At 71.2% G+C, this 115,343-nt stretch carries 96 protein-coding genes (1 of these 96 running past the window's edge); 43 read left to right on the forward strand and 53 right to left on the reverse strand.

Annotation, left to right across the window (positions count from 1 at the left end):
- A partial coding sequence (locus Pme01_RS17790) for a glutamine amidotransferase (protein ID WP_203935714.1) occupies positions 1-715 on the reverse strand: 715 nt, incomplete at its 3' end.
- A gap of 206 nt (positions 716-921) precedes the next feature.
- Here Pme01_RS17790 and Pme01_RS17795 point away from each other — a divergent pair.
- The gene (locus Pme01_RS17795; protein ID WP_168116937.1) at positions 922-1,845 is read left to right on the forward strand and encodes an NADP-dependent oxidoreductase; all 924 of its coding nucleotides are present in this window, start codon (positions 922-924) and stop codon (positions 1,843-1,845) included.
- A 13-nt stretch (positions 1,846-1,858) separates the two neighbouring features.
- Positions 1,859-2,620 carry a class I SAM-dependent methyltransferase gene (locus Pme01_RS17800; RefSeq protein WP_168116936.1) on the forward strand — a complete coding sequence of 254 codons (762 nt, stop codon included), beginning with the start codon at positions 1,859-1,861 and terminating at the stop codon, positions 2,618-2,620.
- Here Pme01_RS17800 and Pme01_RS17805 read toward each other — a convergent pair whose 3' ends face one another.
- From Pme01_RS17805 to Pme01_RS17825, 5 genes are read right to left on the reverse strand one after another with little or no spacing between them, the layout of a single operon-like run.
- Entirely contained in the window at positions 2,621-3,583 is a 963-nt protein-coding gene (locus Pme01_RS17805; protein ID WP_168116935.1) for a quinone oxidoreductase family protein, read from the reverse strand.
- The gene (locus Pme01_RS17810; protein WP_168116934.1) at positions 3,583-3,945 is read right to left on the reverse strand and encodes a hypothetical protein; all 363 of its coding nucleotides are present in this window, start codon (positions 3,943-3,945) and stop codon (positions 3,583-3,585) included. Before Pme01_RS17810 ends, Pme01_RS17805 begins: the two co-directional genes overlap by 1 nt.
- The gene (locus Pme01_RS17815; RefSeq protein ID WP_168116933.1) at positions 3,942-4,859 is read right to left on the reverse strand and encodes a DODA-type extradiol aromatic ring-opening family dioxygenase; all 918 of its coding nucleotides are present in this window, start codon (positions 4,857-4,859) and stop codon (positions 3,942-3,944) included. The genes Pme01_RS17810 and Pme01_RS17815 overlap by 4 nt, the downstream gene beginning before the upstream one ends.
- A gap of 12 nt (positions 4,860-4,871) precedes the next feature.
- The gene (locus Pme01_RS17820) at positions 4,872-5,660 is read right to left on the reverse strand and encodes a citryl-CoA lyase (RefSeq protein WP_239088300.1); all 789 of its coding nucleotides are present in this window, start codon (positions 5,658-5,660) and stop codon (positions 4,872-4,874) included.
- Complete coding sequence (locus tag Pme01_RS17825; protein WP_168116931.1) at positions 5,657-6,844, reverse strand: CaiB/BaiF CoA transferase family protein; 1,188 nt, start codon at positions 6,842-6,844, stop codon at positions 5,657-5,659. Before Pme01_RS17825 ends, Pme01_RS17820 begins: the two co-directional genes overlap by 4 nt.
- 246 nt (positions 6,845-7,090) lie before the next feature.
- Between Pme01_RS17825 and Pme01_RS17830 the strand changes: the two genes are divergently transcribed.
- Positions 7,091-8,563, forward strand: a complete 1,473-nt coding sequence (locus Pme01_RS17830) for an amidohydrolase family protein (protein WP_168116930.1) — start codon at positions 7,091-7,093, stop codon at positions 8,561-8,563.
- A 37-nt stretch (positions 8,564-8,600) separates the two neighbouring features.
- On the forward strand, positions 8,601-9,422 hold the full coding sequence (locus Pme01_RS17835) for an IclR family transcriptional regulator domain-containing protein (RefSeq protein ID WP_168116929.1): 822 nt from the start codon (positions 8,601-8,603) through the stop codon (positions 9,420-9,422).
- A gap of 1 nt (position 9,423) precedes the next feature.
- Here Pme01_RS17835 and Pme01_RS17840 read toward each other — a convergent pair whose 3' ends face one another.
- Positions 9,424-10,773 (reverse strand): SGNH/GDSL hydrolase family protein, encoded by a 1,350-nt coding sequence (locus tag Pme01_RS17840; RefSeq protein WP_168116928.1) that lies wholly within the window; start codon positions 10,771-10,773, stop codon positions 9,424-9,426.
- Positions 10,774-10,915: 142 nt separating this feature from the next.
- On the opposite strand from Pme01_RS17840, the gene Pme01_RS17845 reads away from it, so the two are divergent.
- The 3 genes from Pme01_RS17845 (at position 10,916) to Pme01_RS17855 (ending at position 12,286) form a co-directional block, all read left to right on the forward strand.
- On the forward strand, positions 10,916-11,359 hold the full coding sequence (locus Pme01_RS17845; protein WP_168116927.1) for a pyridoxamine 5'-phosphate oxidase family protein: 444 nt from the start codon (positions 10,916-10,918) through the stop codon (positions 11,357-11,359).
- 124 nt (positions 11,360-11,483) lie between these two features.
- On the forward strand, positions 11,484-11,933 hold the full coding sequence (locus Pme01_RS17850) for a hypothetical protein (protein ID WP_168116926.1): 450 nt from the start codon (positions 11,484-11,486) through the stop codon (positions 11,931-11,933).
- Positions 11,930-12,286: a DUF5615 family PIN-like protein gene (locus Pme01_RS17855; RefSeq protein ID WP_168116925.1), complete on the forward strand. Its 357-nt coding sequence runs from the start codon at positions 11,930-11,932 to the stop codon at positions 12,284-12,286. Before Pme01_RS17850 ends, Pme01_RS17855 begins: the two co-directional genes overlap by 4 nt.
- Before the next feature lie 69 nt (positions 12,287-12,355).
- Here the strand turns inward: Pme01_RS17855 and Pme01_RS17860 are convergent, their stop codons facing one another.
- On the reverse strand, positions 12,356-13,648 hold the full coding sequence (locus Pme01_RS17860) for an MFS transporter (protein ID WP_168116924.1): 1,293 nt from the start codon (positions 13,646-13,648) through the stop codon (positions 12,356-12,358).
- 346 nt (positions 13,649-13,994) lie between these two features.
- On the opposite strand from Pme01_RS17860, the gene Pme01_RS17865 reads away from it, so the two are divergent.
- Both Pme01_RS17865 and Pme01_RS17870 read left to right on the forward strand, forming a co-directional pair.
- Positions 13,995-16,433 carry a beta-glucosidase family protein gene (locus Pme01_RS17865; RefSeq protein WP_203935715.1) on the forward strand — a complete coding sequence of 813 codons (2,439 nt, stop codon included), beginning with the start codon at positions 13,995-13,997 and terminating at the stop codon, positions 16,431-16,433.
- A 15-nt stretch (positions 16,434-16,448) separates the two neighbouring features.
- The gene (locus Pme01_RS17870) at positions 16,449-18,011 is read left to right on the forward strand and encodes a carboxylesterase/lipase family protein (RefSeq protein WP_168116922.1); all 1,563 of its coding nucleotides are present in this window, start codon (positions 16,449-16,451) and stop codon (positions 18,009-18,011) included.
- 63 nt (positions 18,012-18,074) lie between these two features.
- Here the strand turns inward: Pme01_RS17870 and Pme01_RS17875 are convergent, their stop codons facing one another.
- Together Pme01_RS17875 and Pme01_RS17880 are read right to left on the reverse strand one after the other, a co-directional pair.
- On the reverse strand, positions 18,075-18,857 hold the full coding sequence (locus tag Pme01_RS17875; protein ID WP_168116921.1) for an alpha/beta fold hydrolase: 783 nt from the start codon (positions 18,855-18,857) through the stop codon (positions 18,075-18,077).
- 9 nt (positions 18,858-18,866) lie between these two features.
- Positions 18,867-20,045 (reverse strand): 4-hydroxybenzoate 3-monooxygenase, encoded by a 1,179-nt coding sequence (locus Pme01_RS17880; RefSeq protein ID WP_168116920.1) that lies wholly within the window; start codon positions 20,043-20,045, stop codon positions 18,867-18,869.
- Positions 20,046-20,189: 144 nt separating this feature from the next.
- Between Pme01_RS17880 and Pme01_RS17885 the strand changes: the two genes are divergently transcribed.
- Positions 20,190-21,869, forward strand: a complete 1,680-nt coding sequence (locus tag Pme01_RS17885) for an IclR family transcriptional regulator domain-containing protein (RefSeq protein WP_203935716.1) — start codon at positions 20,190-20,192, stop codon at positions 21,867-21,869.
- Between the two features lie 348 nt (positions 21,870-22,217).
- Entirely contained in the window at positions 22,218-22,952 is a 735-nt protein-coding gene (locus Pme01_RS17890; protein WP_203935726.1) for an enoyl-CoA hydratase/isomerase family protein, read from the forward strand.
- 1 nt (position 22,953) lies between these two features.
- On the opposite strand, the gene Pme01_RS17895 is transcribed toward Pme01_RS17890, so the two are convergent.
- From Pme01_RS17895 to boxC, 6 genes are read right to left on the reverse strand one after another with little or no spacing between them, the layout of a single operon-like run.
- The gene (locus Pme01_RS17895; protein WP_168116918.1) at positions 22,954-23,481 is read right to left on the reverse strand and encodes a gamma carbonic anhydrase family protein; all 528 of its coding nucleotides are present in this window, start codon (positions 23,479-23,481) and stop codon (positions 22,954-22,956) included.
- Positions 23,482-23,484: 3 nt separating this feature from the next.
- Complete coding sequence (locus tag Pme01_RS17900; protein ID WP_168116917.1) at positions 23,485-24,345, reverse strand: amidohydrolase family protein; 861 nt, start codon at positions 24,343-24,345, stop codon at positions 23,485-23,487.
- A gap of 9 nt (positions 24,346-24,354) precedes the next feature.
- A complete protein-coding gene (gene fdxA, locus Pme01_RS17905; protein WP_168116916.1) occupies positions 24,355-24,684 on the reverse strand; it encodes a ferredoxin in 330 nt (109 codons plus the stop codon).
- Between the two features lie 24 nt (positions 24,685-24,708).
- Complete coding sequence (locus tag Pme01_RS17910) at positions 24,709-25,713, reverse strand: NAD(P)/FAD-dependent oxidoreductase (RefSeq protein WP_168116915.1); 1,005 nt, start codon at positions 25,711-25,713, stop codon at positions 24,709-24,711.
- Positions 25,710-27,293 carry a benzoate-CoA ligase family protein gene (locus Pme01_RS17915; RefSeq protein ID WP_168116914.1) on the reverse strand — a complete coding sequence of 528 codons (1,584 nt, stop codon included), beginning with the start codon at positions 27,291-27,293 and terminating at the stop codon, positions 25,710-25,712. Before Pme01_RS17915 ends, Pme01_RS17910 begins: the two co-directional genes overlap by 4 nt.
- A gap of 1 nt (position 27,294) precedes the next feature.
- On the reverse strand, positions 27,295-28,962 hold the full coding sequence (gene boxC / locus Pme01_RS17920; RefSeq protein WP_203935717.1) for a 2,3-epoxybenzoyl-CoA dihydrolase: 1,668 nt from the start codon (positions 28,960-28,962) through the stop codon (positions 27,295-27,297).
- A gap of 254 nt (positions 28,963-29,216) precedes the next feature.
- On the opposite strand from boxC, the gene Pme01_RS17925 reads away from it, so the two are divergent.
- Complete coding sequence (locus tag Pme01_RS17925) at positions 29,217-30,113, forward strand: PaaX family transcriptional regulator (protein WP_239088301.1); 897 nt, start codon at positions 29,217-29,219, stop codon at positions 30,111-30,113.
- 79 nt (positions 30,114-30,192) lie between these two features.
- On the opposite strand, the gene boxB is transcribed toward Pme01_RS17925, so the two are convergent.
- The 8 genes from boxB to Pme01_RS17965 form a co-directional block, all read right to left on the reverse strand.
- A complete protein-coding gene (gene boxB, locus Pme01_RS17930; RefSeq protein WP_168116913.1) occupies positions 30,193-31,671 on the reverse strand; it encodes a benzoyl-CoA 2,3-epoxidase subunit BoxB in 1,479 nt (492 codons plus the stop codon).
- Positions 31,668-33,257 (reverse strand): phenylacetic acid degradation bifunctional protein PaaZ, encoded by a 1,590-nt coding sequence (paaZ, locus tag Pme01_RS17935; protein WP_203935718.1) that lies wholly within the window; start codon positions 33,255-33,257, stop codon positions 31,668-31,670. Before paaZ ends, boxB begins: the two co-directional genes overlap by 4 nt.
- Positions 33,258-33,373: 116 nt before the next feature.
- The gene (locus Pme01_RS17940; RefSeq protein ID WP_168116912.1) at positions 33,374-35,206 is read right to left on the reverse strand and encodes an IucA/IucC family protein; all 1,833 of its coding nucleotides are present in this window, start codon (positions 35,204-35,206) and stop codon (positions 33,374-33,376) included.
- Positions 35,203-35,763 carry a GNAT family N-acetyltransferase gene (locus Pme01_RS17945; protein ID WP_168116911.1) on the reverse strand — a complete coding sequence of 187 codons (561 nt, stop codon included), beginning with the start codon at positions 35,761-35,763 and terminating at the stop codon, positions 35,203-35,205. Before Pme01_RS17945 ends, Pme01_RS17940 begins: the two co-directional genes overlap by 4 nt.
- Positions 35,760-37,031, reverse strand: a complete 1,272-nt coding sequence (locus Pme01_RS17950; protein ID WP_168116910.1) for a lysine N(6)-hydroxylase/L-ornithine N(5)-oxygenase family protein — start codon at positions 37,029-37,031, stop codon at positions 35,760-35,762. The genes Pme01_RS17945 and Pme01_RS17950 overlap by 4 nt, the downstream gene beginning before the upstream one ends.
- Positions 37,015-38,493, reverse strand: a complete 1,479-nt coding sequence (locus Pme01_RS17955; protein ID WP_168116909.1) for a pyridoxal phosphate-dependent decarboxylase family protein — start codon at positions 38,491-38,493, stop codon at positions 37,015-37,017. Before Pme01_RS17955 ends, Pme01_RS17950 begins: the two co-directional genes overlap by 17 nt.
- Positions 38,483-39,331, reverse strand: coding sequence for a siderophore-interacting protein (locus tag Pme01_RS17960; protein ID WP_168116908.1), 849 nt, complete (start codon positions 39,329-39,331; stop codon positions 38,483-38,485). The genes Pme01_RS17955 and Pme01_RS17960 overlap by 11 nt, the downstream gene beginning before the upstream one ends.
- Before the next feature lies 1 nt (position 39,332).
- Positions 39,333-40,334: an ABC transporter substrate-binding protein gene (locus Pme01_RS17965; protein ID WP_168116907.1), complete on the reverse strand. Its 1,002-nt coding sequence runs from the start codon at positions 40,332-40,334 to the stop codon at positions 39,333-39,335.
- Positions 40,335-40,465: 131 nt separating this feature from the next.
- Here Pme01_RS17965 and Pme01_RS17970 point away from each other — a divergent pair, with 131 nt between their 5' ends.
- From Pme01_RS17970 to Pme01_RS17990, 5 genes are all read left to right on the forward strand, one after another.
- Positions 40,466-41,461, forward strand: coding sequence for a FecCD family ABC transporter permease (locus Pme01_RS17970; RefSeq protein WP_239088302.1), 996 nt, complete (start codon positions 40,466-40,468; stop codon positions 41,459-41,461).
- Complete coding sequence (locus Pme01_RS17975) at positions 41,458-42,489, forward strand: FecCD family ABC transporter permease (RefSeq protein WP_168116906.1); 1,032 nt, start codon at positions 41,458-41,460, stop codon at positions 42,487-42,489. Before Pme01_RS17970 ends, Pme01_RS17975 begins: the two co-directional genes overlap by 4 nt.
- The gene (locus Pme01_RS17980; RefSeq protein WP_168116905.1) at positions 42,486-43,295 is read left to right on the forward strand and encodes an ABC transporter ATP-binding protein; all 810 of its coding nucleotides are present in this window, start codon (positions 42,486-42,488) and stop codon (positions 43,293-43,295) included. The genes Pme01_RS17975 and Pme01_RS17980 overlap by 4 nt, the downstream gene beginning before the upstream one ends.
- A gap of 22 nt (positions 43,296-43,317) precedes the next feature.
- On the forward strand, positions 43,318-43,614 hold the full coding sequence (locus Pme01_RS17985; RefSeq protein WP_168116904.1) for a DUF2218 domain-containing protein: 297 nt from the start codon (positions 43,318-43,320) through the stop codon (positions 43,612-43,614).
- A gap of 154 nt (positions 43,615-43,768) precedes the next feature.
- Positions 43,769-47,599 carry a SpoIIE family protein phosphatase gene (locus Pme01_RS17990; protein ID WP_168116903.1) on the forward strand — a complete coding sequence of 1,277 codons (3,831 nt, stop codon included), beginning with the start codon at positions 43,769-43,771 and terminating at the stop codon, positions 47,597-47,599.
- On the opposite strand, the gene Pme01_RS17995 is transcribed toward Pme01_RS17990, so the two are convergent.
- Positions 47,596-49,152: an MDR family MFS transporter gene (locus tag Pme01_RS17995; RefSeq protein ID WP_168116902.1), complete on the reverse strand. Its 1,557-nt coding sequence runs from the start codon at positions 49,150-49,152 to the stop codon at positions 47,596-47,598. The two genes, Pme01_RS17990 and Pme01_RS17995, sit on opposite strands and share 4 nt — an antisense overlap.
- Positions 49,153-49,327: 175 nt before the next feature.
- Positions 49,328-50,791, reverse strand: coding sequence for an SLC13 family permease (locus Pme01_RS18000; protein ID WP_168116901.1), 1,464 nt, complete (start codon positions 50,789-50,791; stop codon positions 49,328-49,330).
- Positions 50,792-51,043: 252 nt separating this feature from the next.
- Here Pme01_RS18000 and Pme01_RS18005 point away from each other — a divergent pair, with 252 nt between their 5' ends.
- From Pme01_RS18005 to Pme01_RS18015, 3 genes are all read left to right on the forward strand, one after another.
- Positions 51,044-52,219 (forward strand): pyridoxal-phosphate-dependent aminotransferase family protein, encoded by a 1,176-nt coding sequence (locus tag Pme01_RS18005; protein WP_168116900.1) that lies wholly within the window; start codon positions 51,044-51,046, stop codon positions 52,217-52,219.
- Between the two features lie 65 nt (positions 52,220-52,284).
- Positions 52,285-55,173 carry an FAD-binding and (Fe-S)-binding domain-containing protein gene (locus Pme01_RS18010; RefSeq protein WP_203935719.1) on the forward strand — a complete coding sequence of 963 codons (2,889 nt, stop codon included), beginning with the start codon at positions 52,285-52,287 and terminating at the stop codon, positions 55,171-55,173.
- Positions 55,174-55,273: 100 nt separating this feature from the next.
- Positions 55,274-56,101, forward strand: coding sequence for an IclR family transcriptional regulator (locus Pme01_RS18015; RefSeq protein ID WP_275408541.1), 828 nt, complete (start codon positions 55,274-55,276; stop codon positions 56,099-56,101).
- Here the strand turns inward: Pme01_RS18015 and Pme01_RS18020 are convergent.
- Complete coding sequence (locus tag Pme01_RS18020) at positions 56,072-56,626, reverse strand: gamma carbonic anhydrase family protein (protein WP_168116899.1); 555 nt, start codon at positions 56,624-56,626, stop codon at positions 56,072-56,074. The genes Pme01_RS18015 and Pme01_RS18020 overlap by 30 nt on opposite strands.
- A gap of 30 nt (positions 56,627-56,656) precedes the next feature.
- On the opposite strand from Pme01_RS18020, the gene Pme01_RS18025 reads away from it, so the two are divergent.
- The 11 genes from Pme01_RS18025 to Pme01_RS18075 all read left to right on the forward strand — a co-directional run bounded on the left by Pme01_RS18025 (position 56,657) and on the right by Pme01_RS18075 (position 69,714).
- Positions 56,657-57,865: a CaiB/BaiF CoA transferase family protein gene (locus Pme01_RS18025; RefSeq protein ID WP_168116898.1), complete on the forward strand. Its 1,209-nt coding sequence runs from the start codon at positions 56,657-56,659 to the stop codon at positions 57,863-57,865.
- Positions 57,862-58,638, forward strand: coding sequence for an enoyl-CoA hydratase/isomerase family protein (locus Pme01_RS18030; RefSeq protein ID WP_168116897.1), 777 nt, complete (start codon positions 57,862-57,864; stop codon positions 58,636-58,638). The genes Pme01_RS18025 and Pme01_RS18030 overlap by 4 nt, the downstream gene beginning before the upstream one ends.
- Before the next feature lie 4 nt (positions 58,639-58,642).
- A complete protein-coding gene (locus tag Pme01_RS18035) occupies positions 58,643-59,419 on the forward strand; it encodes a class I SAM-dependent methyltransferase (RefSeq protein WP_168116896.1) in 777 nt (258 codons plus the stop codon).
- A 1,023-nt stretch (positions 59,420-60,442) separates the two neighbouring features.
- Positions 60,443-62,665, forward strand: a complete 2,223-nt coding sequence (locus Pme01_RS18040) for a hypothetical protein (protein ID WP_168116895.1) — start codon at positions 60,443-60,445, stop codon at positions 62,663-62,665.
- Between the two features lie 6 nt (positions 62,666-62,671).
- Positions 62,672-64,165, forward strand: coding sequence for a GT4 family glycosyltransferase PelF (gene pelF / locus Pme01_RS18045; RefSeq protein WP_168116894.1), 1,494 nt, complete (start codon positions 62,672-62,674; stop codon positions 64,163-64,165).
- Entirely contained in the window at positions 64,162-65,607 is a 1,446-nt protein-coding gene (locus tag Pme01_RS18050; protein WP_168116893.1) for a hypothetical protein, read from the forward strand. Before pelF ends, Pme01_RS18050 begins: the two co-directional genes overlap by 4 nt.
- An 8-nt stretch (positions 65,608-65,615) precedes the next feature.
- Positions 65,616-66,611, forward strand: a complete 996-nt coding sequence (locus Pme01_RS18055; protein ID WP_168116892.1) for a GDP-mannose 4,6-dehydratase — start codon at positions 65,616-65,618, stop codon at positions 66,609-66,611.
- 14 nt (positions 66,612-66,625) lie between these two features.
- The gene (locus tag Pme01_RS18060) at positions 66,626-67,339 is read left to right on the forward strand and encodes a nucleotidyltransferase family protein (RefSeq protein ID WP_168116891.1); all 714 of its coding nucleotides are present in this window, start codon (positions 66,626-66,628) and stop codon (positions 67,337-67,339) included.
- Between the two features lie 13 nt (positions 67,340-67,352).
- Complete coding sequence (locus Pme01_RS18065; RefSeq protein WP_168116890.1) at positions 67,353-68,246, forward strand: NAD-dependent epimerase/dehydratase family protein; 894 nt, start codon at positions 67,353-67,355, stop codon at positions 68,244-68,246.
- Complete coding sequence (locus tag Pme01_RS18070; protein WP_168116889.1) at positions 68,243-68,917, forward strand: spherulation-specific family 4 protein; 675 nt, start codon at positions 68,243-68,245, stop codon at positions 68,915-68,917. Before Pme01_RS18065 ends, Pme01_RS18070 begins: the two co-directional genes overlap by 4 nt.
- On the forward strand, positions 68,914-69,714 hold the full coding sequence (locus tag Pme01_RS18075) for an endo alpha-1,4 polygalactosaminidase (protein ID WP_168116888.1): 801 nt from the start codon (positions 68,914-68,916) through the stop codon (positions 69,712-69,714). Before Pme01_RS18070 ends, Pme01_RS18075 begins: the two co-directional genes overlap by 4 nt.
- Positions 69,715-69,761: 47 nt before the next feature.
- Here the strand turns inward: Pme01_RS18075 and Pme01_RS18080 are convergent, their stop codons facing one another.
- The 11 genes from Pme01_RS18080 to Pme01_RS18130 form a co-directional block, all read right to left on the reverse strand.
- On the reverse strand, positions 69,762-70,292 hold the full coding sequence (locus tag Pme01_RS18080; protein ID WP_168116887.1) for a YbhB/YbcL family Raf kinase inhibitor-like protein: 531 nt from the start codon (positions 70,290-70,292) through the stop codon (positions 69,762-69,764).
- A gap of 77 nt (positions 70,293-70,369) precedes the next feature.
- Positions 70,370-72,010 carry a glycoside hydrolase family 13 protein gene (locus tag Pme01_RS18085; protein WP_168116886.1) on the reverse strand — a complete coding sequence of 547 codons (1,641 nt, stop codon included), beginning with the start codon at positions 72,008-72,010 and terminating at the stop codon, positions 70,370-70,372.
- A gap of 13 nt (positions 72,011-72,023) precedes the next feature.
- A complete protein-coding gene (locus Pme01_RS18090; protein ID WP_168116885.1) occupies positions 72,024-72,914 on the reverse strand; it encodes a carbohydrate ABC transporter permease in 891 nt (296 codons plus the stop codon).
- Between the two features lie 10 nt (positions 72,915-72,924).
- A complete protein-coding gene (locus Pme01_RS18095; protein ID WP_168116884.1) occupies positions 72,925-73,866 on the reverse strand; it encodes a carbohydrate ABC transporter permease in 942 nt (313 codons plus the stop codon).
- Positions 73,867-73,924: 58 nt separating this feature from the next.
- On the reverse strand, positions 73,925-75,268 hold the full coding sequence (locus tag Pme01_RS18100) for an ABC transporter substrate-binding protein (protein WP_239088304.1): 1,344 nt from the start codon (positions 75,266-75,268) through the stop codon (positions 73,925-73,927).
- Positions 75,269-75,597: 329 nt separating this feature from the next.
- The gene (locus Pme01_RS18105; RefSeq protein ID WP_168116882.1) at positions 75,598-76,590 is read right to left on the reverse strand and encodes a LacI family DNA-binding transcriptional regulator; all 993 of its coding nucleotides are present in this window, start codon (positions 76,588-76,590) and stop codon (positions 75,598-75,600) included.
- Positions 76,591-76,681: 91 nt separating this feature from the next.
- Complete coding sequence (locus Pme01_RS18110; protein ID WP_168116881.1) at positions 76,682-79,942, reverse strand: discoidin domain-containing protein; 3,261 nt, start codon at positions 79,940-79,942, stop codon at positions 76,682-76,684.
- Between the two features lie 255 nt (positions 79,943-80,197).
- Entirely contained in the window at positions 80,198-82,261 is a 2,064-nt protein-coding gene (locus tag Pme01_RS18115; protein WP_168116880.1) for a glycosyl hydrolase family 28-related protein, read from the reverse strand.
- Between the two features lie 189 nt (positions 82,262-82,450).
- On the reverse strand, positions 82,451-83,098 hold the full coding sequence (locus Pme01_RS18120; protein ID WP_168116879.1) for a TetR/AcrR family transcriptional regulator: 648 nt from the start codon (positions 83,096-83,098) through the stop codon (positions 82,451-82,453).
- Positions 83,095-85,260 carry a 3-hydroxyacyl-CoA dehydrogenase NAD-binding domain-containing protein gene (locus Pme01_RS18125; RefSeq protein WP_168116878.1) on the reverse strand — a complete coding sequence of 722 codons (2,166 nt, stop codon included), beginning with the start codon at positions 85,258-85,260 and terminating at the stop codon, positions 83,095-83,097. The genes Pme01_RS18120 and Pme01_RS18125 overlap by 4 nt, the downstream gene beginning before the upstream one ends.
- Positions 85,261-85,273: 13 nt before the next feature.
- The gene (locus tag Pme01_RS18130) at positions 85,274-86,488 is read right to left on the reverse strand and encodes an acetyl-CoA C-acetyltransferase (RefSeq protein ID WP_168116877.1); all 1,215 of its coding nucleotides are present in this window, start codon (positions 86,486-86,488) and stop codon (positions 85,274-85,276) included.
- 329 nt (positions 86,489-86,817) lie between these two features.
- Here Pme01_RS18130 and Pme01_RS18135 point away from each other — a divergent pair, with 329 nt between their 5' ends.
- From Pme01_RS18135 to Pme01_RS18145, 3 genes are all read left to right on the forward strand, one after another.
- Complete coding sequence (locus Pme01_RS18135; protein WP_168116876.1) at positions 86,818-87,750, forward strand: aldo/keto reductase; 933 nt, start codon at positions 86,818-86,820, stop codon at positions 87,748-87,750.
- On the forward strand, positions 87,747-88,424 hold the full coding sequence (locus tag Pme01_RS18140; protein ID WP_168116875.1) for a GntR family transcriptional regulator: 678 nt from the start codon (positions 87,747-87,749) through the stop codon (positions 88,422-88,424). Before Pme01_RS18135 ends, Pme01_RS18140 begins: the two co-directional genes overlap by 4 nt.
- 363 nt (positions 88,425-88,787) lie before the next feature.
- Entirely contained in the window at positions 88,788-90,488 is a 1,701-nt protein-coding gene (locus Pme01_RS18145) for an amidohydrolase (protein WP_168116874.1), read from the forward strand.
- 43 nt (positions 90,489-90,531) lie between these two features.
- On the opposite strand, the gene Pme01_RS18150 is transcribed toward Pme01_RS18145, so the two are convergent.
- Positions 90,532-91,944, reverse strand: a complete 1,413-nt coding sequence (locus tag Pme01_RS18150) for an amidase (RefSeq protein WP_203935721.1) — start codon at positions 91,942-91,944, stop codon at positions 90,532-90,534.
- 69 nt (positions 91,945-92,013) lie between these two features.
- Between Pme01_RS18150 and Pme01_RS18155 the strand changes: the two genes are divergently transcribed.
- The 4 genes from Pme01_RS18155 (at position 92,014) to Pme01_RS18170 (ending at position 96,766) form a co-directional block, all read left to right on the forward strand.
- Complete coding sequence (locus Pme01_RS18155; protein ID WP_168116873.1) at positions 92,014-92,976, forward strand: AraC family transcriptional regulator; 963 nt, start codon at positions 92,014-92,016, stop codon at positions 92,974-92,976.
- Between the two features lie 84 nt (positions 92,977-93,060).
- A complete protein-coding gene (locus tag Pme01_RS18160; RefSeq protein ID WP_168116872.1) occupies positions 93,061-94,818 on the forward strand; it encodes an FAD-dependent oxidoreductase in 1,758 nt (585 codons plus the stop codon).
- Positions 94,815-95,879: a maleylacetate reductase gene (locus tag Pme01_RS18165; RefSeq protein ID WP_239088305.1), complete on the forward strand. Its 1,065-nt coding sequence runs from the start codon at positions 94,815-94,817 to the stop codon at positions 95,877-95,879. Before Pme01_RS18160 ends, Pme01_RS18165 begins: the two co-directional genes overlap by 4 nt.
- The gene (locus Pme01_RS18170) at positions 95,876-96,766 is read left to right on the forward strand and encodes a hydroxyquinol 1,2-dioxygenase (RefSeq protein WP_168116871.1); all 891 of its coding nucleotides are present in this window, start codon (positions 95,876-95,878) and stop codon (positions 96,764-96,766) included. The genes Pme01_RS18165 and Pme01_RS18170 overlap by 4 nt, the downstream gene beginning before the upstream one ends.
- Before the next feature lie 41 nt (positions 96,767-96,807).
- Here Pme01_RS18170 and Pme01_RS18175 read toward each other — a convergent pair whose 3' ends face one another.
- Positions 96,808-97,956, reverse strand: coding sequence for a M20 family metallopeptidase (locus Pme01_RS18175; protein ID WP_168116870.1), 1,149 nt, complete (start codon positions 97,954-97,956; stop codon positions 96,808-96,810).
- Positions 97,953-98,858, reverse strand: coding sequence for a polysaccharide deacetylase family protein (locus Pme01_RS18180; protein ID WP_168116869.1), 906 nt, complete (start codon positions 98,856-98,858; stop codon positions 97,953-97,955). The genes Pme01_RS18175 and Pme01_RS18180 overlap by 4 nt, the downstream gene beginning before the upstream one ends.
- 98 nt (positions 98,859-98,956) lie before the next feature.
- On the opposite strand from Pme01_RS18180, the gene Pme01_RS18185 reads away from it, so the two are divergent.
- Positions 98,957-100,063, forward strand: a complete 1,107-nt coding sequence (locus Pme01_RS18185; RefSeq protein WP_168116868.1) for an RNA-guided endonuclease InsQ/TnpB family protein — start codon at positions 98,957-98,959, stop codon at positions 100,061-100,063.
- A 119-nt stretch (positions 100,064-100,182) separates the two neighbouring features.
- Here Pme01_RS18185 and menC read toward each other — a convergent pair whose 3' ends face one another.
- Both menC and Pme01_RS18195 read right to left on the reverse strand, forming a co-directional pair.
- Positions 100,183-101,289: an o-succinylbenzoate synthase gene (gene menC, locus Pme01_RS18190; protein WP_168116867.1), complete on the reverse strand. Its 1,107-nt coding sequence runs from the start codon at positions 101,287-101,289 to the stop codon at positions 100,183-100,185.
- Positions 101,290-101,294: 5 nt separating this feature from the next.
- On the reverse strand, positions 101,295-102,062 hold the full coding sequence (locus tag Pme01_RS18195; protein ID WP_168116866.1) for a GNAT family N-acetyltransferase: 768 nt from the start codon (positions 102,060-102,062) through the stop codon (positions 101,295-101,297).
- A gap of 106 nt (positions 102,063-102,168) precedes the next feature.
- Here Pme01_RS18195 and Pme01_RS18200 point away from each other — a divergent pair, with 106 nt between their 5' ends.
- The 3 genes from Pme01_RS18200 (at position 102,169) to Pme01_RS18210 (ending at position 105,453) form a co-directional block, all read left to right on the forward strand.
- Entirely contained in the window at positions 102,169-103,800 is a 1,632-nt protein-coding gene (locus Pme01_RS18200; RefSeq protein ID WP_203935722.1) for an N-acyl-D-amino-acid deacylase family protein, read from the forward strand.
- Positions 103,801-104,182: 382 nt separating this feature from the next.
- Complete coding sequence (locus Pme01_RS18205) at positions 104,183-104,767, forward strand: TetR/AcrR family transcriptional regulator (protein WP_168116865.1); 585 nt, start codon at positions 104,183-104,185, stop codon at positions 104,765-104,767.
- A gap of 26 nt (positions 104,768-104,793) precedes the next feature.
- Positions 104,794-105,453 carry a lysophospholipid acyltransferase family protein gene (locus tag Pme01_RS18210; protein ID WP_168116864.1) on the forward strand — a complete coding sequence of 220 codons (660 nt, stop codon included), beginning with the start codon at positions 104,794-104,796 and terminating at the stop codon, positions 105,451-105,453.
- A gap of 46 nt (positions 105,454-105,499) precedes the next feature.
- Here the strand turns inward: Pme01_RS18210 and Pme01_RS18215 are convergent, their stop codons facing one another.
- The 6 genes from Pme01_RS18215 to Pme01_RS18240 all read right to left on the reverse strand — a co-directional run bounded on the left by Pme01_RS18215 (position 105,500) and on the right by Pme01_RS18240 (position 111,062).
- Positions 105,500-106,129, reverse strand: coding sequence for a PH domain-containing protein (locus Pme01_RS18215; RefSeq protein ID WP_168116863.1), 630 nt, complete (start codon positions 106,127-106,129; stop codon positions 105,500-105,502).
- 119 nt (positions 106,130-106,248) lie between these two features.
- Positions 106,249-107,268 carry an amidohydrolase family protein gene (locus tag Pme01_RS18220; RefSeq protein WP_168116862.1) on the reverse strand — a complete coding sequence of 340 codons (1,020 nt, stop codon included), beginning with the start codon at positions 107,266-107,268 and terminating at the stop codon, positions 106,249-106,251.
- 259 nt (positions 107,269-107,527) lie between these two features.
- Positions 107,528-108,493 carry an ABC transporter substrate-binding protein gene (locus Pme01_RS18225; protein ID WP_168116861.1) on the reverse strand — a complete coding sequence of 322 codons (966 nt, stop codon included), beginning with the start codon at positions 108,491-108,493 and terminating at the stop codon, positions 107,528-107,530.
- 72 nt (positions 108,494-108,565) lie between these two features.
- Entirely contained in the window at positions 108,566-109,441 is an 876-nt protein-coding gene (locus Pme01_RS18230) for an ABC transporter ATP-binding protein (protein ID WP_168116860.1), read from the reverse strand.
- Between the two features lie 2 nt (positions 109,442-109,443).
- Positions 109,444-110,229: an ABC transporter permease gene (locus tag Pme01_RS18235; RefSeq protein ID WP_168116859.1), complete on the reverse strand. Its 786-nt coding sequence runs from the start codon at positions 110,227-110,229 to the stop codon at positions 109,444-109,446.
- 2 nt (positions 110,230-110,231) lie between these two features.
- A complete protein-coding gene (locus Pme01_RS18240; protein WP_239088306.1) occupies positions 110,232-111,062 on the reverse strand; it encodes an ABC transporter permease in 831 nt (276 codons plus the stop codon).
- 207 nt (positions 111,063-111,269) lie between these two features.
- Here Pme01_RS18240 and Pme01_RS18245 point away from each other — a divergent pair, with 207 nt between their 5' ends.
- Positions 111,270-111,926 (forward strand): GntR family transcriptional regulator, encoded by a 657-nt coding sequence (locus Pme01_RS18245; RefSeq protein ID WP_168116858.1) that lies wholly within the window; start codon positions 111,270-111,272, stop codon positions 111,924-111,926.
- 52 nt (positions 111,927-111,978) lie between these two features.
- Here Pme01_RS18245 and Pme01_RS18250 read toward each other — a convergent pair whose 3' ends face one another.
- The 4 genes in view from Pme01_RS18250 to Pme01_RS18265 are tightly spaced (at most 35 nt apart) and all read right to left on the reverse strand, a layout consistent with a single transcriptional unit that may run on beyond the window.
- The gene (locus tag Pme01_RS18250) at positions 111,979-112,761 is read right to left on the reverse strand and encodes a DUF1932 domain-containing protein (RefSeq protein ID WP_168116857.1); all 783 of its coding nucleotides are present in this window, start codon (positions 112,759-112,761) and stop codon (positions 111,979-111,981) included.
- Positions 112,758-113,714 (reverse strand): VOC family protein, encoded by a 957-nt coding sequence (locus Pme01_RS18255; RefSeq protein ID WP_168116856.1) that lies wholly within the window; start codon positions 113,712-113,714, stop codon positions 112,758-112,760. Before Pme01_RS18255 ends, Pme01_RS18250 begins: the two co-directional genes overlap by 4 nt.
- 35 nt (positions 113,715-113,749) lie before the next feature.
- Positions 113,750-114,841 carry a 4-oxalomesaconate tautomerase gene (locus Pme01_RS18260; RefSeq protein ID WP_168116855.1) on the reverse strand — a complete coding sequence of 364 codons (1,092 nt, stop codon included), beginning with the start codon at positions 114,839-114,841 and terminating at the stop codon, positions 113,750-113,752.
- A gap of 22 nt (positions 114,842-114,863) precedes the next feature.
- On the reverse strand, positions 114,864-115,343 hold the 3' portion of the coding sequence (locus Pme01_RS18265; protein WP_239088307.1) for a GntR family transcriptional regulator. 195 nt of this gene lie beyond the right edge of the window; the window shows 480 of its 675 coding nt (coding positions 196-675); its start codon lies off the right edge, out of view; its stop codon occupies positions 114,864-114,866.

Here is a 115,343-nt window from a genome sequence, read left to right on the forward strand (position 1 = left end):
CGACGAAGTTCGCGAGCATCCTCGCCGGCTCGGTCACCACCGCCACGCTCACCCGGCCGATGAGCTCCTCGATCTCCGCCGGCGGGAAGTAGCCGGCGTGCTGGTACACCTGGATCCGCGTGACGATGCCGGACACGTCCAGCTCGGGGTGGAACTGCGTCGCGTACAGGTTCTGCTTGACCCGGAACATCTGTACCGGGCACCGGGGCGAGCTGGCCAGCAGCACGGCACCCGGCGGAAGCAACCGACACGCCTCCTTGTGTCCGACGAACGCGTCGAACTCCTCGGGCATGCCGGCCAGGACCGGGTCGACCAGCCCGGCGGCGGTGAGCGTGACGCGTACCGAGGAGACCGGCTCCGCGTAGGTCCGGTCGATGATCCCGCCCTGGTGTACGCCGAGCGTTCCGACGCCGTAGCAGGCGCCGAAGAAGGGGAAGTCGCGGGCGACGATCTCGTCCAGGAGCGAGCCCAGCTCGCACTCGACCCGGCGCTGGACCGCCGACTTGGCCGCCTCCGGGTCGCTGGAGTTGAACGGCCCTCCCCCGACGAGGACGCCCGAGTAGTCGTCGAGGTTCAGCCTCGGCAGCGGCGCGGCCTCCATCCGGATCCGGCGGAGCTGCTCGGCGGATAGGCCTGTCACCCTCAGGAACGCGGCGTACTCGTCGTCCGCCGCCGCGTCCTCGGCGCGCGAGGACAGCAGCAGGAAGGGTCTCACCGGGAGATCGTAAGCCGACGCGGGGAGTTGCCACCGACCGGGCCGACCTGCGACTTTGCCCGTGGTCTCGCTGGCGGTCATCGCCTCCTGCGCTGCTCGTACCGGCCGGTTGAACCCCCGACGACGACGACCGGCGGCCGATGCTGGTGCTTGCTCACGGAGATCGATCCCTCCACTATGGGTCGCAGTCATCGAGGGGAGCACTGATGCGCGCGATCCAGGCGAAGTCCTACGGCGGCCCGGAGGTGCTGGAGCTGGTCGACCTTCCGGTGCCGGTACCCGGTCCCGACGAGGTGTTGGTACGGGTGGTGGCGGCCGGTACCAACCCGGTCGACTGGAAGGCCCGCGCCGGGTACGTGAGCGACTGGTTCGGCGGTGGCCCCTACATCTGGGGCTGGGACGTCTCCGGCGTGGTCGAGTCCGTGGGCGCGGGAGTCACCGGATTCCAGCCCGGTGACGCGGTCTTCGGCATGCCCCGCTTCCCCGCCCTGGCCGGTGGCTACGCCGAGTACGTGGCGGCGCCGGCCGCGCATCTGATCCAGAAGCCAGACCACCTCGACCACGTACGGGCGGCCGCGCTGCCGCTGGCCGGCCTGACCGCGCTTCAGATCCTCGATCTGGCCGGCGTTCGCGCCGGGCAGCGGGTGCTGGTCACCGCGGCCGCGGGCGGCGTGGGCCACCTCGCGGTGCAGCTCGCCAAGGAGCGCGGCGCCCACGTACTGGGTACCGCCCGGGCGGCGAACCACGACTTCCTGCGCGGCCTCGGCGTGGACGAGCCGATCGACTACACCGCGGTGGACGTGGCCGGCGCCGTACCCGACGTCGACGTGGTCCTCGACTCGGTCGGCGCCCACGATCTACTGAGGACGGTCCGGCCGGGTGGGACGATGGTCACGTTCTCGAGCGGGTTGCCGGACACGCTCAAGACCGCCGCCGACGCGGCCGGGGTACAGGCGTTGGGCCACCTGGTACGGCCGGACGCCGCGGGGCTGGCCCGGCTGCTCGATCTGTACGAGGCCGGGCGGCTGCGGGTTGAGATCGCCCGGGTGCTGCCGCTGGCGGAGGTGGCCACGGCGCACGAACTGCTGGCCACCACCCGGACGCGCGGAAAGATCGTCCTGTCGCTGTGACCGAAAGGCGCTCATGACCAGGCAACCCCCACCGTCCGCTGAGGACTTCGACCAGTGGTACGCGAACATGATCGAATCGCCGGCCAAGGACCAGATCGTGCAGCGCCACCTCGGCCTGCCGGTCCATCTCCTGTCCACGGGCCTGCTGGGCCGGGACGGGATCGCAGAGGTCACCGCGGCCCTTCGGCTGTCGCCGGGGCAGGTGCTGCTGGACCTCGCCTGCGGGCGCGGCGGTTACGGCCTGGAGGTGGCCCGGCGTACCGGGGCGCGGCTGGTGGGGATCGACTTCTCGGGTGAGGCGATCCGGCAGGCGAGGCAGCACGCACAACGGATGGGCCATACGGCCCGCTTCGAGGTCGGGGAGCTGACAGCCACCGGGCTGGACGCCGCCTCGATCGACGCCGTCATGTGCGTCGACGCCGTCCAGTTCACCGACGACCCGGGGGCCGTCTATCGCGAGCTGCGCCGGATCGTGGTACCGGGCGGGCGCGCCGTGGTGACCTGTTGGGAGCCGGTCGACCCGGGCAACCGCCGGTTGCCGGAGCGGTTGCGGGCGGTGGACCTGCGTGCGGGGTTGGCCGCGGCCGGCTTCGTCGAGATCACGGTCGACGAGCGCCCGGACTGGCAGGCGATGGAGCACGCCCTGTGGAAGGAGGCCGCCGCGCTCGACCCGGGTACGGACCCGGTGCTGGCCGCCCTCCACGAGGAGGGCGTACGGGCGCTGGAGTTCGACCACCTGCTCCGGCGGGTCATGGCGTCGGCGACGGCCGGGTAGCTAATCCAGGTTCAGGACGAGCCGGCTCGTGGCGCGCCCCTGGGCCTGCCGCGACCAGGCCGTATCGGCCTCGGCCAGCGGCACGGTCTCGTACTCGACGACCAGCCGCCCGGCGGCGGCGTGGTCGGCGACGACCCGCAGGGCGTGTTCCCGCTGCTCGCTGCTCAGCTCGTTGTTGGTGTAGCCGAGTATGCGAAGCGACCGGCTGCGCAGCGTCGCCGAGTCGAAAGGCGAGTGCTCGCCGGCCGAGCTGCCGAGGTTGACCAGTCGCCCGTGCGGGCCGAGGGTACGCAGCGCCGCGGCGGCCGGTACGCCGAACAGCGGGTCGAGGACGACGTCCACCGGCCCGTCGCAGGCGTCGAGGAGCCGTCCTGCGAGGGAGTCCACGTCGTCGGCGTCGGTCAGGGCGACCACCGCGTCGGCACCCAGCCGGCGGGCGCGCTCCTGCCCGGCGGTCGACCGGCAGGCTGCGACGACGCGCCGGGCGCCGTGCAGCCGGGCCGCCTGGAGCGCGACCTGACCGACGACGCCGCCGGCGCCGAGGACCAGGACCTGCTCTCCGGAGCGCAGTTCGCCGCGCCAGGTCAGGGCCTGCCAGGCCGCGACCGCCGACAGCCCGAGGGCGGCGACCAGGGTGTGGTCCACGTCGGCGGGCAGCGCGACGACGTCGGGAGCCGGGACGACGCAGTACTCGGCCATGCTGCCGTCGCCGGGGCGCATCCCGGCGGCGGTGGAGAACCAGACCGGGGTGCCGTCGTCGAGGCGGCCGACGCCCTGCACGCCGGGGACGTAGGGCACGGCGGGGGCGCCGAAGTACGAGCTACCGGTCCAGCACAGCACGTCGAGCGGCGTGATGGGCGCGGCGGCGACGGCCACCCGTACCTGCCCGTCGCCGGGGCGGGGCGACTCGCGGTCCCCGACGACGGGCGGCTGTCCACAGTGGTGGATGACGGCGGCGCGCATCAGGTGGCGATGTCCGGGTACGGCAGCGAGAAGTGCTGCAGCCGCAGCGCGTACTCCTTCTGGAAGCCCAGCGGCTCGGCGTGGTCGCGCTCGAACGCGGCGATGAACAGGGTCAGCGTGAGGAACGGGTGCGCGCCGAGTTCGAACAGCTTCACGTAGTCGTGCGCGACGAGCGCCTCCCGCTCGGGGTCGTCGAACGCCAACCAGGTACTGGCCTCGCCGGTGTGGCAGTTGAGGAGCTGGTTGGCCCGCTCCGCCTCCCACCACGCCACCGTGCCGCGCGGGTCCTCGCGGTAGCGCTCCACCAGTTCGGGGTCACGGTCGACGGTGTACAGGAACTTGTTCAGCAGGTACTTGCTCATGCCGATTCTCCCTTGCCTTCGCTGCGGGGCTCGCAAGCTCGCTCCTCGCTCAGGCCCGGCCCTCCGCTCGGGTACCAGGTGAAGTACGCCTCCATCGTGTGGAACAGGTCGAGCGTGTCGACGTAGTCGGCCTTCGCGCCTTCGCCGGCGACACCCATCATCAGCATGAAGTCCATGAAGCCGTGGGTGGCATTGCCCGGCGCGTGCAGGCTGTCGAGGGTGACCTCGGACAGACAGCCCTCCAGGTCGCCGTTCGCGATCCACTCCACGGCCCGCTGGTCGAACTCGGGGTCGGGGCCGTGCGGACCGAACTGGCGCGGCCCGCCCAGTTCCAGCGACAGGTGCCCGGTACCGATGACCGCCACCCGCTGGTCGCTGGGCCAGGACTCGATCAGCTCACGGATGGTCCTGCCGAGCTGCACGAAGCGCTTCGGCTGCGGCAGCGGCGGGGCGAAGATGTTGGTGTACACCGGCACGATCGGCAGGTCGGCCTCCGGCCGCAGCGTGATGATCGGGCAGGTGATGCTGTGGTCGATCCGCAGCTCGTTGCTGAACGCGAGGTCGAAGCCGGCGTCGAGGCCCTCGCGCAGCAGGTACCCCGACAGGTCCTCCTGACCCTTGAGCACCATCCGGGGCAGCCCGAACTCGCGCTCCTCGTTGTACCAGTTGGCGTCGTAGACGGGGGCCTTGCCGATGAGGAACTGCGGCATGTTGTCCAGCCACAGCTGGTGGAAGTGGTCGGAGCCGACCATGACGAGCACGTCCGGGTTGGCGCGGGTCAGCGTCTCCCGGAACGCGGTGATCTTGCGTACCCACTCGTCGGCGAAGGGCGGCCGGTCCTCGCCCCGGGCGGTGCTGGCCCGGTAGTAGAAGGGGTGGTGGGTCGAGGCGATGACCGCGGCCAGTTCAGCCATGGACGGCTCCTCTCAGGACGGATCGGGGGTGACGTAGGTGGCGTTGCGGTCGACGGTCAGGTAGACGTCCATGCCGATCGGGTTGCGGCGCTCCTCGGCCAGGTGTCCCAGCAGTCCGGCGGCCCGGGCCAGCAGCGCGAAGCCGCGCAGCAGGTCGACCGGCAGCCCCAGGTCGGCGAGCGCGGCGCCGCAGACCCCGGCGCCGTTGAGCGGGAGGGTGCGGCCCAGCACCTGCGGGTGGACCCGGCCGATCGCCTCGAACAGCCGCAGATGCGGCCCCCGCAGCTTCTCCTCCTCGGCGATCCGGATGAGCACCGGGGTGCGCGGATCCTGGACCTTGTGTACCGGGTGGCCGAGGCCCGGTACGAACCGGCGCTCGGCGCGCGCCCGGGTGACGGCGTCGAGCGCGAGGGCGTCGAAGCCCGCGTCGTCGGTCGGCAGCGCTCCGTCCACAGTAGCCAGAGTGTCGGCCAGGAACCGGCCGCAGTCCTCGGTGACGCCCAGGAAGCGGGAGCCGCCGCCGAGTAGGCCGGCGGCGAGCGCGCCCTGCAGCGAGTCGGGGGCGCTGAGGTACGTGAGCCGGGCGGCGATGGCGGTCGGAGTGAAGCCGTGGTCGGCCAGCGCGACCAGGACCGCCTCGAAGACCCGTACCTCGGACGGCGCCGGACGCCGCTGCGTGACCAGCCACAGCGCCAGCTCACCGAAGCCGACCCGGCCCATCAGGTCGGCGGCGAGGTCCTGACCCAGCAGCCGGATGGAGTCCGCGTCGGAGGTGCCGATCGACGTCGGGAAGGTGCTCACTGATTCTCCTGCCCCTCGGACAGCCATCTGCGGATCTCGGCGCCGTGCTCGTCGAGGCCCGGCGGCGGTAGTTGGTAGCGCGGCGGGGTCGCCGAGAAGGTGATCGGGTTGCGCACGCTGGGCACGGCGCTGTCCCCGTCGCCGACCTCGACGACCGGATCGAGGCCCAGCTCCTTGGCGAAGGCAACCCCGTCGTTGATGGTGTTGATCGGGGCGCACGGCACCCCGACGGCGATCAGGGCGCGGAACCACTCGTCCTTGGTCTTCGTCCGCAACCGGTCGACCAGCAACGGCCGGAGCTGGTCGCGGTTGGCGGTACGGTCGGAGTTGTGCGCGAACCGGGCGTCGCCCACCAGCTCGGACACGCCGAGCACGTCGCACAGCTTGGCGAACTGCCCGTCGTTGCCGGCGATGACGATCAGCTCGCCGTCGGCGGTGGGCAGCGGCTCGTACGGGAACAGGCTGGGGTGGGCGTTGCCCATCCGGTACGGCACCACTCCCCCGGCGACGTACGCGCTGCTGTGGTTGACCAGTCCGGACAGCGCCGAGGACAGCAGGTTGACGTCGATGTGCTGACCCTGGCCGGAGGTACCCCGGTGGTGCAGCGCGGAGAGGATCCCGATGGCGGCGTGCATGCCGGTCATCACGTCGAAGACGGCGATGCCGGCACGGTACGGGGAACCGTCCGGGTCGCCGGTCAGGCTCATCAGCCCGGAGATCGCCTGCACCATCAGGTCGTACCCGGGCAGCGCGGCGCCCGCGCCGGTGCCGAAGCCGCTGATCGAGGCGTAGATGACGCCTGGGTTCCCGGCCGCCACGGACTCGTAGTCCAGCTCGAACCGGCTCAAGCCCCCCGGCTTGAAGTTCTCGACGAGCACGTCGGCCCGCGCGGCGAGCTTGCGGGCCACCGCCAGGTCCTCGGGTTCCCGCAGGTCCAGCGCGATGGAGCGCTTGTTGCGGTTGATCCCCAGGTAGTACGTGGAGACTCCGTCGCGCACCGGTGGCATCCAGGTACGGGTGTCGTCGCCGCCCGCGCTCTCCACCTTGATGACCTCGGCGCCCAGGTCGGCGAGCAGCATCGTGGCGTACGGCCCCGCCAGGATCCGCGAGAAGTCGGCGACCAGTAGGCCGGCCAACGGACCCTTCGCCGGTTTTACGCCGTTGCCGTCTGTGTACTCCGGCATTGCCACTCGTTTCCTCCGCCCGTCATGCGGACATCTGTCCGGAGGTTCGAGTATCGAAGTGCGTCACGTCGACTGTCAACGGGTCGATTGCCCTACCAGTCACCCAGAAGGGGACTGAGACCGGTTGTTCGAGACCCTTGACACCCATCCGAATGCGCGCTCAAACTTGCGCCAATCTACGGGTCGTCCGCGATACGGACTGTTGTCCGCAGTGCCGGCCACATTGATGCGTGGGAGTTGATGCAGATGAGCGCGAGCGACGTGGGCTCGACGACCCCGAGCCCGGAGCCCGGCCGTCCCGTCCTGTTCCGCAATGGACTGGTCCTGACCATGGACGACGCCCACCGGGTGCTCCCCGGCACGGACGTCCTCGTGGTGGGCGAGCACATCGCCGAGATCGGCGTCGGGCTGACCGCCCCCGAGGGTGCGCTCGAGATAGACGCGTCCGGTGGCATCCTGATGCCGGGCATGATCGACACGCACCGGCACATGTGGCAGACCGCGATGCGCGGCTACGGCGCCGACTGGACGCTCACCCAGTACTTCGTCTGGTACTACCTGGAGTCCGGGAAGCTCTTCCGCCCCGAGGACGTGTACGCCGGCAACCTGCTCTCCGCGATCGAGGCGATCGACGCCGGGGTGACGACCACTGTGGACTGGTCGCACGGCCTGCGGACCACCCAGCACGCCGACGCCGCCGTGGACGCCCTGCAGGAGGTACCGGGCCGGTTCGTGCTGGCCTACGGCAACATCCAGCAGGGACCGTGGGAGTGGTCGACCAGCCCGGAGTTCCGCGACTTCGTCAACCGCCGGTTCGCCGGACGCGACGACATGCTCGGCTTCCAGATGGCGTTCGACGTCACCGGTGACCCGACCTTCCCCGAGAAGGCGGCGTTCGAGGTCGCCCGGGAACTCGACGTCCCGGTCACCACCCACGCCGGGGTATGGGGCGCCACCAACGACGACGGCATCCGGCTGATGCACGAGAACGGCTTCATGACCCCGCGGACGGTGTACGTGCACGCCGCGAGCCTCACCAACGACTCGTACCACCGCATCGCCGCCACCGGCGGCTCGGTCTCGGTGTCCACCGAGAGCGAGCAGAGCGCCGGCCAGGGCTACCCGCCCACCTGGCAACTGTGCCAGCACGACATCCCGGTGTCGCTGTCGATGGACACCAGCGTCTGGTGGAGCGGCGACCTGTTCTCGGCAATGCGCACCACGCTCGGCGCCGACCGCTCCCGCGAGCACCTCGAGGCGCACGGCCGCCAGGACACGGTCACCCACTGCCGGCTGCGCGCCGAGCAGGTCGTGGAGTGGGCCACCCGGGGCGGCAGCAAGGCCCTCGGCCTCGACGGCGCCGTCGGCAGCCTGGAGAAGGGCAAGAAGGCCGACATCGTACTGATCTCCAACGACCGGTCGCCGGTCATGTTCCCGATCCTCAACCCGTACGGCCACGTCGCGTTCCAGGCCCAGCGCGGCGACGTGCACACCGTCGTGGTCAACGGCCGCGTCGTCAAGCACGACCACCGGCTCGTCGGGGTCGACCTCGCCAAGGCCCGGCGCAGCGTCGAGCAGACCATCGAGTACCTCGTCGGGGAGATGGGGGAAGAGGCCTGGATCAAGGGCATGAACCCGGACATCCCCGAAACCAAGATCCAGGAGAATCCGTACACGTACACCGAGTGGGACGCCGGCTCGGCGCAGTGGAAGCATTGACCCGCCGGTGACGGTCGACGGAAGAAGGCAGGCAGCAATGGCACGCCAAGCGGGACCCGACTTCATCGAGGCCCTGGCCCGCGGCCTCGACGTGCTGCGCTGCTTCCAGCCCGGTCAGCCGGTGATGACGCTCAGCGAGATCGCCGGCGCGACCGGGCTGGCCCGGCCGACCGTCCGTCGGATCCTGCTCACCCTGGACGAGCTCGGCTACGTCCGCTCCGCCGAGCGCGGCTTCGCACTCACCCCACGGGTACTCGAACTGGGCATGACCTACATCAACTCGTTGAGCATGTGGGACATCGCCCGGCCGCACATGCAGCGCCTCGTCACGCAGACCAACGAGTCCACGTCCATGGCCCAGCTCGACGGCAGCGACATCGTCTACGTCACGCGCGTCGCCGTACCGAAGATCATCACGCTCGCGGTGACCATCGGTACCCGCTTCCCGGCGCCGGCCACGTCCATGGGCAAGGTCCTGCTCGCCGCCCTGTCCCCGGTCGAACTCGACGAGGCCCTCGCGCAGCCCGGCCGCTCCGGCGTCACCGCCAAGTGGCAGCCGGACCGCGACGAGCTCGACGCGGCGCTGCGCGAGGTACGGGCCCGTGGCTGGGCGCTCGCCGACGAGGACCTCGCACCGGGCATCCGGTCGGTGGCCACCGGGGTACGCGACGGCCACGGCCGGGTCGTCGCGGCCCTCAACGTCACCGTGCACGCCGCCGAGACCTCGGTACGCCAGCTCACCGAGGAGCACCTCCCCCGCCTGCTGTGCGCCGCCGCCGACATCAGCCGGGACTGGGCACTGCTCGACAGCGTGCCGGCCGCGGTCCACAGCGGGCTCGCTCCCACCGCGACCGGGTGACCTAGTTGAAGCCGAATCCCCACGGCCGGGGCTGCTGCCGGAACAGCCGGTCCGGGACGGCATCGGCCAGCGCCTGGTAGCCCACCGGGTTCAGGTGCAGGTGGTCCCCGTCGTCGTACGACGGCCGCAGCCGCCGCGGGTCGGCCGGGTCGCGCGCCGCGACATCGAAATCGACCACGGCGTCGAACCGCCTACTGTTCCGGATCCACTCGTTGACCGTACGCCGGGCCGCTTCCCGGTACCCCGCCGGATCGTCGTAGCCGGTGTTGCCGCCGAACGGGAGCAGCGTCGCGCCGTACACCCTGATGCCCTGGGCGTGCGCCCGTACGACGATCTGCTCGTAGGCCGCGACCAGATCGGCCGCGACCTGCTTCTGGGCCGCCTCCGTGGCGGCGGCCGTGCCGATGTCGTTGACGCCCTCGAAGACGAACAGCCACTCGACCCCGCTCTGCGCCAGCACGTCGCGGTCCAGCCGCGCCAGGGCGTTGGGGCCCAGCCCGTCGTTCAGTACCCGGTTGCCACCGGCCGCCTGGTTCAGCACGGCGACGCCGGCCGTACCCCGGTGCGCCTGCAACCGTGCGAGCAACCGGTCCGGCCAGCGGTTGTTCAGGTTGGTGGTGGAGCCTCTACCGTCGGTCAGGGAGTCGCCCAGCATGACGACGGCGGAGCTGGTGGACGGTGACCACACCTCGAGGCCGCTGAGGAAGTACCAGTGATTCGTGGTGGTCGCCCCGGGCAGGTCCTCAGCCCCGACGTGGTTGCCGGCCAGCAGGTACGAGGTGGTCCGGGACCCGGGGTGTGAGGTGATGTTGTTGGACGCCTGCCCCTCGGCCAGGTAGGTCGTCACGGTGAGGTTGGACTGGGGCGCCACGTCGACGTTCAGCGGGTCGGAGACCATCTGCGCGCCGACCGGGATGAGCACGGACGACCGGCCGTTGAAGGTGACCGGCCGGGAGGTTCCCGGCTGGATCGCGCCGACGCCGGCCCGCCCACCGACCGGCAGCGCCACCGAGACGGCGGTGATCGGCAACGCCGTGCCGCCGAACGCGTTGGAGAAGCGCAGGCGCAGCTGCCGCCCGCCGACCGACGTGCGGATGGTCTGCCGGAGCGTGGCATCGGCGAGGACCAGGTTGTCCCGCGTGAACGGCGCCGGTGGCATGTTGCCGGGCTCGGTCAGCTGCGGCATCGAGACCCAGGTGTTCACCCAGTGCCCGTTCATCCCCGGTACGACCAGCACGCCGACGGCGCCGGCCTGCGGGCTCACGGCCTGGGCCGAGGAGGCCGTGACGCCGACGGTGGCGATCAGCGCACCCGCGACGGCCACTCCGATGATTGACGACATTCTCCTCATGGCGGTGCTCCCCCCTGAACGGACAGTGAATCCCGCGCCGGCCGATCCAGAAACTTTCGCCGTGCCTTCGAATGTTTCGGCAAAGATACGTTCGTCAATGGACTCGGTCAATGCGCCGGTAGCGGCGACCTATCGTGGAGGCATGACCGATATCGGCGACTTCGCTCGCCTGATCGCCGGTGACCACGGCCTGTGCGTCGTATCGACGCTGCGGCCGGACAACACGATCCACTCGTCGGTGGTGAACGCCGGGGTGGTCGACCACCCGTTGACCGGCCTGCCCGTGGTGGCGTTCGTGGCGATGGGCGGCAGCCGCAAGCTGGCCAACCTGCGGGTCCATCCCCGGGCGACGGTGGTCGCCAGGGTCGGCTGGGACTGGGCGGCCGCCGAGGGCCCGGCCCACCTGGTCGGCCCGGACGACCCGGTCGCCGGGGTCGACACCGAGCGGTTGCCCCTCCTGCTGCGGGAGATCTTCACCGCGGCGGGCGGTACCCACGACGACTGGGCCACTTACGACGCCGTCATGGCGCGCGAGCGCCGAACGGCCGTCCTCATCACACCCGAGCGGGTGTACGCCAACGCGTGAGCCGGCGGCTGCAGCGGGCCGCCCGGCTCGCCCAGGAGTAAGTGACCGGCCTCGACCAATGGGCGGCGCGAGCACCGGAGCTGACACGAGGACGAAGGGCACTACAAGCGACTACGATGTAGTCATGAGTGCGCCTCGTTCCGTCCGTTTCGATGAAGCCGTACTGGCCCGACTCGATCGTTATGTTCGGGAGCATCCCGGCTCGTCGTCATCCTCGGTGGTCAACATGTTCATCGACGAGTCGCTACGCTCCTACGAACACCCGGGCGTCGTTTTCCGGTCCGGGCCGACCGGCCGGCGGGCGACCCTGGCCAGCGGCCCGGATATCTGGGAAATCATCGCGGCCCTGCACGCGGTACGCGCTGAGACGCCCGAACTCGAGGGCGAAGACCTCGCCAACGAGATAGGCGCCGTCACCGGGCTCGGCCGGGATGGGGTTGCCACGGCACTGCGTTACTACGCCGCCTACCCGGATGAGATCGATGAGCGTATCGAGGCCAACCGCGAGGCCGCCGAACGTGAGGAACGGCTGTGGCAGGCCGAGCAGGACCTGTTGCGACGGCGTGGCGCATGACCGGACTGCTGCTCGATGAGATGTACCCGCCAGCCCTTGCGCTCCAGCTGCGCCAGCAAGGTCACGATGCGGTGGCGGCACTGGACATCGAGGTGGGCCTGTCCTCCAGGTCCGACGATGACGTCCTCGCCTGGGCCGCGCGCAACAATCGGTGCGTCGTCACGGAGAACGTGCGCGACTTCGCACGGCTGGCGCCCGTGACGCCCCACGCCGGCATCATCTTCGTCTCGTCACAGCGCTTCCCGCGAACCCGGAACGGCCTGGTCCGATTGGGCGCGGCTCTCGACGCACTGCTCACCGCGAAACGCCTGCCGCCGCCGGACGGCGTCATCTGGCTCAACGTGGCCGAGTAGGAAAACCCGCGGTCCCGGATGCGGTGAAGGGCACCCCCGGGCGGGGGTGCCCTTCACCGATCGTTCCAGCTAGGCGCCGGTCTGGGCAGCCGGCTCCTGGTCCGCGACGACCGCGGACGGGTCGTCGGCGGACGGCGAGGCGGCGACGGACACGGCGATCGCGCCGAGCGCCGCGACCCCGGCGAACACGTAGAAGCCCCACGGGTACGCGATACCCGCGGTGAGCAGCCAGCCACCGACGAGCGGACCGCAGATCGCGCCGATCCGGCCCACCCCGGCGGAACCGCCCAGGGCGGTGGCCCGCCCGGCGGCCGGGTACGCCCGGCTCACGTAGGCGTACACCAGCACCTGGGCGCTGAACACGAAGATCCCGGCGAGCAGCACGCTCACGTACAGGCCGATGGTCGGCAGCTTGATGCTGAGCGCGGCGAGGAACACGGCCGCCGCGGCGAACCAGATGATCGTGGAGCGCCGGATGCCGTTGCGGTCGGCGACCCGGCCGGCCACGAGCAGGCCGATCACGGCGCCGACGTTGAGGACGAGCAGGAGCGTCAGCGCCTTGCCCAGCTCGTACCCGGCCGCCTTCATGATCGTCGGCAGCCAGGTGTTGAGCCCGTAGACGAGCAGCAGGCCCATGAAGGAGGTCACCCAGAACGCCAGGGTGGACCGCAGCATCCCGCCCTGGAACAGGGTCGCCGCGGCGCGCTTGCCGGAGCTCGCCGCCGGCGCGGCGGTACCGTTCGCGACCGCGGCCCGGGCCGCCAGGAACGACTCGGACTCGGGCAGGTAGCGCAGCATCAACGGCACGAGCACGAGCGCCGGCACGGCACCGATCACGAACATCGCCTGCCAGCCGAGCCGGCCGATGACCTCGAGCCCGAGCAGCGCCGTGAGGACGGCACCCACGTGGTACCCGGTCATCAACGTGGTCGTCGCACTCCCGCTGCGTTCCCGCCGGGAGTACTCGGTGACCAGCGCGATCGCGGTGGGCAGGCAGCCGCCCAGGCCGAGACCGGCCAGGAAGCGGAGCAGGCCGAAGACCTCCGGCGACGGGGCGAAGGCGCACAGCAGGGTGAACACCGAGAAGCTGACCACCGCGATCAGCAGGGCCTTACGACGGCCGATCATGTCGGTGATCGCGCCGATCGTGACGGCGCCGATGGTCATGCCGATCAGGCCGACGGTGGCGATGAGCGACGCCGAACCGGGGTTCAGGCCCCACTCCTTGTACTTGAGCAGGAAGGGCATCACGGTACCGAGAACGACGAGATCGAACCCGTCCAGGAGCACGGCGAGCCAGCACAGCGGGAGGACCCACGAAGGGTTGCCCTTCCGAGCCGGCGCGGACAACGCTGCGGTCATGTTTTACCTACTATCCAAGGTCACTTTTTCCAAGGGGGGAGCATGAGTATGCAACACCCCGGAGAGGGCGGTCACAGCTGCCACCTGGTGGGACCCGCTACCACACAGTGGAAGCAAGCGGCGATCCCGGACTGGCGGATCTCCGGCGGGACGCCGCCTACATCGACGTGTAACGATTGAGTTACAGACGCCGCTCGATACCTACCGGGCTCGAGGGCGACGACTTTAGCGTCCAGACACCTGCCACGGTGGTAATCAACCGCCGCGGGCAACGGGAAGGGGCACGGCGATGCCGGGATCTGGTGCTTCCAACGGACGGCGCAGGTTCCGCGCCGGAGCCCTGGCGATGACGCTCGGCGCCGGTCTGGTCGCCGGCGCCCCGGCGACCACCGCCTCATCGGCGGCCTCGGCGCATCCCCCCGGCACGAAGCCGGGCATCTCCGTCGACGCCCTGCTGGCCGCGATGACGCTGGACGAGAAGCTGACCTTCGTCCACGGGGACCGGGACCCGCAGTCGCTGGGCCAGGCGGGATACATCCCGGGCGTGGCCCGGCTGGGGATCCCGCCGCTACGGCTCACGGACGGCCCCGCCGGGGTACGCGTCACGCATCCGAGCACCGCGATGCCGGCGCCGGTCGCGCTCGCGTCCGCCTTCGACGAGACCCTCGCCCGCCGGTACGGCGAGGTGATCGGCCGCGACGGGCGCGCCCTGGGGCAGGACGTCCTGCTCTCACCGATGGTCAACACGATCCGGGTGCCGTACGCCGGCCGCAACTTCGAGACGTTCAGCGAAGATCCGCTGGTCTCGGCCAGGACCGTGGCGCAGGAGGTCAGAGGTATCCAGAGCCAGGGGCTCATCGCGACCGTCAAGCACTACGCGGAGAACAACCAGGAGGCCGACCGCATGGCCGTCGACGTCCGCGTCGACGAGCAGACGATGCGCGAGATCGAACTGGCGGGGTTCGAGGCCGCGGTCAAGGCCGGGGCCGGCGCCGTGATGTGCTCGTACAACAAGGTCAACGGTGATCCGGGGTGCGGCAGCGCTCCCCTCCTCAACGGGGTCCTGAAGGGCGACTGGCGCTTCGGCGGCTGGGTGATGTCGGACTGGGGCGCGACCCACAGCACAGACGCGATCCGCAAGGGCCTCGACCAGGAGATGCCGGGCGGTACCTACCTCGGCCCGGCGCTCAGGGCCGCCATCCTGGCGGGCACCATTCCGCAGTCCGCGCTCGACGCGGCGGTACGCCGCATCCTGGTACAGATGAAGGCGTTCGGCCTGCTCGCCTGCGCCTCCCCCGGCGGCCCGGTGACCGGCTGCCGCCTCGCCCCGCGCCCGTCCTTCGACGGGGCCGCGGACGACCGGGTCGCGCAGGCGGTCGCCGAGGACGGCTCGGTCCTGCTGCGCAACACCGGAAACGCGCTTCCGCTCAGGGGAGCCGCCGCCCGCGACATCGCGCTGATCGGTACGCCGGCGAAGTACCCGGTCATCGGCGGCGGGGGAAGCTCGCAGGTCACGCCGACCCGCGTCACGACCCCCCTCGACGAGATCACGAAGCGGGCCGGGCGGGACGCGACCGTCACGTACACGCCGGGCATCGACACCATCGGCGTGCTCGTCCCCGCGTCCGCGCTGTCGGGCGGCCCGATCGACCTGACCGGTGACGCCGCCCTGCCCAACGGCCAGTCGTTCGTCACCACCCGCACCCTCACCGTCGACACGACCGGCGACTACCTCATCGACCTGCAGGCGGCCCAGGGCATCGCCGCACTGACCGTGGACGGGACCCAGGTCGCGTCGGGGTTCGCGCTCTCCAGCGAACTGACGCACTTCCGGGCGATCGTGCACCTCACCGCCGGTACCCATTCGGTGGGGATCAACGTCACCGGCATCCCGTCCTTCCTCACCGGTCCGCTCCAGGCCCGGCTCACCTGGGTGACCCCGCAGGCCGCGCAGGCGGCGCTGGACGCCGCGGTCGCGGGCGCCCGTACAGCGCGCACGGCCGTGGTCTTCGCGTACGACGAGGGCACCGAGGGTGCCGACCGGACGTCGCTCGCCCTGCCGTACCACCAGGACAGGCTCATCGAGGCGGTCGCCGCGGCCAACCCGAACGTCGTGGTCGTGCTCAACACCGGCTCCGCCGTGACGATGCCGTGGCTGTCGCGGGTCCGCGGCGTCCTGGAGATGTACTACCCGGGGCAGATGGGCGGCCTGGCCACGGCGCGGCTGCTGTTCGGTGACGTCAACCCCGGCGGCAAGCTCACCCAGACCTTCCCCCTCGACGACGCGCACACGATGGTCACCGGCAACCCCGCGCGCTACCCGGGGGTCAACCACGTCGAGCAGTACGACGAGGGCGTCGACGTCGGCTACCGGTGGTACGAGGCGCAGGGCCAGCAGACGCTGTTCGGATTCGGGTACGGCCTGTCGTACACGACCTTCGGCTACAGCAAGCTGCGGGTCGCCCGGGGCCACCACGGGCTGACCGTACGCTTCACGCTGACCAACACCGGCAACCGCGCCGGTGACGAGGTGGCGCAGGTGTACCTGGGCCCCAGCCCGGACGTCCACGGCGCCCAGCAGCCGGTGAAGGCCCTGGCCGGGTACGAGAAGGTCCACCTCGCCCCCGGGGAGTCCCGCACGGTGGAGATCTCCATCGACGAGCGGCAACTGCAGTACTGGGACAGCACGGCGCACCGGTGGGCGCTCGGCACCGGAAGCCGCGCCGTGTGGGTGGGTGCCTCCTCCCGGACGCTCCCGTTGCGCACCAACGTCACGCTCCACTGAACCGGAGGGGAAGTCATGAAGCGGATCGGGTGGGTCGTGGCCGTGGCCGCGTTGGCGCTCCCTCTCCTGTGGACGCCGGACGCCGCGGCGAGCGCGGACCCGTCGGCACGTGTCGACAGTGGACTGCTCCGCGGCACCGGTGACGGTTCGGTGGACAGCTTCCGGGGAGTCCCGTACGCGCAGCCTCCCGTGGGCGCACTGCGCTGGCGGGCACCGCAGCCGGCCCAGCGGTGGCACGGCGTGCGCGACGCGACCGCCTACGGTGGCCGCTGCCCGGTCCTGGCGAGCACGAACGGCCCGCGCTCGGAGACCGAGGACTGCCTGTACCTCAACGTGTGGCGCCCGGCGGGCTCCCGGCCCGGGGCCAGGCTGCCGGTGTACTTCTGGATCCACGGCGGCGGGCTGGTCAACGGAAGCTCCAACCAGCACGACGGCAGCCTCATCGCGCGGACCACCGGCGTCGTCGTGGTGAGCGTCAACTACCGGCTCGGCGTCTTCGGCTTCCTGGCTCATCCCGCGCTGACCGACCAGGCGGGGCAGTCCGGCAACTACGGGTTGATGGACCAGCAGGCGGCGCTGCGCTGGGTGCACGACAACATCGCCGCGTTCGGCGGCGATCCGCACCGGGTGACCATCGGGGGCGAGTCGGCAGGCGGCTGGTCGGTCTGCGCCCACCTGTCCGCGCCGGCCTCCCGCGGCCTGTTCGCCCGCGCCATGATCCAGAGCGGCTCCTGCACCAGCCAGACGCTGGCCGACGCCCAGACCGCGGGCACCGCCTACGCCCGCGTCGTCGGCTGCACCGACGACGCGACCGCCGCCGCCTGCCTGCGCGGCAGGACCACCGCCCAACTGCTGGACACCGCGCCCGCACCGCCCAGCCGCTTCGTGCGCGACGTACCCGTACTGCCGCAGGACCCCGACACGGCGGTGCGTACCGGCGCCTTCGCCCGGGTACCGGTGGTGGTCGGCGCGACCCGCGACGAGGGCCGCACCTTCGCCCAGGGGTTCATCGGCGCCACGCGGGCGCAGTACGAGGCGTGGGTGCAGGGTCAGTTCGGCACCCGGACGCCGGCGGTCCTCGCCCGCTACCCCTGGCCCGCCGACGCCGACCGGTTCACGCCGGCGTACCTGATCGGCGCCATCTTCACCGACTCCGGACTCCTCGCCGGCATCGGCGGCTGCGGCAACCGCTCGCTCACCCGGGCGCTGGCCGCGTCCACCCGTACCTTCTCGTACGAGTTCGCCCACCGCACCGGGCCGGGGCTCAGCCCGCAACCGGCCGGGTACGTGTGGGGCGCCGGCCACGCCGCCGAACTCGCGTACCTGTGGCCCAGCTTCGACAACGGCACGCCCATCGCGCCCACCTTCACCGCCGACGAGAAGCGCCTGGCCCTGGACATGGTGCGGTACTGGGGTTCCTTCGTCCGTACCGGGCAGCCCGCGGCGGCGCACAGCGCCCCGTGGCCGCCGTACAACCACACCGGGCTGACGCTCTCCCTGCGCGCCGGTGGCCGGTCCACGCTCATCTCGGACCGGGAGTACGCCGCCGAACACAACTGCGACCTGTGGACGCCGTAGTCCCCGCCTCGTCCCATGATCCTGAAGGATCTTCCGTGTCGTAGGACGGAGAATCCTCCGGGCTCATGGGTGGGTGCCGGCGATCACCGATGCGAGGAACCGTGGGGCGTCGCGCATGACCAGGTGGCCGCTGCGCGCCAGCAGGTGGCGTCCGCGCGGCACGGACGCCGCGAGGGCCCGGTGCAACGACCGGATCCGGTCGCTCTCGCGCCGCCGCGACCGGCCGGGCGGCAGCCAACCGGGGTACCGGGCGGTGATCACTCGCAGCGGTACGTCGGGCAGGGGGTGCCGCCGCCGCGCCTGGCGTACCTCTTCGGCGGTGGCGGTGAACGCCTCGTCCTCGCGCACCGTTCCGGCCAGGTGCTTGGACCACGACATCAGGTGGGCGACGCGCAGCAGCCGGCTCAGCGAGGCCTCGGCCCAGCGCGTGACCGGTCGGAGCGCCGGGCCCTCGTCCTCGTGCGACGGGTCGACGAGCACGAGGGCCGCGACCTCGTCGGGGTGCGCATGCGCGAACAGCCGCACGACGAACGCGCCCGCGGAGTGGCCGACCAGCACGTACGGCGCGGGCAGGTCCAGTGCGCGCAGCAGTTCCCGCAGTTCGCGCGCCTGCCGGGCACCGGTACGGGGCAGCGCGCCGGGATCGCTGCGGCCCAGTCCGGCCCGGTCGTAGCGCAGCACCGCCCGGTCACCGGGCAGGTGCTCACAGAGCCGCCGCCACGCGGACCCCGGCAGCCCCAGCCCCGCCTCCAGGACGATCACCGGGCCGCGGCCCGGCCGGTACGTGGCGGCGACGGTCGTGTCGCTCAGACGTACCCGCTCCTCGCGCCAGAACGGCCGTGCCACCGGTGCGGCTTACCCGATCGGCAGGCCGGTGTAGTTCTCGGCCAGTTCGGTGGCGGCGGCCCGGGACGAGGCGATGCGGTCCAGCTGGGCGATCTGCAGGCGGGTGTCGAAAGGGGACTGTGCCGGATCGGGGTGCAGGGTGGTGGTCATGAAGTACGAGAAGTGCTCGGCCCGCCAGACCCGGCGTAGGCAGGTGTCGGAGTAGGCGTCGAGCAGCTCGGTGGAGCCGGTGGTGTGCAGGTGCGCGAAGGCCCGGGCGAGGACGACGACGTCGGCGACGGCGAGGTTGAGGCCCTTGGCACCGGTGGGCGGCACGATGTGGGCGGCGTCGCCGGCGAGCAGGACCCGGCCGTACCGCATCGGCTCGGCGACGAAGCTGCGCATGGGCGTCACCGACTTGCTGGTGATCGGGCCGCGCTCCAGCTTCCAGCCGCCGCCCTTGAGGGCGAACCGCGCGTCCAGCTCGTCCCAGATCCGCTCGTCCGACCAGGCGTGCGGGTCGGTGTCGTTTCCGACCTGGAGGTACAGCCGACTGACGGTGGGCGACCGCATGCTGAGCAGGGCGAACCCGCGCTCGGAGTGTGCGTAGATCAGCTCGTCGTTGGACGGCGCCACGTCGGCCAGGATGCCCAGCCAGGAGTACGGGTAGACGCGTTCGAAGGTCCGCCGCACGCCCTCGGGGATCGCGTGCCGGGCCACGCCGTGGAAACCGTCGCAGCCGACGACGTAGTCGCAGTGCAGGGTCTGCTCGCGGCCGGAGTGGGTGAACCGGATGACGGGGCTGTCGGTGTCGGCGCCCTCGACGGCGTCGACCCGGGCCTCGAACAGCAGCGGCGGACCCTCGACCGACTGGAGCGCGATGAGGTCTTTGACCACCTCGGTCTGGGCGTACACCATGACGCTGCGGCCGCCGGTCAGGGCGGGGAAGTCCACGCGGTGGCGCCGGCCGTCGAAGTGGAGCTCGATGCCGTCGTGGACGAGGCCCTCGCGGTCCATGCGTTCGCCTGCCCCGCAGGATCGCAGCACGTCCACGGTGCCCTGCTCGAGGATGCCGGCGCGCTGCCGCTGTTCGACATACGCCCGGTCGCGACTCTCCAGGACCACGCAGTCCACCCCGGCCTGGTGGAGCAGGCGGGCGAGTAGCAGCCCCGCGGGGCCGCCGCCGACGATGCCGACGGTAGTGCGCATCAGTTCCTCCGAGGGGGCTGCCCAACATCACTGTTGTTCGCAGGGTGAACTTTCGTTCATAATATGCGCCATGAGTTTCCGCCCGCTTCCGGGCAGGTGTCAACGGCTGGCGGCCGCGGAATTCCGACGACGGGGAACATGCCGATGATCAGCACCGATCAGGCCCGCGCGCCGGACGAGTCGGTGGTGGGACCGCTCGACCGTGGCCTGGCCGTCCTGCGCGCCATGTCGGGCCCGGGCGACCATCGGCTGCGCCCGAGTGACCTCGTGCACCTGACCGGCCTGGCGCGGGCCACCGTCGACCGGGTCGTCGGCACTCTCGTACACCTGGGCTACCTCCGGGCGGCAGGCCGCGACGTGGAGCTGACCCCCCGGCTGCTGGAGCTGGGCAACGCGTACCTGAGCGGCTGCGGCATCCCCGACGCCCTGGGCCCCCGCACCGAGCGGCTCGCCCGCGAACTCGACGAGTCGGTCTCGATCGCGGTACCCGACGGGGACGGCGCCCGCTTCGTCACGCGGGTCTCCCGGCGGCGGACCATGTCCCTGACCTTCCGCATCGGTGACCTGCTGCCCGCCGAACGGTGCGCACCCGGGACGCTGTTCGCCCGCGAGTGGACCGAGCGGCAGTGGGACGCCTGGCGGCAGCGCCGACGGGCCGACCCCCTCGACGCGGCCTTCCCCGCCGTCCCCTCCCGACCGGCGGGGATCGACCCGCACGACCTGGAGGCGGAGTTCGCCCGGCGCGTCGCGGCAGCGGCCGACTCCGGCTGGGCCGCCGACGACCAGCTCGTCGAGCCCGGCCTGATCGCCGTGTCGGTCCCGGTGACCGACCCGTCGGGGCGCACGGTCTGCGCGGTGAACGTGGTCAGCCACACCAGCCGGCACACCGTGGAGTCGCTCGCCGCGGCCGTCCTGCCGAGGCTCCGCGACGAGGCCGCCGCCATGGCGCGCGCCCTGGCCGAGGCCGTCGGGCGGCGGGGCGATGAAACCGCCCGGGTCCAGCCCCCGGCCGACCCGTCGCTCGCCGCGAAGCAGGAGTTGGGCGCCGGGTTCCTGCAGTCGCTGGCGCGCGGGCTGGCGGTGCTGGCCTCGCTCGGCGCGGCCGTGGGCGGGCTGACCCTGTCCGAGGTCGCGACCGCCACCGGGCTTCCGCGCGCCACCGCGCGGCGGTCGCTGCTCAGCCTGGAGCAGCTCGGCTACGTGGAGACGGACGGGCGGCGGTTCCGGCCGCTGCCCCGGATCCTCGAACTGGGGTACGCCCACCTGTCGGAGCTCGGCTTCACCCAGATCGTCCAGCCGCACCTGGAGCGGCTGGTCGAGCGGGTGCGGGAGTCCGCCTCGGCAACCGTCCTGGACGGGGACGACATTCGGTACGTGGCCCGCGTCCCCACATACCGGATCATGAGCGTCGACATCACCGTCGGCACCCGCTTCCCCGCGTACGCCACGTCCATGGGGCGGGTCCTGCTGACCGGGCTGGACGAAACCGAGCGCCGGGACCGGCTCGGCCGCGCCGACCTGCGGCCGCTGACCCGCCGTACCGTCACCGACGCCGACGCGCTGGCGCGGATCCTGTGTGAGACCGCGACGAACGGGTACGCGCTGGTCGACGAGGAGCTGGACGAGGGGCTGCGCTCGCTCGCGGTACCGGTCCGCGACGTCACCGGCGCCGTGGTGGCCGCGGTGAACCTCTCCACGCACACCGGGCGGGGCAGCGTGGAGCACACCCGCGGCACCCTCCTGCCGGCGCTGCGCCGGGCCGCGGCCGACATCGAAGCCGATCTGCGCGCCGTGTCGGCACGGACGCCGCTGCGGCTACCGTGACGACGACGCCGTCGGTGGGTGCTCATCGTCGCTCCGTTCCGCATCGCCGGGATGAGTGCTGCGCGACGCTTTGCTCTGCTCCCGGATAGGCAGCATCGGTCGCCCTGCTGTCGGTCGCCCCGCTATCGGTCGCCCCGCTACGGGTGTTGCCCGCCCGGGAGCAGAGCAAAGCGCGCGGAAGCACACACCCCTCCCCGATACATCAGTACGCCTCACGTGGTCGAACGGCTCCGCGCAAGCGCGACAGCTCCTCGGCCTCGGGTGACCACTGGCCCCGTAGCGCACATTGCTCTACGCTATTGTGACGTTCCATCGCAATAGCGTAGAGCAATCGGCAGGAGGTCGACCCTGAACGGCACATTGAAGGTCGAGGACGGGCCGGACCGGGTGCTGGTCCGGCTGGACCGCCCGCAGGTACGCAACGCGATCGACGCCGCGATGGTGGCGGACCTGCACGAGGTCTGCGCCGACCTGGAGCGACAGCCCCGGATCCTGGTCATCACCGGAGCCGACGGCATCTTCGCCGGCGGCGCGGACATCCGGGAGCTGCGCGAACGTCGCCGCGAGGACGCGCTGGCGGGCATCAACAGCGGCCTGTTCGACCGGATCGCCAAGCTGCCGATGCCGACGATCGCCGCGGTCGACGGGCCGGCCCTCGGCGGCGGCGCGGAGCTGGCCTACGCCTGCGACTTCCGCATCGCGACGCCACGGGCCCGGTTCGGCAACCCGGAGGCGGGGCTCGGCATCATGGCCGCCGCCGGCGCCTGCTGGCGGCTGCGTGAGCTGGTCGGCGAGCCCCTCGCCAAGGAGATCCTGCTCGCCGGGAGGATGGTGTCCGCCGAGGAGGCGCTGGCCGTCAGGCTGGTGAACGAACTGGTCGCCGAGGACGAACTGCTGGCCGCGGCGGACGGGCTGGTCTCCCGCATCGCCAGGAACGCGCCACTGGCGCTGCGCCTGACCAAGCTCGCCCTGGCCGCACCGCCCGGCGCCCACCCCCGCTTCGACGATGTGGCGCAGGCCGTGCTGTTCGAGACCGAGGACAAGTACGAGCGGATGACCGCGTTCCTGGAACGCCGCCGCTGAGTCACGCGTCGAGTCGGCGCAACTCGTGGCGGTACCGCTTGGCGTTGCGGAGGTACTCGCGTACCCCGTAGTCGATCCACTCGGCCTGTACCGCCGCGTCCATCGGCCGGGGCCGGGCGGGAATGCCGAGCGCCATGTGCCCGGCCGGGACCTCCAGGTCCTCGGGTACCAGCGCCTGGGCGCCGATCACCGAGCCGGCGCGTACCACGGCGCGGTTCAGGACCACGCAGCCCGAGCCGATGAGGCAGCGGTCGAAGATCACGCACCCCTCCAGGTGGGCGTTGTGCCCGACCACGCAGTCGCTGCCGACCACGGTCGGCCACTCCTCGGTGGTGTGCAGGACGGTTCCGTCCTGAATGGAGGTACGCTCACCGATCTCGATGCGCCCGAAGTCGGCCCGCAGCACCGCCGTCGGCCACACCGACGACTCGGCGCCGATGCTGACGTCACCGATGACGACGGCGTCCGGGTGGACGTAGGCGTCCGGGTGGATTCGGGGTACCCGGTCGCCGAGGGCGTAGACGGGCATCGGTCACTCTCCCGTGGGTAGGCCGGCGTACACCTTCATCGCATTCCCGCCGAGGACGGCCGCGGCGGTCTCGTCGGTCAGCAGGCCGGCGACGGCGCGGGCGTTGGCGGCGGTACCGGGCACACCCGGCCAGTCGGTACCGAAGATCCACTTGCGGGCCAGCCGGCCGAGGTCGTACCTGGCGTAGTACTCGGGCAGCCGCTTGGGCGGCAGCCCGGACAGCTCGATCCAGACGGTGTCGTTCGACAGCGCGAGGAAGGCTGCGGCGTCGTACCACCAGCCCCGGCCTCCGTGCGCGAGCACGACGTTCAGCCCGGGGAAGTCCCGTACCACCGGGATGAGGTACTGCGGGTCGGCGTTCTCGTTCGCCGCGCCGGGGAACGAGCTGGTACCGCAGTGCACGACGAGCGGGACACCCCGCTCCTCCAGCACCTGGTACGCCGGGTACAGGGCGGCGTCGTCGCAGCGGAACCCGCCGTGCACCGGGTGCAGCTTCAGCGCGGCGGCCCCGAGGTCGAGCTGCCGGCGCAGCTCGGCCGCGATGGGAAAGTGCAGGTGCGGGTTGACGTTGGCGACCGGGCGGAACCTGGCCGGGTTGTACTCGACGATCGGCAGCAGGTCCTCGAACCGCTGCATGCCGGTCGCCTTGGGGCTGTACTCGCAGAACAGGAGCGCCACGTCGACGCCCTGGGCGGCGAAGAGCTCGTCCAGGCGGGCCGGGCGTGGTCTACCCTCGCCGTCCCAGGCGTCGGAGACGATGCCGGGCACGCCGAAGTCGCGGGCCCACTGCAGCCAGGCCGGCTTCAGCGTGTCCAGCATCGGTACGTGGACGTGCGCGTCGATGAGCGGGATGCCGTCGAGCATGTCGTACCCCTACCGTTCCCCGACCATCGGCGTGTCCACGCCGATGCGTCCCGTCTTGTGCGAGCCGCCGGGCGCACCGATCGGCGCGTCCCGCCCCGGCAGCACCTCGATGAAGAACCGGCGGTTGTCCTCGACGAACTCGACGTGCTCGGGGGCGACCCGCCGGTCCTGGCTGATCGCCTCGACCGGGCAGACGGGCTCGCACGCGCCGCAGTCGATGCACTCCTTGGGGTTGACGTAGAGCTTGCGCTCCCCCTCGTAGATGCAGTCGACCGGGCACTCCTCCACGCACGACTTGTCCATGACGTCGATGCACGGCTCGGCGATGATGTACGGCATTGTGGATCTCCTGATGCGGGTGGCTTAGGCCGGGACCGACGCCGGACTGTCGGTCGAGTGCCCCGGAAACAGCTGGGCCTGCGGGTCGAGGTGCACCGCGGCGTTGTTGACGGCGGTGGCGACCTCTCCGAAGCCGACCGCGATCAGGCGGACCTTGCCGCCGTAGTCGGCGATGTCGCCGGCCGCGAAGATGCCGGGCACGTTGGTACGCATCGCGGAGTCGACCACCAGGTGGCGGTTGTCGTGCAGGTCGAGGCCCCACTCCCGCAGCGGCCCGAGGTTGGCGGTGAAGCCGAGCGCCGCGACCAGCCGCTGGCACGGCAGCGTACGGGTGCCGTCGGCACCGCTGATCTCGACCCGCTCCAGGCGACCGTTGCCGTGGGCAGCGGTGACCTGGGCGTCGGTGACGATCTCCACGGGCGACGCCCTGAGCCGCGCGACCGAGCCGTGGTGGGCGCGGAACGCGGCGCGGCGGTGCACCAGCGTGACGCTCGCGGCGATGGGGTGGAGCATGAGGGCCCAGTCCACCGCGCTGTCGCCGCCGCCCACCACGACGACGTCCTTTCCGAGGTAGTCCGCGCTGTCGGGTACGAAGTACTCCAGGCCCCGGCCGAGGAACTCCTCCCCGGCCGGCAGCGGGCGCGGCGTGAAGGTACCGATGCCGCCGGTCACCACGACCGCCCCGGCGCTGATCTCGGTACCCGCGCTGGTCTTGACCATGAGCAGGTCGGGCCGTCCGTCCCGGGGGACGCGGTCAAGCCGCTGCGCCTCCTGGCCCAGCAGGTACCCGGGGTCGTACGGCGCGGCCTGCTCCACCAGGTTGGTGATGAGCCGGCGGCCGGAGACGGCGGGGAAACCTGCGATGTCGAAGATCTGCTTCTCCGGGTACATCGCGCTGACCTGGCCGCCGACCTGGCTCAGTGAGTCGACCACCGCGGTCTTCAGGCCACGCACCCCGGCGTAGTACGCGCCGAAGAGGCCGACCGGCCCGGCTCCGACGATCAACACGTCGACCTCCAGGGACGTCATGGTCCCACTCCTTCCATGAGGGCGGACCGGTCCGACACGAGCTCGCGGACCTTGAAGCGCTGGAGCTTGCCGGTGGCGGTCTTGGGCAGCGCGTCGAGGAACACGACCTGGCGGGGGCGCTTGAACGCGGCCAGCCCGTCGCGGCACCACTGGATCAACTCCTCGGCGGCGACCTCGCCGCGCCGGACCACACAGGCGACCGGCTTGTCGAGGCCGTACGCGTCGGTGACGCCGACGACGGCCACCTCCGCCACCGCCGGATGCTCCAGCAGCCGGCTCTCCACTTCGGACGGCGACACCCAGATGCCGCCCGCCTTGAGTAGGTCGTTGCTGCGGCCCAGGCAGACATAGAAGCCCTCCGGCGAGCGCACATAGGTGTCGCCGGTGTTGAGCCACTCGCCCGCGAACACGGTGCGGCTGGCGCCGGTGCGGCGCCAGTACCCCAGGGCGATCGACTGCCCCCGCACGTACAGCGAGCCGGGCTCGCCGTCGGAGACGCACGCCCCGGAGACGTCACGCAGCTCGATGTCGTAGCCGGGCACCGGAAGGCCGGTGGTGCCCGGGCGCACCGAACCCGGGCGATTGGACAGGAAGATGTGCAGCGCCTCGGTGGAGCCGATGCCGTCGATGATCTCGAAGCCGAAGCGCCGGCTGAAGTTCTGCTGCAACGGCGCCGGCAGCGCCTCCCCGGCCGAGGTGCCCAGCCGTACCGAGGCGAACGTGTCGTCGGGAAGGTCGCTGCCGAGCAGCGCCGCGTAGAAGGTGGGCACCCCGAAGAACAGGGTCGGCCGGTCGCCGGCCGCCCGCTCGGCCGTCACGGCGGGAGTGGGGCGGCGCGGCTCGAGTACGGTAGCGGCCCCCACCGAGAGCGGGAAGAACATCGAGTTGCCGATGCCGTACGCGAAGAACAGCTTGGCGATGGAGAAGCAGATGTCGTCGGAGCGGATGCCCAGCACCTGCTGGCCGTAGGTCTCGCAGACGTGCCGGATGTTGGCGTGCCGGTGCATCGCGCCCTTGGGCGACCCGGTGGTACCGGAGGTGTAGAGCCACAGCGCCCAGGCGTCCGCCGGCGTGGCGGCGGGCTCGGCAGCCACGGCGCCGGCACGCTCCCCCAACCCGATCAGTTCGGCCCAGGTCCAGGAGGTGACCCCGTCGGGCGCCGCGAGCACCGCGCCGCCGTCGCACACCAGGTGCCGCAGCTCGGGCGCGCCGGCGACCGCCCGCTGGACCTGCGGTCCGTACTCGGCGCTCACCACCACCACGGCGGCGCCGGAGTCGGCGATGATCTCGCCCAGCTCCTTGTCCCCGAGCATGGTGGAGACGGGCACCGCCACGAACCCGCCGCAGAACGCCGCGAGGACGCCGGCGAACAGGGGCACGTCGTCGTTGGCGACGAACACGACGCGATCGTCGCGCCGCAGACCCAGGGCGCGCAGCGCGGCGGTGACAGTACCGACGACGCCCGCCAGCTCCGCGTACGTGAGCGTGGCGGCACCGCGGACCGCGACCCGGTCGCCGCGGCCCTCCCGGACGTGGCGGTGGACGAGCCAGTCGCCGGCGTTGAACTCACCTGATGCCATGTCAGACCCGCTTGAGGTCGTAGTCGCCCTTCCGGCCGCTGCCATATCGTCGCAGCGCCCCGTCCGGCCCGGACGCGTTGGGACGGATGAAGATCCAGTTCTGCCAGGCGGTGAGCCGCCCGAAGACCTTCGTTTCGAGGGTTTCCGGGCCGACGAAGCGGTGGTTGGCCTCCATGCCGGTCAGCGCGTCCGGCGACAGCGAGGCCCGCTCCTCCAGCACGATCCGCAGCTCGTCTTCGAAGTCGATGTCGTCCAGGGCCATGGTGACCAGACCCAGCTCCACCGCGGCGGCGGCGTCGAGCGGTTCGCCGATCCGGGCGCGGGCGGCGGTGAGGTCGGAGTCGTTGCCCCAGAACCGGGACTCCAGCCGGGACAGGCCGTTGCCCATCGGGAAGTCGCCGTCGTTGCACACGCTCAGCCGGATGGTGGCGGGGTCGGCGTCGGCGTCGCGCTCGGTGTAGACGCCCTCCAGCATGTACTGCCGGTCGGCGGCGAGCGCCAGCTCGAGCAGCAGGCCCACGAACGCGGTACCGGGCTCGATGACGGCGAGGAGGCTGCGGCTGGTCACGTCGAGGCGCTTGAGCGTGCGCTTGTAGTAGTGCCGCACCTCGTTGACGAACCAGTCGTCCGCGAGCTCGCGTAGCTGCGCGTCGTAGGCCATAACCCGCTCGGCGTCGCCGACCGCGCGCAGCACCCAGATTCCCAGCTCCACCTCGTTGGTACGCAGGTGCAGGATCAGGTCGTCCAGCGCCCGGGTCACGGCGAGCGGCCAGTAGTCCACGCCCTGGGCGAGCACCGCCGCGGCGTCGGCCGGCGGGGCCTGGTCGGGACCGTCCACTGTGATCTCGACGCGGCGGCCCGCCCGGTCGATGCTGGCCGTGACGTACGGGTACGTGATGGTGTCGCCGGAGTCCCGCCGATCCAGCGCCGTCAGCGTCACACCGGTGGCACCGGACGGGCGTTTCGACGACGCCGCGGCCTGCCCGGCGCGCCGGGCGATCTCGGCGTCGAAGCCGTTGCGCGGCACGGTCGCGTCCACCAGGCCCCACTCCACGGCCGTGCTGCCGCGGTAGCCCTCGGCCTTGGTGGCGAACAGGTCGGCGCGGTCCTTGCGGACGTGGCGCTTGTCCACGACGCGGGTCAGGCCACCCGTACCCGGGAGCACTCCGAGCAGCGGCACCTCGGGCAGGGACACCGCCGAGGAGCCGTCGTCGACGAGGACGATCTGGTCGCAGGCGAGCGCGAGCTCGTACCCGCCGCCGGCGGCGGTGCCGTTGAGCGCGGCGATCCAGGTCTGGCCGGAGTTCTCGGTGGCGTCCTCGATGCCGTTGCGGGTCTCGTTGGTGAACTTGCAGAAGTTCACCTTCCACGCGTGCGAGGACTGCGCCAGCATCCTGATGTTGGCGCCGGCGCAGAACATCCGGTCCAGGCCGCCGGTCATCACGACCGCTTTGACCTCGGGGTGCTCGAACCGCAGCCGCTGGACGAGGTCGTACAGCTCGATGTCGACCCCGAGGTCGTAGGAGTTCATCTTCAGCTCGTAGCCGGGCACCAGCCCGCCCTGCTCGTCGACGCGGAGCGTGACGGTGGCGACCTCCCCGCCCAGCTCGAGGCCCCAGTGGCGGTAGCGGTCGGGTGAGGTGGCGAAGCGGACCACGGGCGGCGTCACCGGTGCAACCGACTCGGTGCCCGCCGTGCTCTGCGAAGTCTCAACACTCTCGGTGACAGTCAAGGCGTACTCCGTGGGTGCGGTTGAAGGACTCGCCCTAATATTCGACGTATCCTCAGTGGCACGTCAAGAGTTTGTAGCATGATTTCCTCGCCTACCACCTGCGCGTGGCTGGCACCGTACCCGTGACCCCCAGCCAGGCTCCAACCTGGCAGAATTCGCGTCACGACCGTGTGGAACGACAGGAGACAGCCGTGGCCCCCCGCGAACGCACGGCGACCGCCGAGGTGGCCGCGCCGGCAAGGCTGGGCGAGTCTGCGGAGCGCCAGCGCGAGAAGCCGGCGGCCAGCGCACGCTCGCTCCTGCTGACGGTCCTCGGCGAGTTCGTCCTCCCGCGCGGCGGCGAGGTCTGGACGGGCACGCTGATCGACGCGCTCGGGGCCCTCGACGTGGAGGAGAAGTCGGCGCGGCAGGCGCTGGCCCGTACCGCCGCCGAGGGCCTGCTCACCTCGACCCGGCACGGCCGGCGGGTCCGCTGGAGCCTGACGCCGGCCGGGGACCGGCTGCTGCGGGAGGGCACCGACCGCATCTACGGCTTCATGCGCAAGCCGCACGGGTGGGACGGCCGCTGGCTCGTCCTCACGGTGGGCGTACCGGAGACCCAGCGCCAGCTACGCCACCGGCTGCGCACCCGGCTCACCTGGCTCGGCCTGGGCTCCCCCGGCGCCAGCCTGTGGGTCGTACCCGACGCCTCGAAGGAGGCCGCGGTCCGCGACATCATCCGCGAGCTGGACCTCACCGACCGCGCGTACGCCTGGACGGGCCCGTCCGCGCAGATCGGGGACACCGCGAAGCTGATCACGGCCGCGTGGGACCTCGACGACGTGGAGCAGCGGTACCTGAGCTTCATCGAACGCTTCGAGGGGCTGACGGTGTCGTCGGACCGGGGGGCGTTCGTCAGCCAGGTGCTGCTCATCCAGGAGTGGCGGCGCTTCCCGTTCCTCGACCCCGACCTCCCGGCCGAACTGCTGGATCACGACTGGCCGGGCCCACGGGCGGCAGCCGCCTTCCACCACCTGCACAGCCGGTGGCACCGGCGCGCCCAGGACGAGTGGGACCGCATGGACTCCGGCGCGGCCGCCCGCAGCTGACGCCCGATCCCGCATGATCACCGGGAGTCGTGGGTGCGCTATAACGCCCACGACTCCCGGTGATCATGGAAAAGCGGAGTCAGATCAGGCCTTCGTCGGCCAGGTGCACGTAGTCGAACTCGACCGGCTGGTCGTTGATGCCGGCGTTCGGCGGGGCGATCCAGCCGGCGAACTTGCCGTACTCGTACTCGGGGATCATCAGCGACGCGACGTCCTGCCGGTCCTGCGGCGTGGGCAGCCACTCGTCGACCCGGGCCTCCCAGGTCGCCTCGTCGATGACCTCGCCCTGCGGGGTGATCCGGTGGCCGGCGTAGACGCCGACCTTGCGGTTGAAGCCCTCGTGCGGCAGGTACAGCCGCTCGTCGAGGCCGGCGTCCTCGAGCGCCTGGTTCCAGCGGCGGATGCCGTTGGCGCAGTCGGCCACGTACTCGTCGCGCAGGTCGAGGTTGAGCGCGCTCAGCATCGGTACCGTCTTGGTCCTGATCTCGCCGTCCTCGACGTAGCCCATCTCGCGGACCGCGTCGAGCAGGACGTGGTCATCCTTACGCCGGGTCTCCATCCAGCGGCCCTTGAGCCCGGAGCTGAAGTAGTTGCCGGCGTTGGTCGACTGCTCGGAACCGAACAGGTCCATCGAGACGGAGAACTGGAAGTTGAGGTACTTCTGGATCACGTCGAGCGGGATGCCGCCGTGCGGCAGGATGTCCGCGGTGCCGTGCTCCTTCATCAGCTCGGCGGTGCGCTCCAGCACCCGCTGCACGCCGGTGGTGCCCACGAACATGTGGTGGGCCTCCTCCTTGAGCATGAACTCGCAGGTGCGCGCCAGCGGGTCGAAGGCCGACTCCTTGAGCGTGCCGAGCTGGTACTTGCCGTCCCGGTCGGTGAAGTACGTGAACATGAAGAACTGCAGCCAGTCGGTGGTCTCCTCGTTGAACGCGCCGAGGATGCGGGGCGCGTCGAGGTCGCCGGAGTTGCGCTTGAGCAGCTGCTCGGCCTCCTCGCGGCCCTCACGGCCGAAGTAGGCGTGCAGGAGGTAGACCATCGCCCACAGGTGGCGACCCTCCTCCACATTGACCTGGAACAGGTTGCGCAGGTCGTAGATGCTCGGCGCGGTGTTGCCGAGGACGCGCTGCTGCTCGACCGAGGCGGGCTCGGTGTCGCCCTGCACCACGATCAGCCGCATCAGGTCGGCCCGGTGCTCGCCCGGCACCTCCTGCCAGGCCGGCTCGCCCTTGTGCTTGCCAAAGTTGATCTTCCGGTCGGGGTCCCGCTCGGCGAGGAAGATGCCCCAGCGGTACTCGTCCATGGGAACGTGGTCGAAGTGCGCCCAGCCGTCGCGCCCCACGGCGACGGCGGTGCGCAGGTACACATCCTTGGTCGGCAGGGCCGGGCCGAGCTGCTTCCACCAGTCCAGGAACTTCGGCTGCCACCCTTCGAGCGCGCGCTGGAGGCGGCGGTCGCTGGCGAGGTCGACGTTGTTCGGGATGCGCTCGGTGTAGTCGACCCGACTGAGCGGCCCGGTGGGCGCCGGGGCGGCGCCGGTACGGGTGTCGATGCTCATCGCTGCTCTCCTTCTACGTTTCGCTGTTCGTGGATCGTCGTAATCGCTTCGAGGACCGCCGGCCCGCCCTGGATCGCGGTGCGCTGGAGGTGGGCGTGGACGGCGCGCAGGCCGCCCTCCTCCTCGCCGCCGCCGGCGCGGCCGGGTCCGCCGTGGACGAGCTGGGGCATCGGGGTGCCGTGCCCGGTGGACTCCCCCGCGCTGTCGCGGTCGAGCACGAGGATGCGGCCGTGGTGGGCGGCAGCCCCGAGGACGACCTCACGGACGAAGTCGCCGTCGTACGAGACGACGGAGCCCGCCAGGGACCCCTCGCCGCGGGCGACCGTGTCGAGGAGGTCGCCGACGCCGCGGTACGGCAGCAGCGTGCTCACCGGCCCGAACGCCTCCACCTCGTGGGGCTCCGGCCGGGCCGGGTCGTCCACCCGCAGCAGCAGCGGGGACAGGAACGCGCCGCGCTCGGCGTCGGCACCGACCACGTCGACGGAGTTCGGGTCGCCGTACACGGTGGTACCCGCCGAGGCGAGCCTCGCGGCCGCGGCCCGGACGTCTTCGCGCTGGGCGAGACCGACCAGCGCGCCCATGGTCACGCCCGGTGCGCCGGGCGCGCCCACGACAACCTTCGCGAGCCTGGCTTCAACGGCCTGCGACACGGCGTCGATCAGGTTCGCCGTTACCAGCGCGCGGCGGATGGCGGTGCACTTCTGCCCGGCCTTGACCGTCATCTCGGTGACGAGGGCGTCGGCGAACAGCTCGAACTCCGGCTGACCCGGTACCGCGTCCGGGCCGAGGATCGAGCAGTTGAGCGAGTCGGCCTCGGCGTTGAAGCGCGCCGAGCGGTGCGTGACCGCCGGGTCGCAACGCAGCCGGGCGGCGGTGGCCGCCGAGCCGGTGAACCCGATGTGGTCCTGCCCGCCGAGCAGGTCGAACACGCCGGGGATGCTGCCGCTGACGAGCTGGATCGCCCCCGGCGGCAGGGCACCCGACTCCGCGATGATCCGTACCGCGTGCGCCGCGATGTACGCGGTCGGCGTCGCGGGCTTGACGATGGTCGGTACCCCGGCGAGCAGCGCGGGGGCGAACTTCTCCAGCATGCCCCAGACCGGGAAGTTGAACGCGTTGATCTGAAGGGCGATCCCGCGCGGGGTGGTGAGGATGTGCCGGCCCGCGAACGTGCCGCCCTTGCCCAGCGGTACCGGGTCGTCCTCGACGATCAGCGTGGAGTCGGGCAGACCCTTGCGGCCGAGGCTGGCGTAGACCAGCGCGGTACCGATGCCGCCGTCCACGTCGACCGCGGCGTCGCGCCGGGTCGCACCGGCCCGCGCCGACAGGTCGTACAGCTCCTGCTTGCGCTCCTGGAGCGCCTGGGCGACCGCCTTCAACGCGGCGGCCCGCTGCGGGAAGGTCAGCTCACCGAGCCCGGCCAGGCCGGTGCCGCGCGCGTACGCCACGGCCCCGGCGAGGTCGAGCCCCTCACTGCTGACCCGGGTGACGGTCGCGCCGGTCACCGCGTCGGCGATCGGGGTACCCTCGCCGGCGCCGCCGCGCCAGGCACCGCAGAGGTAGCTCGGCAACGTCTCGATGCTCATCCCTCGCTCCGGACGTGGTCTCGCGCAGCATCGCCGCGTTCCTCAGCTGGACCTTCGCTCACGCCCCCAAATCTGCCACACTTTCATTGCGTAGCGGAAGACGTTTGTAGCAAATTTTATGCCCCGGATCTCTGTCCGCGCTCGTCCTGACGCCCGCCGGCGTACCGGGCGATGGGGTTGGCGAGCGTGCCGACCAGTTGGAGCGCCCCGGCGGGGTCGGCCAGGTCGACCATCTGCTGGTTGTTGCGCAGTTGCAGCCGGTTCAGACACGACAGGGCGAACCGCTCGGCGAACAGGCTGGACCGGTCGAACCGGTCGGCCAGCTGCGGAGTGGACTCCTGGTAGTCGGTGACGCAGGCGGCGACGGTGTGCCAGAAGGTGTCGGAGCCCAGGACGCCGTCCGCGTCGAGGATCGCGGCGAGGAACCGGAAGAAGCAGTCGAAGACGTCCGTGAAGATCGACAGCACCTTGAGGTCGTCCGGGACGGCGGCGCGGATGCGCTCGACACCCGCGGGCAGGGCCGCGTCGGGGTTCATGACGGCGATCTCCTCGGCGATGTCCTTGAGGAAGACCCGCCGCGGCACGCCCCGCTCGTCCAGCACCAGGATGACGTTCTCCCCGTGCGGCATGAAGACGAGGTCGTACGCGTAGAAGCAGTGCAGCAGCGGCGTCAGGTAGGCGTCGAGGTACCGGCGCAGCCAGGCTCCGGGTTCGAGGCCCGAGCCGGCGACGAGCGCGCCGACGAACGACCGCCCGTCGGCGTCGACGTGCAGCAGCGAGGCCATCGTCACCGGTCGCTCCCCCGGCTCCAGCAGCGGTACCGGACTCTCCCGCCACAGCGCGGCGAGCATCTTGCGGTACGCCGACCCCTTGGACGTGGCGGCCTCGTACTGATCGTGGTGGTAGCCGACGGCCGCCCGCTCGCGCAGGATGCTCACACCGGTCCGCTTCAGCACCTCGTCACCGGCGATCAGGTTCGCGAGCCAGTCGTTGATGGCGGGGGTGGCCGCCATGTACTCGGCGGACAGGCCCCGCAGGAACCCCATGTTGAGCACGGACAGGGCGGTCTTCACGTAGTGCCCGGACGGATGGGCGGTGTTGAAGAACGTCCGGATCGACTGCTGCGCCAGGTACTCGTCGTCACCCTCGCCCAGGCACACGATCGCGCGTCGCGCGATGTCGCCGGCGAAGGTGACCGCGAGCCTGTTCCACCACTGCCACGGGTGTACCGGGATCAGGCGGTAGTCGTCGAGGTCGAGCCCGAGCGCCGCCATGGTGCCGGCGAACCGGCGCAGGGTCGCCGGCCCTAGCTCGGCTTCGACCAGGCCCTCGTAGTCGAGGCCGGAGCCGCTGGTGAACGTGGTCCGGTCGCGGCGCGCGGCCAGCCAGATCAGGCGTACCGGGCTTGCGGCTTCGGGCGCGTACGAGCGGTACTCGGCGGCGTCGAAGCCGAGCCGGCCGTTGTTGGCGACAAAACAGGGGTGCCCCTCGGTCATGCCGGTCTCCACCGCCTGGAAGTCGGCCCGGGCGAGGTCGGCGGCGCTCACCGGAGGCTTGGCAAGCTTGAAGGCGCTGCTGGCCAGGGTGCTGCTGATCTCCTCCAGGTACACCGGCAGGATCCGCTCGTCGAGGCCCAACGTCCCCCGTAGCTCCAGGATCAGCTCGAGCGCGTCGAGCGGAAGCTCCGCTCCCGCTTGTGGACCGGTGAGCCGGTACCTGCTGATGCTGTCGGCGTCGATCTGCCAGTGGTCGAGCGTCAGCACCCGGGCCCGGAACCGGTACTCCACGGCGCCGTCGTCGCCGGTGACGGTGTAACGACCCGGCGCAAGCAGAGACGGGGTGAGCAGCCGCTCGTGCGCGAACTCGGCGAGCGCCTTGCGGACCAGCAGCCGGTTGGCGCGGTCCCAGTGCTGCGGGGTGAGGTGGGCCACGGCGTCGGTGGGCTTCATGCGTGCGCTCCTCGGGCGGCCTCGTACTGCTCGCGGGTGCAGATGCTCAGGTAGGCGGTCTTGTTCGGCAGACGGACCGTGTTCACGACGCGGAAACCGACGTACGCGTTGAGCGCGTGGACGGCCGTGTTGCGCACGTCGGGCTCGACCACGACGCGGCGGGTCCGCGGGTCGGCGAAGAGCAGCTCCATGACGGTGACGATGACGGCGCGGGTGAAGCCGGCTACGGGGGTGTCGGTCGGCGCGACCAGGAAGTGCATGCCGACGTCGCCGGGCTGGACCGGGTACACGCCGCCGAGCTCGTGGTGCGGGTCGTAGCGCTCGACGAGGAACGCCGGACGACCCTCGTGCAGCCCGAGCAGGGCGTCGTGGCCGGGTCGCGCCGCGACGGTCTGGTATTCGCGGACCACGTCCGCGAGGGTGGCCTGCTGCATCAGCCAGTACGCGGACCTGGGGTGGGTGACCCAGCGGTGCAGCAGATCGGCGTCGGCGACCGGGTCGACGGCGCGGAGCGTGAACTCGCCGAGCCGCTGGTGGGCGTGGGTGAAGACGGTCATACGGGGGCCCCGAACTCCTGGAAGGCGATGGACTTCTCGATCGGGTAGTGCTCGCGGCCGAGCATGTCGCGGATGATGCAGGAGTTGCGGTACGCGGCCATGCCCAGGTCGGGCGCGGTGAAGCCGTGGGTGTGCAGCTCCGCGTTCTGCACGTAGATCGCCCGGCCGGCCGCGTCGACGCGGTAGTCGCGCCGGACCGCGAGCCGGCCGGCCTCGTCCCAGGCGAGGCGGTCCGTCAGCGGCGCGAGGAACGCCGGGACCTGGTACCGGTACCCGGTGGCGAGGACGAGGCCCTGGGTCTGGAGCGTGAAGTCCCGCCCCTGCTCGGTCTGGCGCAGGTCGAGGGTGTACGTGCCGCTCGCGGCGTCGTGCCGGGCACCGGTGAGGGCCGTGTTCGTCATCAGCCGGGTGCGGCACGGGCCGGCGTGGCTCTTCTGGTACAGCAGGTCGAAGATGTCGCTGACGAGGTCGGCGTTGATTCCCTTGTACAGGCCGTGCTGGGTGACCAGGAGCCGGTCGCGGGTCGCGGCGGGCAGCGCGTGGAAGTAGTCGATGTAGTCCGGGGAGGTCAGCTCCAGCGTCAGCTTGGTGTACTCGAGCGGGAAGAAGCGCGGCGACCGGGTGGCCCAGATCAGCTCGTACCCGTGACGGTCGATCTCGGAGAGCAGGTCGTGGTAGATCTCGGCGGCGCTCTGTCCACTGCCGATGATCGTGATGCTCTCCCTGGCCTGGAGCGCCGCCTTGCTGTCGAGGTAGCGGGAGCTGTGGACGGCGTCGTCGCCCAGGTCACGGCAGGCGTCGGGCAGGTACGGCGGGGTCCCGGTCCCGAGCACGAGGCGCCTGCCACGGTAGGTGGCCCGCTCCGTGTGGACCACGTACGCCTGGTCGGCCTCGTCGTACTCGACGGTGGTGACGGTTTGTCCGAAGTGGATGTTGCGTAGCTTCGAGGCCGCCCAGTGGCAGTAGTCGCGGTACTCGCTGCGCAGCGGGAAGAAGCTCTCCCGGATGTAGAACCCGTAGAGGCGGCCGGCCTCCTTGAGGTAGTTCAGGAACGAGAACTCCGAGGTCGGGTCGGCCAGGCTGACCAGGTCGGCCAGGAACGGCACCTGGAGCGTGGCGCCCTCCAGGAGCATGCCGGGGTGCCAGTCGAAGGCCGGCCGGCTCTCCAGGAACACCCCGTCGAGCTCGTCGATCGGATCGGTCAGGCAGGCGAGGCCCAGGTTGAACGGGCCGAGCCCGATGGCGACGAAATCATGAGGCTTGGGCAAGGCTGCCTCCCAGGTAGTCACGGGCGTGCCCGGCGACGAGGTCGAGGACGTCGGCGACGTCGGATACCGAGGTGTCGGGGTTGAGCAGCGTGAACTTCAGGTGGTGACGACCGTCGACGACCGTGCCGGCGATGACGGCCTCACCGGAGGCGGAGAGTGCGGCGCGGGCGTGCAGGTTGGCCCGGTCGATCAGCCCCGGGGCCACCGATTCGCCCGGCACGTAGCGGAAGACCAGCGTGCTGAGCTGCGGCCTGCTCACCACCTCGAAGCGGGGATCGGCGTCGAGCAGGTGCCACGCCTCCTCCGCCCGGTCGACGACGGCGTCGAACAACTCCCCCACGGCGTCCGGGCCCATGATGCGCAGGGTCAGCCACAGCTTGAGCGCATCGAACCGCCGCGTGGTCTGGATGCTCTTGTCGACCTGATTGGGGATGCGCTCGGCGGTGCTGCGCGCCGGGTTGAGGTAGTCGGCGTGGTAGGTCACGTGCCTCAGCGTCGCCCGGTCGCGTACCAGCACCGCGCTCGAACTGACCGGCTGGAAGAAGGACTTGTGGTAGTCGACGGTCACCGAGTCGGCCCGCTCGATCCCGGCCAGCAGGTGCCGCCGCCGCGAGACCAGCAGCCCGCAGCCGTACGCCGCGTCGACGTGCAGCCACACCCCGGTCCGCTGGCACACCTCGGCGATCTGAGGCAGCGGGTCGATGCTGCCGAAGTCGGTGGTACCGGCGGTCGCGACGACGGCCATCGGTACGAGGCCGCGCCGGCGGCAGCGGCCGAGTTCCCGGGCGAGCGCGTCGTCCCGCATCCGCCGGTCGGCGTCGGACGGCACCGCGATCACGGCGTCCTCGCCGAGCCCCAGCAGCGCGGCCGCCTTCACCACGCTGAAGTGCGCACACTCGGAGGCGAGGACGCACAGTCGCGGCAGGATGTCGGCCCGGGGCAGGCCGTCCTTCTCCATCAGCCGGCACGTCTCGTCCCGCGCCAGCAGCATGGCCTGGAGGTTGGACTGGGTACCGCCGCTGGTGAAGACGCCGTCGGCGGCCGGGCCGAGTCCGATCCGCTCCGCGGTCCAGTCGATCAGGCGGCGTTCGATCAGTGTGCCGCCGGCGCTCTGGTCCCAGGTGTCGAGCGAGGAGTTGACCGCCGACAGGACGGCCTCGCCGAGCAGGGCCGGGATCACCACCGGGCAGTTGAGGTGCGCGAGGTAGCGGGGGTGGTGGAAGTAGACGGCGTCGCGCAGGTAGACGCGCTCCAGTTCGTCGAGCGCGGCGGCCGGGTCACCCAGCGGGCGCTCCAGGTCGATCGCGGCGACCTCCGGGGCGAGCCGGTCGGCGGTGATCCCGGTGAACGGCCGGTCCTGTGTGGACAGGCGGGACGCCACCCGGTCGACGCCGGCGAGCACGTCGCGCCGGTAGCGGGCGGCGTTGCGGTCGTTGAGCAGGTACGGGCTGCTACCGGTCACCGGGCGTCCTCTCGGTGAGGGCCTCGGTCAGCAGGTCCTCTTCGGACGATCCCCGGCGCCAGTAGCCGGTGAAGGTGACCCGGTCCCGGCCGAACCCGCGCTCGCCGACCAGGTGGCGGCGCAGGGCCCGTACGGTCCCGGCCTCCCCCGCGATCCAGGCGTACGGGGTGCCGGTGGGCAGGTGGGCGGCGCGTACCGCGTCGAGCACCGACGGGCATCCGGCGACCTCCCGGACCAGCCAGGTGACCATGACGTCGGCGGCCTCGGTGGGCAGGTCGCGGATGTCCGCCGCGTGCGCGACCTCGACCCAGACCCGGGCCCGGGTGCCGGCCGGCAGCCAGGACAGGATGCCGGCGACGGCCGGCAGCGCGGTCTCGTCGCCCGCCAGCAGCACCCAGCCGGTACCGGCCGGCGGGCGGAAGTCGACGCCGCCGTTGTCCTCGACGACCGGGGCAAGGACGGTCACCCGGTCGCCGGACAGGGCACGGGTCGCCCAGCGGGAGGCCGGGCCGGCCTCGCCGTGCAGGGCGAAGTCCACATCGAACTCTCCCGGGTCGTGGCGCTGCTCGCGCACGGTGTACGAGCGCATGACGGCCCGTACGGTCGGGTCCATGGCCCGCCACCGCGCGAACCAGTCGTCGCCGGTGGGCACGACCGGACTGGCCTGGTACGGGTGCGGCAGGAACAGCTTGAAGCGCTGGTCGCGGCCGCCGCTGGCGAGGTCGACCAGGCCGGGGGCGCCGAAGGTGATGCGGACCATGGAGGTGCCGACGCGCTCGGTGCGCACGACCCGCACGTCGAAGAAGCGGTACGGGGCGGTGGTGACGGCGGTCGTCATGTCATGCCACCTTCCGGGCGCTCCGCAGCGCCGTGGCGAGGGCCTCCACGAGCGGCGCGCAGCCGGCGTGGCTGAAGCGGGGTTCGCTCAGCCAGGGGACGACCTGGCCGGCCTTGACGGCGGGCAGGTTCGACCAGGTCGGCTTGGCGACCAGGTCCGGCGGCTGCAGGGCGGCGGTACGGCTGTCGAGCAGGATCAGGTCGGCCCGGTACCTGTCGGCGTTCTCCCAGCTCAGATTCTCGAAGAAGCCACCGGTGACGTTGGTCGGGACGACGAAGTCGACCCCGAGTTCGCGGAAGTAGCTCAGGTCCGCGTACACGTCGGGGTCGGAGACGTAGAGCAGGTCGGCGCTGGCGGAGGCGGCCATGACCGTGAGGCCGCCGGCCGCCGCGGCCGCCGTGCGCAGCGTCTCGCTCGCGCGGTCGAAACGCGCCTTGGCCTCGGTGACGCGCGCGGCCTCGAGGTCCGCGCCGAGGGCCGCGGCGAGATCGGCATAGCGCTGGATCACCTTCGGCAGGGAGACCTTGGCGACGGTGAACGCGACGCTCGGGGCCAGGGCCAGGATCTTGTCCTTGCTGTTGTCCGGCACGAACCACAGGGCGCCCGGCTGGTACATGTTCGTGACGAGCAGTTCGGGGCGCAGGGCCGCGTACCTCTCGAGGCTGAACTCGCCCCAGGCGTTGCCCAGGACCGTGAGCTTGTCCACGTCGAGGTCGCCGGCGAGCGGGTCGGGCCTGCCGTCGGCGCGTTTCGTGGGGCCGAAGACGCCGGCGATCCGGTCGCCGGCCCCGAAGTCCCGCAGGGCCGCGGCCGAGCCGACGTAGGCGACGACGCGTTGCGGTCGGCCGGCCGCGGTCGCCTGCTGGCCGCGGTCGTCGGTGAATGACCAGGAGCCGTCGCCCGAAGCTCTGCCTCCGCCGCAGGCCGTCATCAGCGCACCCAGGCCGAGCGCGCCGGCGGTGGATAACAGGCCGCGCCGGGACAGGCGAAGGTGTTCGGGCATGACGGTGCCTCCCTCTTCCGGGATCGATTCAGTGGCTTCGGGGCCGTGACTCCGGCGCCCACGTCAACTAAGGTTAGCCTTACCTAATCCGAACGTGTCAAGCGTTGTCGGTCCACATCGGAGTTCGATACGTGTCCCTCACCAAGTCCCATCGCGCCGCGGGACTGCTCGCCGCGCTGCTGCTCCTGCTCGCCGCCGTCGCGTTGAGCCTGGCCCTCGGCGCTCGGCAGCTCACGCTCAGCGATGCGTGGCGCGGGCTCGTCGACGAGTCCGCCGCCGGCTACACCGTGGTGCACCAGATGCGGCTGCCGCGCACCCTGCTGGGGCTGCTGGCCGGCGCCGCGCTCGGCCTCGCGGGCGGTCTGATGCAGGCCCTGACGCGCAATCCGCTGGCCGACCCCGGCCTGCTGGGCGTCAACGCGGGAGCCGCGGCCGCCGTCGTCACCGCGATCGGTCTCCTCGGCATCACGTCACTGAGCGGCTACGTGTGGTTCGCGTTCGCGGGGGCGGCACTGGTGTCGGTGCTCGTCTGGGCCGTCGGCGGCGGGCGCGGGGCCACCCCGGTCCGGCTGGCGCTGGCCGGGACGGCGGTCAACGCGGCGCTGTACGCGTACGTCACCGCGGTACAACTGCTCGACACCGCCTCGCTGGACCGGATGCGGTTCTGGACGGTCGGCTCCCTCGCCGCCGCGCAGCCTTCGACCGTTGCCGCGGTCGCCCCGTTCATCGCGGCCGGCGTGCTGCTCACCGCCGTACTGGCACGCCCGCTGAACGTGCTGATGCTCGGCGACGACTCCGCGCGGGCGCTGGGCGCGCGCCCCACCCGTACCCGTGCCTGGGCCGTCGCCGCCGTCACGCTCCTGTGCGGCGCGGCGACCGCGGCGTGCGGGCCGATCATCTTCGTCGGGCTGATGGTGCCGCACCTGGTACGCCCACTGACCGGCCCCGACCTGCGCTGGCTGCTGCCGTACTGCGCGGTGCTCGCGCCGCTGGCGCTGCTCGGCGCCGACGTACTCGGGCGCACCGTCGCCCGGCCCGGCGAGGTACCGGGAGGCGTCGTCACCGCGGTGCTGGGCGGCGCGTTCTTCCTGGCGGTCGTGCGGCGCGCGCGGCTGGTGGCCGCGTGACCGTCCTGCGCACCTCCGGCGGGTCGTCGCTGCGCTACCGGCCGCGCGCGCTGGCCGTGGGGACGGCGTGCGCCCTGGTCGCCCTCGCGGTCGGGGTGCTCGCCATCGGCAGCGGCGACTATCCGATGGGGCCGGCCGACGTCCTGCGTACCCTCGCCGGAGCGGGCTCACCCGCCGACGCCTTCATCGTCGGTGAGGTACGGCTGCCCCGCGTCGTCACGGCGCTGGTGGCGGGCGCGGCGCTCGCGCTGTCCGGCGCGATCTTCCAGTCCCTCGTCCGCAACCCGCTGGGCAGCCCCGACGTGCTGGGCCTCACCCAAGGTGCGGCGACCGGCGCGCTGACCGCGATCGTGGTCGCCGGCGGCGGCGCCCTGGCCGTGGCGGCCGGCGCCGCGACCGGGAGCCTCGTCACCGGCGCGGCGATCTACGCCCTCGCCCGGCGGGGCGGCCTGCACGGGTACCGGCTGATCCTGATCGGCATCGGCGCCGCCGCGATCCTGACCGGTGTCAACGGGTACCTGCTCACCCGCGCCAACATCACCGACGCGACCCGGGCCATGCTGTGGCTGGCCGGCAGCCTGGACGGGCGCGGCTGGGGTGACGTCGCACCGCTGCTCGCGGCCATGGCCGTCACCGTGCCGGTGGTGCTGCTCGGCTGCGGCCGGGGGCTGCGGACGCTGGAGCTCGGTGACGACGCGGCGCACGCGCTGGGGGTACGGGTCGAGCGGCTGCGCCTGGTCCTGCTGGCCGCCGCCGTGCTGCTGAGCGCGTTCGCCGCCACGGCCTGCGGCCCGGTCGCCTTCGTCGCGCTGACCGCGCCGCAGCTCGCCCGGCGGTTGACCCGCAGCCCCGGCCCGAACCTGCTGCCGTCGCTGGCCATGGGCGCGGCCCTCCTCGTGGCGGCGGACCTGGCCGGGCAGCGGCTGGCACCGGGGCACCAGCTACCGGTCGGCGTGATGACCGGGCTGCTCGGCGGTGTGTACCTGGGGTGGCTGCTGGCCACGCAGCGCAGGAGAGGACGAATATGAGCAGGCTGAGCGCGGACCGGCTGACCCTCGCGTACGAGCGGCGCACGGTTGCCGAGGAGCTGACCGTCGCCGTACCGGACCGGTCGTTCACGGTCATCATCGGCCCGAACGCCTGTGGGAAGTCCACCCTGCTGCGGGCCCTGTCGCGCACCCTGAAGCCGAGGTCCGGAACCGTGCTGCTGGACGGGCGCGACATCCACTCGCTACCGGCCCGGGACGTGGCCCGTACGCTCGGCCTGCTGCCCCAGTCGCCGATCGCGCCCGACGGCATCACCGTCGCCGAGCTGGTCGCGCGGGGCCGGTACCCGCACCAGAGCCTGCTGCGCCAGTGGTCGCCGGCCGACGAGCGCGTCGTCGCCGCGTCGATGGCCGCGACCGGCGTGGCCGACCTGGCCGACACGTACGTCGACGAGCTGTCGGGCGGCCAACGGCAGCGGGTGTGGATCGCGATGGCGCTCGCGCAGGAGACCCCGCTCCTGCTCCTGGACGAGCCGACGACGTACCTCGACATCGCCCACCAGTTGGACGTCCTCGACCTCTGCGCGCGACTGCACGCAGATCAAGGTCGTACCCTGGTCGCCGTGCTGCATGATCTCAACCACGCGGCCCGGTACGCCACCCACCTCATCGCGATGCGCGACGGTCGGGTGGTGGCCGAGGGCGCGCCCGGGGAGGTCGTGACGGCGGACCTGATCGAGGCGGTCTTCGGCCTGGAGTGCCGGGTGATCGACGACCCGGAGAGCGGTACTCCCCTGGTCGTGCCGGCGGCGCGGAGGAGGGCCGGCGTCGCTGAAAACCGGCACTGAGATGTACCAACCGGAGGATTCAATGGCATATTCGACAACCGCCCGCGTCACGACGGACCGGCCGGGCCGCTACATCAAGCAGCTGGTCTCGCACATGAGCCACAAGGTCCCCACCGAGCTCGCCGAGGACGGCAGCGGCCGGATCGCGCTCCGTGGTGGCGAGTGCGTCCTCACCCCCGCCGCCGGCCACCTGGACATGACCGCCACGGCCGACGACGTCGAGGCGGTCGCGGGGATCGAGGACGTCATCACCCGCCACCTCGTACGCTTCGCCACCCAGGAGGAGCTGACGGTCACCTGGGTACCCGCGTCGGACTGACCCGGCCGGAAATACCGGTATCCCGGAACGTCATGATCATCACGAACTCCGCCGCCTTCGGCAGACCGGCCATCCGACTGTAGGCTGGTCGGCGCGGCTCCGGTCCCTACGGCCATTGTGCCGGACAACTCGGCACACTGACGGGAGCGACCGGATGGCTGGCACGAACGAGGGCGGCGACCCGGCGACCGGAGTCGACGACGCGGACGTTCGCCGCATGCTTCTCGCCGCGGGCGACGTCGGCCGGGACCTGCTGTCGGTGGACTGGGCCGCCACCCCGCTCGGGCAGCCGAGCTCCTGGCCGCAGAGCCTGCGGACCGCGCTGCGGATCATGTTGAGCTCACGCTTCGCCATGTGGCTGGCCTGGGGCCCGGACCTCACGTTCTTCTGCAACGACGCCTACCGGCGCGCCACCCTCGGCAAGAAGTACCCGTGGGCGCTGGGCCAGCCGGCGCGCGAGGTGTGGGCGGAGATCTGGCCGGAGATCAGCCCGCGGATCGAGGGTGTGCTGAGCACCGGGGCCGCGACCTGGGACGAGGCCCTGATGCTGTTCCTCGAGCGCAGCGGCTACGCGGAGGAGACCTACCACACCTTCTCCTACAGCCCGATCGCCGACGACACCGGCCGGATCGCCGGCATGCTCTGCGTGGTCAGCGAGGACACCGTACGGGTCGTCAGCGAGCGCCGGATGGCGACGCTTCGCGACCTCGGCTCGGAGCTGGCGACCGTGCGGACCGAGTCGCAGGTGTTCGCGGCCGCCGAGCGGCACCTGGGCGCCGCCGCGAAGTCACTGCCGTTCACCCTGCTGTACCTGTTCGACGACGACGCCGCGACAGCGCGGTTGGCGGTCGCGACCGGCGCCCCGGCCGGGCACCCGGCCGCGCCGGCCGCCATCGACCCCTCCGCGCCCGACCAGCCCTGGCCCGCCGCCGTCCTCGCGCAGGGACGCGCCGTCACGGTCACCGACCTCGACGAGCGGTTTCCGGCCCTGCCGACCGGCGCCTGGAGCGCGCCACCCACGAAGGCGCGGGTGGTGCCACTGACCCAGCGGGGAAAGACCGAACCGTACGGCTTCCTGGTGGCCGGGATCAACCCGTACCGGCCGCTGGACGAGGGCTACCTCGGATACCTCGATCTGATCGCCGGGCAGCTCGCCGCCGGCATCGCCAACGCCCGCGCGTACGAGGAGGAACGCCGGCGCGCCGAGGCCCTCGCGGAGCTGGACCGGGCGAAGACGACGTTCTTCACCAACGTCAGCCACGAGTTCCGCACCCCGCTCACACTGCTGCTCGGGCCCGCCGAGGACGCGCTCACCGACCCGGACAACCCGCTGCCGGCGGTACAGCGGTCCCGGGTCGAGCTCGTCCACCGCAACGCGCAGCGGCTGCTCGGGCTCGTCAACACGCTGCTCGACTTCTCCCGGCTGGAGTCGGGGACGACCACGCCGCGGTTCGAGCCGCTCGACCTGGCCCGCTACACCGCCGAGCTGGTCGAGACGTTCCGCCCCGCGATCGAGCGGGCCGGGCTGACGCTCACCGTCGACTGCCCTCCGCTGGGCGAGCCGGTCCACGCCGACCGCGACATGTGGGCCAAGATCGTACTGAATCTGCTGTCCAACGCGTTGAAGTTCACCTTCACCGGGGGCATCACCGTACGCCTGGGCCATACCCGCGACAGCGCCGAACTGGTCGTCGTCGACACCGGCGTCGGGATCGAACCGGCGGACCAGGCCCGGGTGTTCGAACGCTTCCACCGCGTCACCGGAGCCCGGTCCCGTACCCACGAGGGGTCGGGCATCGGCCTCGCGCTCGTCGCCGAACTGGCCCGGCTGCACGACGGGACGGCCACCGTGCGGAGCACGCCGGGTGAGGGCAGCACCTTCACCGTGCGGATCCGCCGTGGCCCCGAGCGCCGGTCGTTCGCCCGACCGGTTCCGGCCACGCCCGCGTCGAACCGGCATGCCGAACGGTTCCTGAGCGAGGCGATGCGCTGGCTCGAACCGGTGGACGCGGAAGTCCCCGCGTCCGGCGCCGCGGTGGCGGGATCAGCGGGCACGGACGGCGACCGGCCGCGGGTACTGGTCGCCGACGACAACGCCGACATGCGGACCTACATCGCTTCGCTACTCGTCGACCAGTACCGGGTCGACACCGCACCGGACGGCCAAGCCGCCCTGCGCAAGATCCTGGCCGACCCGCCGGACCTCGTACTGACCGACGTCATGATGCCCGACCTCGACGGGTTCGGGCTGCTGGCCGCCCTGCGGGCGAATCCGGCGACCACGCTCATCCCGGTGGTGATGGTCTCGGCGCGGGCCGGTGACGGTGCGACCGTCGAGGGTCTGGAAGCCGGGGCGGACGACTACCTGGTCAAGCCGTTCTCCGCCCGCGAGCTGCTCGCCCGGGTACGGGCCAACCTGGAGCTCGACCGGGCCCGGCGGGCCCGAACCGAACTGGAGCGCAGCCGGAAGCTGCTCGACCAGGCGCAGCGGCTGGCGGCGGTCGGCAGCTGGGAGCTGGACCTGGCGACCGGCGCGATGGTGGGATCCGACGAGTACGTCCGCCAGCTCCACCTCAGCGCCGATGATCTGCGTACCGGCGGATTCGACAGAGCCGTCCAGCGGCGCGTGCACCCCGACGACGCCGAACGGCTCCGCGCCGCGGTCGAGGCGGGGGTGCGGGGCGAACCCGTCGACATCGAGGTACGGCTCATCAACCCCGACGGGACGGTGCGGCTGCACCGCGCGATCGGTGAACTCGATTGCGATGCCGACGGCCGGCCGGCCCGGCTGCGCGGCAGTATCCAGGACATCACCGAGCAGCGCGCCGCCGAGCAGGCCCTGGCCGCCGCGGCCGCCGCCCAGGAGGCGGCCGCCCGCGAGCACCGCATCGCCGACGAGCTGCAGCGCAGCCTGCTCCCGGCGCACCGCTTCGACCCGGATCAGCTCGACGTCGCCACCTACTACCAGGCCGGGGTGGAGGGTACCCAGGTCGGCGGCGACTGGTACGACGTCATCGAGCTGGGCGCCGACCGTACCGCGCTGGTGATGGGCGACGTGATGGGCCGAGGGGTACGCGCCGCCGCCGTCATGGGGCAGTTGCGGGCGGCGGTACGCGCGTACGCGCGGCTGGACCTGCCGCCCGGGGACGTGCTGGAGTTCCTCGACGGGGTCGTCCGCGACCTGAGCGAGGACCAGATCGTCACGTGCCTGTACGCCGTCTACGACCCCGGCGACGGCACCCTCACCTACGCCAACGCCGGGCACCTGCCGCCGGTGCTCGTGATGCCCGACGGGTCGGCGCGCCGGCTGACCGGCGCGGCCGGTCCTCCCCTGGGCACCGGGCCACACACCCTCACCGAGGAACAGCTCGACCTGCCGTCCGGCGCGCTGCTGGCGCTGTACACGGACGGTCTGGTCGAGCGGCGCGACAGCGACCTCGACGCCGGCATCGACGCCCTGGCCACCCAGCTCACGAAGGTCGCCGCGCCGCTCGACGACGTTCCCGACGCCCTCGTCGGCGCGCTGCTGCCCGACGGCCCCGACGACGACATCGCCGTCCTGCTCGCCCAGGTGACCGGCCAGCCGCAGTTGACCAGGTCGGTGATCCAACACGTCACCGCGGAGGAGCGCGCCGTTCACGAGGCCCGCCGGTTCGCCGCCACCACCCTGCGCGACTGGGGACTCCCGGAGACCCGCGCCCGGGAGATCGTGCTGCTGGTCAGCGAACTCGTCACCAACGCCGTCGTGTACGGTCGGCCCCCCATCGAGCTGCGAATGCGCCGCACCGCGGCGCACGTCGTCCTCGAGGTCTACGACGCCGCGCCGTTCCTGCCCCGCAAACTGCGGCCCACCCCCGAAGACGAACACGGGCGCGGCCTCCAGCTCGTCGCCCATCTCGCCGACCGGTGGGGTACCCGGCCCACCCAGCACGGCAAGGCCGTCTGGTGCGTCTTCTCCATCCCGACCGTGGCTGTTCGCCCCTAGTCGAATGTCAGCGGCTCGCTGCGTCGCGGCATCAGCAGCAGCGCGCCCACGCCGAGCACCCCGCACACCACCAGCGACAGGAAGACGTGGTGGGTGGCGTAGTACAGCGAGGTCCGGACGTACTCGCCCACCGCCGGAGCCGCCGAGTTGGCGTGCCCGCCGAGCAGGAGGCTGCCGGCGTCGGCGTTGCGGGGCAGTTGCCCGGCGATCGCCGCCGGCGGGTGGGCGAAACGCGAGGCCAGGGTGGCGTTGGCGATCGCTCCGAAGATCGCGGCGCCGACGGCGCTGCCGAGCGAGCGGCTGAACATGTTCGCGCCGGTGACCACGCCCCGGCGGTCCCACCCGACCACGGACTGCACGGCGACCAGCGTCGGGCTGGCGGCCAGGCCGAGCCCGATGCCGACGACGAAGGCCGACCCGGCGACCGCCAGGATCGCCGAGCCCGCTCCCAGCAGCGCGATCAGCACGGCCCCGCCGATGACGAAGACGCTGCCGATCAGCGCGGTGTCCCGGAAACCGACCCGCAGGTAAAGTCGCCCGGCCTGACTCGCCGCGATCGGCCAGCCGACGGTCATCGCGGCCAGAGCGAACCCGGCGACGAGCGCGCTCGTGCCGAGCACGCCTTCGGCGTAGGTCGGCAGGTACGAGCTCAGCCCGATGGTCAGCGCGCCGACGACCAGGGAGGCGAGGTTGCCGCCGGCGAGGATGCGGCGGCTGAACACCCACAGCGGCAGTACGGGCTCGGCGGCACGGCGCTCGATGACGACGAACGCGACGAGCAGGACGGCGCCGATCACGAAGATCACGAGGCTGCGGGTCGAGACCCACGACCACGCCACGCCCCCTTCGAGGAGGCCGAGGATGATCAGGGACAGTCCGCCGGTGAGCACCGCGGCGCCGGCGAAGTCCACCCGGTGCTTGCGGCGCTCCACCCGCTCGACGAACCGGCGGGCCAGTACCCACGCCGCGGCCGCCCCGAGCGGCAGGTTGACGAAGAAGATCCACCGCCACGACACGTACTCGGAGAACACCCCGCCGAGAGTGGGGCCGACCACCGCGGAGATGCCCCACACGCTGGCCAGGTATCCCTGGACCCGGGCGCGCTCCTCGACGGTGTAGAGGTCGCCGACCATCGTCATGCTGATCGGCTGGACCGCGCCGGCGCCGATGCCCTGGACCGCCCGCGCGATGATCAGGACCGGCATGCTCCAGGCGACGCCGCACAGGATCGAACCCAGCAGGAACAGCGCGATACCGAAGAACATCACCGGCTTGCGGCCCAGCGAGTCGGCGAACTTGCCGTACAGCGGCACGGTGACCGCCTGAGTGAGCAGGTAGATCGAGAACAGCCAGGGGAACTGGGAGAAACCGCCCAGGTCGCGCACGATGGACGGCACCGCGGTGGCGATGATCGTGGAGTCGAGGGCGACCAGGCCGGTACAGAGCATGATCGCGGCGAGCACCGGACCGCGGTCGGACCGGAAGCCGACGGCGGCCCGGGTGCCGCCCTCCGGTGTGGTCGCCTGGGTACCGGCTGCCGGTGTGGTCGCCATGCAGGCCTCTCCTCCGCTGTACTGCTGAACGCCGAGATCAACTAGTTCGCAATGCGAAGCATTCCCGGGACAGCGTCGGAGTCGATGAGAGCCACGTCACGACGGGGCGTGACGTGGCGCCGTCGGCGGCTGCGGGCAGCAGGGGGACGGTCCCGTCCCCCTGCTACCGACGGAGCTACAGCCAGCCCGGCACCACGAAGATGAGCCAGGTGGCGATGGGGACGAGCACCACCATGCTGAAGCCCCACCGCATCAGTCCCTTGTAGACGTAGTCCCGCCGCTCCTCCGGCGCGTTCGCGACGGTGAGCGCGCCACTGGTCGAGAAGGGGCTGGAGTCGACGATCGACGACGAGAGCGCCAGGGCGGTGATCAGGCCGACCGCGCCGACGGCGTTGTTGCCGGTGAGGAATGGTACGGCCAACGGGATGAGCGCGCCGAGGATGCCGGTCGTCGAGGCGAACGCCGACACCGCTCCCCCGATGAAGCAGATGACGATCGCGGCCAGCAGCGGGGCGCCGACTCCTGCGACCTCCTTGCCGAGCCAGTCGATCGTGCCGATGCTCTGCATGACGCCGACGTACATGACGATGCCGCAGACCAGCAGCACGGTGGGCCAGGCGACGTGGTTGACCGCGTTCTTGGCCGACTCGGGCGAGAGCAGGGTGAGGACCGCGGCCACGGTCACCGCGACCAGGCCGACGTTGAGGTCGAAGAAGAGGGCGGCGACGGCCAGCCCGAGCAGGCCGACCAGGGTCAGGCCGCGGTCGCGGTCCAGCGCGAGCGGGGCCTGAACGGCGGTACCCGTCGACGGCCCGGCGGCCGGCGCCAGGACGGCCGCGCCGGTCGAGCCGGAGCCGGCCGAGCCGCCACCCGCGCCGGAGGCCGCCGAAGGCGTGCCCAGGCTGACGCCGGAGTCCGAGGCCGCCTCCGTCGCGGGGTCGCTGGCCGGCTCCGTACCGGCGTCGTCCCTGGTGGAGGCGGTCGCAGCGGTGTCGGTGTCGGTGTCGGTGACGCGGCGGCGGAGCAGGTCGCGGCCGCCCCACATCAGGAAGGCCACGATGCTGATCGCGAGGTTGAACAGGAACGAGGCCAGGAAGAGCAGGGTGGGGTTGCCGGGAAGCCCGGCCTTCTCCACGACGCCGTTGGTGATGCCGCCGAAGATGCTGATCGGCGAGAAGCCACCGGCGCTGGCACCATTGATGATCAACAGACCCATCATCAGGGGATTGATCTTGTACCGGACCGCGAAGCCCATCCCGATCGGGGCGATGATCGCGACCGAGGCCGGGACCACGGCGCCGATGGCCGTGAGGCAGGCCGTGACCAGGAACATCACCCAGGGGATCAGACCGATGCGGCCCTGTACCGCACGGATGGCGACCCGCACGAGCCAGTCGACCGTGCCGTTGGCCTTCGCGATGGCGAACAGGTACGTGACGCCGACGAGGATGACGAACAGATCGCCGGGGAAGCCGGCGAAGACGGCGTCAGTCCGGTCACCGAGATCTTTTCCCTCGAGTACCGAGACGCCGAGGATGAAGGCGGCGACGATCGCGAGCGCACCGAGGTTGATCGGTCGCACCGTCGCTATCAGGAAGATGAGGGCGAGGACGAGTATCGAGATGAGTTCTACCGACATCGAAGCCTCCCGTAGCGGGGGTCCGGGGGGAGCGGGACGGAGGCACTGACGCGCAGCTGTTCCACGATGTGAAACCGAAATTTCGTTCTGGGGAGTATGTGCTACGTCACATCGACGAGTCAAGATCTATCGATGGGTACGATCACCGTTCACCTGCGGGGCGGACACGAGCCTCACCCGTTGCTACGGTCTCCGTAATGCGGTAGAAAGCTTCCGCATAGCGGAGTTCATGAGCCGAGAGGTGGCCGCTGCATGAGTGCGACCGGTCGTCACTTCCTCCAGATCCCGGGCCCCACCAACACGCCGGACCGGGTGCTGCGCGCCATGGCGGCACCGACCATCGACCACCGCGGCCCGCACTTCGCCGAGCTCGGCCTGGAGGTCCTCGACGCCCTCAAGCCGGTGTTCGGCACCACGCAGCCGGTCGTCACCTACCCGGCGTCGGGTACCGGCGCCTGGGAGGCCGCGCTGGTCAACACCCTGAGCCCCGGCGACCGGGTGGTGTGCTTCGAGACCGGCCACTTCGCGACGTTGTGGCAGGAGATGGCGCGCCGGCTCGGCCTCGAGGTCGACTTCGTACCCGGTGACTGGCGGCACGGCGTCGACCCGCAGCAGGTCGCCGACAAGCTCCGCGCCGACCCCGGCCACGCCGTCAAGGCCGTCCTCGTCGTGCACAACGAGACCTCGACCGGGGTGACCAGCCGGATCGCGGAGGTACGGGAGGCGATCGACTCGACCGGCCATCCGGCGCTGCTGCTCGTGGACACGATCTCGTCCCTGGGCTCCATCGAGTACCGGCACGACGCGTGGGGCGTCGACGTCACCGTGGCGGGGTCGCAGAAGGGGCTCATGCTCCCGCCCGGCCTGAGCTTCAACGCCGTCAGCGCGAAGGCGCTGGAGGCGTCGACGACGGCACGGCTGCCGAGGTCCTTCTGGGACTGGCAGCCGATCATCGAGGCGAACCGGCGCGGCTTCTTCCCGTACACCCCGGCCACCAACCTGCTGTACGGGCTGCGCGAGGCGCTGCGCATGCTCCACGAGGAAGGTCTGTCCAACGTGTACGCCCGCCACCAGCGGCACGCCGAGGCGACCCGGTTGGCGGTGCGCGGCTGGGGCCTGGAGGTGCTGTGCGTGGACGAGCGCGAGCACTCCGGATCGCTGACCGCCGTTGTCGTCCCGGACGGGTACGACGCGGACAAGATCCGTAGCCTCATCCTGGACCGGTACAACATGTCGCTCGGCGCCGGCCTGGGCAGGCTCGCCGGCCGGATCTTCCGGATCGGCCACCTGGGTGACTTCAACGACCTGATGCTCGCCGGCACGCTGGCCGGGGTGCAGATGGGCCTGGTGGCGGCCGGCGTACCGATCGACCCGACGGGCATCAACGCCGCCCTGGAGTACCTGCAACGCCCGCCGTCCCTCCCCTGATCACGGAGATTCTTCCGGGTCACGGCACGGAAAACTTCGTGATCATGAATCGGTAGGAGGCGGCAGTGACCACCAGCGAGAATGAGGCGCTCGCCCACGACCTCGGGCGCGCGCTCGACGGCGAGGTCGCGTTCGACCCGTACACGCGCCATCTGTTCTCCCGCGACGCGAGCATGTACGCGATCGAGCCCCTCGGCGTGGTGTTCCCACGGCACGCGGACGACGTCGCCGCGGCCGTCGCGCTGGCCGGCACGTACGGCGTACCGGTGCTCCCGCGCGGCGGTGGCACCAGCCTGGCCGGCCAGACCGTCGGAGGAGGCCTGGTCCTCGACCTGTCGCGGCACCTGCACCGCATCGTGGAGCTCGACCCGCAGGCGCGGGTGGCGCGGGTGCAGCCCGGCGTCGTCCAGGACCAGCTCAACCGGGCGGCCGCGCCGCACGGTCTGATGTTCGGGCCGGACACCTCGACCAGCAACCGTGCCACCATCGGCGGAATGCTCGGCAACAACTCCGCCGGCAGCGGGTCGGTCCGGTACGGGATGACGATCGACCACATCCGGGAACTCGACGTCGTCCTCTCCGACGCCTCGACCGCCCGTTTCGCGCCGCTGGACGCGGACGAGCGCAGCCGCCGGGCCGGCGCGCAGACCCTCGAGGGGCGCCTCTACCGGGAGCTGCCGCGACTGCTGGAGACCTCCGCGTCGGCGATCGCCGACGGCTACCCCCCGTACTGGCGGCGGGCCTGCGGGTACCGGCTCGACCGGCTCGCCGGCGATCCCGGCTTCAACCTGGCGCCGTTCGTCGTCGGGTCCGAGGGAACCCTGGTGATCGCGACCGAGGCGCTCGTGGACCTCGTACCCAAGCCGCGCCGCACGGTGATCGCGGTCGGACACTTCACCTCGACCCTCGCCGCCATCGAGGCGACCGAGGACGCCCTGGCCTGCGACCCGGCGGCCGTCGAGATGATGGACCGGACGATCCTCGACCTGTCCCGCCAGAAGATCGAGTACGCCGACCTCGGGCGGATCCTCGAAGGCGACCCGGAAGCCCTGCTCTTCGTCTCGTTCAGCGGGGACGACGAGCGCGAACTGATCGGCCGGCTCGACCGCCTGGTCGGCCTGTGGAGCCGGCACGGGCACGGGTACCACACCCTGCGCGCCGAGACGCCGCAGCAGCAGGCCGCCCTGCTCAAGGTACGCAAGTCCAGCCTCGGCCTGCTCATGGCGGCCAGTACCGGCACCCTGCGCCCGCTGGCCTTCGTCGAGGACACCGCGGTCGATCCGATGCACCTCGCCGACTACACGAAGCGGTTCAAGGAGGTCCTGGACCGCCACCAACTCAACGCCGGCTTCTACGGGCACTGCTCGGTCGGCTGCCTGCACATCCGGCCGTTCGTGGACGTGAGCCGGCCGGAGCAGGTCCACGCGATGCGCGGCGTGGCCGAGGAGATCAAGGACCTGGTCCGGGAGTACGGCGGGGTCAACTCCAGCGAGCACGGCGACGGCCTGGCGCGCAGCGAGTTCAACCGGGAGATCTTCGGCGACGAGCTGTACGAGGCGATGCGGACCGTCAAGCGGATCTTCGACCCGGACAACCGCATGAACCCGGGCAAGATAGTCGACGCGCCGCCGATGACCGACAACCTTCGCGACGCCGCGCTCCCCCCGGCTCCGGCGATCCGGACCCGGCTGAGCTTCGAGGTCGTCGGCGGCGCGCGCGGGGCGGCCGACCGGTGCATGAACATCGGGCTGTGCCGCAAGAGCGGGACCGGCGCCATGTGCCCGTCGTACATGGCCACCCGGCAGGAGGAGCACGCCACCCGGGGACGGGCCAATGCGCTGGTCAAGGCGCTGTCCGAGCCCGACCCCGCGGCGGCGCTGGGCGACGAGCGGCTGCACGGGATCCTCGACCTGTGCCTGATGTGCAAGGCCTGCAAGAGCGAGTGCCCGCTCGGGGTCGACATGGCGTCGCTCAAGGCCGAGGCGCTCGCGCACCACCACGACGCCCACGGCGTACCGCTGCGCTCGCGCGTGTTCGGCGCCATCCGCGCGCTCAACCGCCTCGGCTCGGCGACCGCTCCGCTGTCCAACCTGCCCGGCCGTATCCGGCCGCTGCGCCGGCTGATGGACCGCGGGGGCGGCATCGCGTCGGGCCGCCCACTGCCCACCTTCCACCGGCAGAACCTGGTCCGCTGGTTCCGCGGCCGGAGCGCGCCGACCGGGCGGGGTGAGGTGACGTTCCTCGCCGACTCCTTCACCACCTTCACCGAGCCGCAGATCGGCCGGGCCGCGGTGGAGCTGCTGGAGGCCGCCGGCTGGCGGGTACGGCTGGAGAGCGGGGGCTGCTGCGGTCGGGCCAGCTTCTCCAAGGGCCTGCTCGACGACGCGAAACACAAGGCGGGGGCGCTGGCGGCCAGGCTGGCGCGCGCCACGGAGCCCGGGTCCCCGATCGTCGGCTGCGAGCCGTCGTGCATCCTCACCCTGCGCGACGAACACCGCCAACTGCTGCCCGACGACGCGTGCGTGGCCGACGTCTCCGGCCGGGTACGCCAGGTCGAGGAACTCCTGCTCGAAGCGCTGGACGCCGGCCGGCTGCGGCTGGGCGGGTCGCCGCTGTCCGGGCGACGGATCGTCTACCACGGGCACTGCCACCAGAAGGCGGAGGTCGGTACGGCCGCGACGGTGGCGTTGCTGCGCCGCATCCCCGGCGTCGAGGTCGTCGAGCTCGACGCCGGCTGCTGCGGCATGGCGGGCTCGTTCGGGTTCGAGTCCGAGCACTACGAGCTGTCGATGGCGGTCGGCAACGACCGGCTCTTCCCGGCCGTACGGGCGGAGCCGGCCGACACCGTCGTGGCCGCCACGGGCGTGTCCTGCCGCCAGCAGATCCGGCACGGTACGGAGCGGGTCGCCTGGCATCCGCTCGAACTCGTCCGCCAGGCGTTGGCGACGAGCTGAGCGTCGCTTTTGACGGCTGCGGCTAGACTTCTGCGATGCGGAAAAAGCGTCACGGAATGGTGGCGCTCCCCCGGCCCGGCCGGGGTACGAGGAGGACTGAGTGAGCGAGTCGAACACGGGCCTGGCTGCCGCCGGGGCACAGCCGCACGCCCGGGCGTCCGGCGGCGTCCAGTCCCTGGAACGAGCCTTCGACCTGCTCGAAGTGATGGCGGACGCCGGCGGCGTGATCGGGTTGTCCAGGCTCGCCCAGGAGTCGGGGCTCGCCCTGCCGACGATCCACCGGCTGGTCCGTACCCTGGTCGACCTCGGCTACGTCCGGCAGGAGCCGTCCCGGCAGTACTCGCTGGGTCCCCGGCTGATCCGGCTCGGGGAGAGCGCGAGCCGCCTGCTCGGCACCTGGTCCCGGCCGTACCTCGCGGCGTTGGTCGACGCGCTCGGGGAGAGCGCGAACCTCGCGATGCTCGACGGCGACCGGGTGGTGTACGTGGCCCAGGTCCAGTCCAAGCAGTCGATGCGGATGTTCACCGAGGTCGGGCGGCGCGTGTACCCGCACTGCACCGCCGTCGGCAAGGCCATGCTCGCCCACCTTCCGCCGAGCGACGTCCAGGCGCTGCTCGGGCGCAGCGGGATGCCGGCGCATACCGAGCACACGATCACCGAGCCGGCCCGGTTCGCCGAGGAGATCGACCGGGTACGGGCTCAGGGGTACGCCGTCGACGACGGCGAGCAGGAGATCGGCGTGCGCTGCGTGGCCGTGTCCCTGCTCGGCACCTCGAACCGTCTCGCCGTCTCCGTCTCCGGGCCGGCGCCGCGCATGACCCCGGAGGTGGTCGAGCGGGCCGTGCCGCTGCTGCGTCAGGCCGCCGAGAACCTCGCCGACGTGCTCAACGTCAACCGCTCATCGGACGCGGACCGCGTCGCCGGCTGACGCGTCGGTGGTGAGCCCGGCGTGGGTTCGGGCCCGGTCGGCGTAGCCGTCGGCGTTGCGTACGAGGTCCGCCCGCTCCTGCTCGGACAGCTCACGCCGTACCCGCGCGGGCACCCCCGCGACCAGGGAACCCGGCGGGACCTCCGTCCCCTCGAGGACGACCGCGCCGGCCGCGACCAGCGAGCCGGAGCCGATCCGGGCCCCGTTGAGCACCACGGCACCCATGCCGATCAAGACGTCGTCGCCGATGGTGCAGCCGTGCAGCACGGCGCGGTGCCCGACGGAGACGCCGGAGCCGACCGTGGTCGGGAAGTCCGGATCGGCGTGCACGACGCAACCGTCCTGGATGTTGCTGCCGGTACCGATGCTGATCTCTTCGGTGTCCGCGCGCAGCACGCTGCCGTACCAGACGCTCGCCCGGGCAGCCAGCCGTACCGATCCGATGACCGTGGCGCCCGGCGCCACCCAGGCGGTGGCGTCGATCTCCGGCTGCCGGTCTCCGTACGCCAGAACGAGCGGTTGCATGGTCACGAACTATATCGATAACTTCGCACGGTGACCGAACGCACAGCGCCGCTCACCGGGGTGACCGTGCTGGAGATCGGGGCCTTCATGGCGGCCCCGTTCGCCACCATGCAACTGGCCGACCTGGGCGCGGACGTCATCAAGGTGGAGCACTCGATCGGCGGGGACCCGGTACGCCAGACCGGCCCGTTCCTCGGGACGGAGAGTTCGCCGTTCGTCCGCATCAACCGGAACAAGCGCTCGGTCGCCCTGGACCTCAAGTCGCCCGACGCGCGCCGTGCGTTCCTCCGCCTCGTCGAGCGGGCCGACGTCCTCGTCGAGAACCTCCGGCCCGGCGCCATGGGCCGGCTCGGCCTCGGCCACGAGGCGCTGCGGGAGCTCAACCCGCGCCTGGTGTACGCCTCCGCCTCGGGATGGGGCCAGGACGGACCGCTGGCGAGCCTGCCGGGGTTGGACATCATGGCGCAGGCGCGCAGCGGCCTGATGAGCATCACCGGCCACCCCGACAGCCCACCGGCGAAGGTGGGCGTACCCATCTGCGACCTGGTCTGCGGGCTCTACCTGGCGCTCGCCGTCACCGCGGCGCTGCGGGAACGCGACCGCTCCGGCGCGGGGCAGTACATCGACGTCTCCCTGTTCGAGGCCGGGGTGTCCTTCGCCGTCTGGGAGGCGGGAAAGTACTTCGCGACCGGTGAGGTGGGCGGCCCGCTGGGCTCCGCTCACCAGAGCCAGGCCCCGTACCAGGCGGTGCGTAGCAGCGACGGGTACGTGACGATCGGGGCCATCACGCCGCGCAACTGGCAGGCGTTCTGCGGGGCTCTCGGGCTGACCGAGCTGCTGACCGATCCGCGCTACCCGGACTCGTTCTCCCGGCTGCAGAACCGGGCGGAGCTGATCGAGACGATCGAGACCGTGACGAGCGGGAGAAGTACCGCGGAGATCGTCGAACGGCTCAACGAGGCGGGCGTGCCGTGCGCCCCGATCGCGGACTACGGCGAGGTGTTCACCGACGCCCACCTTGCGGTCCGCGACTTCTTCTGGGACGCCGCGCACCCGACCGTGGGGCCGGTGCGCCAGCTCGGCTCGCCGATGCGGCTGTCGGAGACGCCCGTGCGGCGCACCGCCGCGGGGCCGGTACTCGGTGCCCACACCCGGGAGGTGCTGCTCGCCGCCGGCTGCAGCGAACCCGAGATCGATCACCTGATCGCCTCCGGCGCCGCCACGGCGGACGGGAAATGACCGTGCCCGACATCCTCGTGGAGCACGACGGTCCGGTCCTCACCGTGACCTTCAACCGGCCGGCGCAGCGCAACGCGATGACCTGGGCGATGTACGACGGCCTGTACTCCGCGTGCGAACGCGCGGACGCCGACGACGAGGTGCGGGTGCTCGTCCTGCGCGGCGCCGGCGAGGACGCCTTCGTCGCGGGTACCGACATCACGCAGTTCGCCGACTTCACCAGCGGCGCCGACGGGGTCGCGTACGAGGAGCGGATCTCCCGCGTCCTGAACCGGCTCGAGGACGTCGACGTACCGACGGTCGCCGCGATCCGCGGGTACTGCGTCGGCGGGGGCCTGGCCATCGCCGCCGTCTGCGACCTGCGACTGGCGACCCCCGACGCGCGGTTCGGGATCCCGGTCGCCCGGACGTTGGGCAACTGCCTGTCGATGCCCACGTACGCGCTGCTGGTCCACCACCTCGGTCCCGCCCGTGCGCTGGACCTGCTGCTCAACGCGAGGCTCTACTCCGGCCAGGAGGCGCACGGCGCGGGATTCGTGGCCGAGTGCACCGAGGACCTCGACGAGGCTCTCCGGCAGACCGTCGACCGTCTGCTCGGGCATGCCCCGCTGACCATGTGGGCGACGAAGGAGGCGATCCGGCGGCTGCGCCGCAGCACCGCCGCGGCCGTCGACGGCGACGACATCGTCGCGCGGGTGTACGGCAGCGAGGACTTCCGGGCCGCCGTCCGCGCCTTCAACGCCAAGCAGCCCAGAACCTGGACCGGACGGTGATGTGATGACCGACCCCGTACACCGGGAGCTGATCCTGCGCGAGTTCGCGCGGCAGGCCGGCACCTTCGAGGACGCGCGTCTCAACGCCGCCCTCACCGTTCATCTCCAGCGCCTGGTCGACTTCGCGCAGCCCGACCCCGGCGACGTCTGCCTGGATGTGGCCTGCGGCACGGGGTTGGTCGCCCGCGCGCTCGCCGTACGAACCCGGCACGTGACAGCGCTCGACGTCACCCCGGAGATGCTGGAGACGGGCAAGGCACGGGCGGGCGCCGACGGCCTGTCCAATGTGGTCTTCCAACGGGGCGACGCGACGCGGCTGCCCTTCCTCGACGGCTCGTTCCCGCTCGTGATCTCCAGGTTCTCGCTGCACCAGGTTGCCGAGCCGGAGAAGGTCGCCGCCGAGATGGTACGGGTGTGCAGGAGCGGCGGCCGGGTCGTGATCGCCGACCTGGTCGTTCCGCCGGGGCTACCCGGCGATCCCGACCGGGTGGAGCGGCTGCGCGACCCGTCCCATGGCGCGATGCTCACCGTCGAGGCCATCGGGCTGCTGCTCACCTCGAACGGGGCCACCGTACGGGAGTCCGACGTCTTCGACGTCGAGCGCCCCCTGGGCGCCTGGCTAGAACAGGCCCGTACCCCTGGCGACGTCGGCCGCCGGATCTCCGACGAACTGCGGCAGGAGCTCGACGGCGGCGCGTCGACCGGGATGCGTCCGCTGATTGTGGACGGTGACCTCTGGTTCACCCAGACGTGGGCGCACCTCTTGGCGACCGCGTACTGATCGCGTCCCTACCTGGACCGAAGGCGTGGCATGCCGCGTGAGCCGCCTGAGATCGTCCCGACCGCCCTCCGTGCTGACGGCGTTGTGATGGGTGGGGAGGACGTGCGCTTCCGCGCGCTTTGCTCTGCTCCCGTACGGGCAACACCGGTAGCGGGACGACAGGTGCTGCCTATCCGGGAGCAGAGCAAAGGGTCGCGCAGCCCTTGCCTGGCGCTCCTACGGTGGACCGGTGGCGGGGTCGTCCTGACACGGGAGACCGGACCGTTTGCCACAAGCGCAACGACGGATCGTTCGATCAGCCCGTTCCTTCTCCACCACACGGCGAACGGCATCGACCGAAGGCACCAATGCGTGCCCGAGTCCGACATCACCCGGCCGTTGCGGACGGCGCCGGCCCACCCGGGCCCGACCGCGATTCCAGCGGCCACGAAGTAGCCGTTGCGCCTGGTTGCGGATGTCTTTTCGAACACATGATCGCATGGAGATGGCCGGCCCACGGGTGGCGATGTGCGGCAGGCACCTCATCGCCTAACAACCACATCGTCTCGTGTCAATTAAGACTTGGCACCAATGTTCCCACTGTCGTCTATGCGTCCGACGACGGTGCAGGAACTGTGCGTTCTGCGATGCTGACTCCGCGTCACTGACGCGGGGTGGGCCACTCGCCACATTTCACCAAAACCCTCCCGCGGGAACAGCCCGCAACACGGCACATACCAAGCAGCCAGCAGGCACAGCCGAGGGGGAAGGGTGGATTCGTGGTGCGCTCTCGCATGCGACGACACTCCTGCGGATCCGCCATGACGACCAAACTCCGATGAACCGTTTCATCCTTTCGGCCGTGGTGGTGTGCCTTTGCCGGAACAGGGCGCACTCATTGGGGAAACAGAGCTCTTGGCTCTTTGACGTCATCGCCGTAGATGCGCTGATTGCGCTTTGACAATTCCCGACCGCTCTTACTGGAGCACTTCAACCGGAAGGTATTTCGCACCGAAGGGGAATAACGTGAGATTGACCCAAGGAATGCGATTATCCCTGATCGCCGTACTGGTCTGCGTTGTCAGCGTCACGGCGCTGCCGGGGTCGAGCCAGGCGGCGGCCGCCACACCGCGAATCGACCTGAACGTCCTGGTGGTCACCGACGGGACCCCGTGGGTGCAGGCCATCAGCCAGCAACTGGCGTCGGAGGGGGTCCCGACGACGGTCGTCGACCTCTCCAGCCCGTCGCGACCGGTGATAACCGGCGCGTTCCTGTCCGACACGTTGGCCGGCGGCACGCCGCGCGCCAAGTTCCAGGGCGTGGTACTGCCGAGCGACGCGCCGCCCGGGCTCTCCGCGGCCGAGCAGGCAGCGATCGTCGCCTTTGAACAGTCCTTCGACGTCCGACAGGTGGACGCCTACGTCTACCCGGGCGCGAGCGTCGGCCTGAACCCGCCGTTCTACGCCGGGTCGTTCGACGGCAGTACCACCACCGCGACCGCGTCGGCCCGCTCCGACGCCTTCCGGTACCTCAACGGTCCGGTGACGTTCGAGGGCAGCCCGGGCGGCAACGGCTCGTACGGCTACCTCGCCACGCCGTTGCCCGACAACCCGACCACCGGCACGCACTTCGAGCCGTACCTGACCGGCTCCGCACCCGGCGCAACCGGCACCGGCACGCTGGCCGGCGTGTACACCGGCGGCGGCCGCCAGCAACTGGTGCTCACCTTCGCGTACAACTACTACCAGCAGCAGTACCGCTCCCTCGCACACGGGATCGTGGACTGGGTGACCAAGGGCGTGCACCTGGGTTACTGGCGCAACTACTTCACGACCCACATCGACGACATCTTCAGCAGCGACTCCCGCTGGAGCGACGTCGGCAAGTGCACCCCGGGCGAGGGCGACTGCGCCGCGGCCGTACCTGCGACGACGCCGATCCGGATGGTGCCGGCCGACGTGACCAACGCGGCGTCCTGGCAGGTGCAGCACAACTACACGCTGGACTTGCTGTACAACGGCGACGGCAGCGTCCAGGCCGGCGGCAGCGCCGACCCGCTCACCGGCTCTCTCCTGGCCAACAAGGCCCTGTTCCGGTGGCTCAACCACACGTACTCACACCCGTTCCTGGGCTGCGTGCAGGACTTCACGGTGATCCCGTGGCGTTGCCGCACCGACGCGTCCGGCAACACCGTCTGGACCGACCGGGCGACGGTCGACAACGAGATCGCCGCCAACATCCAGTTCGCCAGGTCCAACGGCCTGCCGATCCGGGCGAACGAGTTGGTCTCCGGTGAGCACTCCGGCACCAGGATCCTGCCGCAGCAGACCGCGGACAATCCCAACTTCGTCAACGCCGTAACCCAGAACGGCATCGGCTGGCTCGGGCTGGACGCGTCGCGCGAACCGGCGCAGCGCCAGATCGGTTCGGCGCTGGGCGTACCCCGCCATCCGATCAACGTGTTCTTCAACGTGGCGACGGCGAGGGAGGAGGTCTCCGAGTACAACTGGATCTACACCTCGAAGGCCGACGGCGGCAGCGGCATCTGCGAGGCCAACCCGACCACCACCACCTGCATCGCGCCGCTCGACCCGGCCACGGGATGGTCGCAGTACATCCTGCCGCTGCAGGTCCAGATCACCCTCGGGTACGTGCTCTCGAACGACCCGCGCCCGTTCTACATGCACCAGTCCAACCTGACCGAGGACCGGCTGGCCCTGCAGGCCATCGGCGGCATCCTGGCGGCCTACCGCCGTACGTTCGCCACCAACACCCCGGTCGTGAGCCAGACCATGACCGACGCCGGGACGGCGCTGCGACGGCAGGCCGTGTGGGCACAGACGCTGAGCGCCCGCACGGTCAGCGGCTACGTCCAGGGCAACACCATGACCCTGACCGGACCGGCCGGTACCAACGTCCCGGTCACGGCGCCCGCCGGTACCACGGACGGCTGGGCCCGCACGTTCGGCAGCGCGTACGCCGGTGAGCAGTCGGGGTACGTGACGCTCGGGTCGTCGGCCACCACCCTGAAGTTGCCGGCCCGGAGGGCTTCGGAACCGCTGCTGTCGCTCAGGATCACGATCCCGCTGACGGTACGGTCCGCCGGTTCGCCGGTGACCGCCACCGTCAACGGCGCCGCGGTGACGATCACGAGCCCGGCCGGCAGGGCGACGCTGCCCCGACTGGCCGCCACCGGGCCCTCCCCCGTCCAACCCCCGCCACGGGCGCTCCGCCAGCCACAGCATCGCACGACCGCGGGCGGCTGACCGGCGATGGATGTGGCGTTGATGACCGAGGGCACGTACCCGCACGGCTTCGGCGGGGTGAGCGTGTGGTGCGACCAGCTCATCCGTGGCCTGTCCGACCACGAGTTCCACCTGGTCGCCCTGGCCGCCACCGGCAGCGAGCCGGTGGCCTGGGAGTTGCCGGACAACGTCAGGTCCGTGGTCACGGTACCGCTGTGGAGTTCCCGGCCGGTCCGGCGCAAGCCGGGCCGGCCGGCGGCCCGGCTGTTCGTACCCCTCCTGGAGGAGCTGCTGGAGGTCCTGCTGGTCCCGTCCAGGCAGGCACCGCAGCGCTTCGGCGTGGTGCTGCGCGAACTGTTCGAGTACGCCCGGCGCGAGGACCTCCGGGCCGCCTTCCGCGCCGAAGACGCGGTGCGCGTGCTCACCGACGCGTGGCGCACCACCTGGCCGGCCGCCGTCAAGAACCCGCCGTCCCTGTACGACGCGCTGACCGCGCTCCAGTTGCTGGAGTGCTCGCTGAGCCCGCTGTCCGCAGAACCGGTGCGCGTCGACCTCTCCCACTGCGTGGCCAACGGGCTCGCGGTCCTGCCGGCGCTCGCCGCGAAGTGGGAGCACGGCACGCCCCTGCTCCTCACCGAACACGGCATCTACCTGCGTGAGCGCTACCTCGGTTTCCGGGACGGGCCGTACCGCTGGCCGGTCAAGGCGCTCCACCTGTCGTTCCTGCGCAGCCTGTGCTCGCTCGCGTACCGGGAGGCGGACATGATCGCCCCCGGCAACGTCTACAACAGACGGTGGGAGGAGCGGCTCGGCGCCGACCCGACGATTATCCGCACCGTCTACAACGGAGTCGACCCGGCGGAGTTCCCGGCGGTGGAATCCGAGCCCGGCGTGCCCACGGTGAGCTGGGCCGGCAGGGTCGACCCGATCAAGGACCTGGAGACCCTGATCCGGGCGTTCGCCCTGATCCACTCCGAGATCCCGCGGTCCCTGCTGCGGATCTTCGGCGGCGCGACGAAGGGCCGGGAGGACTACCTGGACCACTGCAGGCAACTCGCCGGCGACCTCGGAATCGGTGCGGCGGTGTCCTTCGAGGGCCGGGTCGCCGAGATCCGCGACGCCTACGCCGCGGGGCACGTGGTCGTGCTGTGCAGCATCTCCGAGGGCTTTCCGTACACCGTGATCGAGGCGATGACGAGCGGGCGGGTCTGCGTGGCCACCGACGTCGGCGGGGTGGCGGAGGCGGTCGCGGAGACCGGGGTGGTCGTGCCGCCCCGCGACCCGCGGGCGATCGCGGACGCCGTCGTGGAGCTGTTGCGTGACGACGACCGGCGCCGGCGGCTCGGCACGGAGGCCAGGGCGCGCGCGCTGCAGTACTTCACGGTGGACCGGGCGATCGGCATCTTCGACGAGATCTACTGCTCGCTCGGCGCGGGCCGGCCGCTGCTGGCCACCTACCCCGACGAGCGGGACAGCGGCCCCGAAACACTGGAGATGGCGCTGGGGGTGCGCGCTCGATGAGCGCCGGGGCCGTGTACCTGTCGGTCAACGGCAGGCCGTTCACCGATACGCCCCCGCGGCCGTCGGCGACGCCGCTTCAACCCGACGGCATGGACGAGCTGCGCCGCCGGATGACACCGGTGTGCGAGTCGGCGGTCGACGCGCTGGAGATCGCGGCCGCGCTGGAGGCCGAGGGGCTCAGCGACCAGGCGGTGCGTACCCGCTACGGGTACCCGGACGTGTTCGCCCTCGCCGAGCACCTCTACGGCTGGGTGCCACGCCGGCCCGCCGAACCCCCGGCACTGCCGGAACGGTGGCGGACCAGGCCGGCTGAGCACGTCGTGCACGGCCTGCTGTACGCGACGCCCGCGGTGTGCTTTCCGGTGGCGGCGCCGCTGCTGACGGGTACCGCCACCCTCGTCGGCTTCCTGGTCTCGACGCTGGTGTCGTGGGCGTCGAGCCAGGCGCTGGCCCACCTCGGCTACGCCCGGGCGGGACGACTCGATCCGGCCGGCTCGCTGTGGATCCTGCGGGCCGGGACGGCCGTCGCGCTGGGCGTGCTGTGGGTGGCGCTGGCCACCAGCGCGGCGCTGGTACCGGCACCGACCGCCGGGATGGTCTTCGCGGCCGGTCAGGGCACGTACCTGCTCGCCGCGACCGTACTGCTGGTGTGCGGCAGGAACCGCTGGCTGCTGCTCTGCCTGGCGCCCGGCGTGCTGGGCAGCACGGGGTTCCTGCTGCTGGGCCGACCGGCCTGGCTCACGCAGCCGGTGTGGTGGGCGCTGGGCGCGTCCCTGGCCGCGACGCTGGTCTGCGCCGTGGTCTGCACCGCCCGCCCCGGCCCGGGCGGCCGGTCGCCGGCCCGGCACGAACTGCGCGACGCGGTCCCACCCGCGCTGTTCGGCCTGGCCGCCGCCGGGCTGCTCACCTTCGAAGTCGTGGCGTCGCAGCTGACGGGGCGGCTTTCGTACCTGGCACCGCTGCTGGCGGCGCCGCTGTCGGTGAGCATGGGCGCCGCCGAGTGGAATCTCTACTGGTACCGGCGGCGGACCGACCGGCTGCTGTGCACCACCCGCGACCCGGAGGAGTTCGCCGCCGGTGCCCGACGGGCGCTGCTCGCCGCGACGACCCGGTACCTGGCCGCGGCCGCGCTGCTGATCGCCGCCATGGCCGGGTTCGCCGCGATCACCGACCGGCCGACCCGGCACTGGATGACGCTGGTGTCATGCGCCGCCTTCCTCGCGCTCGGCGGTGCGCTGTTCGTCGCGCTGCTGCTACAGGCCTTCGGTACCAGCCTGGTCACCCCGCTGGCCGCTGCTGCGGCGCTCGGAATCGAGGTCGCCCTGGCCGCCGTGGTGGACGTGGACCCGGTGGCCGCCCAACTCGTGGCGTGTGCCGCGCTGACCGCGGGGCTGCTCGGGTACGCCGGGCGCGTCCTTTCCAGAGTCACCCAGCACGGATAGGAGACGTGATGACTGATCTGGTAGCGGTGACCGGGGCCGACGGGTTCATCGGCTCACACCTGGTCGAGGCGCTCGTGCGCCGCGGACACCGGGTACGGGCGATGGCGCTGTACAACTCGTTCGGCTCGTGGGGATGGCTGGACTCGTTGCCGTCCGACGTGCTCGACCGGGTCGAGGTCATCCTCGGCGACGTGCGCGACCCGACGTCGGCCCGCGAGCTCGTCGACGGCGCCACGGTCGTGTACCACCTGGCCGCGCTCATCGCGATCCCGTACTCGTACCGGGCGCCGCGATCCTATGTAGACGCGAATGTGATCGGTACCCTCAACGTCCTCGACGCCGTACGTGCCTGCGAGACACCGCGACTGGTGCACACCTCCACCAGCGAGACCTACGGCACGGCGCGGACCGTGCCGATCGCCGAGACGCACCCGCTGCAGGCCCAGTCGCCCTACGCCGCGTCGAAGCTGGCCGCCGACAAGCTCGTCGAGTCGTACCACCTCAGCTTCGGGGTACCCGCCGTCACCTTGCGGCCGTTCAACACCTTCGGCCCGCGGCAGTCCGCCCGGGCGGTCATCCCGACGATCGCCAGCCAGGTGGCGGCGGGCCGGCGTGAGATCAAGCTCGGCGCGCTCGACCCGACCCGCGACTTCCTCTACGTCGCCGATACGGCCGAGGCGTTCGTGGCCGTCGGAACCGCGCCGGCGTCCGCGGTGGTCGGCGGCCTGTTCAACGCGGGTACCGGCGCCGAGGTGTCGATCGGCCGACTCGCCGCGGACATCGTCCGCCTGATGGGCTCCGACGCCGAGATCGTCGAGGACGCGCAACGGCTGCGACCCAAGGACTCCGAGGTCATGCGACTGGTCGCCGATGCGTCCCTGCTTCGCGAGCGTACCGGCTGGCAGCCGACCCACACCCGGGACGAGGGCCTGCGCACGACCATCGAATGGTTCTCGGACCCGGCCAACCTCGCCCACTACAAGCCCCACGAGTACAACCGGTGAACCTGGGAGGTGCAATGCACGCGATCATCCTGGCCGGCGGGAAAGGAGTCCGGCTCCGCCCGTACACCACGCGATTACCGAAGCCGCTCGTACCGATCGGCGACGAGTTCTCGATCCTCGACATCATCCTGACCCAACTCTCCCAGCGCGGGTTCGAGCAGGTGACCCTGGCGATCGGGTACCTCGGCCACCTGATCCGGTCCTATGTGGGCGACGGCAGCCGCTGGGGTCTGGAGATCGACTACGCCAACGAGGAGCACCCCCTCGGCACCATGGGCCCGGTGCTGCAGATCCTCGACCGGCTGCCGGAGGACTTCCTGGTCATGAACGGCGACGTGCTGACCGACCTCGACTACGCCGAACTGCTGGACGGGCACCGCGCGGCCGGCACGCCGTTGACCGTGGCCACCTACGCCCGCCAGGTGAAAATCGACTTCGGCGTACTCACCACGAGAGAGCGCCGCGTGGTGAAGTTCGCCGAGAAGCCGACCATCGACTACCGGGTCAGCATGGGCGTGTACGGGCTCTCCAAGCGCGCGCTGACCGGGTACGAGCCCGGCACACCGCTCGGCTTCGACGAGCTCGTCCTCGACCTGCTCGCCCGCGAGGAACCGCCCGGCGAGTACGCGTTCGACGGGTACTGGCTCGACATCGGCCGCCCCGACGACTACGACCGCGCCAACGCCGAGTTCGACGAGATCAAGCCGCTGCTGCTCAAGGGTGCCTAGGGAGGGGATGCCGGTGCGCGTACTCGTGATCGGTGGGCATGGCTTCCTCGGTGGACACATCCGCCGCCGGCTGGCGGCCGACGGCTGGGACGTCGTCGCCGCCGGCCGGACGCCCCGACCCGGGTGCGTCCGGCTCGACCTCTCGGTGGACCGCGTGACCCAGGTCGCGAAGAGGCTGGTCGAGGTGGCCCCCGACGCGGTAGTCAACTGCGCCGGGGCGATCGCCGGCGACCCGGCAGCCCTGGCCGCCGCGAACGTCACCGGCCCGGCCACCCTGCTCGAAGGGCTGGTACTGGCCGGGGCGGGGCCGCGGCTGGTCCACCTGGGCTCGGCGGCCGAGTACGGCGAGGTCGAGACCGGCATCCCCGTCCGCGAGCAGGCTCCCACCCGGCCGGTCAGCGCCTACGGGGCGACCAAGCTGGCCGGTACCCGCCTCGTCCGGCTGGCCCGCGCCACCGGGCTGGACGCCGTGGTACTGCGGGTGTTCAACACGGTCGGGCCGGGCTCGCCCGCGACGAGCCTGCCCGGGCGGATCGCGGGCGAGCTGGCCCGGGCCCTGGCCGAGGACGGCGCGGTCCGGCTCGGCCCGCTGGACGTGGTACGCGACTTCGTCGACCCCCGCGACGTCGCCGACGCGGTACACGCCGCGCTCACCGTGGGCGCCCTCGATCACCCGGTCCTCAACGTCGGCAGCGGTACCGCGGTGCCCACCCGCGCCCTCGTCGACGAGCTGCTGGCGATCACCGGCTTCACCGGGGCCGTGCGCTGCGACGCCGCTGGCTCACCGCGGTCGGGGGCCGTACCGTGGCAGCAGGCCGACATCGCCGCCACCCGCACGGCGCTGGGCTGGCGGCCGCGCCGGGATCTCACCACCTCGCTGGGAGACCTGTGGAAGACCCTCTCATGAACCCCGACCGCCCGCTGCTCGTCGTACCCGCGTACTTCCACCCCGCGGTACGACCCGCCGACTGGGAACGGCTGGCCGCCCTGGCTCCCCAGGTGCGACTGGTCGTGCTCAACGTCGCCAGTGGCGCCGGCGAGCGCCCCGACCCGGCTTTTCTTCCCGCCCTCGCCGGTCTCCGGGACGCCGGGGTCACGGTCGCGGGCTACGTCGACACCGACTACGGTCGCCGCCCGCTCGGCGCGGCCCTGCGCGACCTCGAGCGCTACCAGGACTGGTACGGCGTCGGCGGGGTGTTCTTCGACCGCGTCTGCACCGGGGCCGAGCACGTGGACCGGTACCGCGCGTTCGCCGGCTCGGCGCGGCGGCACGGTGCGGGCGTGGTGGCGTTCAACCACGGCGCGCAGCCGGTGGAGGCGTACGCCGAGCACGCGGACCTGCTCGGTACGTTCGAGGGCCCGTGGGGCACGTACCTCGACGCCGCCGTTCCGCACTGGGTACGGGCGACCACCTCGGCCAAGTTCTTCCACCTCGTACACTCCGTGCCGCACACGCACCTGGGCGACGCGCTGGTCCTCGCCCGCAAGCGCAACGCCGGCGGCGCCTACGCCACCAACCGGTCCGGCGAGAGCCGGTGGGACCGCCTGCCCGGTGACCCGGCGGAAACGGATCGATGAGACGCCTGGCGCTCCTGGCCGTCTGCGCGGCGCTGCTCGCCGCCTGTACCACCGGGGGCCGCGCCCCGTCGCCGGGCGGGTCCGCCGCACCGGCCGCCCGTTGGTGGGTACCGGAGCCCGGCACACCCTGGCAGTGGCAGCTCACCACGCCCGTGGACACCAGCGTCGACGCGCCGGTGTACGACATCGACGGCGTCGAGAACGGCCCCGACGTCGTACGGGCGCTGCACGCCAAGGGCCGCAAGGTGATCTGCTACGTCAACGCCGGCGCCGCCGAGAACTTCCGCCCGGACCACGGGGCGTTCCCGCCGGGCGTCCTCGGCGCGTCCAACGGCTGGGACGGTGAGCGCTGGCTGGACATCCGCCGGCTCGACCTGCTGCGCCCGCTCATGGCCGCACGGTTCGACACCTGCCGGAAGTCGGGCTTCGACGCCGTCGAGGCCGACCTGGTCGACGGCTACACCGGCGACACCGGCTTTCCGCTGTCGGCCGCCGACCAACTGGCCTACAACCGGATGCTCGCCGACCTGGCCCACCAGCGTGGCCTGTCGATCGGGCTGAAGAACGACCTCGACCAGATTCCCCAGCTGGTCGGCGTGTTCGACTTCGCCGTCAACGAGGAGTGCGCCCGGTACGGCGAGTGCGACAGGCTCACCCCGTTCATCCGCGCCGGCAAGGCCGTCTTCCACGTCGAGTACGACCTGGACACCGCCGGGTTCTGTGCCGAGACCACGGCGCTGCGGTTCAGTTCGATGCGCAAGAACCTCACGCTGGACGCCCCGCGTTGGAGCTGCTGAGGCCCCGGCCGCCCGACGTCAGCCGGCCGGGGCCTCAGGTCGCCGCGTCAGACCTTGTACGTCGGGGTGATGATCGCCCGGGCCAGCGTGTGGAACGCGAGGTTGAAGCTGGCGTAGGCGGCCGACGCGTCGGGGGTCAGCTCCAGGGCGTCCACGTCCACCGCGTGCACCACGAAGTAGTACCGGTGCGGGCGGTCACCCTCCGGCGGGTACGGGCCGCCGTAGCCGACCTCGCCGTAGTCGTTACGCAGCGAGAACGCGTCGCCGGTCGGCTCCTGCGAACCCGCGCCCTGGGCCAGCTCGGTGACCGAGACCGGCAGGTTGACCAGCAGCCAGTGCCAGAAACCGGACGGCGTGGGCGCGTCGGGGTCGAAGCAGGTCACCGTGAAGCTGCGGGTCCCCTCCGGGAAGCCGGACCACGACAGCTGCGGCGAGATGTTCTGGCCACCCAGGCCGGGGTGCGCGAACATCTGGTCCATCGGCTGGCCGTCGGTCACGTCCGAGCTGGTCACGGTGAACGAGCCGACGGCGGGCAGGAGTTCGTACGGGTCGGGTGCGATGGGTCGATCCAGGCTCATGAGGCTCTCCCAAGGGTTGATTTCGGTACCACATTTACCCCACGGGATCTTGCCGCACTCCCCCGGCCCTGCTCCGGTCACCTGCGCAGCCAGACCGCGGTGTCGCTGGGCAACAGGTCGCCCTCGAGCCGCCCACTGGCCAACAGCACGCCCCGGTGTTCCGGGAGCCGCGTCGGCCCGCCGGACAGGTTCACCACGCAGGCGACGTCGTCGCCGCGGGTGAACGCCAACACGTCGCGGTCCGTGTCGAGCCAGCGCAGCTCCGCGTCGCCGGGGCCGGAGAGCTGCCGGCGCAGCCGCAGCGCGGCCCGGTACAGCTCCAGCATCGAACCGGGGGCGCCGTCCTGGACCTCGGCGGTGAGGTCGCGCCAGGCGGCCGGCTGCGGTAGCCAGGGCTCGCCGGCGGCGCCGTCGGGACTGAACCCGAACGGCGGCCCCTGCCCCGACCACGGCAACGGCACCCGACACCCGTCGCGGCCCGGGTCGGCGCCCTTGGTGCGGCGGAAGATGGGGTCCTGACGCAGCCCGTCGGGGATGTCCTCGACCTCCTCCAGGCCCAGCTCCTCACCCTGGTAGAGGTAGACCGACCCGGGCAGCGCGAGGCTGAGCAGGGCGGCGGCCCGGGCCCGACGGGTACCGAGGGCGAGGTCGCTCGGGCTGCCGTGGCGCATCCCCCGCGCGGCATGGGAGAACGCGGTGTCGGCGCGGCCGTACCGGGTGACCGTACGGGTCACGTCGTGGTTGGCCAGTACCCAGGTCGCCGGAGCGTTGACGGGCGCATGGGTGACCAGCGTCGCGTCGATGCACCGCCGGAGCGCCACGGCGTCCCAGGCGCAGCCGAGGAAGTCGAAGTTGAACGCGGTGTGCAGCTCGTCGGGGCTGAGGTAGCGGGCGAACCGGGCCGGGTCGGGCAGCCAGACCTCACCGATCAGGGCGCGCCGTTGCGGGTAGCTGTCGGCCACCGCGCGCCAGGCCCGGTAGATGTCGTGTACCTCGTCGCGGTCCTCGTACGGGTGCGGCGACGGCGGTGCCGCGGGGTCGAAGTCGGCCAGCGTCGGGTCCTTGGCGACGACAGGGGCCGAGTCGATGCGCACCCCGTCCACGCCGCGCTCGAACCAGAACCGCAGGATGTCCTCGAACTCCTCGCGTACCTTCGGGTTGCGCCAGTTGAGGTCCGGCTGCTCGGGCGCGAACAGGTGCAGGTACCACTGGCCATCCGGCAGGCGGGTCCACGCCGGGCCGCCGAAGATGGATTGCCAGTTGTTGGGCGGCAGTTCCCCGTCCGGGCCGCGCCCGTCGCGGAACCAGAACAGCTCCCGGGCGGCCGAGCCGGGGCCGGCCGCGACCGCTTCGAGGAACCAGGGGTGCCGGTCCGAGCAGTGGTTGGGCACGATGTCCACGATGGTCCGGATCTCCAGCGCGTGTGCCCGGGCGATCAGTTCCTCGGCCTCTGCGAGGGTGCCGAACGCCGGGTCGATGTCGCGGTGGTCGGCGACGTCGTAGCCGGCGTCGGCCATCGGCGAGGGGTACCAGGGACTGAACCAGATCGCGTCCACCCCCAGCGCGCTCAGGTACGGCAGGCGGGCGGCGATCCCGGCCAGGTCACCGACGCCGTCGCCGTTGCCGTCGGCGAAGCTTCGTGGGTACACCTGGTAGATCACCGCGGTGCGCCACCACTCGTGAGTCACTGACACTCGGTTCCCTGCTTCCTCGTTCATAGGTGTGTCCGGTTCAGCTCTTCAGGCCACCGGCGGTGAGACCGGCCATGATGTTCCGCTGGAAGATCAGGAACAGGATGATCGTCGGGATCGAGGCGATCGTGAGCCCTGCGATGATCTCGTTCTGCGCCACGTTCAACGCCAGCGAGTTGATACCGATGTTGACGGGCTGCCTGGTCGGGTCCGGCTCGACCAGGAACGGCCAGAGGAAGTCCTTCCACACGCTCACGACCGCGAAGATGGACACCACGCCCAGGATCGGCCGGGACATCGGCAGCACGATCAGCCTCAGCGTCTGTACGGGCGTGGCGCCGTCGACGGCCGCGGCGGCGAGCAGGTCGGCAGGGATCGAGTCGAAGAACCGTTTGAGCAGAAAAATGTTGAAGGCGTTGGCGACCGTCGGCAACCAGATGGCCCACGGCGTGTTGATCAGCCCGATGTGGACGATCGGCAGGTCGACGACGGTCAGGTACTGCGGCACGATCAGCACCGCCGCCGGGATCATCAGCGTGGCCAGCATCAGGCCGAGGATCACCGTGCCGAACACCGGGCGCAGCCTGGACAGCGAGTACGCCGCCGCCACGTCGAACACCAACTGGAAGGCCAGCGCCCCGAACGCGTAGTACACGCTGTTGAGCAGCAGCCGGCCCATGTTCAGGTGTTGCCAGGCGGCGAGGTACGTGCCGGGGTCCGGGCGCCGCGGGAACAGCGTCGGCGGGTTCTGGATGACCTCCTGCGTCGACTTGAGGCCGCCGGTCACCATCCAGTAGAGCGGGCCGAGGAAGACCAGCGTGAAAACGACGATCACGACGGCGAAGACCGCCCAGTACGCCACCCGCCCCAGCGGGCGGTTCAACTGGGCCGGCGAGATGAGGGTACGGGTCGTGGAATCGAACGCGGACATCGCTGACCTCCTATTCGCTCTCGCGGAACAGCCGCACGTACAGCGCGGAGAACCCGGCGAGCCCGAGCAGCATGATCACGCCGAGCGCGGCGGCGGCGCCGAAGTTGTTGAAGTTGAACGCGTAGTTGTAGATGAGGTACACGACGGTGGTCGTCGAGCCCTTGGGCCCGTCACCGCCGGTGAGCAGGAACGTCTCGGTGAACACCTGCATGGTGGCGATGATCTGGAGCAGCAGCATCAGCGACAGGATCAGCCGGGTCTGTGGGATCGTCACGTGCCAGACGCGGCGCAGCAGACCGGCACCGTCCAGTTCGGACGCCTCGTACAGCTCACCCGGGATGCTCTGCAGGGCGGCGAGGTAGATGAGCACCGCGCTGCCCATGTTCATCCAGGTCGCCGCGATCACCACCGAGAACATGGCGGTGTCCGCCGAGTTCAGCCACTGCGAGGTGGGCAGGTGCAGGGCGCTGAGAACGGCGTTGAACAGCCCGAAGCTGGGGTTGAAGAAGTACTTGAACAGCAGCACCGACGCGACCGGTGGGAGCATCACCGGCAGGTAGACCAGAATCCGTAGGTACGCCCGGGCGTGGCGCAGCTCGTTGAGTCCGATCGCGACGACGAACGGCAGCGCGAACCCGAACACCAGCGCGAGCAGGGTGAACTCCACCGTGTTGCGCCACGCCTGCCAGAACACCGGGTCGTGGGACACCTGGATGAAGTTCTGCCAGCCCACCCAGGTGGTGTGTCCGCGCCTGGTGCGCTGGAACGCCATGACGAACTCGCGCACCATCGGGTACCACGAGAACAGCGCGAAGCATGCCACCGCGCCGATGAGGAAGGCGTGCGCGGTCAGGTTGTCGCGGAGCCGGCGTCCGGCCCGTCCGTACGGTCGCGGCCCGGCCGACCGGGTGCGGCGCGCCGTGGTACGGGGCGAGTCGGTGATGGCCGCCATCCGTTCTCCTGTCGGGCGAGCAGAGGTACGGGCGCGCCGGGCGGCGCGCCCGCTCGCGTCATGCGTTGGCGAGAACCTGGTTGACCTGCGTCTCCGCCGTCTTCAACAGCTCATCGATGTTGGCGTTCTTGTCGGTGAGTACCGCCGACACGGTGGTGTCGAGGACCTTGTAGATCTCCTGGGCGTGCGGCGGCTCCACCAGGCCGGGCACCTGGGTACTCACGTACGCCGTGAAGTTGGCCACCGGGATGGTGGCGTACGTGGCCTTGTTCTGGCTCTCCTTCTGCGCACTGGCTCCGGTGAAGAAGAACGGCTCGGGCAGGCCCACCGGCAGCCCGTCCGCCTTGTTCCGGGCGTACTCGAACTGGCCCTTGCCGGGGGTCAGGAATTTGAAGTCGAGCCAGGCGATGCCCGCCTTGATCTGGTCAGGGGTGAGGCTCTTCTTGAAGAAGTAGCCGTCGCCGCCGAGCAGCGCGCCCTTGCCACCGGGCATCGGGCCCATGCCGTAGTCGGCGTAGTCGCCCTTCAGCGTCTCGACCATGTACGTGATGTCGTCGGGCGCGCCGACGTACATGCCTTCCTTGCCGGCGACCATGGTGGTCATCAGGTCCGGCCACTTGTACCCCTGCGTCTCGCCCATCGTCCGGTCGACCCATCGCATGGTGTGGAGGTTGCGCAGGAGCTGCTTGCCGTTCGCGTCGTTGAACGCGGCCTTCTTCCCGTCGGCGGTCACCATCCTGCCGCCGAGCCCGTACAGCTCCGCGGTGAAGTGCCAGCCGCCGGTGTTCGCCGCGCTGTACTCGCCGTACCCGTTGATCCCGTTGCCGAGCGCCGAGATCTTCCTGGCGGCCGCCGCGACCTCGTCCCAGGTAGTCGGCGGCTTGTCGGGGTCGAGGCCGGCCTGCCCGAAGAGCTTGCGGTTGTAGATGAGGCCCATCTTGTAGTTGTTCCTCGGCAGGCCGTACAGCTTGCCGTCCGCTGTGAACGTGTCCAGCACCGACGGGTCGATGTCGTTGCGCGTCGACACCGTCTCAGGCGTCACGTACCTGGTGATGTCCGCGGCCTGGCCGGCGTCGAGGACGGCGCCGAGGTCGGTGAAGTACGCGTAGAAGAGGTCGGTCTGGGTGCCCGCCTTGAGCTGAGCGGCGAAGGCTGCCGGCTGCTCGCACGGGGAGGCGTCCTTACTGGTGATCGTGACGTTCGGGTGGATCTTGTTGAACGCCGCGATGTCGTCCAGCCACTGCTTGCGCTGCGCGGGCTTGGTGGTCGGCGGCTGGCAGTCGACCGAGATGCTCACCTTGGCGTTCTTGTCCAGGAGGACGGAGCTGTCCGAACCGCTGCCGCCGCCGTTCTTGTCGCCGGAGCAGGCGGCGGCGCCCGACAGACCGATCGCGGCAACCATCGAGGCTGCGGCCAACCTACGAAGATCAGCTCTCTTCATCGCGAACCCTCTTCCCTGAGCGTGCGCTCAGCAACGATCAACGGATGCCGGGCCGGTCGCGACGGGGGCCCTGACGTCACCCGGCCGGATCTCACTCGGTGCGTGGTTCTGGCGAAGCGCGTTGTGCCGGCGAACTCCGTCGCCGTGTCGAAGGTGGCTTCACGGTACCGACGCCTATCGATGGCCGCAATATCTAGGCTGAAGTTTGCAAAGACACGACTTCGTCACGACAGATCGATACGGACGCGAGCCTCAGGCGGTGCCGGATCTCAGCCGCGCACCGGTCCGCCTCAGCCGCGCACCGGGCCGGTCGAGGCCCGTACCACCAGCTCGGGCTCGAACAGCATCTCCTCGGTCGGAACCGGAGCGCCGGAAACCTGGTCGATGAGCAGCGCGACCGCGGCGTGCCCCATCGCTTCGATCGGCTGGCGCACGGTCGACAACGGCGGATCGGTGCACATCATGAGCGCCGAGTCGTCGTACCCGATCACGGAGACGTCGTCGGGCACCTCGAGCCCCAGCCTCCGTACGGCGCGCAGGGCGCCCAGCGCGAGGATGTCGCTGGCGCAGATGACGGCGGTGACGCCCCGCTTGACCAACTGGGTGGCGGCCGCCCGGCCGCCCTCCATCGAGAACATCGTGTGCTGTACCAGGTCCGCGCGGTCCCCCGCCGCGTCGGCGAACGCGGCCAGCTTGCGCCGGGACGGCACGTGGTCGTCGGGGCCCAGCACCAGGCCGATGCGCTCGTGGCCCAGCGACGTCAGGTAGCTGTACGCCTGCTCGACCGCGTACCGGTCGTCGGTGGCCACGCACGGGAACCCGAGATCGTCGATGGCGGCGTTGACCAGGACGACCGGCAGGCCGCGCTCACGCAGCCGCAGGTAGTGATCGTGCGGCGCGCGGGCCTGGGCGAACAGGCCGCTGCAGAAGATGAGCCCGGACACGTGCCGGTCCAGCAGCATGTCCACGTAGTCGGACTCGGACACCCCGTCTATCGTGCGCGTACACAACACCGGCGTGAATCCCCGCTTGGCCAGCGCGCCGGCGACGACCTCGGCGAAGGCCGGGAAGATCGGGTTCTGTAGTTCCGGCAGGACCAGCCCCACCAGGCGGGCGTGCTCGCCGCGCAGCTTGGACGGGCGTTCGTAACCGAGGACGTCGAGCGCGGTGAGTACAGCGGCCCGCGTCGCCTCCGAGATGCCCGGCTTGCCGTTGAGCACCCGGCTCACGGTCGCCTCGCTCACGCCGGCGTACTTGGCAACCTCAGCGAGTCGTCGCGTCACGAGCGCAAGGCTAATACATGCCAATGCAAAAATTGCAGTCCCTTGATGGCCGGGCGGGCATCGGGACCGGAGTCCCGATGCCCGCCATCGGTCAGCTGTTCCAGACCTGGAAGCCGGAGCACTGCCCGGCGGGCCATCCGGTGTTCGCCGTGAAGGTGGCCCGGAAGTACCGCTGGGTCGTCACGGGGAACGTGATGGTCACGGTGTTGCTCGTGGCGGGGTCGAACGCATAGCTCGCCGACGCCTTGACCGTGGTCCAGGTGCTGCCGTCCGTGCTGGCGAGCAGCGAGAGCGTCTGGCTGCGGGCGCCCCACGCGGCCGGCAACTGGAGCACCACCCTGCGCGCGCTCTGCGCCGAACCCAGGTCGACCTGCACCCACTGCGGGAACGCGCTGTTGGCGCTCTCCCAGTACGTGTTCTGGTCGGCGTCGGTGACGTTGCCCGACACGTACCCCTGGGTGTGGCCGGACTCGCCGGTGGGCCTGCCAGCCGCGAGGTCGACGCCGGGGGTTCCGCCGCCGCCACCACCACCGCTGGGGTACACCTCGAACTCCGAAACCTGGCCGGCGGGCCAGCCGGTGTTCGCCGTGACGTTGAGGCGGACGTACCGGGCGGTGGTCGCCGGTACGGTGATCAACACCGTGTTGCCGGTCGACGGGTCGAACGGGTACCCGGCCGACGGTACGGCGGTGCCGAAGTTCGAGCCGTCGGCGCTGGTCAGGACCGACAGGGTCTGCGTCCGGGCGCCCCACGCGGTGGACGGCGGCAGCTTCAGCGTGACTCCGCCGATGCTGTACGAGGCGCCCAGGTCCACCTGCAGCCACTGCGGGAAGGCGTTGTTGGCGCTCTCCCAGTAGGTGTTGGCGTCGCCGTCGGTCGCGGCGGCCGGGCCCTGGACGCCGTTCACCTGACTGCTGGCGGTGGCCGGGCGGCCGGCCGCGATGTTGGTGTTCGTGCCGATGCCGGTACCGGAGAGGCTGATCGTGGTCGGGCTGTTGTTGGCGTTGCTGGTGAGGGTCACCGCGCCGGTACGCGTACCCGACGCCGTCGGGGCGAACCTGACCGTCACCGTGCAGGACGCGCCCACGGCCAGGTTCGCGCAGTTGTTGGTCTGGCTGAAGTCACCGGTCACCGAGACGCCGGAGACCGTTGCCGACGTGGTGCCGGTGTTGGAGACGGTCACGGTCTGGGCCGACGAGGTCTGGCCGACGACCGTACCCGCGAAGGTGAGCCCGGCCGGGTTCGCGGACAGGATCGGCCCGGGGGCGACCCCGGTACCGGACAGCACGACCGTACTGGTGGCGCCGGCCGCCGTGACGGTGAGGTTGCCGGTCCGCGAACCGTTGGCGGTCGGCGTGAACGTGACGCTGACGGTGCAGGACGCCCCGGCGGCGATGCTGCTGCCGCAGGTGTTGGTCTGGCCGTAGTCACCGGTCGTGGCGATCGAGCCGACGGCCGCCGCGGAGCTGCCGGTGTTGGCCACGGTGACCGTCTTCGCCGGACTGGTCGAGCCGGTGGCGACGGTACCGAAGTCGAGCGCGGTCGGGCTGACCGAGATCCCACTGGCGTTGTCCGGAAGGTACGGCGGGAACGCCGGGTTGGTGATGTTCTGGCACGCGCTGGGCGAGGTGACACCGGAGTTGCCGCCGCCGTCGGTCAGCGTGAAGCCGACACCGCAGTTGTAGACCGGCGCGGGAGCCTGCGTACCGGTGGCGGTGCTGTTGGTGATGGTCGCCGAGCCGCCGACCTGCTCCTGGATGACCCAGGTGCCGGTGTTCTGGATCGTGGCGTTGTTGATCTTCACGTTGGTGATGCTGGAGCCCGAGACGAACTGGATCGCCTCGAACGGGCTCTGCTGGATGAGGATGTTGTCGACGTTCGTCAGGCCGTTCATCGCCGCGTCCCGGGCGTCGAACCACAGCGCCCCGACGCCGAACTGCCAGTTGGGGTCGAGGCTGCCGGACCGGATGACGGTGTTGCGCAGCACGTCGGTACGGCCCAGCGGCGTCGAGTTGAAGCGCTGCGCGACGTGGATGCCGCCGCCCTGGGCGAGGCCCGAATCGATCACGCGGTTGTCGGCGACGACGTTGTCGTGGCCGCCGTAGATCGCGATGCCGTTGGCCAGGATCGGGTACTGCACGGTGTTGTGGTCGAACGAGTCGTTCGCGTCGGCATTCTGATCCGACCACGTCGCCAGGCCGTCGTCACCGAGGTTGCGCAGGTCGCTGTTGGTGACCTTGGAGTTGGTGACGCCGTTGTGGAAGTTGATCCCGTCAGCGGTCACGTTGCGGATGCGCATGCCGGAGAAGGTGAGCCCGTTCATCGGCCCGTCCATCCAGGCGCCGACCTTGAGGTGCTCTATCCACAGTCGACTGATTCCTGAGTTGTTCATCGCGCCGCCGACGCCGTTGACCTGGGCGCCGTCGTTGCGCTCCTGAACGTCCCCGAAGATGGCGAAGTCGGACAGGTTGACGTTGCTGCTCGGCGTCGGCGGGTAGTTGCCGTAGAAGCCGGGCGCGGCGCCGGTGACCGTCGAGCGCCACATGCCCGCGCCCCGGATGGTCACGTTGTTCACCGCGATGTGGCCGGGGACCTTGAAGGTGCCCTCCGGGATCCATACCGTGCCACCGGCGCCCGCGGCCGAGATGGCGGAGTTGAACGCCGCAGTCGAGTCGGCCGCGCCGGTCGGGTCGGCGCCCCGGCTGACCACCGAGACCGACCCGGCCGGCTGCGACAGCGCGGCCGGGACGTTCTCGAAGTCGGCGAAGTCGATGGTGTACGACCCGGCGGTGTCCTCGGCGTCGACCTGCAGGCGGAACCGTGTGCCCGCCGGGTACGTGGTGGTGAAGAGGCGGTGCGCCTCGTCGTAGAAGTGGTGCGGGTTGCTGCCGGGCGAGTTGGTGAACGGGTAGCCGCCGTAGTACCAGCTGTACGCGTTCGTCAACGGGACGTTGGGCTGCTTCGTACCGTTGATGTACAGCGAGATCGGTGCGGTGTAGACCGACCCGTTGGAGGAGTCGGGGATGCTGTACCGGAAGACGATGGAGTTCGTCGCGACCGGGGTCGTGAACTCGACGTACCTGCCGGTGCCCTGCAGCGTCACGGCCTTGCGGTAGGACGCCTCGGCGGGCAGCGTGCCGTAGGCCGCGCTGGGGCCGATGACCGTCCCGTTCGTTGCCGAGTTCTCCGCCTGTACCTCGACGTAGGGCAGCGTCGCGCCGACCCCACCGGTGGCGGCCGCGGCGGCCGGGCTGGCGATCAGGACGGTGGCGCCGGCGGCGACGAGTACTCCGCTGCCGACCATGGCGCCGACGCGGGTACCGCGCCTGGCGGGGCTGATGAACCGGAACATTCCTTGCTCGCTTCCGTAGAGCCGACGGGGGACATCGGCCGCGCGACCCGCGTGCCGGCTCCCGCGCGGTGGCGGGCCGAGGGGTGGCGCCGGCGAGGCAGGTCGTACGGCGGGGCGTGGAGCGTGTGGAACGTGGCCCGGTGGAGGGCTGTGTACCAGGGACGGTAACCCTCTCGATACTTCTTGGCAATATTTAAATCTATCTCTGCAAAGAATCGACTTCTTCCTGATCTTCAGCCTCGGCTCGGTACGCGGTCACCACGGCGACGGCGCCGCCGGTGGCACGACCGGCGGACGGTCGTCGCAGGTGATGGTGTTCGGCAGCATCCACGGAGCGAGCCAGCCGCCGTCGTTTCCGCCCAGGTCGTTCAGCGAGAACTCCGAGCCGGCGGGCGTGAAGTGGAACGACCCGCAGTTGTTGACGCCGACGGCGCCGACGTTGCGGGCGTCGACGTTCTCGAACGACGCGGAACCCGCCACGCGGGCGCTGACCACCGAGTTGCCCGTACCGTCGACCTTGACGTTCTTGAGGTGCAGGTTTGTGATCGAGTACAGATCCTTCACCGGCCAGTCGGCGACCGTCATGATCGCGTTGTACGTGCTGTCGAGGTACCTGTCCCCCACCACCTCGACGTCGGCGTCGATGTTCCGCTCCAGGGCGTAGAGCCAGATCGCGCCCAGGCCGATCTTCCAGTTCAGCTCGAACGTGCCGGCGCGTACCGTCGTGTTGTCGGTGATCCACACGTGTCCGGTGAACGGCTGGGCGCCGAACCGGGACCCGAGGTGGATGCCGCTGCCCTCCCGGACCGGATCGGCGACAAGGTTGTTCGACACCGTGTTGTCGGTGCCGCCGTAGAGGGCGATGCCGTTCGCGAGCACCGGCGTCTGCACCGTGTTGTGGTCGAAGGTGTTGTCCGTGTTCTCGGTCGTCTCCGACCACATCGCGAGGCCGTCGTCGCCGGAGTTGCGGATGACGTTGTTCTTCACCAGCGAGTTCGTGACGCCGGTGTGGAAGTTGACGCCGTCGGCGATCTGGTCGGCGATGACGTTGTTCGTGATCCTCAGGTTCGTCATCGGCCCGTCGAACCACATGCCGACCTTGGTGTGGTGGATGTAGAGGCCGTCGATGGTGGAGTCGCTCAACGCGCCGCCGACCCCGTTCACCTGGTCGGTGTCGATGCGCTCACGGACGTCGCCGGAGATCGCGAAGCCGGACAGGTGGACGTTGCTGCTGCCACCGTCGGCCGCGTACCTGCCGTAGAAACCGACCCCGGTGTGCACCGACTTGTCGGGCGCCGGGGTGCTGAGCGCGACCTCGTGTCCCTTGACGATCGTGTACCAGCTTCCCGCGCCCTCGATCGTCACGTTGTCCACGATGATGTGGCGGTTGACCTGGAAGACACCCGGCGGGAGGTAGACCGCGAGGTGCCGGCGCTGGGCGTACGCGATCGCGGCGTCGATGGCGTCGGCGGAGTCGCGCCGGCCGGACGGGTCGGCGCCGAACGCGAGGACGTTCGCCGCGGTGAGGTTCACCCGCGGCGGGCCGACGAGGTGCGAGTCGAGCAGGTCGATGACGGTCCAGGCGGCGTTACCGCCGGCGGGGACCGTGAGCCGCACCTTGTCGCCGGCGCGGTAGGTCCGGCCCAGCAGGAGTCGCTGCTCGTCGTAGAAGTGGTTCGGGCGGAACGGCCTCGTGATCGCCGGGGGCGGGGTCGTGGCCGACGGCACGCAGCCGCACTCGGTGATCCACCAGTCGGGGTGCAGCAGCCCGGCGCGGGGGTCGTTGGAGAACGGGTACTGGTTGTACAGCCACGCGTACTGCGACGTCAGCGTCATCGTGCGGCGGTGTCCGCCGTTCACCGCGACGTCCAGCGGCGCGGTGATGCCGCCGCCGGTCGGCGAGTCCGGGATGCTGTAGCGCACGGTGATCGCGTTCGCCGCACTCGGCAGCGTGAACTCCACATACTGTCCCGGCGTCAGCGTGACCGCGCGGCGGCCCGACGCCTCCGCCGGCAGTGTGTACGGGGAGCGGTCCGGGCCGATGACCGTGCCGTTGGTCGCGGCGTTCTCCGCTTCCTGCTCGGCGAAGTCGACGCTGGCGCCCCGGCCCGCGACGAGCGACGGAGCGAGGGCGGCCCGCGTCACCAGCGGCGCCGGGGCGCTCACGCCGGCATGGGCCGTGCCTGCACCGCCGACCGCGCCGACCGCCGCGACGCTGAGTGCGACGGCACCGACGGCCACCGCGACCCATGGCGGCGACCCTGCCCGGCGTCCACGCGCGCCGCGCCGCCATGCGGCTGGACCGGAATTCTGGGGCATAGGACCACACCTTCGTCTCTCGCAAAGGCCGGCCGACGCCCGGCGAGTCGAGGACGTCGACACCGCTGCTGTAGCGAAGACGTTAGATCCTTGCCTATTCAGCGACAAGACCAAGAAATTTGCTCCGTACGATCCGCAAACCGCGTACGGCGGCGGGAGCCCGCGAGCCAAGGGTTCGGGCAGCCGCGTCTAAAGCGCCGTCTCCGCGACGGTGACCGGCGGACCGAACGCCTCGGCGAGCTCCTGCCAGTGCTGCACGTGCGGCCCCGTACGCGCGGCCTCCGGCTGCAGCGCGTACGTCATCGCCTGGCCCCGCATCGACGTGTGCAGCATGCGGATCATGGCGTCGGCGGACGGGTGGTCGGCCGGCCAGCCGAAGACCTCCGCCGTGAGTACCCGCATCTGCTGGCCGAGCCTGCGCTCATGCGGTAGCAGCGCCTCCCGCAGTTCCGGATCGGTACGCGCCGCCATCCACAGCTCCATCGTCGCGGCGAACAACGGACCCCGGAACTGCTCCCAGAGCAGCTCGATACCGAGCCGCACGCGCAGGGCCGGGTCGTCGGGCAGCGCGGCCACGGCGTCCCGGACGCCGGCGCAGGACTCGTCGTACAGATGGCTCACGGCCGCCAGCACCAGCTCGGCCTTGCTCCTGAAGTGGTGGGTCAGCGCACCGCGGGACACGCCAGCGCGCAACTGCACCTCCTGGGTGGTGGTACGGGCGTAGCCCAGCTCGACCAGGCAGTCGACGGTGGCCCGTACCAGCGCCGCGCGGGTGGCGGCCCGGCGCTGGGCCTGGGTACGCCGCTCCGGCGGCGCACCCAGGCCCACCCGGTTCACGCCCGCACCGCGGCCCGGAGACTGCCCGCCGGCACCGCGCGCTCGAGCAGGATGGCCGGCGGGCGGAACCGCTCGCCGTACCGGTCGGCCAGCTCGTCGGCGCGGGCCACGAACCCGGCGACGCCGCCGGGGTACTGGTCGACGTACTGCAGGACGCCTCCGTACAGCGGCGGGAACCCGATGCCCATGATGGAGCCGATGTTCGCGTCCTCGACGCTGCGCAGCACCTGCTCCTCCAGGCAGCGGGCCGACTCCACCGCCATCACGAACAGCAGCCGCTCCTGGGCGTCGGTGAACGGGACGGCGTCATCGGCGGTCGCGTCCCGGGGCGGGTAGAGCTCGGCCAGGCCCGACCAGACCCGCTTCTCCGGCTCCCAGTCGAAGAACCCGCGCCCGGCCGACTTCCCGGTCCGGCCGCGCTCGACCAGCGCGCGGATGACGGCCAGCCCCGGGTGGTCATCGGCGGAGCCCGCCTTGGCCGCCTCATCGCTGATCTTGAGCGGCAGGGTGAGGGTGACCTCGTCGAGCAGGGTGAGCGGCCCGGCCGGGAACCCCGACTGCAGCGCGGCCCGCTCGATGCTCATCGGGGCCACGCCCTCGGCGAGCAGCGCCGCCCCCTCGAGTACGAGGGTGCCGAAGACCCGGCTGGTGAAGAAGCCGCGGCTGTCCCGGACGACGATCGGCGTCTTGCCCAGCTGCCGCACGACGTCGTACGCCTTGGCGAGCGCGGCGTCGCCGGTGCGCTCCCCCACGATCAGCTCGACCAGCGGCATCTTGTCCACCGGGGAGAAGAAGTGCATCCCCACCACGTCATCGCGCCGCTCCACACCCTCGGCCAGGCCGGTGATCGGCAGGGTCGAGGTGTTGCTGGCCAGCAGCGCGTCGGGCGCGGCGTGCTGCTCGGCCTCGCGCAGCACCCGATGCTTGAGCGCCTGGTCCTCGAAGACCGCCTCGACGATGACGTCGCAGCCGGCGAGGTCGGCCGGATCGGCGGTCGGCGTGACGCGCGCCAGGAAGGCGTCGGCCTTCTCCTGGGTCATCCGCCCGCGGGAGACCTGCTTGCCGACCAGCCCGGCGACGTGCGCCTTGCCGTTGGCGGCCGCCTCGACGGTCACGTCCTTGAGGACGACGTCGACGCCCACCTTGGCGAAGGCGTGCGCGATGCCGGCGCCCATCATGCCTGCGCCGAGCACGCCGACCCTGGTGGCCGAGAACTTCTGCGCGACGTCCGGCCGCGACGCCCCACCGTTGACCCGGTTCAGGTCGAACCAGAACGCCTGGATCATGTTGGTGGAGATCTGGCCGACGACCAGGTCCACGAAGTACCGGCCCTCGACCACGAACGCGGTGTCGACGTCGACCTGCAGACTCTCCACCGCCGCCGAGAGGATCGCGTACGGGGCCGGGTAGTGCGCGCCCTTGAGCTGCTTGGTGAGGTTCGCGGGGAACGCCGGCAGGTTCGCGGCCAGGGACGGCGTGGACGGCGTACCGCCCGGGACCTTGTACCCCTTGACGTCGTACGGCTGCTGCGCGGTCTCGTTCGTCAGCACCCACGCGCGGGCCTTGGCCAGCAGCTCGTCGCGGTCGGCGGCCAGCTCGTGCACCAGGCCGAGCTTCAGCGCCTTTTCGGGACGGATCTGCTGGCCCTGCAGCAGCAGCTCCAGCAGCGCGGTGGTGAGGCCGAGCAGCCGGACCGACCGGACGATCCCGCCGCCGCCGGGCAGCAGGCCGAGAGTGACCTCGGGGAAGCCCAGCTTGAGCTTCGGGTCGTCGAGGACGACGCGGTGGTGGCAGGCCAGCGCGATCTCCAGGCCGCCGCCGAGGGCGGCACCGTTGATCGCGGCCACGACCGGCTTGCCGAGGGTCTCCAGCCGGCGCAGCTGGCGCTTGACCTCGGTGACCTGGGTGAGCACGCGCTCACGGTCGTCGGGGCCGGCCTGGACCAGGCTGTCGAGGTTGCCGCCGGCGAAGAAGGTCTTCTTGGCGCTGGTGAGCACGACGCCGCGGATGGAGTCCTTCTCCCGCTCGAGCCGCTCGACGGTCTCGCCCATCGAGCGCACGTAGGCATCGTTCATCGTGTTGGCCGACGACGAAGGGTCGTCGAGGGTGAGGACGACGACGCCGTCGGCGTCCTGCTCCCAGCGAATGGTGCTGTCGGTCACGTGCGGTCGCTCCTCAGAGTCGCTCGATGACGGTGGCGATGCCCATGCCACCGCCGATGCAGAGGGTTGCCAGGCCGTAGCGCAGGTTGCGCCGTTCGAGCTCGTCGACGAGCGAGCCCAGGATCATCGCGCCGGTGGCGCCCAGGGGGTGCCCCATAGCGATCGCGCCGCCGTTGACGTTGACCCGCTCGTGGTCGAAGCCGGTGTCCTTCATGAACCGCAGGACGACGCCGGCGAACGCCTCGTTCATCTCGACCAGGTCGATGTCGGCGACGGTGAGCCCGGCCTTGGCCAGTGCCTTGCGGGTGGCCGGCGCGGGGCCGGTCAGCATGAGTACCGGATCCGCACCGGACAGGGCGGTGCTCACGATCCGGGCCCGCGGGGTGAGCCCGTTGCGGCGCCCGGCCTCCTCGTTCCCGATCACGACCAGCGCGGCGCCGTCGACGATGCCGCTGGAGTTGCCGGCAGTGTGCACGTGGTCGATCCGCTCGACCCAGTGGTACTTCTGCAGCGCGACCGCGCCGAAGCCGCCCATCTCGGCGATGCCGGCGAACGCCGACGGCAGGCCGGCCAGGGTCTCCACGGTGGTGCCGGGGCGGACGAGCTCATCGGTGGCGAGCACCACGGTGCCGTTGCGGTCCACCACGGGGGCGATCGAACCGTCGAAGTACCCGTTGGACCAGGCCTTGGCGGCGCGGGCGTGCGACTCCGCGGCGTAGGCGTCGACGTCCTCCCGGCCCCAGCCGCCGAGGGTGGCGATGAGGTCCGCGCCGATGCCCTGCGGCACGAAGCCGGTGGCGTGCGCGGTCTCCGGGTCCATCGCCCAGGCGCCGCCGTCGGAGCCCATCGGCACCCGGGACATCGACTCCACGCCGCCGGCGAGCACGAGGTCCTCGAAGCCGGAGCGCACCTTCTGCGCGGCCAGGTTGACCGCCTCCAACCCGCTGGCGCAGAACCGGTTCACCTGCACGCCGGCCACGGTCTCGGGCAGCCCGGCCGCGAGGGCCGCGGTACGGGCGATGACCGAGCCCTGCTCGCCGACCGGCGAGACCACGCCGAGGACGATGTCGTCGACCAGCGCCGGGTCGAGCTGCGGGTTGCGCCTGCGGACCTCGTCGATCAGCCCGACGGTCAGGCTGATCGGTTTGACCGAGTGCAGCGCCCCCGTCTTCTTGCCCTTGCCGCGCGGGGTGCGCACGGCGTCGTAGATGAACGCCTCGGCGGACATGCTCGTCCTCTCGTCGTGGTCGCGGATGGTGCGTCGCGGATCGTGCTCACGCGGATGGCGCGTCGCGGATCGTGCTCAGACGCCGTGGGAGCGGCTGGCAGCAATATATAGACCGTCCGTTCTGTTTGTATAGCCTCACGTGGCTGACCACGCTGTTCAGCCTCGGCTCCGCGGTGACCCCGGTCCGGCTCGGCGCCGGTGGACCCGCCCGGCCCCGGCCCCGGCCCCGGCCCCGGCGAAGTAACCAGCTGGGACGACACCCCCGGCCGACCGGCGGTACCCCCGGTCTAGCATTATCGATAACGATAAGACGAGAGGGTACCCATCGCATGAGGCGCATCAACAACACCGACCTGGACGTCTTCCCCCTGGCCCTGGGCGGCAACGTGTTCGGCTGGACCGCCGACGAGGAGCGGTCCGTCGCGGTGCTCGACGCGTACGCCCAGGCCGGCGGCAACTTCATCGACACCGCCGACTCGTACTCGGCCTGGGCGCCGGGCAACTCCGGCGGCGAGTCCGAGACGATCATCGGAAACTGGATGGCCGCGCGCGGCAACCGCGACCGGATCGTCGTGGCCACCAAGGTCAGCCAGCACCCCGAGGCCAAAGGCCTGGCGCGGGACACCATCCGCCGGGCGATCGACGCGTCGCTGCGCCGGCTGCGAACCGACCACGTCGACCTGTACTACGCCCACTTCGACGACGCGGACACGCCGCTGGAGGAGACCGTCTCCGCCCTCGGTGAGCTGGTACGGGAGGGCAAGGTGCGCTACCTCGCCGCGTCCAACTACACCGCCGAGCGGCTCGAGGAGTGGCTGAAGATCACCGAGGCCGAGAGCCTGCCCCGGATCGTCGCCCTCCAGCCGCACTACAACCTGGTCGAGCGCGCCACGTTCGAGGGCGGCCTGCGTACCGTCGCCGCCCGCGAGAACCTGTCGGTGGTGCCGTACTACGCCCTCGCCAGCGGCTTCCTCACCGGCAAGTACCGCGACGGCGCCGCCGTCGACAGCCCCCGCGCGGGCGGCGCGGCCGCCTACCTCAACGACAAGGGACGCCGCGTGCTCGCCGTCCTGGACGAGGTGGCCGCCGCGCACGGCACGTCCGTGGCGACCGTCGCCCTGGCGTGGCTGGCGGCCCAGCCGACCGTCGTCGCCCCGCTGGCCAGCGCCCGTACCGTCGAGCAGCTGCCCGACCTGCTCGCGGTGGCGGACCTGCGGCTGACCGACGACGAGCTGCAGCGGCTGACCCAGGCCTCGGCGTGAGCCAGGAGCCGGCCCCGGGCCCGGCGGCGAGCCTCAAGCGCCCGCCGCTGCGCACCACCGTGCGGGAACTGCTCCTGGAGCGGATCCTCGCCGGCCGGTACGGGCCCGGGGACCGGCTCGTGGAGTACCGCATCGCCCGCGAACTGGGCGTCAGCCAGGCGCCGGTGCGGGAAGCGCTGCGCGACCTGGAGGCGATGCGGGTGGTCGACATCCGCCCGCACGTCGGCGCGCGGGTGCGCGACCTTCCGGTCGCCGAGCTCGCGGCGGCCGCGCCGGTACGCGCGGCGCTGGAGGAGACCGCCGCCCGGCTGGCGGCCCGCCGGCTGCCACAGCTCCCCGACGATCTCGACCGGCTGCGCGCCCACCTCGACGGGATGCGCGCCGCGGCCGCGGCCGGCGACGCCCCCGGCCTGGCCCGCCACAGCGTCGCATTCCACCGGCAGATCGTGGCCAGCGCCGCCAACCCGGTACTGCTCGATGTGTGGAACGCCCTCGGCGTCGAGCTGCACACCGCGCTCGGCGTACGGGACGCCCCGGTCCCCCTCGGCTACGGCGCCGACTCCCACCAGCCGATCCTCGACGCCCTCGCCGCCGGTGACGCCGAGACCGCGGCGCGGCTGTCCGGCGAGCACGCTCAGCTGTGGGCCTCGCATCCGGCCGGGCGACGCTGCTGAAGCACGGATCGCCGCTCATCGCATCGATCTCACCGCTCGTCGCCGTACGTAAACCACTCGTCGCAGATCGTCGATGCAATGATTTCAATTAACGACTATCAATGCGACCGTCTAGAGAACCTGGTGATCACCTAGCTCCGGCCGACGCCGAGGCGACGCACACCTGGCTCATACGGCCCAGGCAGCCCTCGACCGGCCTCCCACCAAGCGGTTTCTTCCACCTCACTCCGCAGCACAGCCACCTCCTCAGAGCGGGATCGCGGTACTCCGCCGACCCGTCTCCGCCCCAGCCCCCAGGCCAAGGAGAGTGCCACCGTGTGTGAAACCGATCGTCTCGAACCCCCGGGACTCAGCCGCCGGGACATGTTAGGACTGCTCGGCGCGGCGGGCGCCGGGCTCGCCGTCACCCCGGCCCTGACCGGGGACCCGGCCCTGGCCGCCGCCTCGGACCTCGCGCTCGACCCGAAGACGCAGCCGGCCGATCCCGGCAACTACGAAGCGCCGACGAACCTGGCCGTCGACTCGCAGGCCAAGGACGCCGCGATCTCATGGATCGACCGCCACTCCGACGACATCATCGGCCTCAACGACAGGATCTGGGAGTTCGCCGAGCCGTCCCTGGCGGAGTGGAACTCGTCCTGGGCCGAAGCGCAGTTCCTGGCGGCCAACGGCTTCCGGATCCAATGGGGAGCGGGCGGCATGCCGACCGCCTTCGTCGCCACGTTCAGCAACGGCACCGGCAAGCCGGTGATCGGGTTCAGCGGCGAGTACGACGCGCTGCCCGGGCTGTCGCAGGAGAAGGGCAAGCCGCAGCACTCGCCCCTGGTCTACAACCACGACCCGTACGCCCCGAGCTACGGGTTCGGCCACGGCTGCGGGCACAACGCGCTCGGTGCGGCAGCGGCCGCCGCGGCGGTGGCCACCGCGGCGGCGATGCGCGCCCGCAACCTCGACGGCACCGTCAAGTTCTTCGGCTCGACCGCCGAGGAGCAACTGGTCGGCAAGTCGGTGTCGGTGAAGGCCGGCGTCTACGACGGACTCGACGCCTTCGTCGACTGGCACCCGGCGAGCAGCAACACCACCGGATGGGGTTCGAGCAACGCCATGTACAGCGTCGCCTTCCACTTCCTCGGTACCGACGGTCACGGCGGCTCTCCGCTGGGGACGCGGGCCACCCAGGACGCCGTGACGGCGATGGCGATGCTGACGGAGTTCCTGCGGGAGAGCGACCAGGCGCCCAGCTCGCGGATGCACTACGCGATCCGGGAGACCGGAAAGGCGCCGAACGTGTTCCCCACCCTCTCGAGCATCTGGTACTTCGCCCGGGAAGGCAGCCCGGCGCGTGCGAAGATCCTGATGGACAAGATCACCAAGTGCGCCGAGGCGGCCGCGATGGCCACCGGCACCCGGCTGCAGCACCGGCTGATGGCCGGAGTGTGGAACCAGCTCGGCAACAAGCGCGGCGCCGAGCTGATGCACGCCAACATGCTTCAGGTCGGCCCGCCGACGTTCGCCCCGGCCGACCAGGCGTTCGGCAAGGCGCTGCAGCGGTCGAACGGAGCCCCGGAGACCGGCTTCGCAGACAAGATCAATGAGCTGAATCCGCCGGCACCGGTCTTCCTGGGCGGCGGCTCCACCGACGTCGCCGACATCAGCTGGCGGGTACCGACCATCTCGATGGGTACGGCACACCAGCCGGGCGGCACGAAGAACCACTCGTGGCACCACACCGCCACCGCCGCCTCCCACGCCGGCCACGTGACGACCCTCGCCGCCGCCAAGTACCTCGCCGCCACCACCGTCGACCTGCTGACCCAGCCGAAGATCGTGGCCGAGATGAAGGACGAGTTCGCCCGGCGGACAGCGAAGATCAAGTGGAAGAGCCTGCTGCCCGACGACTACCAGCTACCGCTGTACGAGCCGCCGAAGTGGTTCCTGGAGCGGACCCGCCAGTCCTGGCCGCCGCGGGGCGTCACCTGGCCGCCGAAGCGGGTCGTGTCGACCGAGACCGCGCCCGACCTCGGGCCGGAGCTTCCACCGTCGAACCTGCCGCCGCTGGATTAGCCGGAGCGATGGGGGCCCGTCCCGGACTCTCCGGAACGGGCCCTCAGGCCACCACCGGCGGTCGCCGTGAGCCGTACCCGGTCGCCCGCTCGAAGGCGTACCCGACCTGGAGCACCTCGACATCCGCGCGGTGGCGGCCCACGATCTGCAGCCCCACCGGCAGCCCGGCCGGGGTGAAGCCGGCCGGCACCGACAGCGCCGGGCAGCCGGTGGCCGACACCAGATACGCCGACCGCATCCACTCCAGGTAGTCCGCCATCGCCACGCCGCCGACCGAGGTCGGGTACTCGAGCCCCGCGTCGAACGGCGCGACCTGGCTGACCGGCGCCAGCAGCACGTCGTACCGCTGGAAGAACTCCCGTACCCGGTGGTGCAGCGCCGTGTGCAGCACCTCGGCCCGGCCGAGGTCCGGGCCGGTGAGCCGCCGGCCGGCCTCGACGTTCGCGCGCAGGCTGGGCTTGAGCTGGTCGGGGTGGCGGTCCAGCAGTTCACCGAAGGCAAGCTCGAACTGCCAGGCGCGAAGCGTCCGGAACACCTCGTCGGCGCCGCTCAGGTCGGGGCAGGCCGGCTCGACCACGCACCCCAGCTCGGCGAAGACCCCGACCGCGGGTTCGAGCGCCGCGAGGACGTCGGCGTCGACCGGTACCGCCCCGCCGAGGTCCGGCGCCCAGGCGACCCGCAGCCCGGTCAGGTCGCGCTCCAGCGGCGCGGCGAACCGGGCGCCCGGCTCGTCCAGCGCGATCGGCGAGCGCGGGTCGGGGCCGGCGAGTACCGACAGCAGCAGCGCGGCGTCGGCGACGGTACGCGCCAGCGGCCCCTTCACGCTCAGCGTCGCCCAGCCGGCCTTCTCCGGCCAGTTCGGCACCCGCCCCGGCGAGGGGCGGAAGCCGACCACGTTGCAGAACGAGGCCGGGTTGCGCAGCGAGCCGCCCATGTCGCTGCCGTCGGCGAGCGGGTGCAGGCCGCAGGCCAGGGCCGCCGCGGCGCCGCCGCTGCTTCCCCCGGCGGTGCGGCTGAGGTCGTACGGGTTGCGGGTCGCCCCGAAGACCCGGTTGAACGTGTGCGACCCGGCCGCGAACTCCGGCACGTTGGTCTTGCCGATCGTGATCGCCCCGGCGGCGCGCGCCCGCTCCACCACGAGGTCGTCCTGCGCCGGTACGTTGTCGGCCAGCAGCGGTGAGCCGTACGTGGTCCGGATGCCGGCGGTGTCGTGGGTGTCCTTGTGTGCCATCGGCAGCCCGTGCAGCGGGCCCACCGGCTCCCCCGCGGCCAGCCGCTCGTCGGCGGCGGCCGCCTCGGCCAGCGCGCGCTCGGCGACCAGCGTGACCACCGCGTTCACCGCCGGGTTGACCCGCTCCAGCTGGGCCAGGTGCGCCGACACCACCTCCCGGGCCGACACCTCCTTCGTCAGCAACGCGTCCCGCAACTCCCGGGCCGTGGCGAAACAGATTTCCACGGATCGATCATAGGCTGAAACGGTGGTACGTTTTCCCGTCCGCAGCGGTCGCGGCTACCCTGGCGGATCATGGCGACGGGTCCCGTGCGGTTCAGCACCATCGGACTCCCCCGGGAGCAGCGCGTCGCGAGGTGGGAGGAGCACAACGCGCAGGCGCTGATCGGCCTGCGGTGCCGGCCCCTCGACGACGTCACGCTCGAGGCGACCGAGCTCAACCTCCAACTGCCACGGCTCCACCTCGCCAGGGTCACCAGCAACCCCCACGTCGTGGAGCGCACCGCGACGACCATCCGCAAGACGCCGTCGGAGGCGATCGCCTGCTACCTCACCCTGCTGGGCGAGGCGTTCTTCTACCACCACGACGGTGTCCGCACCGCGCACCCGGGCCAGCTGATCATCTGTGACGCCGACCGGCCATTCATGCGCGGCTTCTCGCAGGGCCTGGAGGAGCTCGCCGTCAAGGTGCCACGGCAGGTCTTCACCGACGTCACGGGCCTGGAGTCAGTGCGGCAGCCGCTCGTGCTCGACTTCGCACAGGGCGACGTGCACGCCAGGACGCTCGCCCAACTGGTCGGTCGGGCCGTCCGGCCCGAGGGCTCACACCCCGTCGACGAGGACACCCTGCTCGGACTGCTCGGCGGCCTCGCCACCGGCCGGCCCACGGACCTCGCGGCGGTCCACCTGGCCACGGCGAAGGCCTACATCGAGGACCGGCTGACCGACCAGAATCTCACCGCTGCGCAGGTCGCCAAGGGCATCGGCATCAGCCAACGGCACCTGTCGCGCGTGTTCTCGTCCCGTGGGTCCAGCGTCCCGCGGTACCTCCTGACCCGCCGGCTGGAGCGCGCCCACGCGCTGCTGTCTGAAGACGGAGAGCTCACCGTCGGCGAGGTCGCGGCCCGCTGCGGCTTCGGTTCGGCGGCGTACTTCTCGCACGCGTTCTCCGACCACTACGGCCTGCGCGCCACCGACGTACGGCGGCTCGCCCGCATTCACGGATCCGCCACACCATCTGATTCCCGCCACGATTGATCACGAGCCATCCCCTTTTCGGGCGGCGCCGGTCGACACTGTCTCCGACCCCAGGAGGCCGGCCGGCGAAAGGTGACAGTGCACATGGCCGAGAGCTCGAGCGTGACCACGGACGTCGTGGTGGTCGGATCCGGACCGGCGGGCGCCGCCGCCGCGCTCTTCCTCTCGACGCTCGGCGTCGACAACATCATGATCACCAAGTACCGCTGGACCGCGAACACCCCGCGCGCGCACATCACCAACCAGCGGGCGATGGAGATCTTCCGCGACATGGGTATCGAGGACCAGGTCCTCGCGGACGCGACCGGGCACTCGTTCGTCGGCGACACCGTCTTCTGCACCAGCATCGCGGGCGAGGAGATCGGGCGCATCCGTACCTGGGGGACGCGACCGGACCGCGAGGCCGACTACCAGCTCGCCTCGCCGTGCCTGACCGTCGACATCCCGCAGACCTACCTCGAGCCGATCCTGGTCCGCAACGCCACCATGCGCGGCACCCAGACCCGGTTCTCCACCGAGTACCTGTCCCACACGCAGGACGCCGAGGGCGTCGACGTGCGGGTACGCGACCGGCTCACCGGCGCCGAGTACACCATCCGGGCCAGGTACCTCATCGGCGCCGACGGCGCCCGCTCCCAGGTCGCGGCCGACCTCGGGCTGCCGTTCGAAGGCCGGATGGACATCGCCGGCTCGATGAACATCACCTTCAAGGCCGACATCAGCCGGTACGTGGGCCACCGGCCCTCGGTGCTGTACTGGGTCATCCAGCCCGGCTCCAACGTCGGCGGCATCGGCGCCGGCCTGGTCCGCATGGTGCGGCCGTGGAACGAGTGGCTCATCGTGTGGGGCTACGACATCAACGAAGAACCCCCGGTCGTCGACGAGGCGGCCGCGATCCAGATCGTGCGCAACCTGCTCGGGATGCCCGACCTCGACGTCGAGATCACCGGCACCAGCCTGTGGGGCAACAACGAGATGTACGCGACGCACCTGCAGTCCGGCCGCGTCTTCTGCGCCGGTGACGCCGTCCACCGGCACCCGCCGAGCAACGGGCTGGGCTCGAACACGTCCATTCAGGACTCGTACAACCTGGCCTGGAAGCTCGCCGCCGTCCTCCACGGCCACGCCGACCCCTCCCTGCTGGACACGTACTCGGCCGAGCGGGCGCCGGTGGCGAAGCGGATCGTGTTGCGGGCCAACCAGTCCGGCCGTGAGTTCGTGGAGATCTTCGCCGCCCTGGGTGTGCTCGACGCGAAGACCGAGGCGGAGATGACCGCGGCGATCGAGGAGCGCAAGGCCAACACCCCCGAGGGCGCCGCCAAGCGCGCCGCGCTGGTCCGGGCGATGGAGCTGAAGAACTACGAGTTCAACGCCCACGGGGTCGAGCTCGGCCAGTTCTACACCTCGTCCGCGATCGTCTCCGACGGCTCCACGCTGCCGGCGCCGACCAGGGACCCGGATCTCTACCATGAGATGTCGACCGTTCCGGGCTCGCACCTACCGCACGCCTGGGTCGGCGACCACATGCGGAAGCTGGCGATGATGGATCTCGCGCCTTATACACAGTGGACGCTCATCACCGGGATCACCGGCGAGGCCTGGGCCGGCGCCGCCGACAAGGTCCGCCACGAGCTCGGCATCCCGCTCGAGACCGTCGTGATCGGCCCCGGCCGCGAGGTCACCGACCTGTACTACGACTGGGCCAAGCTGCGCGAGGTCGACGAGAGCGGTGCCCTGCTGGTACGCCCCGACAAGCACATCGCCTGGCGCGCCAGGTCGCTGCCGGAGAACCCGGCGGACGCCCTGCGCGCGGCGCTGACCACGATCCTGGGACGGGCGTGAGGCCGGTGCGCTTCGACCACGACACGCTGCCTCAGCGGGTACGGTTCGCGTCCGGAGCCGCCGCCGAGAACCTGGCCGCCGAGATCAGCACGCTCGGTGCCTCCCGCGTGATGGTGATCGCCGGCGAGGCGGAGCGGGAGCTTGCCCGTACCATTGCGGGCAACCTGCCTGTCGCACACTGGCACCACGAGGTCGCCATGCACGTGCCCGTCGCGGTGGCCGAGCGGGCCCGGACGGAAGCCGCCACCCACGGCATCGACGCCCTGGTCAGCGTCGGCGGAGGCTCGACGACCGGGCTGGCCAAGGCGGTCGCGCTGACCACCGGGCTGCCGATCGTGGCGGTACCGACGACGTACGCCGGCTCCGAGGCCACCAACGTGTGGGGGCTGACCGCCGACGGCCGGAAGACGACCGGCACCGACGACCGGGTACTGCCCCGCGCGATCGTGTACGACGCCGCGCTGACGCTCAGCCTGCCGCCTGCGCTGAGCGTGGCCTCCGGGCTGAACGCGCTGGCCCACTGCGTCGACTCGATGTGGGCCCCGCGAACCGACCCGATCGACCGCGCCGTCGCGGGCGAGGGCATCCGCGCCCTCCGCATCGGGCTGCCGCTCGTCGCCGACGACCCGACCGGACTCGAAGGCCGGGAGCACGCGCTGTACGGGGCCTACCTGTCCGCGGTGGCGTTCGCGTCGGCCGGCTCGGGCCTGCACCACAAGATCTGCCACGTGCTCGGCGGGATGTTCGACCTGCCCCACGCGCAGACCCACGCGGTCGTGCTGCCCCACGTCCTCGCGTTCAACGCCCCGGCCGCGCCCGAGGCCGAGCGACGGATAGCGGCCGCTTTCGACGCACCGACCGCGGTCGAGGGCCTGAACCGGCTGCGCGAACGGCTCGACGCGCCCACGGCCCTGCGGACCTACGGTATGCCCGGGGACGGCATCGCCGCCGCCACCGAGGCGGTCCTGGCCGCCGTACCGGCCAACAACCCGCGCACCGTCACCCCCGATGACATCGCCGGGCTGTTGCGAGCGGCCTGGGAAGGAGCCGACCCGCGATGACCGACACCGTCTCCGTTGAGCAGCAGGCACGCGAGAGCGACCTCGTCGACCGGGTCCTCCGCTCGTTCGACGACTGCACCGACCCCCGGCTCAAGCAGGTGATGCAGGCACTGGTCCGTCACCTGCACGCCTTCGTCCGCGAGGTCCGCCTCACCGAGGAGGAGTGGGCCAAGGGCATCGAGTTCCTCACCGCGACCGGTCACATCACCGACGCCAGGCGCCAGGAGTTCATCCTGCTCTCCGACGTGCTCGGCGCCTCGATGCAGACGATCGCGATCAACAACGAGGCGTACGGCGACGCCACCGAGGCGACGGTCTTCGGCCCGTTCTTCATCGAGAACAGCCCCGAGATCGAGATCGGCGGCGACATCGCCTTCGGCGCCTCCGGCGAGCCCTGCTGGGTCGAGGGCACGGTCACCGACAGCCGGGGCAACCCGCTGCCCGGCGCCCGCATCGAGGTGTGGGAGGCCGACGACGACGGCCGCTACGACGTCCAGTACGACGACGACCGCACCGCCGCCCGGGCCCACCTGTTCACCGACGCCCAGGGCCGGTACTCGTTCTGGGGCATCACCCCGACCCCGTACCCGATCCCCCACGACGGGCCGGTGGGCCGGATGCTGGCCGCGGTGGGCCGCTCCCCCATGCGCGCCGCGCACCTGCACTTCATGGTCAGCGCCCCGGACCAACGGACACTCGTGACCCACATCTTCGTGCGCGGCGACGACCTGCTGGACAAGGACACGGTGTTCGGCGTGAAGGACTCCCTGGTGAAGGAGTTCCAGCGGCAACCCGCCGGCACGCCGACCCCCGACGGGCGCGACCTCGCGGACCGCGAATGGTCCCGGGTCCGGTTCGACATCGTCCTCGCCCCGGCCGGCGCATGAGCTGACGGTCAGGCACCGCTGCTAGACGAATCCGAGGGGTCTCACGGGGCGAGCGCGTGGAGGACGGCGGCGGCCAGCGCGGTACGTTCGACCATGCCCTGCACGCTGATGTGCTCGTGCCTGGCGTGCGCGCCGTCGCCTACCGCACCGAACCCGTCGAGCACCGGGACCCCGAGGGCCGCGACGAAGTTGCCGTCGCTCGCGCCGCCGACGGAGCACTCGTCGAGCGTCACCCCGATACCCGCGGCCAACTTCTTCGCCAGCAGGAAGAGCCGTCCGGTCAGCTCCGTGCGCTCCATGACGGGCCGGTTCCACCCGCCATCCACGGTCACCGTGGCCCGCGGGTCGTGGGCGCGCAGCGCCGCGAGCGCCGCGTCCACCCGCGCCGCTTCGGCCGCGCTGCTCACCCTGACGTCGATGTCGCCGTACGCCGAGCCGGCGGTCACATTGGTACGGGTACCGCCGTGGATCACGCCCACGTTCACCGTGGTCCCCGCGTCGAGGTCGGTGAGCGCGTGCAGGGCGAGCACGGCGCGCGCAAGCTCGTCGACCGCACTGGCCCCCTTCATCGGGTCCAGGCCGGCGTGCGCCTCGATCCCGTGCGCGGTGACCCGGTAGATGCCGACCCCCTTGCGTGCGGTTTTGATCGCGCCGTCGGCGCTGGCCTCGAAGACCAGGGCGGCCCGGGTGTCCGCGGCGGCCGCCTCGATCACCGGTCGTGACGCCGGGCTGCCGATCTCCTCGTCGCCGTTGAGCAGCAGCCGTACCGGCGGGCGGGGCAGCCCGGCGGCGGACAGCGCGCGCAGCGCCCACACGGCGTGCACGAGCCCGCTCTTCATGTCGAAGATGCCCGGGCCGGTGGCGCGGTCGCCGTCCACGTCGAACGGCCAGTCGCGCAGGGTCCCCTTGTCCCACACGGTGTCGTAGTGGCACAGCATCAGGACCGGCAGGCCACCGGCGCCCGGGTAGTCGTACACCCTGATGTCGCCGTGTTCGCCGCCGTCGAACTGCTCGACGGCGGCCGGCTCGCCCAGCCGCTCCGGCACCCACGAGGCCAACCAGGACAGGCCGTCGGTCAGGCAGTCCTTGTCGTTGCTCGGCGTCTCGATCTCGACGTACCGGGCGAGGTCCGCCAGCATCTCGCCACGGTGGGCGGCGACCCAGTCGAGCAGCGCGCGGGTCGGCGTCATGAGATCCCGCCGTCGGCGAGCACGTGGTCGACGATCTGCGCATGGGTGGCGAACCAGACATCGGAAGATGCCGCGATGTGGTCGAGCAGTTCGGTCAGCACGGCGATCCGGGAGCGGTGACCGATGACGTGCGGGTGCATGGTGAGCTGGAACAGCCCGCCCTCGGCGCGGGCCAGGTCGAACTCGTCACGCCAGATGGACAGCACGCCGCGCGGCGGGGTGTACGGCCGCAGCGCGGTGTGCCGATCCATCATGAAGTACGGAGCGTCGTCACGGATCCACTCGACCGGAAGCTCGACCACGCCGGTCGGTTCGCCGTCGGCCAGTAGCTCGTACGGCTCGTCGTCGGCCATCAACGAGGAGTCGTAGCGCAGCCCCAGCTCGCGGATGATCCTGAGCGTGCTCAGCGAGAAGTCCCAGGACGGCGTCCGGATGCCGACCGGCCGCACCCCGGCCAGTTGTTCCAGTGTGTCGGCGGCCCGCACGGTGAGGTCCCGTTCGCTCTGCTCGTCCAGCAGCGTGTTGCGCTCGTGGATCCAGCCGTGCAGCGCGACCTCGTGGCCGTTGTCCACGTAGGACTTGACTTCGCCCTCGTGCAGCAGGGCGGAGACCGCGGGCACGAAGAAGGTGCTGGGCGCGGCGTACCGGTCGAGCAGGCGCAGGATCCGCGGCACGCCGACCCGGGCGCCGTACTCGCCCTGCGAGAGCTTTCCCGGCAGCACCTCGCCGTCGCGGAGCGTCGGCGTCTCGTGGTCGGAGTCGAACGACAGCGCGACCGCGACCCGGGCGCCGCCCGGCCAGGAGGACGGCCGCAGCGAGCGGCCCGCCCTGATGCGCTCGACGTGACCGCGCCACGTCGGTTCGTCCCACTGCCAGGGTTGCGGCTGTTGCGGGCTCGTCATCGAAGTCGCGGCGTGGAGACCTCCGCGTTCAGACGGAGGAAGAAACGCCGCTCCCTCCCTTCACGAAGTTGTCGTACCTGGATGGCAGGGTATGCGGCATGACCGGGGTGGTGAAGCGAGCTTTCCGGTACCGCTTCTATCCGACCTGCGAGCAGGCCGAGCAGCTGACCCGCACATTCGGCTGCGTGCGGCTGGTCTACAACAAGGCCCTCCACGCCCGCACCAGCGCCTGGAACACCGAGCGGCGCATCATCACCTACGGGGAGACCTCGGCGCTGCTGACGCAGTGGAAACGCGACGCGGACCTGGCGTTCCTGGGTGAGGTGTCGTGCGTGCCGTTGCAGCAGGCGTTGCGGCACCTGCAGGCCGGGTTCGCGGCGTTTTTCGCCAAGCGGGCCGGCTATCCACGGTTCAAGTCGCGCAAGCGGTCGCGGGCGGCGGCGGAGTACACCCGTTCGGCGTTTCGCTGGCGCGACGGGCAGCTCACACTCGCCAAGATGACCGAGCCGCTGGCCATCGTGTGGTCGCGGCCGCTGCCCGAAGGGACCGTGCCGTCGACGGTGACGGTGTCGCGGGACGCGGCGGGCCGCTGGCACGTCAGTCTCCTGGTCGAGACCACGGTCGAAACGCTGCCCCCGGCCGAGGCCGCCGTCGGGGTGGATGCCGGCATCACCAGCCTGGTCACTCTGTCGAGCGGGGAGAAGATCGCCAATCCCCGGCATGAACGGGCCGACCGGCGCAAGCTCGCCAAGGCCCAACGCGCGCTGTGCCGCAAGCACAAGGACAGCAACAACCGGGCCAAGGCCCGGATCCGGGTGGCGCGCATCCACGCCCGGATCACCGATCGGCGCCGCGACCTGCTGCACAAGGTGTCGACTCGTCTCGTCCGTGACAACCAAACGGTCGTGATCGAAGACCTCGCCGTGCGCAACCTGCTGGCCAACCACCGGCTGGCCCGCGCCATCTCGGATGCCGCCTGGTCGCAACTGCGCACCATGCTGGAGTACAAGGCGGCCTGGTACGGGCGGCGGTTGGTCGTGGTCGACCGGTGGTTGCCGTCGTCGAAACTGTGCTCGACCTGCGGACAGGTGGCCGAGACGATGCCCCTTCACGTGCGGGAGTGGACCTGCGGCTGCGGCGCCCACCATGACCGTGACGTCAACGCGGCGAAGAACATCCTCGCGGCCGGGCTGGTCGAGAGGTGAAACGCCTGTGGAGGGCCGGTAAGACCCCAACCGCCACGGCGGGGACGGCGCGGCCCGGTGAAGCAGGAACCCCTGCGGGCGACCGTGGGAATCCCCGCCCTTCAGGGCGGTGGAGGATGTCAAGGTCGTACCAACTCCTTGTCCACCAACAGGTCCTGCAGTATCTCCGGGATCGGGGCCACGCCGATGCCCGGGCCGGTCGGCACGTCGATCGCACCGTCACTCAACCGGAAGGGCTCGGTGAGGTCCTGCGCGTAGTAGCGGTCCGAAGCGGAGATGTCCGACGGCAGGGTGAAGTTGGGCAGCGCGGCCAGCGCCAGGTTCGCCGCCCTGCCGATCCCCGTCTCCAGCATCCCGCCGGCCCAGACCGGTACGCCGGCCGCCGCGCAGACGTCGTGCACCCGGCGGGCCTCCAGGTAGCCACCGACCCGTCCCGGCTTGATGTTGACGATCGAGCACGCGCCGGTCCGGATCGCCTCGTACGCGGCGCGCGCGGACACGATCGACTCGTCCAGGCAGATCGGCGTGTCCAGCAGCCGGGCCAGCTCCGCGTGGCCGGCCACGTCCTCCTCGTCCAGCGGCTGCTCGATCAGCAGCAGGTCGTACCGGTCGAGCTTGCGCAGGTGCCGGGCGTCCGCGCGGGTGTAGGCGGAGTTCGCGTCGACCTGGAGCAGGATGTCGTCGCCGAAGCGCTCGCGGACCGCGGCGACCGGGGCGACGTCCCAGCCAGGTTCGATCTTGAGCTTGATCCGCGCGTACCCCGCCTCGAGGTAGCCCGCCACGCCTTCCAGCAGCTGCGGTATCGAGTCGTGGATGCCCACCGACACGCCGGAGACGACCCGCGCCTGGGTGGCGCCGAGGTGGTCGCGCAGCGCCACCCCGGCCGCCTTGAGCTGGGCGTCCAGCACCGCGGTCTCGACCGCCGCCTTGGCCATCCGGTGCCCGCGTACGGGTTCGAGCGCCGGTGCCACCAAGGCGGCGGTGACGTCTCCGGCGGCGAACAGCCGCGGTACCAGATGGTCGGCGATGACCCGGTGGGCCGCCGAGGCGTACTCGCTGGAGTACAGCGGGTCGCTCAGCGCCACGCACTCCGCCCACCCCTCGGCGCCCGCGGTGTGTGCCCGTACGAGCAGCACGTCCCGGTGGGTCTGGGTGCCGAACGACGTCCGGAACGGCGAGACCAGAGGCATCCGGACCCGCAGCAGCTCCACTGCTTCGATCTTCATCGGAGTCAAGAGGGCTCCTTCGTGAGGACGTACCAGCCTGCGTCGGTGACGCCCGTCCAGCGGTACCCGGCGGCCAGCGCCGGCTCCATCACGGAACGCAGCGCGTCCCGCCACTCCCGTGCCAACCCGCGTTCCTGGTGGACGTCGGCGGGTACGCGTACCCAGACGTCGGTCCCGTCCGGCGGTGCGTGGTGCGCCGGGTCGAGCCGGGGCCAGCGCCGCTCGTCGGCGTCCAGCAGGCACCGGTGGGGTCGCTGCCCGGCCGGCGACGGCGCCGCCGTCAGGTCCCACTCGACGAGCACGCGGTCGGTGAGCATCCCCGCGTTGTACCGGTCGTCCATGGGTCCGTAGAAGTCCGGCAGGTAATCGACGCCGGCCGCGCCGAGCCGGGCGAGGTTGAACACGGCGTTGCGCCGGATCAGCGGGTCGAACGTCCAGGTGATGCGGTCGATCCCGCGGTCGAGGCACCACCGTCGCTGCTCGAGCTTGAGGCCGGTGCCGACGCCCCGGCCCTGCCATCCGGCGTCCACCCCGACGATGTGGGAGTGCACGTACGGTCGGGCCGGATCGCCGCCGAGGAATCCGACCGCCGCTCCGACCAGTCGTCCGTCGTGGTACGCGCCGAGCACCATGCCACCGGCGTGGCTGAGCGCGCGCAGCAGGGAGAACGGCACCACCGGGTGCGCCGCCCCCCATACCCGCCGGAACAGGGCGGACACGTCCTCCAGCTCGACGCGGTCGGTCACGCCCCGCACCTGTACGTCCGGAACCATGCCCGCAGCATGCCCGGCGCGGCACGCGTGCGCTTCGTCGGGTACGCCAAGGATCGGCACCCCGCATTGTTGATCGCGACAATCGACGACCCATACCATGCCAAATATGGGTCATGGTTCGACCATGCGCCGGGTCGTGGCCGAGATCGGATCGGCGCCGCTGCTGATCCGGGGCGGTACCGTCGCCGACGGCACCGGCGCCACGCCCGCGCCCGCCGATGTCCTGGTCCGCGGTGGCCGGATCGCCGCCGTCGAGCCGCCCGGCGTGATCCCCGCCGGGCAGTTCCCGACCGTGGACGCTACCGGTCTGGTGGTGGCGCCCGGCTTCATCGACGTGCACTCCCACGCAGACAACGCGCCACTGCTCGACTCCGACGACACCACCAAGATCCTCCAGGGGGTCACCACCGAGGTCGTCGGGAACTGCGGCTTCTCGCTCGCCCCGACCAGGGTCGACTCGGCTGCCGAGTTCGCCTCGTTCACCCAGCGGATCTTCCCGGCGATGGAGTTCACCTGGTCGGACTGGGCGGAGTTCACCGGGGTGGCCGACGCTCGCGGGTACGTCACCAACTGCGCGCCGCTGGTCGGGCACGGCACGCTGCGGATCGCGGTGTCGGGGATGGCCGACCGGACCCCGGACGCCGGTGAGCTGGAACTCATGGGCCGCGAGTTGGAGCGCGCGCTGGAGGGCGGCGCGTTCGGCATGTCGAGCGGGCTGGTGTACCCGCCCGCGGTGTTCAGCGAGACCGCCGAGCTGGTCGCGCTGGCCCGGCGTCTTGGACCCGACGGCCTGTACACCACGCACATGCGCGGCGAGGGCGCGTCGCTGCTGTCCTCGATCGCCGAGGCGGTGGAGATCGGTACCGAGGGCGGGTGTCGGGTACACATCTCGCATCTCAAGTCCAACGGCCGGGCGCAGTGGGGCAGGATGCCCGACGCCCTGTCGCGGATCGCCGCGGCCGCGGACGCCGGCTTGTCGATCACCAAGGACATCTACCCGTACACCGCGGGCTCGACCATGCTCACCGCGCTGCTGCCGCCGCCGTTCCTGGCCGACGGCGACGCGGCGGTACTCGCCCGGCTCGAGTCGGCGGAGCAGCGCCGCCGGTTGGCCGCCGTTCTGGAGTCGGGCCTGCCCGGCTGGGACAGCCACCTGGACGCCGCCGGTTGGGACGGCATCCTGGTGTCCACGACGGCCAGCCACCGGTACGAGGGCCGCACCATCGCGGAGATCGCCCGTACCCTCGACGAACCACCGCTGGACGCGTTCGTACGGGTCCTGCGCGAGGAGGAGCTACGCGCCAGCATGGTGCTCTTCTCCATGGACGAGCGCGACGTCCGGACCGCCTTCGCGGACACCGACACGATGGTCGGCTCGGACGGCCTGCCGCCCGGGTCCGGCGGCAAACCCCACCCGCGGGTGTTCGGCACGTTCCCCCGGGTCTTCGCCGAGTACGTACGCAAGGAGGAGGTGCTCCCGCTCGGGGAGGCGGTCCGGCGGGTCACCTCGCTGCCCGCGCGGGTCTTCCGCATCCCCGGACGCGGCCTGGTCAGGTCCGGCTACGTCGCCGATCTGGTGGCCTTCGACCCGGCCACGATCGACCATGAGTGCGACTACCGCGACCCGGTACGCACGCCCACGGGCATCTCCTGGGTGATGCAGGACGGTCATCTCGTGGTCGACCACCAGAGCTACCTCGGTCCCCGGCGTGGACGGCGGCTCACTCCCGCATCCTGACGCCGGTTGAGGGAGTACGTCGTGTCCACCACCGTCACCGTCACGATCCTGTTCGTGGCCTGGATCGTCGACTAGCCCCTCGCCAGGGCCGGAACCGAACTCTCATCGCCGCTCCGTTCCGCATGGCGCAGGTGGATGCTGCGCGACGCTTTGCTCTGCTCCCGGATAGGCAGCACCTGTCGCCCCGCTACCCGTTTTGCCCGTCCGGGAGCAGAGCAAAGCACGCGGCAGCGCACGTCCTCCCTGAACAGCCACAACGCCTTCACGTAGTCCTGCCTCAGTGGACCGGCGCGAGCCGGTGGTAGAGGTTCCAGCAGCGGCGCTTCCGCCGGCGTAGCCGTCGTCGGTAGACAGTGTCTACGCGGCGTGGTAGACACTGTCTATGACCGAGCAGGACGCGGGGCTGCGCGCCCGGTTGGTACGGGTCGGGGTGGACCTGGTGACAACGGAGGGGCTGTCGGCACTGTCGCTTCGTGAGATCGCCCGGCGTGCCGGGGTGTCCCACGGGGCTCCGCGTCGCTACTTCCCCACCCATCTGGCCCTGCTGTCGGCGATCGCCCGCGAGGGCTTCGCCGACCTGACGGCCAGGGTCACCGCGGCGCTGGGCGAGAGCCCCGGGCACCCTTTTGCTCAGCTGACGACCCTGGGGCGGCAGTACGTCGAGTTCGGGCGGACCAACCGCGGGATGTTCGAGCTGATGTTCCGCCACGACCTGCTGGAAAGCAACCAGTTCGGCCTACGGGAGACCAGTCTGCCGCTGTTCCGGCTGCTGGTCGAAATCGTCGATCGAGCGCGCCCCGGTTCGACCGTCCCCGTGCCGGTGATCGCCGGCGCGCTGTGGGCGAACCTGCACGGCATCGTGCAGTTGTGGAACTGGGGAAGCCTTCCCCTCGCGACCGGATCCGACGACGTGGAACCGCTGCTGCGAGCGGCGCTGGACGCCCATCTCGGACCGCGACCCCGGTGAGCTCGCCACTCCAACGAGGAGGCTCCGTGCCGCCGTTGTACGCCCTGGCCAAACTGACAGTCGGCAACCTTCTGCGACTGTTCTGGCGTCCGGTGGTGGAGGGGCTGGAGCACGTGCCCCGGCGCGGCGGCGTGATCCTCGCCGGTAACCACCTGTCGGTCGCCGACGAGCTGTTCCTCGCCGCGGTCCTACCCAGGCACATCGCGTTCTGGGCGAAGGCCGAGTACTTCAGCGGCGGGTGGCTGACCCGCACCCTGGTCAGTGGCGTGGGCGCGATCCCGGTGGAGCGCGGCGGCGGTCGGGCCGCGCTGGCCGCCTTCGACGCCGCCGTCCCCGTACTGCGGGCGGGTGGAGTCGTCGCCGTCTACCCGGAGGGCACCCGCTCACCCGACGGGCGGCTCTACCGGGGCCGTACCGGGGTGGTCCGGCTCGCCCGGCAGGCCGAAGTGCCGATCGTTCCCGTCGGCGTGACCGGTACCGACAAGGTCCAGCCGATCGATGCCCGCCTGCCGCGCCTGAACGACGTGACGTTCCGGTTCGGCCGGCCGCTGGAGGTGGCAGGTCGCATCGACGGTCCCGCCGACATCCGGGCGGTCACCGACGAGTTGATGGCGGAGATCCAGAAGCTGAGCGGCCAGGAGTACGTGCCCCGGTACGCGCCGAAACGCGGTACCGGGCCCGCGTAGCGCGGATCGTTCGCTGTCCGGGCAGCAGCCGAGGCGTTCCCGCCGGTCACCTCCGGCCGTTGCGTCCGCGCAGCGCGACCGTCGCCACCACTGCCAAGACCAGGCCCACCACCCCCAGCCAGGGCTGATCCAACCGGGAGCCACCGAGCGCCAGGATCCCCGCGGCCGGATAGGCGGAGTGCCACGGGGTGAGGCGCAGTCCCTTGCGCCCGGCCGCCGACTCTGCCGTCGTCCGGGGTGCCCGGCCACCCCGGTACTGCGCCAGCATCACGTTGAGGTCCCGCGCCACCCGGTCGGCGTGGCCCAGCTTGCCCGCCACGCGAGAAACGTTGGACGTGGCCAACGCCGGCACCCGAACCGACGGTAGGCCGTCGCACCGGTGCACGTAGAGCACCTCCAACGAGTCGAACCCGCGAATCTCCGTCCAGGGCACGGTCGTCGTCCGCAGCGGTTGCACCACGGTGACCCCGGTCGGCCCGGCGATCAACCTCGGCCGGATCAGCCCGAACCAGGCCAGGAAAGGAATCCATGACACGACCAGGGGGCAGATCAGCGACCCGGCCGAGCCGCCGGTGTAGACCAGCCACAACACCCATATGCCCAGGGGGACGGCGGCCAGCAGGCAGCCCGCGACGATCAGGACCCGGCTCCGGTACACCCGCGGCTTGTCGATCATCGTCGCAGAGCCTACAAGTCGTCGGCAAATCCCGGGCGCCGTTGAACTGGTCAGCCGCAACGGTGTCGGTCGGGCGCCACGCTGTGTGGCGCCCGACCGACGACTCGGTCCGGGGAGACTTACTTGTTCCTGGACTTCAGCGCCGCGTCCAGTCGCGGGTAGACCCGGCGGACGTTGCCCTCGTAGACCTTCTCGCGATCGGCCGGCGCCAGGTCCAGCGCGTCCACGTACCGCCGGGTGTCGTCGAAGTAGTGACCGGTCCGCGGGTCGATACCCCGCACGGCGCCGACCATCTCGGAGCCGAACAGGATGTTGTCGATATCGATGACCTCGAAGAGCAGGTCGATGCCGGGCTGGTGGTACACGCACGTGTCGAAGAAGACGTTGCGCATGACCGCCTCCTCCACCGCGGGCCGCTTGAGCATGTCGGCGAGCCCCCGGAACCGGCCCCAGTGGTAGGGCACCGCTCCGCCGCCGTGCGGGATGACGAACTTCAGGTCGGGGAAGTCCTTGAACAGGTCCGCCTGCACGAACTGCATGAACGCGGTGGTGTCAGCGTTGAGGTAGTGCGAGCCGGTGGCGTGGAAGTTCGGGTTGGTCACCGCCGACACGTGCACCATGGCGGGCACGTCGAGCTCCACCATCGCCTCGTAGAACGGGTACCAGCTGCGATCGGTCAGCGGTGCCGAGGTCCAGTTGCCGCCACTGGGGTCCGGGTTGAGATTGCAGCCCACAAACCCGAGCTCCTCGACGGAGCGCCGCAGCTCGGCGACGGAGTTCGCGATGGGAACCCCGGGCGACTGCGGCAGCTGGCAGACGCCGATGAAGCTGTCCGGGTACAGCTCGACCACCCGGGCGATGAGGTCGTTGTTGGCCTGCGTCCAGCGGGTACTGACGGCCTCGTCGCCGACGTGGTGGCCCATCGCCGAGGCACGGGGCGAGAAGACCGTCAGATCGATACCGCGCTCGGTCATCAGCCGGAGCTGGCTGCCCTCGATCGTCTCGCGGATCTCGTCGTCGGAGATCGTGGGGTAGAGCGGCGGCTCCTCGCCGGCGCCGAAGGCTGCCTTCTGGGCCTCCCGCCAGGAGGTGTGCGCCTCCGGTGCGGTCGTGTAGTGACCGTGACAGTCGATGATCAAGCGTACCCTCCTGGCGTATTTCGTCGTGCCGGTCGCCGTTGGTCCCCGCCGCGCCTACCCAGCGCACCGCAGCCTCGCCGCGCTCCCGAGGACAGGCCTGCGACCAGGCCGGATGGAGCGCGGCGACGCACCCCGACGACCGGCCCCTCGGGCGCGCCAAGGCGCTACCCGATGCCCTCGGCAGCCTAGCGACGCTCCCTTCCGGGAACGCCGGCACGGTAGGCCGAAGGGGCGGAGCCGGTCATCGGGGTCGGCTACGTCAGCCGGTGGCGATCAGTTTGTTGACGTCGACGGTGCTCTGCGTGTGGCCGTACTTGCGCATGAGCTCGGCCACCGTCTTCAACGAGTCGACGTTGGTCTCCTGCGGCCAGGCGGGCAGCTTGATCTTCTGCGCCACGTCGGCCTTGATCGTGGTGTAGGTCGTGACGATGCGCCGGACCTCGTCGGGGTGCTCCTGCGCGTACTGCATCGACTGCTGGAGGGCCGCCCGGAAGTTGTCGATCACGGCCTTGTTCTGCGAGACGTACTGCTGGGTCGCGAAGTAGCTCGCGACGGTCAGGTTGGCGGTGGCGTCGGCGTACTGGGCGCCGATCACGCGGGCCCCCTGGCTGATCGACGCCGAGAGGAAGGGCTCGACCATCGCGGCCGCGTCCACCTTGTGGTTGGCCACCGCGGCGGGCATGTCCGGGAAGCCCAGCTCGACGAACTTCACGCTGGCCGGGTCCCCGCCTGCCTTCTCCACGATCGCCCGGGTCGTGACGTCGTTGATGTTCTTGAGGTTGTTGATGGCCACGGTCTTGCCGGCCAGGTCCTTGGGTGACTGGAGGGGGCTGTCCGCGGGCACCACCACACCGGCGAAGTCGGTCTTCGGGTCACCGGTGGAGGAGACGCCATTCGCGACGATGCGCAGCGGCAGGTTCTGCGAGCCCGCGAGCAGCACCGAGGTCACGTTGCCGAAGGCGAGCTGGAAGTCGCCGGCGATGACACCGGGGATGGCGGCCGCACCGCCGGACTGCTGCACGAGCTCCAGGTCGATCTTGTGCTGGGCGAAGAAGCCCTTCTCCTTGCCGAGGTAGATCGGCGCCACGTCGACGATCGGGATGACACCCACCTTCAGCTTGGTGGTGCCGCCGGGCTCGGTCGAGCCGGAGGTCTTCCCGCCGGACCCGCAGGCGGCGAGGGCTAACAGGGACAGCGCCACGACCGGCGCGAGAAGTCGACGCATGTGAGCTCCTTTGATGGGGTCGGTGATGGGGGTGAGATCGGAAAAGCACTGCCGTGCCGTGGGCGGTCTCCCCTACACGGCGTTGCCGTGCGCGACGACGTCCGGCGTCGCGTCGGGACCGGGCTCGGAGCCCTTGCGGTGCTTGGCGAGCTGGATCTGCTCGTACACGTGGTGACGAAGCTCCGCGAACCGGCGCCCGGAGCGCGTCTCGAGCTGGCTGCGCTCGTCGGGCAGGTCGATCGGGAGGTCCTCCATCACGACCGTGGGCGAGGAGGACAGCACGAGGACCCGCTGGCCGAGGTAGACCGACTCCTCGATGTCGTGGGTGACGAACAGGATCGTGACGCCCAGCTTGTGCCACAGCGACCGGATGAGGTCCTCGAGGTCCGCCCGGGTCTGCGCGTCCACCGCCGCGAACGGCTCGTCCATGAGCAGCACCTGCGGCTGGTACGCCACGGCACGCGCGATGGCCACCCGCTGCTGCATACCGCCGGAGAGCTGCCACGGGTACGCGTCGTGCACCTCGCCCAGGCCGACGGCCGCCAGGGCCTCGTTCACCAGCTCCTGCCGTCTCGCCTTGGGCAGCTTCTTCTGCTTCAGCGGCAGCTCGACGTTCTGCTGGACCGTCTTCCACGGGTAGAGGCTTCGCCCGTACTCCTGGAAGACCACCGCCATCGACTGCGGGGGCCGGGTGACCCGCTGCCCGTCGAGCGTGACCGTGCCCGCGGTCGGCTCGAGCAGGCCGGCGATGCACTTGAGCAGCGTCGTCTTGCCGGCCCCGGACGGGCCGACGATGCACACGAGCTCGCCGCGCCCCACCGAGAAGGTGAGGTCGCGGATGGCTTCGACGGTGCGGCCGTGGCCGGTGTAGATCTTCTGGACGCCCCGTACGTCGAGCAGGACGTCACGGTCCTGGGTCTGCGGGGTCGCGAACGTGTCGCCGCTCATTCCTACTCTCCTCGTTGCGATCGGCGCAGACCCTGGTACCAGCGCAGACTGCGCCGCTCGAAGAGCTGGAACAGCAGGGACAGGACGAACCCGAGCAGGCCGAGCAGGATGATGCCGCTCCACATCTCGGGGATGGCAAAGCTGCGCTGGAACTGGATGATCGTGAAGCCCAGCCCGTTGGAGCTGGCGAACATCTCGCTGATCACCATGAGGATGATCGAGATCGACAGCGCCTGGCGCATTCCGGCCACGATCTGCGGGCTCGCGGCGGGGAGCACCAGGTGCCGCAGCCGCGCCCAGCCCGTGACGCGGTAGCACCGCGAGGTGTCGGACAGGACCTCGTCGACGGCTCGAACGCCCTCGACGGTGTTGAGCAGGATCGGCCAGAGCGCACCCAAGACGATCACGATGACCTTGGCCGTGTTCCCGATGCCGGCGAACAGGAACAGGACCGGGATGAGTACCGGCGGCGGGATCGCCCGGAAGAACTCCAGCACCGGCTCGGTGATCCGCCGCAGCGTGCGGTTCGCCCCCAGCACGACGCCCAGGGCGACGCCCAGGACCACCGCACCCGCGTAACCGATCAGCAACCGGGTGACGCTGGGCAGGACGTCGGCCCGCATCCGCTCCGCGAACCAGGTACGCCCGAAGGTCTCCAGGATGCTCGACAGCGACGGGAAGAAGAAGTTGGTGCTGTTCGCGGAACCGAACCACCAGGCCACCACGAGGACGACCGGCAGGGCCAGCGCGAAGAACAGGCCACGGCCGCCGCGGAGAATTCCGTTCATGGTCAGCCCCCGAGGTCCGCGCGCACGGAGGAGTGCCAGGCCAGCGCGCGCCGCTCCAGTGCCCGCGCGAGCAGATTGACAACCACGCCGAGGAGACCGGTGAAGAGCACGATCCCGTAGATGGTGGGGACGTCGTTGCCGGATTGGGCCCGGACGATCAGCCAGCCCAGCCCCTGTCCGATTCCGACGATCCCGGCCGTCACGGCGAGGATGAGCGCCACCGCCGCACCGAGCCGGACGCCGGTCATCACGTACGGCAGAGCAGTCGGCCACACCAGGTGGCGCAGTCGGGCCCATCGTCCGAGCTGGTACGAGCGGGCGGTCTCGCGGGCCACCGGGTCGACGTCCTGGACGCCGTAGATGGCCTGGATGAGCACCTGCCAGAAGGCGGCGTACACGATCAGCAGCAGGGTCGAGCGGATGTTGGTGATCCCGAAGACCAGTACGGCGAGCGGGATGAGAGCCACCGAGGGCACCGGCCGGAGGAACTCGACCGTAGAGGCGGTGAGCCGCTGCAGGATCGGGACGCTACCGATCAGCAGTCCCAGTCCGACGCCGGCCACCAGCGCGATGGCCAGGCCGATACCCCAGGCCTGGAGGGTCTCCCCCGTCGCGCTCCAGAACGTGTCGGTGCCCATCGCTTCGACGAGAGCGCCGACCATCGCGCTGAATGGCGGGAAGTACCGCTCCGAGATGACGCCGGTCCGCGGCAGCAGTTCCAGGACGCCGGCGAAGGCGACGAGGCCGAACAGGCCCAGCGACCAGTCGGGTAACCCCGACTGCCGGCGGGCGGGCATTGTCCCCGCCCGTCTGGTCGGCGCGTCGATGCTCACGGCAGGGCTCCTCGGGTCGGCTGATCGGCTTCGACCAGTGCTGCTCACGGCCCAGGCGACGGGGGCGGAACCCCACACTCCGTCGCTCGGGTGATGTGACCGTAGCGACACCGCAACACTGTCGCAATAACTGTCAAGAAAATTGTCGACGATTTCTCCCGAAGGTCCCTCCTGGCATTAAAGTCGACCGCGACTGAGGAGGTCCGGATGGGATCGACCCCGCGTGAGGGCGCCGCCGCCACGAAGATGGCGGCCGACGCGCTGCGCACCGCCCTGATCAACGGCGATCTCGCTCCCGGACAGCGGCTGGTGGAGGCGGAACTCGCCGAGTCGTTCAACGTCAGCCGGGCCAGCCTGCGCGCGGCGCTGATCAACCTGGCCGCCGAGGGGCTGGTCGAACGGATCCCGAACCGCGGTGCCCGGGTCCGGATCGTCTCCGTGGACGAGGCCGTGGCGATCACCGAGTGTCGGATGGTTCTCGAGGGGCTGTGTGCCGCCAAGGCTGCGGAGCGGGTGAGTGACGAGCAGATCGCCGTCCTGACCGATCTCGGCGGCCAGATGCAGCGCGCGGTCGGCTCCGGCGACCCGATGAAGTACTCGACGCTCAACCGGGAGCTCCACCGCCTGGTACGCGAGTACGCGGAGCAGCCGGTGGCCTCCCGGCTGCTCGACCAGCTCAACGGCCAGCTCGTGCGGCACCAGTTCCGGCTCGCGCTGCGCGCCGGCCGGCCCCAGGTCTCCCTCTGCGAGCACCTCGCGATGATCGACGCGATCGCGCACCGCAACCCGGCCGCCGCAGAGGCAGCCGCCCGCGCCCACCTGAACAGCGTCATCACGGCACTGCGGGAGACCGAGGACGCCTGAGGACCGGACCACGCCGGGCGGGCTGACGCCCGGCGTGATCGCACGGCGCGGGCTACCTGTCGGCCGCCTTGTCGCGCAGGTCGATGAGCAGGTCACGCGCGGCCGCAGCGACCCGTGACGGTACGCCCAGCTCCTCGAGCTGCTCCGTGGCGGCCGCCATCTCGTCGGCGCGCCGCCGGGCGTGCCGGTACGTCCCGTCGACCAGCCGGTCGATGGCGCGCTCGTCGAAGCCGGCCAGCTCGGCGCTGATGTTGTCGCGCAGCCAGTCGGCGCAGCCCGCCACCTCCGCGGCGGTCAGAGCCTCCACCACCGCCGCGGCCAGCCCCTTGTAGAAGACGCTGCGGAGCAGCTTGCGCGAGATGGCCGCGCCCGCCGGCCCCGGCTGGATCGTCACCTGTGCGCCGAGGCCGGTCAGGATCTCCGCGTACCGGTCGGCGGCCTCGCCGGAGACGAGCATGGGGGTACGCAGCCCCTTGCCCGGTACCGGCGCCATCAGCGCGACGTCGACGACCGGACGGTGCCGCCCGGCGGCCTGCGCGAGGGCAGTCTTGGTCCCTGGCGAGGCGGTGTTCAGGTCGGCCCAGATCGTGCCCTCTCGCAGCGCGGGCAGCGCGTTGACCAGCGCGACCATCGCGTCGTGGGAACTGTTGACGCTGAGCACCAGGTCGGCGTCGCGGACCGCGTCGGCCTCGTCGGCGCGGGGGGCGACGCCGTCGCCGGGCGTCACCTTCGGGTCGTAGCCGCGTACGTCGGCGCCGGCCGCGACCAGGTCACGAGCGATCTCCGAGCCGGCCTCCCCCAGCCCGAGAACGGCGATCCGAACGCGCCCGCTCATGACGCCTCCTCCACCGGCGGCGTGCCGTGGGTGTGGAAGGACTCGATGGTCTTCAGCCCCCACGCCTGGCCCTTCGCCCGCTCGGCCTCGCTCCAGTTCACCGGCTGCCAGTCGGGCGCCAGTACCAGCCGGGCGCCGGCGTTGCACAGCTCGATGCGGTTGCCGCCGGGCTCGTACACGTACAGGAAGAAGGTCTGCTGGATGGCGTGCTTGTGCGGGCCGGTCTCTATGTGCACGCCCTGCTCCAGGGCGATGTCGGCCGCGCGCAGGATCCCGTCGCGGGTGTCGACGGCGAAGGCGATGTGGTGCAGCCGTCCCGGGGTGCCGGTCCGGTCGCGGGTGTAGACGGCGTCGTAGCCCTTGTTGGTGAACGTCGTCCAGCTTCCGGCCACGGTGCCGTCGTTCAGCACGATCTGCTCGGTGACCAGGGCGCCGAGGGTGTCGCGCAGGAAGTCCCGGTTGACCACCGGCTCGACGCCGAGGTAGTTGATGTGGTCCAGCCGCCGCACCGCGACCCCGTGGGAGGGGTACGCCTGGGCCTGGTTCTTCAGCGAGGGCGCAAGCTCCGCCGGCGGCGTGTACCACTCCGACTCGTAGTAGAGGCCGAACTCGTGGCCGTCGGGGTCGGTGAAGACGTATGTCTGGCCGTAGCCCGGGTCGCCGTCTGCCCAGCCGATCCCCCGGCCGGTCGCCTCGAGCTCCTTGACCCGCCGCTGCAACGCCTCCGGGCTGGCCGCCCGTAGGTTCGTCCGTCCGACGCCGGAGGTCGCGTGGCCGGTGAGCTTGATGGTGATCTGCTCGTAGTCGTCCCAGGCCCGCAGGAAGACCGAGTCCCCGGCCGACCCGTTCTCGGTCAGGCCGAGGTACCGGGTGAAGAACTCGACGCTCTCGTCGAGCACCGGGGTGCGCAGCTCGACGTGGGCCAGGTGGGCGATCTCGTGTAGCGGGGGCATGACGTCTCCAGGATCTGGATCGGCGGGCACGGTGGTCAGGAACGAGCGACGGCGCGGGGGAAGGCGATGCCGTCGAAGAGCTTGCGGGCGGTGCGGACAACGCCCGAGCGGACCACCCGCGGCGGGGTGGCGTCGGGGTCGATCACCACGTCCGCCAGCAGGTGGCCGCTGGGGTGCTCCACGTCGACCTGCGTGCGACCTGCTGGCCACCCGGCGGTGAGCTCGTGGCCGACCGCGCCGGGCAGGAGCATGCCGGCGACCGTGCTGACCGCGGCGAACACGCCGATCGCGGTGTGTGGCCGGACGGGGATGAACGACCGGGTACAGACCTGGCCGCCGTCCCGCGCGACGGCGACCAGCGTCGTCTTCGGTACCGAGGACGCGCTCACATCCCCGAGCCCCATGAGTACGCCCGCCTTGACGCGGAAGGCGTCGATGCGCTCCAGCAGCGCGGTGTCGGCGGCGAGCTGCTCGTACGGCTCGTGACCGGTCAGCCCGAACGACCCGGCCAGCGCCACGACCACCGGCATGCCGTTGTCGACGCAGGTGACGTCGATGCCGTCGATCGAGTCCCGGACCCTGCCGGTCGGGAGCAGGCTGCCCGTCGCCGACCCCTCGCTGTCGGTGAAGGCGAGGACGACCGGCGCGGCGGTACCGGGAACCCCGGCGATGGCGACGTCGCCGCGGTACTCCGGACGCCCGCCCGGCGTCGGGAAGGTCGCGACCGCGATGCTGCCGGAGTTGACCATCCGGATCCGTACCGTGGTCCGGTCCGGCCCGGCCGGGACGAGACCGCGCTCGACGGCGAACGGCCCCACCCCGGCGAGGATGTTGCCGCAGTTCTGGCGGTCGCTGACGATCGCGGAGTCGACGCCGACCTGGAGGAACAGGTAGTCGACGTCCGCGTCCGGGTGCTCCGACCGGCTCACGACGGCGACCTTGCTGGTCAGCGAGGTGCTACCGCCGAGCCCGTCGAGCTGGCGCGGGTCGGGGGTGCCCATCAGCCGCAGCAGCAGGTCGTCCCGTTCGGCCCGGCCGGCGGGCAGGTCACCGGCCTCGAAGTACAGGCCACGCGACGTGCCGCCGCGCAGCATCGCGCAGCGCACGCCGGTGTCGTCGTAGCTCACCGCTCAGCCCCGGGCGTACTCGTCATGCCCGGCTCCCCTCACCCGGTACGGTCGTTTCATTCAGGGCCGCGATCACGCCACGCAGGTGGGCCCTGATCGCCGCCTCCGCGGCCTCCGGATCCCGCGCGGAGATCGCCGCCACGAGGGCCGTGAGACCGGCCAGGGAGACCTGCGGCCGCCCGGGCCGCAGCGACAGCCGGAACTGGTGTCGGATGATCTGCGCCTGCAGCCGCTCGATGAGCGTCGCGGCCGTGGGCTGCCGCGCGGCCCGGCGGATCACCTGGTGCAGCTCCTGGATGAGGGTCGAGTACCGCACCAGCTCACCTGCCTCCACCGCCACCCGCATCTGCTCGACCTGGGCCTGCAGGTCGGCGATCTCGGCGTCCGTGGCGTGCTGCGCGGCCTTGGCGGCGATCAGCCCCTCGAGCGCCATGCGGCACTCGGTGATCGCCACCGCCTCCTCGGTCGAGACCCTCCGGACGCGGGCGCCGCGGTTCGGGAT

Source organism: Planosporangium mesophilum (assembly GCF_016863255.1).
GTDB classification, from domain to species: domain Bacteria; phylum Actinomycetota; class Actinomycetes; order Mycobacteriales; family Micromonosporaceae; genus Planosporangium; species Planosporangium mesophilum.

What these genes read in the sequence shown, in the direction of transcription:
- boxB (WP_168116913.1), bottom strand. Translation starts at nt 31,671, where the DNA reads ATGAGCATCGACACCCGTACCGGCGCCGCCCCGGCGCCCACCGGGCCG.
- Pme01_RS18055 (WP_168116892.1), top strand. Translation starts at nt 65,616, where the DNA reads ATGACTGATCTGGTAGCGGTGACCGGGGCCGACGGGTTCATCGGCTCA.
- Pme01_RS18080 (WP_168116887.1), bottom strand. Translation starts at nt 70,292, where the DNA reads ATGAGCCTGGATCGACCCATCGCACCCGACCCGTACGAACTCCTGCCC.
- Pme01_RS18255 (WP_168116856.1), bottom strand. Translation starts at nt 113,714, where the DNA reads ATGCCCCCGCTACACGAGATCGCCCACCTGGCCCACGTCGAGCTGCGC.
- Pme01_RS18200 (WP_203935722.1), top strand. Translation starts at nt 102,169, where the DNA reads ATGGGTCATGGTTCGACCATGCGCCGGGTCGTGGCCGAGATCGGATCG.
- Pme01_RS17835 (WP_168116929.1), top strand. Translation starts at nt 8,601, where the DNA reads ATGGCACGCCAAGCGGGACCCGACTTCATCGAGGCCCTGGCCCGCGGC.
- menC (WP_168116867.1), bottom strand. Translation starts at nt 101,289, where the DNA reads ATGAAGATCGAAGCAGTGGAGCTGCTGCGGGTCCGGATGCCTCTGGTC.
- Pme01_RS18155 (WP_168116873.1), top strand. Translation starts at nt 92,014, where the DNA reads ATGGCGACGGGTCCCGTGCGGTTCAGCACCATCGGACTCCCCCGGGAG.
- Pme01_RS17855 (WP_168116925.1), top strand. Translation starts at nt 11,930, where the DNA reads ATGACCGGACTGCTGCTCGATGAGATGTACCCGCCAGCCCTTGCGCTC.
- pelF (WP_168116894.1), top strand. Translation starts at nt 62,672, where the DNA reads ATGGATGTGGCGTTGATGACCGAGGGCACGTACCCGCACGGCTTCGGC.
- Pme01_RS18085 (WP_168116886.1), bottom strand. Translation starts at nt 72,010, where the DNA reads ATGAACGAGGAAGCAGGGAACCGAGTGTCAGTGACTCACGAGTGGTGG.
- Pme01_RS18035 (WP_168116896.1), top strand. Translation starts at nt 58,643, where the DNA reads ATGACCGACCCCGTACACCGGGAGCTGATCCTGCGCGAGTTCGCGCGG.
- Pme01_RS18230 (WP_168116860.1), bottom strand. Translation starts at nt 109,441, where the DNA reads ATGAGCGGCGACACGTTCGCGACCCCGCAGACCCAGGACCGTGACGTC.
- Pme01_RS17945 (WP_168116911.1), bottom strand. Translation starts at nt 35,763, where the DNA reads ATGACCGTCTTCACCCACGCCCACCAGCGGCTCGGCGAGTTCACGCTC.
- Pme01_RS18095 (WP_168116884.1), bottom strand. Translation starts at nt 73,866, where the DNA reads ATGGCGGCCATCACCGACTCGCCCCGTACCACGGCGCGCCGCACCCGG.
- Pme01_RS18115 (WP_168116880.1), bottom strand. Translation starts at nt 82,261, where the DNA reads ATGCCCCAGAATTCCGGTCCAGCCGCATGGCGGCGCGGCGCGCGTGGA.
- Pme01_RS18245 (WP_168116858.1), top strand. Translation starts at nt 111,270, where the DNA reads ATGGGATCGACCCCGCGTGAGGGCGCCGCCGCCACGAAGATGGCGGCC.
- Pme01_RS18070 (WP_168116889.1), top strand. Translation starts at nt 68,243, where the DNA reads ATGAACCCCGACCGCCCGCTGCTCGTCGTACCCGCGTACTTCCACCCC.
- Pme01_RS17910 (WP_168116915.1), bottom strand. Translation starts at nt 25,713, where the DNA reads ATGACGTCCCTGGAGGTCGACGTGTTGATCGTCGGAGCCGGGCCGGTC.
- Pme01_RS17850 (WP_168116926.1), top strand. Translation starts at nt 11,484, where the DNA reads ATGAGTGCGCCTCGTTCCGTCCGTTTCGATGAAGCCGTACTGGCCCGA.
- Pme01_RS18185 (WP_168116868.1), top strand. Translation starts at nt 98,957, where the DNA reads ATGACCGGGGTGGTGAAGCGAGCTTTCCGGTACCGCTTCTATCCGACC.
- Pme01_RS17880 (WP_168116920.1), bottom strand. Translation starts at nt 20,045, where the DNA reads ATGCGCACTACCGTCGGCATCGTCGGCGGCGGCCCCGCGGGGCTGCTA.
- Pme01_RS17885 (WP_203935716.1), top strand. Translation starts at nt 20,190, where the DNA reads ATGATCAGCACCGATCAGGCCCGCGCGCCGGACGAGTCGGTGGTGGGA.
- Pme01_RS17815 (WP_168116933.1), bottom strand. Translation starts at nt 4,859, where the DNA reads ATGGCTGAACTGGCCGCGGTCATCGCCTCGACCCACCACCCCTTCTAC.
- Pme01_RS17840 (WP_168116928.1), bottom strand. Translation starts at nt 10,773, where the DNA reads ATGAGGAGAATGTCGTCAATCATCGGAGTGGCCGTCGCGGGTGCGCTG.
- Pme01_RS17805 (WP_168116935.1), bottom strand. Translation starts at nt 3,583, where the DNA reads ATGCGCGCCGCCGTCATCCACCACTGTGGACAGCCGCCCGTCGTCGGG.
- Pme01_RS17800 (WP_168116936.1), top strand. Translation starts at nt 1,859, where the DNA reads ATGACCAGGCAACCCCCACCGTCCGCTGAGGACTTCGACCAGTGGTAC.
- Pme01_RS18180 (WP_168116869.1), bottom strand. Translation starts at nt 98,858, where the DNA reads ATGACGAGCCCGCAACAGCCGCAACCCTGGCAGTGGGACGAACCGACG.
- paaZ (WP_203935718.1), bottom strand. Translation starts at nt 33,257, where the DNA reads ATGAGCATCGAGACGTTGCCGAGCTACCTCTGCGGTGCCTGGCGCGGC.
- Pme01_RS18250 (WP_168116857.1), bottom strand. Translation starts at nt 112,761, where the DNA reads ATGAGCGGGCGCGTTCGGATCGCCGTTCTCGGGCTGGGGGAGGCCGGC.
- Pme01_RS17810 (WP_168116934.1), bottom strand. Translation starts at nt 3,945, where the DNA reads ATGAGCAAGTACCTGCTGAACAAGTTCCTGTACACCGTCGACCGTGAC.
- Pme01_RS17895 (WP_168116918.1), bottom strand. Translation starts at nt 23,481, where the DNA reads ATGCCCGTCTACGCCCTCGGCGACCGGGTACCCCGAATCCACCCGGAC.
- Pme01_RS17900 (WP_168116917.1), bottom strand. Translation starts at nt 24,345, where the DNA reads ATGCTCGACGGCATCCCGCTCATCGACGCGCACGTCCACGTACCGATG.
- Pme01_RS18145 (WP_168116874.1), top strand. Translation starts at nt 88,788, where the DNA reads ATGTTAGGACTGCTCGGCGCGGCGGGCGCCGGGCTCGCCGTCACCCCG.
- Pme01_RS18170 (WP_168116871.1), top strand. Translation starts at nt 95,876, where the DNA reads ATGACCGACACCGTCTCCGTTGAGCAGCAGGCACGCGAGAGCGACCTC.
- Pme01_RS18030 (WP_168116897.1), top strand. Translation starts at nt 57,862, where the DNA reads ATGACCGTGCCCGACATCCTCGTGGAGCACGACGGTCCGGTCCTCACC.
- Pme01_RS18235 (WP_168116859.1), bottom strand. Translation starts at nt 110,229, where the DNA reads ATGAACGGAATTCTCCGCGGCGGCCGTGGCCTGTTCTTCGCGCTGGCC.
- Pme01_RS18075 (WP_168116888.1), top strand. Translation starts at nt 68,914, where the DNA reads ATGAGACGCCTGGCGCTCCTGGCCGTCTGCGCGGCGCTGCTCGCCGCC.
- Pme01_RS18135 (WP_168116876.1), top strand. Translation starts at nt 86,818, where the DNA reads ATGAGGCGCATCAACAACACCGACCTGGACGTCTTCCCCCTGGCCCTG.
- Pme01_RS17990 (WP_168116903.1), top strand. Translation starts at nt 43,769, where the DNA reads ATGGCTGGCACGAACGAGGGCGGCGACCCGGCGACCGGAGTCGACGAC.
- Pme01_RS17825 (WP_168116931.1), bottom strand. Translation starts at nt 6,844, where the DNA reads ATGCCGGAGTACACAGACGGCAACGGCGTAAAACCGGCGAAGGGTCCG.
- Pme01_RS17845 (WP_168116927.1), top strand. Translation starts at nt 10,916, where the DNA reads ATGACCGATATCGGCGACTTCGCTCGCCTGATCGCCGGTGACCACGGC.
- Pme01_RS18205 (WP_168116865.1), top strand. Translation starts at nt 104,183, where the DNA reads ATGACCGAGCAGGACGCGGGGCTGCGCGCCCGGTTGGTACGGGTCGGG.
- Pme01_RS17795 (WP_168116937.1), top strand. Translation starts at nt 922, where the DNA reads ATGCGCGCGATCCAGGCGAAGTCCTACGGCGGCCCGGAGGTGCTGGAG.
- Pme01_RS17830 (WP_168116930.1), top strand. Translation starts at nt 7,091, where the DNA reads ATGAGCGCGAGCGACGTGGGCTCGACGACCCCGAGCCCGGAGCCCGGC.
- Pme01_RS18225 (WP_168116861.1), bottom strand. Translation starts at nt 108,493, where the DNA reads ATGCGTCGACTTCTCGCGCCGGTCGTGGCGCTGTCCCTGTTAGCCCTC.
- Pme01_RS18005 (WP_168116900.1), top strand. Translation starts at nt 51,044, where the DNA reads ATGAGTGCGACCGGTCGTCACTTCCTCCAGATCCCGGGCCCCACCAAC.
- fdxA (WP_168116916.1), bottom strand. Translation starts at nt 24,684, where the DNA reads ATGCCGTACATCATCGCCGAGCCGTGCATCGACGTCATGGACAAGTCG.
- Pme01_RS18160 (WP_168116872.1), top strand. Translation starts at nt 93,061, where the DNA reads ATGGCCGAGAGCTCGAGCGTGACCACGGACGTCGTGGTGGTCGGATCC.
- Pme01_RS18060 (WP_168116891.1), top strand. Translation starts at nt 66,626, where the DNA reads ATGCACGCGATCATCCTGGCCGGCGGGAAAGGAGTCCGGCTCCGCCCG.
- Pme01_RS18020 (WP_168116899.1), bottom strand. Translation starts at nt 56,626, where the DNA reads ATGCAACCGCTCGTTCTGGCGTACGGAGACCGGCAGCCGGAGATCGAC.
- Pme01_RS17865 (WP_203935715.1), top strand. Translation starts at nt 13,995, where the DNA reads ATGACGCTCGGCGCCGGTCTGGTCGCCGGCGCCCCGGCGACCACCGCC.
- Pme01_RS17995 (WP_168116902.1), bottom strand. Translation starts at nt 49,152, where the DNA reads ATGGCGACCACACCGGCAGCCGGTACCCAGGCGACCACACCGGAGGGC.
- Pme01_RS18175 (WP_168116870.1), bottom strand. Translation starts at nt 97,956, where the DNA reads ATGACGCCGACCCGCGCGCTGCTCGACTGGGTCGCCGCCCACCGTGGC.
- Pme01_RS17915 (WP_168116914.1), bottom strand. Translation starts at nt 27,293, where the DNA reads ATGGCATCAGGTGAGTTCAACGCCGGCGACTGGCTCGTCCACCGCCAC.
- Pme01_RS18090 (WP_168116885.1), bottom strand. Translation starts at nt 72,914, where the DNA reads ATGTCCGCGTTCGATTCCACGACCCGTACCCTCATCTCGCCGGCCCAG.
- Pme01_RS18100 (WP_239088304.1), bottom strand. Translation starts at nt 75,268, where the DNA reads ATGGTTGCCGCGATCGGTCTGTCGGGCGCCGCCGCCTGCTCCGGCGAC.
- Pme01_RS17965 (WP_168116907.1), bottom strand. Translation starts at nt 40,334, where the DNA reads ATGCCCGAACACCTTCGCCTGTCCCGGCGCGGCCTGTTATCCACCGCC.
- Pme01_RS17940 (WP_168116912.1), bottom strand. Translation starts at nt 35,206, where the DNA reads ATGAAGCCCACCGACGCCGTGGCCCACCTCACCCCGCAGCACTGGGAC.
- Pme01_RS17870 (WP_168116922.1), top strand. Translation starts at nt 16,449, where the DNA reads ATGAAGCGGATCGGGTGGGTCGTGGCCGTGGCCGCGTTGGCGCTCCCT.
- Pme01_RS18000 (WP_168116901.1), bottom strand. Translation starts at nt 50,791, where the DNA reads ATGTCGGTAGAACTCATCTCGATACTCGTCCTCGCCCTCATCTTCCTG.
- Pme01_RS17960 (WP_168116908.1), bottom strand. Translation starts at nt 39,331, where the DNA reads ATGACGACCGCCGTCACCACCGCCCCGTACCGCTTCTTCGACGTGCGG.
- Pme01_RS18050 (WP_168116893.1), top strand. Translation starts at nt 64,162, where the DNA reads ATGAGCGCCGGGGCCGTGTACCTGTCGGTCAACGGCAGGCCGTTCACC.
- Pme01_RS18195 (WP_168116866.1), bottom strand. Translation starts at nt 102,062, where the DNA reads ATGGTTCCGGACGTACAGGTGCGGGGCGTGACCGACCGCGTCGAGCTG.
- Pme01_RS17860 (WP_168116924.1), bottom strand. Translation starts at nt 13,648, where the DNA reads ATGACCGCAGCGTTGTCCGCGCCGGCTCGGAAGGGCAACCCTTCGTGG.
- Pme01_RS17985 (WP_168116904.1), top strand. Translation starts at nt 43,318, where the DNA reads ATGGCATATTCGACAACCGCCCGCGTCACGACGGACCGGCCGGGCCGC.
- Pme01_RS18110 (WP_168116881.1), bottom strand. Translation starts at nt 79,942, where the DNA reads ATGTTCCGGTTCATCAGCCCCGCCAGGCGCGGTACCCGCGTCGGCGCC.
- Pme01_RS18130 (WP_168116877.1), bottom strand. Translation starts at nt 86,488, where the DNA reads ATGTCCGCCGAGGCGTTCATCTACGACGCCGTGCGCACCCCGCGCGGC.
- Pme01_RS17980 (WP_168116905.1), top strand. Translation starts at nt 42,486, where the DNA reads ATGAGCAGGCTGAGCGCGGACCGGCTGACCCTCGCGTACGAGCGGCGC.
- Pme01_RS18215 (WP_168116863.1), bottom strand. Translation starts at nt 106,129, where the DNA reads ATGATCGACAAGCCGCGGGTGTACCGGAGCCGGGTCCTGATCGTCGCG.
- Pme01_RS18040 (WP_168116895.1), top strand. Translation starts at nt 60,443, where the DNA reads ATGCGATTATCCCTGATCGCCGTACTGGTCTGCGTTGTCAGCGTCACG.